Consider the following 109,066-nt stretch of genomic DNA (forward strand, 5'->3'; position numbering starts at 1 on the left):
TCTCCGGCAGTTGGCGGACCGACTTGGCGCGGAAGCCCGGCTCGTCGGTCGAGCTTGGCCCGGTCGTGGTGGCGCCGCCGTGCACCTTGGCCAGCAGGCCGCGCTCGTGCAGCGCGTCGAGGTCACGCCGGATGGTCATGTCGGAGACGCCGAACTCGCCTGCCAACTCGCTGACCCGGACGCCGCCGATCGTGCGGACCCGCTCCAGGATGGCCGCCTGCCGCTGCTGAGCGAGCATCAGCCGTGCCTCCCCGAGCGTCCACGTACCCTCACGCGGTCAAACGTGTTCCAACAAAGATGAACACTAGCGCGTGTCGCTCAGCGGTGAAAGAAACGGGTACGGCGACGCCTCAGGCGGTGGCGATCTTCAGCTCCACCCAGCCGGTCTCGGTCAGATGGTGCAGCACGGCCTGCACCGCGTCCGCCACGCTCAGGTCGGTGGTGTCGAGCACCAGATCGGCGTCGGACGGCTCCTCGTACGGGTCGTCGATGCCCGTCATCCCGGTGAGCAGGCCAGCTCGCGCCCGCGCGTACAGGCCCTTGCGGTCCCGCCGCTCACACACCTCCAGCGGAGTGGCCACGTGCACCAGCACGAAACCCGATCCGGCGGCGAGAGCCATCTCCCGGGCGGTGGCCCGGGCCGCCGCGTACGGGGCGATCGGACAGCAGATGCCCACCCCACGGTGCCGGGCGATCTCGGCGGCCACCCAGCCGATCCGCCGGACGTTGAGATCCCGGTCGGTCTTGCTGAAGCCCAGCCCGGCGGAGAGTTCCCGACGCACCACGTCCCCGTCGAGCAGGGTCACCGTGCGGTCGCCGCTCTCCCGTAACGCGTCCGCCAGCCCTCGGGCGATCGTCGACTTGCCGGAGCCGGAGAGACCGGTCAGGAAGACCACCAGCCCTCGCTGCCGACGCGGCGGCCGGGCCCGGGCCAACTCCCGTGCCACGGCGGGCGGCGTGTGCCACTCCGGTAGCGGGAAACCCCGGTCGAGCAGGTCGTCGATCTCCGGCTGGGTCAGCGCGAGCCGGCGGTTGCGCGGCGGGATGTCCTCCCGCCAACGCCACTGCCCGTCGCGGTTGTCGTAGGCGAGTTCGCGCGGCACCAGCACCCGCAGCCCGGCGCCGGAGAGCATCTCCCCGGTGGAGAGCAGATGGGTGACCCCGTACGCGGCCGAGACCCGGGCGCGCAGCAACGCGTCGCTGATCTCCTCGCGTCGGTGCGACAGCGGCACCGCGATCAGGGTGGCGGGCGGCATCCGGTCCCGCGCGGCGAAGATCGAACGGACCAGCGCCTCCGGTGGGAGCCCGTCTGCGCCGCCCTCGCCGACCGGGATCATCACGAGCAGATGAGCGGCCAGGGTGCGGGCGGCGTGAGCGATCTGGGCGAGCTGTGGACGATGCAGCGGCCGATCGGCGATCACACCGAGCACCCGGCCCGGGGGCAGCAGCGCACGGACCTCCTCGGGGTTGCGCCGCAGTCGCTGGAACGGGCCGTGCCCGCCGTCGCCCAGCCGCCGGACCTGGCCGCCCACTCCCGCCACGCCGTCGCGGACCGGCCAGACGTCGGCCACGTCCAGGGCGGCCGCCGGGGCGCCCTCCCCGTCGGTCAGCACGAGCGCCCGGCGGGCCGGGTCGCGCGGATCGAAGCTCTGCGCCAGGGCGGCCGGCACCTGGAGAACGACCGCGACCTGCCACGGTGTGCCGTCCGCCAGCCGGGAGCGTCGGCTGACCGAGACCAGGTCGGCGCGGGTCATGAAGCCGGTCAGCGGGGCGTACGCGCCGGTCAGCAGCAGCTCCAGATCCGCGAGCTCACCGGGACGTGGCGTGTACGCCGGTGCGTCACGCAGCACCTCGTCGGGCAGCACCCAGCCGTTGCTCATCCACACCCCCCACTCGCTGACCGGCACACAGTTTCGCAGCCGACCGCCCATCGGTCGAGGGCGCCACTCCAAGACCCACGCGGGCGGATCAGCGCTTGATCCGCCGGCCTACCGCCGACCGCAGCCGGTTCCACATCTTCCGCTGGTCGCGGATCCGGGGTCGCGAGCCGTCGGCCCGGCAGATGAACACCAGCGGCAGTCGTGCGTCCTCGGTCCAGCCCACGTTCGTGATCCGGGCCTTGAGCTGCCAGCTGCCTCTGGTCCGGCCCCCGTTGAGGGCGGCGAAGTCGATCGTGGCGGTGGCCCGGTGCACCAGGTGGACGGTGTCCGCTCCGGTCGTACCGGTGATCCGCTCGGTCTGGAAGGTGTTCGGAAGAAAGATCTCGGCGCCGGTCTCCCGGTGACGGGCCACCAGGTCCAGTCGGGCCTTGCGCACCTGCGCGGTGGCGTCGAGCACCTCGGGGGCGATCTCGTCCATCGGGAGCACCAGCACGTCGCGGCCATCGTCGGTGCGGAAGCCGACCGGCTGGTTCTCCGAGCGCAGCTCGGCGGCGAGGGTCACCGTGACGGCGTGGTCCGCGCGCTGGAGTTCGTCGATCGTGCCGTGCGCGGCGATGCCCGCCTCCCAGCGGGCCAGCTTGCGCAGGTCCGCGACGCGGCCCCGCTCCGCCAGGTATGCCACGGCCCGCAGCATGGGTGGCAACCCGGCGGCGACACCAGGGGCGAAGCGGTCCTGGATGATCTTCTGGGTCTCCAGCGCGACCTGCTCCAGCCACGCCTCGTCGGCCTCCAGCAGCCGCTTGCCGCGCAGTCGGCTGATCATCTCGTTGCGCAGCCAGCGCCGGTGCAACCGGTCCCGTAGCGGACCGGGCTCGGTGTGCGCGTCGACGATGTCCAGCGCCTCCCGCACGGCCCGGTAGTAGCTCGACGGCTCCAGCCGGCCCGCGGTGACGTTGCGCGCGTCGGTCCGGTGGACGTGGTGGTAGCAGACGTAGTCGGACAGCACCGAGGTGTGCCGGCTCAGGAAGTAGGCCCGCACGACCATCGCGTGGTCCTCCAGCCGACGCTTTCCGCCCTCCGGAAACCGCAGGTCGTGCTCGTTGAGGAAGGCGCGCCGGAACAGCTTGTGACAGGTCAGGCTGTCGATCAGGGGCGCGTTCGCCAGGGTGGCGTCGAAGCGGTTCTTGCGGAACAGCTCCCGCGGCACCGGGCGTCCGTACCCGGCCATCTTCCCCACCACGATGTCGGCGTCGTTGGCCTTCGCGCAGGCGTAGAGCCGCTCCAGTGCCTCGTCGGCGAACCAGTCGTCGTCGTCGGCGAAGAAGACGTACTCGCCGCGGGCGTGTTCGACCCCGAGGTTGCGCGGACGCGACGGCCAACCGGAGTTCTCGATGTGCAGCACCCTGATGTGTGGGTGCTCGGCGGCCAGCTGGTCCAGGCGCTCCGCGGTGTCGTCGGTCGAGCCGTCGTCGACGAAGACGGCTTCGAACTCGTCGGCGGGCAGTGACTGGCGCAGCAGCGAGGCAGCGAGCTTCTCGATGTGTCGGCCGCTGTTGTACGCCGGCACCACGACGCTCACCTTGGGGACGCCCACCTCGGCCATCAGGATTCCTCCCGCGTCGTCGGTCGATCACCGGGCGGGTCGATGCCTGGTGAACGGGAGGTGAATGGTGTCACCCGGGACGGGTCTTTCCCAAGGCGGGGTCGCGTCGAACGCGGGACCGGCGCAAACGTCGCGGGAGCCGCGGCGGGGGACCTTAGGGGTCCGGCGGGAAAAGGATCAGGGGAGTGCCGGGGGCGTGCCGGTGTCCCAGCTGGGCATCGACTCCCTACGCTGGGCCCGTGACACTGATCGCGACCCAGTCGCTCACCAAGACGTACGGAGGTCGGGTCACCGCGTTGGCCGACCTCACCGTCGCCGTCGAGCCCGGGATCATCGGCCTGGTGGGCGCGAACGGCGCCGGCAAATCCACGTTGATCAAGATTCTGCTCGGCCTGATCGCACCAACCAGCGGTCAGGTCTCGGTGCTCGGCATCGACCCGACCGCAGATCCGGCGGCTGTCCGCAGCCGCGTCGGCTACATGCCGGAACACGACTGCCTCCCACCGGACCTGTCCGCCGCCGAGCTGGTCACCCACCTCGGTCGGATGAGCGGCCTTCCCCGCACCGCGGCTCGCGAGCGGGCCTCGGAGGCGCTGCGGCACGTCGGGCTCTACGAGGAGCGCTACCGCCCGGTCGGTGGCTACTCGACCGGCATGAAGCAGCGCGTCAAGCTGGCCCAGGCGCTGGTTCACGACCCCGACCTGCTGTTGCTGGACGAACCGACCAACGGCCTGGACCCGGCCGGCCGCGACGCCATGCTGGCCCTGGTGCATCGGATCGGCACCGAGTTCGGCATCTCCGTGCTGGTCTGTTCGCACCTGCTCGGGGAGGTGGAGCGGATCTGCGACACGCTGATCGCCATCGACGGCGGCCGGCTGCTGCGCGCCGACAACATCTCCGCGATGACCACGGCCACCGACGTGCTCGCCGTGGAGGTCAGCGAGGGCACCGAGGAACTCGCCGCCCGACTCGCCGAGCTGAAACTGCCGGTCGCCCGGGACGGGCGACTGCTCCTCGTGCCGCTCGCCGATGACGGCACCTACGACCTGATCCTCGGTGCGGTCGCCGAACTGGACCTGCCACTGCACCGACTGGACCAACGCCGGCACCGGGTGGCCGAACTCTTCGCCACGAGGGAGCTCACACATGCCTGAGCCGTCCACCGCCGCCGTGCGCTCCACGCCGACTGGCGTCATCCACGACATCGGTTACCAACGCTACGAGGGCCCGAGGCTCGGCCGCCGGCAGGTCTTCGGCGCGCTCTACGGGCACGGTCTGCGCACCGCGTTCGGTCTCGGCCGCAGCGCCAAGGCCAAGATCTTCCCGTGGCTGGTGGTCGGCATCGTCTCCCTGGTGGCGGTGGCCCTGGCCGCAATACGCAGCCAGATCGGCGAGCCGGTGGCCACGTACGCCCAGTTCGCCGACGCGATGAGCTGGCTGGTCATCTTCTTCGTCGCTGTCGTCGCTCCGGAGCTGGTCTCCCGGGATCTGCGCAGCGGCGTGCTGCCGCTGTACTTCTCCCGGCCGCTGCCGCGCACCGACTACGCGTTGGCCAAGTTGCTGGCGCTGGTCACCGCCCTCTGGCTGCTGCTCGGCGGGCCGCAGCTGCTGATGTTCCTGGGTGCCGCGTTCACCACCAAGCAGGGCATGCGCGGGGTGTGGAACGAGCTGCTCGACCTGCTCCCCGGGCTGCTCTACGCCGGGCTGTGGGCGGTGGTCTTCGCCTCGGTCGGCCTGCTGGTCGCGTCGCTGACCGGCAAGCGCGCCTTCGCCGCCGGCGGTGTGGTCGCGGTCTTCCTGATGACCACCCCGATCGTGGGCGTGCTGAGCATTCTGCCGTCGCGTGCCGCCAACGAGCTGGCCGGGCTCGCCTCACCCTCGACCCTGGTCCAGGGGGTGGGCATCTGGTCCCTGGGTGACCTGCTGGTCGAGGGCGATCCGGGCGAGATGATGATCGGCGGGTTCGGCCCGGTCTACGCCCTGGCCGCGGTGCTGCTGGTCGCCGGCGCGACCGCCCTCCTGCTGGCCCGCTACCGGAAGGTCGCCTCCTGATGAGCACGCTGAGCCTGACCGGGGTGTCCCGGTGGTACGGCAACGTGGTCGCTGTCAACGACATCAGCATGGTCCTCGGCCCGGGCGTGACCGGGCTGCTCGGCCCGAACGGCGCCGGCAAGACCACGCTGCTGCACATGATGGCCGGGTTCCTCTCCCCGTCGCGCGGCACCGTCACCCTCGACGACGAGCCGACCTGGCGCAACCCCGACGTCTACCGGCGGCTGGGGTTGGTCAGCGAGCGGGAGGCGGTGCAGGGTTTTCTCACCGCCTACGAGTTCGTGCTGGCCAGCGCGAAGCTGCACCGGCTGCCCGATCCGGCGGCCGCGGCCCGACGGGCGATCGATCTGGTGGAGCTGGAGTCGGCGCAGGACCGCCGGATCGGCACGTACTCCAAGGGCATGCGCCAGCGCGCCCGGGTGGCCGCCGCGTTGGTGCACGACCCGCAGGTGCTGCTGCTCGACGAGCCGTTCAACGGCATGGACCCGCGCCAGCGGCTGCACATGATGCAGCTGCTGCACACCCTTGGTGACGCTGGCCGGACGATCCTGTTCAGCTCGCACATCCTGGAGGAGGTCGAACAGGTCTCCGGGACGGTGCAGGTGATGGTGGCCGGCCGGTTGGCCGCCTCCGGCGACTTCCGGACCATCCGCCGGTTGATGACCAACCGCCCGCACGTCTTCGCGGTGCGCTCCACCGACGACCGGGCGCTGGCCGTCGCGCTGATCGCCGAGGCGTCGGTGAGTGGGGTCGAGTTGGACCCGACCGGGTTGACCGTGCGGGCCGGTGACTACGGCGCGTTCACCCGGGCGCTGCCCCGGATCGCGCTGAACAAGGGCATCCGGGTACGTCAGCTGGTGCCGTCCGACGAGTCCCTGGAGAGCGTCTTCTCCTACCTGGTGGAGGCCTGACATGTCGACAGTTACCTGGATCACCGCGCGCGGGTTGTTCGGCCGACGGCGGTTCCTGCTGCTGCTGCCGCTGCCGTTGGTGCTGCTCGGGCTGGCCGTGCTCTGCCGGTCGCTGGGGGTGGACCCGGGCCAGTGGGGGCCGCCGGTGCTGGTCGGCCTCGGGCTGGCCGTGGTGCTGCCGGTGGTTGCGCTGATCATCGGCACGGGCGTGCTGGGCGCCGAGATCGACGACGGCACTGTGGTGCACATCCTGACCAAGCCGCTGCCGCGCTGGCAGATCGTGCTGCCGAAGCTCGCGGTGGCCGCCGGGGTCACCGCGGTCACCGTGGCGGTGCCGCTCTACGTCGCAGGCGTGCTCGCCGACTCGGTACGCCTCGGACTGGCGCTGGCGGTCTCGGCGGCGCTCGGCGCGCTGGCGTACTCGGCGTTGTTCCTCGCGCTCAGCCTGGTCACCAGGCGGCCGGTGCTGCTCGGGCTGGTCTACGTGCTGATCTGGGAGGGGCTGCTGGGCAACTTCGTCAGCGGCACCAAGGTGCTCTCCATCCAGCAGTACGTGATCGCCCTCGCTGATCGCATCGCTCCCACCGGGCTGCTGGAGACCAGCGTGTCGGTGCCGGTGGCGTCGGTGATGACCGCGCTGGTCAGCGTCGGCTTCACGGTGCTCGCCATCGACCGCCTGCGCTCGTTCAGCGTGGCCGGCGAGACGAGCTGACAACGGTGCGAGCCGCTGTTCCGGCCAGCCCCCGCGCGGCGGTAGGGCTGGCCGGATGGACCGGTCGGGCCACCTCGGGCCAGGCTGGTGGGCGTGAGCGTCGAAGCGGAGCGGACGTCGTTGGCTGAGCCGTACTCCCGGAGCAGCCGCCCGTGGCTGACCAGCCTGGCCGTCGCCGGGCTGGCCTGTGCCACAGTCGCCACGGCGGCTCAGGGCAGCGGCCAGTTCCACTGGTGGGCGGTCTTCATCCTGATCCCGGCCGCGTTGATCGCGGCCAGCGGTGGGCCGTTGCTGGTTCGCGGCGGCGGCCGGGCCTTCGCCGGGTACATGCTCGCCTGCGTCGGCACGATCGTCTTCGCGGTCGGCGCGCTGCTGATGTTCGGCGTGATGGGGCGAGGCTGGCCGCTCCTGGTGGTGCTGCCCTGCCTGGCGGTGGCCGGCACCTACTGGTGGCGGGCGGCCCACCCGCTCGCCCGCGGCCTGCACCGGGCGGTGGCCCTGCTCGCGCTGACCGGCGCGCTGCTCGGCCTGACCCTGCAACTGATCCGGGTGGATCTGATTCACCTGAAGACCGGTTGGTGGGGCGCTTTCCTGATGTTGGCCGGGGCCATCGTGCTGGGCAACGCGGGGGAGCTGACCCGGCACCGGATGCCGTACCGCCTCCAGGCGATCACCCTGCTGGTGGGGCCCGCCGTGATCGCGTTCCTGCTCGGGCTGCGCTTCCTGCGCGGCTGGTGACGCACCGGTCCGCCGCTGCCCGAGCGGGCGGCGGCGGACCGGCAGGTCAGAAGGCGCAGGCGATGACCAACTCCGGGGTACGGTCCGGGAGCAGGTCGAGTTTGCCGATCCGGCCCGCCGCCCGTAGGTCGTCGGCGACCAGCGTGAGCTGCTCCAGCAGCGCCGCCGGGCCGAGCGCCTCCGCCAACGGCACCTCCGCCTTCATCGACAGCTTCCGCTCGGATTTGGCCCGTCGCACCTGGCTCAACGCGTCACCGGCGAGCCGCAGCAGCGCCGGGTCACCCGAGCCCTCGATCGTCCGGGCCACCTCGTAGGTGGTGGGCCACGGCGCCTGGTGCACCGAGCCGTACCGCCACCACGACCAGACCTCCTCGGTCACGTACGGCAGCACCGGGGCGAACAACCGCAACTGCACCGACAGCGCCGAGGCCAGCGCCGCCCGTGCGGAGTCCGCCGCCGGGCCGGTGCCGTAGGCCCGCTCCTTGACCAGCTCGATGTAGTCGTCGCAGAACCGCCAGAAGAACGCCTCGGTGACCTGCAGGGCCGCCGTGTGGTCGTACGAGTCGAAGGCGGTGCCGGCAGCGGTGACCACGGTGGCCAGTTCGGCGAGCATGGCCCGGTCCAGTGGTGCGGTCGTCGGGGCGCGCAACGCGTCAGCGGCGCCCAGCCCGAGCGCGAACTTGGACGCGTTGAGCAGTTTGGTAGCCAGTCGCCGGCCGACCTTGATCTGCGCCGGGTCGAAGGCCAGGTCCATGCCGGGCTTGCCGCTGGCCGCCCAGTAACGCACCGCGTCGGAGCCGTGCTGCTCCAGCAGCGCCAGCGGGGTGACCACGTTGCCCTTGGACTTGGCCATCTTCTTGTGGTCCGGGTCGAGGATCCAGCCCGAGAGCACGGTGTCCCGCCAGGGCAGCACCCCGTGCTCGAAGTGCGAGCGGACCACCGTGTCGAAGAGCCAGGTCCGGATGATCTCCTGCCCCTGCGGGCGGAGGTCCATCGGGAAGACCCGGGCGAACAGGTCCGGGTCGGTCTCCCAGCCACCGATGATCTGTGGCGTCACCGAGGACGTGGCCCAGGTGTCCAGAACGTCCGGGTCGCCGATGAAGCCGCCCGGTCGGCCGCGTTGCGACTCGTCGTAACCGGGCGCCGGATCGCTCGACGGGTCGACTGGCAGCGCGGACTCGTCCGGCGTGAGAGGGTGGGTCCAGTCCGGCTCGCCAGTGTCGTCGAGCCGGTACCACACCGGCACCGGCACGCCGAAGAAGCGTTGACGGCTGACCAGCCAGTCCCCGTTGAGGCCGCCCACCCAGTTGTCGTAGCGGTGTTTCATGTGCGTCGGCACCCAGTGCAGCTGCTCGCCCCTGCCCAGCAGCGTGGCTCGCAGCGCCGCGTCCCGGCCGCCGTTGCGCAGATACCACTGTCGAGTCGACACGATCTCCAGTGGCCGGTCGCCGCGTTCGTAGAACTTGACCGGGTGGGTGATCGGACGCGGCTCGCCGATCAGGTCACCGGCGTCGGCAAGCATCCCGACGATCTCCCGACGGGCGGCGTTGACGGTCTGCCCGGCCAGCGCCGCGTACGGCTGGGCCGGCACCCCGTGCGGCGGCTCGGGGAGCAACCGACCGTCCCGGCCGATGACCACCCGGGTGTCCAGCCCCAGCTCACGCCACCAGGTCACGTCGGTCAGGTCACCGAACGTGCAGACCATCGCGACACCGGTGCCCTTGCCGGGTTCGGCGAGGGGATGGGCGTACACCGGCACGTCGACGTCGAACAGCGGACTGCGCACGGTGGTGCCCACCAGGTCGGCGTACCGCTCGTCGTCGGGGTGGCAGACCAGCGCCACGCAGGCCGGTAGCAGCTCCGGCCGGGTGGTGTCGATGAGCACCTCCCGCCCGTCGGCCGCGGTGAACCGCAGCCGGTGGTAGGCGCCGGGGCGCTCCCGGTCCTCCAACTCCGCCTGGGCGACAGCGGTGGCGAAGCCGACATCCCACAGGGTCGGCGCCTCCGACTGGTACGCCTCGCCGCGGCGCAGGTTGCGAACGAACGCCCGTTGGCTGGTGGTCCGGGCGATCCGGCCGATGGTCGTGTACGTCAGGGACCAGTCCACCGACAGCCCGAGCCGTCGCCACAGCGCCTCGAAGGCCTGCTCGTCGGTGACCGTCAACCGTTCGCACAGCTCGATGAAGTTGCGCCGGGAGATCGGGGTGGGGTCGCGGCGGGCCGCGTCGTCGACCGGAGCCGCCGGTGGCCGCCACACCGGGTCGTACGGCAGCGCCGGATCGCAGCGCACCCCGTAGACGTTCTGCGCCCGACGCTCGGTGGGCAGGCCGTTGTCGTCCCAGCCCATCGGGTAGAAGACGGCCTTGCCGCGCATCCGCTGGTACCGCGCCGTGGTGTCGGTGTGCGTGTACGAGAAGACGTGCCCCATGTGCAACTCGCCCGATACGGTCGGCGGTGGGGTGTCGATCGAGAACACGTCGCTCCGCTGCTTCGAGCGGTCGAACGCGTACGTGCCTTCCTCCTGCCAGCGGCGTGCCCAGCTCTCCTCGAGCCCGTCCAGGGTCGGACGCTCGGGAACGCCGGCGCGGGCCGTCCTCGCCGTATCGGTCATCCTGCGATCGTAGGCACCTACCGGCTGCGGAGCGACGGAGTTGCGACCGAACACACCGGCCGGCGGTCGTGGCCTCGCTGGGGCGGCCCGGTCAGATCAGCGAGTCACGCCACTGGCGGTGCAGGGCGGCGTACCGGCCGTCGGCCTCGGCGAGCACTGCCGGCGGGCCGTCCTCGACGACAGTTCCGCCGTCGAGGACGAGCACCCGGTCGGCGGTTTCCACAGTGGACAGACGATGTGCGATCACCAGCGCGGTGCGGTCGCGCAGGATGGTGCCGAGTGCCCGCTGCACCAGACGTTCCGTCGGCACGTCCAGCGACGACGTCGCCTCGTCCAGGATCAGCACTGTCGGGTCGGCCAGGAATGCGCGGGCGAACGCGACCAGCTGCCGCTGGCCGGCGGAGAGCCGGCCGCCGCGCCGGTGCACCTGAGTGGCGTACCCCTCGGGTAGTGCGGCGATGAAGTCGTGCGCGCCGATCGCCCGCGCGGCGGCCTGGACGGCGGCGTCGTCGGCCCCCGGGCGACCGAACCTGATGTTCTCCGCGACGGTCCCGCTGAACAGGTGGTTCTCCTGCGTCACCAGCACCACCGCGCGGCGCAGGTCGGCGTCGCGTACGTCACGCAGGTCGACCCCGTCCAGCCGGACCGTGCCGGTGTCGGGGTCGTGGAACCGGGCGACCAGCTTGGCGATCGTCGACTTGCCCGCCCCGGTGGGGCCGATCAGCGCCACGGTCTGCCCGGCCGGCACCGTCAGCTCCAGCCGGCAGAGAATCGGGGTGTCGGCCCGGTAGCCGAAGCCGACCGAGCAGAAGATCAACTCACCGCGGCCGGGGCCGGTCGGCAGCGGTGTGGGCCGGGCCGGTTCGGCGACGGCCGGTCGTTCGTCGAGCACCCCGGCCAGCTTCTCCAGTGCGGCGGTGGCCGACTGCAACGAGTTGTAGAACTGGCTCAGCTCCTGCATCGGCTCGAAGAAGCGGCGTAGGTAGAGCAGGAACGCGGCGAGCACACCGATCTCGGTCTGCCCGCCGAGCACCCGCCAACCGCCGTAGCAGAGCACCGCCGCCACTGTGACGTTGCCGATCAGCTTGATCGCTGGCGAGTATGTGGCGATCAGCCGGAACGCATGCAGGCTGCTCCGCCGGTAGTCGTCGCCGAGCGCCACGAAGATCCGTTGGTTGCGAGGCTCCCGGCGGAACGCCTGCACCGCCCGGATGCCCCGCATCGACTCGACGAAGTGCACGATGACCAGCGCGACCGCGTCCCGGGTCCGTCGGTACGCGCTGGCCGACGACCGGGCGAACCAGCGGGAGAGGCAGAACAGGAAAGGGAAGGCGAGCAGCGTCACGGCCGCCAGCGGCAGGTCCAGCCAGAGCAGGATGGCGGCCACCGACAGGATGGAGAGCCCGGCCAGCACCAGGCTGTCGATCCCACCGTCGACCAACTCGGCGATGGAGTCCAGGTCACTGGTGAGCCGGGAGACCATCCGGCCGGAGGTGTACCGCTCGTGGAAGCCCACCGACAGCCGCAGGAAGTGCCCGAACACCCGCTGCCGCAGGTCGAGCAGGACGGCCTGGCCGATCCGGGCGGAGAGGGTGAGGAAGCCGCGGCGGGCCGCGTACTCGGTCACCGCGGCCACCGCGAACGCCCCGGCGACGGTGACCAGCGGGCCGGCGTCGCCGGCGCGCAACGGCGGGATGGCCCGGTCGATGCCGATCATGACCAGGTACGGGCCGGCCATCGCGGCGGCGTTCTGGGCCAGCAGCAGGGTGACCGCCGCGGCGAGACGCCGCCGATGCGGGCGGAGCAGGTCGCCCAGCAGGGTTCGGCTGAGCCGGCGTAGCCGGGCCACCGCCTCGGGGCTGGTGTCCTCAGCTCGACTGCGGTCGGCCTCCGGGTCGGTGGCGGTTCCGCGCCAGCGGGCAAGCTCGGGCTCCTCCTCGGGAGGGGGGTCGGCCTGCTCCGGCACCCTCACGAGCGCACCAGCCCCCACCCGTCCGACGGCGACGAACTCGGGCCGCTGGCCCCGGCCGGGGGTGGATGCCCGCCGGGCGGCTCGGCGGCCAGCAGCGCCCGGTACGCCGGGACGGTGGCCAGCAGGTCGGAGTGCCGGCCGGTCGCCGTGATCCGTCCGTCCTCCAGCAGGGCGACCCGGTCGGCCAGCGCGATCGTCGACGGCCGGTGCACCACCAGCAGCGCGGTGCTGTCGCGCAGGACCCGCCGCAGCGCCGCTTCGACCAGGGCCTCGGTGTGCACGTCGAGAGCGGAGAGCGGATCGTCCAGCACCAGCACCGCCGGTCGTCCGAGCACGGCCCGTGCCAACGCGAGCCGTTGCCGTTGCCCGCCGGAGAGGGACAACCCCTGCTCGCCCACCCGGGTCGCCAATCCCCAGGGCAGGTCGTACGCGAAGTCGGCCTGGGCCAGCGCGAGGGCCGCACGGATCTCGTCGTCGCCGGCGTCCGGGCGACCCAGGGTGAGGTTCTCCCGCACCGACATGGAGAAGAGCGTCGGCTCCTCGAACGCCACCCCGACCAGCCGACGCAGCGAGGCCAGCCGCAGCTCGCGCAGGTCGTGCCCGTCCAGGGTGATCCGGCCGGTGGTCACGTCGTGCAGCCGGGGCACCAGGGAGAGCAGCGTGCTCTTGCCGGAGCCGGTGGCGCCGACCAGCGCCAGCGTCTCGCCCGGCTCGATGGTCAGGTCGATCTCGCGGAGCACCCCGGTGGTGGCACCCGGATAGCTGAACGCGACCCGCTCGAAGCGCAACCGACCGTGCACCGCGCTGCGCGGCAACGCGACAGCGCCGGCGGAATCCACTATCTCCGGTGGAGTGTCCAGCACCTCCTGGATGCGGTCGGCGGCGGTAGCCGCCTCCTGACCGTTGGCGATGATCCAGCCCAGTGACTGCACCGGCCAGATGAGCATCAGTTGGAGGCTGACGAACGCGACCAGCTCGCCGATGGTGAGCGCGCCGTGCGCGGCGGCGGCCGCCCCGGCCGCCAGCACCACCCCCAGGGTCACGTTGGGTACCAGGTCGAGCAGCGCCGAGGTGTTCGCCAGCAGCCGCCCCTTGCCGACGCCCGTGTCGTGCAGCCGCCGGGCCGCACCGGCGAAGCGAGCGGCCAGCTCGGGCCCCCGCCCGTACGCCTTCATGGTGCGCAGGCCCTGCGCGGTCTCCTCGACCAGCGTCGCCACGTCGCCCTGCTGATCCTGCATCCGGCGGGACGCGGCGTGGTAGTGCCGGCCGAACCGGCGGCTGATCAGCAGCAGCGGCACCGCGCTGGCCGCGACCAGCACCCCGAGCGCCGCGTGCAGGTTGATCAGCAGCACCACCACGACCACGTACGTGGTCAGGTTGAGCACCAGGAAGAAGACGCCGAAGGAGAGGAACCGGCGGATCACCGACAGGTCGCTGGTGATCCGGGAGAGCAACTGGCCGGACTGCCAGCGGTCGTGGAAGTTGGTCGGCAGCCGTTGCAGGTGGGCGTAGACGTCGGCGCGCAGCGCCGCCTCCATGCCAACCGCCGAGGACGACTGGACCCACCGGCGGATGAAGATGAGCACCGCCTCGACCACGCCGAGCAGCAGCGCCAGGCCCCCGAGCTGGAGCAGCCCGGCCGGTTCGTGTCGGGCCACCGGCCCGTCCACGACCCGCTGCACGACCAGCGGTACGGCGATCCCGGCCGCGGTGCCGGCGAGGCCCGCGACGAGCAGCCAGGCGAACTCGGCGGCGTACGGGCGCAGGTAGGGGCGAAGCCGCCAGAGGTTGTGCACGGGGTGGGTGCCCGCGGCGGCCCGGGCGGCCGGGTCGCCGTCGCTCTCCACAGGCACTACCAGACGGTAGCGTCAATGAGTGTCGGTGCTCCTGTCAGCTTGTTGTCAAGCGTCGCTCATGACCGAGAAGCCACTTCTTCACGTCCAGCCCCCAGCGGTAGCCGCCGAGCGTGCCGTCGGTGCGAAGAACCCGGTGGCAGGGCACGAAGAGGGCTGCCGCGTTCCGGGCGCAGGCAGCCGCAGCGGCTCGGACCGCCGGTGGTCGACCGGCCAGCGCGGCGTACCCGGTGTAGGTGACCGGGGTGCCCGGCGGGACCTCGCGCAGCACCTGCCAGGCGTGCGCCATGAACTCGCCACCGGTGCGTTGACGCACCGGCACCGTGTCGATGGCGGCGAGGTCACCGTCCAGGTAGGAGTGGACCGCCGCACTGACCGGGCCGAGGTCGGCCCGCTCCCGTAGCGGTGCCCGCAGGGCCGGATGGACCAGGGGCAGCAGCACCGCCGGATCCGGGGTGAAGCCGGCCGCACGTACGTCACCGTCGGGGCCGGCGAGGATGCTCAGTGGGCCGGCCGGTGTGCTCAGAACGGTGCTGTCGATGTTCATGCCGCTCTCCAGAGTCTGATCGTGGCGTAGGACCGCCAGGGACGCCAACGCTCGGCGTACCTGTCGAGGGTTTGTGGGGTGTCGGGCAGGCCGAGCGCCGCGGCGCCGCGCCGGACCGCGAGGTCGGAGCTGAGCAGGACGTCCGGGTCGCCGAAGGCGCGCATGGCCAGGTAGTTGGCGGTCCACGGGCCGATGCCGGGCAGCGCGAGCAGCCGCCGAACGGCCTCCTCCCGATCCACCCCCGCGGCGAGGTCGACGGATCCGTCCAGCACGGCCCGAGCCAACCCCCGCAGAGCCTCCCGCCGCCCGACCGGCATCCCGAACCCCGGGTCCGGCAGGGCCAACAGCTCCTCCGCGCCCAAGAACCCCCGCAGCTCACCTCGTTGATCATGAGGTTGACCTGGGGTTCGATCTTCTTCGACCTCGTCAACCTCATGATCAACGCGAGCGTGGGCGGCGAGGAGGCGGGTGAGGGTTGTTCTTGCCGACGTCACCGAGACCTGCTGGCCGATGATGGCGCGGACGGCCTGCTCGAAGCCGTCGACGGCACGGGGGACGCGGATGCCGGGTTCGGCGGTGATCGCCGGGGCCAGCGCCGGGTCGGCGGCCAGCGTGCCGTCGATGGCCGCCGGGTCCGCGTCCAGGTCGAGCAACCGGCGGCAGCGGGCCACCGCCGGCGCCAGGTCGCGCAGGTCGGCCAGCCGCAACGTCGCCGCCACGTGCCCGTCCGTCGGGGTCAGCGCCACCTGGCCGGTGCCGTGCGGCAACCGCAGACCCCGGTGGTACGTCCCGTCGCGGACCGCCTCCACGCCGGGCAACGCCCGCACCGCGAGGAAGTCCAGCAGCGCCCGGGCGTGCAGCGGCGGGCGGTACGCCAGCCGGAGCGAGATGGTCCCCGCCCCGGCCGGCGCCTGTTGGCGACCACGGGCAGTGCGCAGGTCCGACGGTGCGCTCGCGTACACCTCGCGAAGCGTGTCGTTGAACTGCCGCACGCTGCCGAAGCCGGCGGCGAACGCGATCTCGGCCATCGCCAGGTCGGTCGTCTCGATCAGGATCCGGGCGGTCTGGGCGCGTTGGGCCCGGGCCAGCGCGAGCGGCCCGGCACCCATCTCGGCGCGCAGCATCCGGTGCAGGTGCCGCTCGGTGTAGCCCAGCCGGGAGGCCAACCCCGGTACGCCGTCCCGGTCGACAACCCCGTCGGCGATCAGCCGCATCGCCCGACCGACCACGTCCGCGCGGACGTCCCAGAGCGGTGAGCCGGGCGCGGCGTCCGGCCGGCAGCGGCGGCAGGCGCGCAGCCCGGCGCCCTGCGCGGCGGCGGCGGACGGGAAGAACCGGACGTTCTGCCGCTTGGGCGTGATCGCCGGGCAGGACGGCCGGCAGTAGATCCCGGTGGACGTCACACCGGTGTAGAACCAGCCGTCGAACCGCTGGTCACGGCTGTCGACGGCCCGGTAACACCGCTCGAAGTCCATCTCCATGTCACCGATGATGCCCCGCTCGGCCGGTCATCGGCTGGCGGGAATCGGACCTGGGTGTGCCGGTGCGCGGAGAGCCGGTCAACGGGGGCGTCGACGCCGCCGGTGCGGCTGGCCCGATCGGCCCGCCTGGCCGGATGGGCTCGGCTGGCCAGATGGGCTCGGCTGGCCGGATCGGCTCGACTGGCTCGGCTGTGCGGCTCGGCTCGGCTGGGTGGCGCGGTGTGGCTGGCCGGTCAGCAGGGCCGATCGGAACACACCGTCCGGGTCGTACCGCTTCCACAGCCGCCGGACCCGGGCCCCGGTCTCGCCCGGGTAGATCCGGGCGAACGCGGCGGGGTCCGGCCGGCCCTCGAAGTTGACGTACGCGCCGTCGGCGCGGGCCCCGGCCGCCCGCCAGGCGGCGTTCAACGCGGCGTCGGCCTGCGGCGGAAACACCGAGGCCACGATCAGCGTGTCCTGGTGGCGATGCGGGTACGCGGTCGCGTCGGAGGCGACGTCGTTGACAGCGCCGCCCAACGAGCGGAGCTGGATCACCGCCCGTCCCGGCCCGGTCACCGCCCGAGTCACGGCCCGCGCCCCGGCGTCGTCCAGCGAGGTGAACAGACCGTTCGTGGTCGTGCCACGCTGCTGCCCGACGTTGGGGTTGAGGTGCGCGGTCGGCACCAGCGTCGGGTAGGGCAGCAGGTCGGTCCGGTGTTCGAGCACCTTGCCGATGGCGAGCAGCGGCTCCACCGCCGGTCGGGCCCGGCGCAGGCTCTCGGCGGCGACCACCGCGGTGATGGACATGAGGACCGATCGACCCTCGGCGAACACCACGGCGGCCGCCGACAGCTCCCGTGGCGCCTGGGCGAGGTAGCTCGTCCACTCCCGGACGGTGCGGCCGTCCGGATGCGCCTCGACGACCAGCTGCGCGACGCCGACGTTGCGCTGCTCGACCGCCTCGATCTCGAAGGCCACCACGATGCCCGCGCCGGCCCCGGCGCCGCGGACCAACCAGAACAGCTCCGGCTCGTGGTCGGCGTCCGCTCGTACCAGCGTCCCGTCCGCCAGCACCACCTCGACGGCGCGGACCCGGTCGATGGTGAGACCGTGGGCGCGGACCAGCCAGCCGACACCACCGCCGGTGGCCAGGCCACCGACGCCGACGCCGCCGTAGTCACCCGAGCTGATCACCAGGCCGTACGGGGCCAGCGCCTTCGCCACGTTCGCCCAGCGGGCACCGGCCTCGACCCGGACCAGCCCAGCCCGTTCGTCGATCACCTGAACCCGGTTGAGCATCGACAGGTCGATGACGACCCCACCGTTGTTGGACGAGGCTCCGGAGAGGCCGTGCCCCCCGCTGCGGACCGCGATGGGCAGCCGCTGCTCCCGCGCGTAGCGCAGCGCGTCGACGACCTGCTCTGGCGTCTTGGGCAGCAGGACCGCGGCCGGAGACGCCGACCTGGTGTACGTCGAGCGCAGTTGCGCGTACCGGCGGTCGCCGGGCGTGACGATCTGCCCCCGGAGGGAGTCGGGCACCCGGGCCATGGCGGTGCTCATCGTCGCCCCCGCAGCTCGCGCCTCGGGCGTCCGGGATCGGTCATGGCCCAAGGATGAGCGGGCCTGCCGGCCTCGACAAATTCGGTGGACCGGTGCCCGCTGGTCACCGCCGGGCGTGACGCTCGCCGGGGCCGGGGAGTGGCGCGAGAGGGTGACCGGAATCTCGGACCGGTTCCCCGCCCCCGGCTCGGGAGGCCAGTGGCGTGCCCGGCACCACCGTGACCGGCGATGACAGTGGGACGGCCGGTCCGGCCGGCGCGAGGAAACCACCGACCGGACCGGTCCTGGTCAGCGCAACGGGGTCGGCGACACCGTCGGTCGGCCCGGCACACCGGGCGGGCCCGGCGGATTCGACGGGCTTGGTGAGGCGGTCGGTCCGGCCGGCGCACCCGGTGCCCCCGGCTTGCCTGGCACGCCCGGCGGAGCCGACGGGGTCGGCGAGACCGTCGGCCGTTCCGGTACGCCGGGCGGGCCAGACGGATTCGCGACCGCGCCACCGGGGCTCGGCTCGACCGTCGGCACAGCGGTGGGTGCGGACGGGGTTGGCACGGGTGGGCTGGGCACGGCTGCCGGACCGGCCGGACTGGGCACGGCCGGGGGAGGCCCGTCCGAGCCGGTCGCGGCGAGGGCGAGCGGAGTCGCGATCAGGATCGCCGCCAGGGTGCTCACCGCCCCCACTGCCACAGTGGCGCGACGTCTGTTGCGCACCCGCCGTTCCGCTCGGCTCAACTGGTCATGCACGATCGGTGCCTCCTCGGCCAGGTCGGTGAGGGTGGAGCGGATGAGGTGCTCGAAGGGTTCGGTCATCGCCGTACCTCCAGCATGTCGACGTCCGGCAGCAGGTCGCGCAGTCGCTTCACCGCTCGATGGGTACGGCTGCGCACGGTGCCCACCGAGCAGCCCAGCAACTCGGCCACCCGGGCTTCGGGGAGGTCCTCGTAGTAGCGCAGGACCACCACCGCCCGCTGCGTCGGTGGCAGGTGGCGCAGCGCGGCCCGCATCGCCAACCGCACGTCGGAGCCGCCGCTCGGGTCGCCGCCGACCGGTTCGTCCGCCGGGTTGAGCGGTGTCTCCCGCCACCGGCGAAGTCGCCGCCACCAGCTGATCTGCTCGCGGTACATCACCACGCGCAGGTAGCCCTCGGGGTCGGCGTGGCGAATGGTTCCCCACTTCGGGATGGTCCGCGCCAACGCCGACTGGAACAGGTCCTCGGCGGCGTTGCGGTCCCCGGTCAGCAGGTACGCGACCCGCATCAGCGCCGGAGTCCGGCTGCCGACGAACTCGGCCAGCCGCGCGCGCTCGTCCTCGTCCACCCACCACCCCCGTTTCGTTGTCACAGATACAGACGTCCCAGGTCATCGTCGCTATCCACCATCGGTGGGGTTTTTCGGCCCGAAAGTGTCGGTCGTGCCGGGTAGCGTCCGGCCACCAACTGAAGAAGGGGTGCGGCGGATGACGAGCGTGGCGGGTTGGGCGGCGGCGTCGACACCGGGTGCGTTTCCGCCGCTGCCCCGCGCGGTGGCGCAGTCCTTCTACCGCCGGATGCGGGCCGTCGCGCCGGCCGCCGTGGGCGCCATCGAACGGGACCGGGCGGGCGACCGCGAGCAGAGCTTCCCCGACACGGCCTGCGGCCGGTTGGCCGGCTCACTCGACGACGCGGGCCTGCGGGCCCTCGGGATGTGGACGCACCACTGGTGCATGCGCTTCTACGACGACGACACGAGCGTTGGCCGGCGGTTGATCCGCGAGATCGCCGCGCGGCCTGGGCTGGGCTGGATGGCCGACGAGGTGCGTTGGATGTTGCGGGAGTCGGTCTCGGCCGGGCCGGCCGCCGCCGACCGGTTCACACTGCCCCGCGCCGCCGCCGGGCAACTGTCCCTGGCCGACCGTCGGGCCCTGGGTCACTGGCCCGAGGCCGAGGTGCCCCGCCAGCGGCGGCCCGACCAGCTTAGTTGATCATGGCGAGGTCCGACCGCCACCCGCGGCTGGCGGTCGGCCCCACACCCAGCGCGCCGGAGACCGGCTACGGCAGGATGGACGCCGCACCGCCCTCGACGGAAGGACGCTCCGATGCCCGCCAGCGAACCGACCATCATCGCCACCAGCATGGGCTTCTTCCGGGGCGACCGCGGGCCGTACGACCTGCGCCCCAGTCCGGTCTTCGAGCTGGCGGCCGAGTTGGCCGAAGCCGGTCCGCAACCGCGGGTCTGCTACCTCGGGCAGGCCGTCGGCGACCAGCCCACCTCGCTGACCGCCGTCTACGGCGCGTTCGCCGACACCCGGTTCCGGCTGTCACACCTCGCCCTGTTCCCGATGCCGAACGTCGAGGACATCCGCGCCCACCTGCTCGCCCAGGACGTGATCTGGGTCGGCGGAGGCAGCGTCGCCAACCTGGTCGCCGTGTGGCGGGTGCACGGGCTCGACGAGATCCTGCACGAGTGCTGGCAGGCCGGCGTGGTGCTGGCCGGCGTCTCCGCCGGCTCGATCTGCTGGCATGTCGGCGGTGCCACCGACAGCTTCGGCCTCAAGCTGCGCGGCTTCACCGAGGGCCTGGCCTGGCTGCCGTACGGCAACGGGGTGCACTACGACAGCGAGGGCCAGCGCCGCCCGCTGATGCACGAGCTGGTCGGTGACGGCACGCTTCCCACCAGCCACTGCACCGACGACGGCGTCGGCCTGGTCTACCGGGGCACCCGGCTGGTCGAGGCAATCGCGGACCGCGAGGGCGTTTCGGCGTACGAGGTCAGCCGCGGCGCGGACGGCAGCGTCCGGGAGGCGGTCATCGCCCCCCGCCGGCTCGGCTGAGCGTCACGCCTCCTCGGCCGGCTGTCGGCTGCGCAACACCGCGTCGAAGACCTGGGCCAGCTCGGCGGCGTCCTCCCCGGCGTGGTGCGTGTGCGGCATGTCGTGCAGGCCCAACTCTTGCTTGATCGTGTCCTGGTGGGTCTTGGCCCAGTCGCTGCCGGTCAGCCCCATCCAGTAGCTGCGGAGATCAACACCGGAGCCGGTCGCACCGAACGGGCTGTGCCCGACGAAGCGGACGAAGTACCAGTGCACGAACATGCCGTCCCAGACGGCCGGGGCGGCGAGGAAGACCGGACGGCCGACCCGGCGCAGCCCGTCGACCCAGGCCGCCGCGGCGGACATCGCCTCCTGCGCGGTGGGTGCCTCCCGCAGCAACCGGTCCCGGTCCAGGCCGGAGACGGCCAACGCCGCCGGGACGAACTCGTCGGAGATGGGACGCAGCTCGGTGTAGAAGGTGAGGTCCGGGCGGCCGGCCACGGCCATGCCCAGCGAGATCATGCTGTACGGCCCGGGGATCGGCCCGTCCGCCTCCACATCGACGGCGATGAAAAGCTCGGGCAACGTCGAGGTCATCCCACCTCCAGCAGCGGAACGTCGAACCGGGAGATTAGCAACGCCTGACGGGGCGCGGTGGGAGCGACGATCGACCAGCGGCGCGGCGACGAATCGGAGCCGCGTGGACCGGCCCGGCCGGGACCGGCGTAAGCTGGCCCGTCGTGAGTCTCACCATCGGCATCGTCGGCCTGCCCAACGTCGGCAAGAGCACGCTGTTCAACGCGTTGACCAAGAACGACGTGCTGGCGGCGAACTACCCGTTCGCCACCATCGAGCCCAACGTCGGCGTGGTCGGGCTTCCCGACGAGCGGCTGGGCAAGCTGGCCGAGATCTTCTCCTCGCAGAAGGTGCTGCCGGCGCCGGTGTCGTTCGTCGACATCGCCGGCCTGGTCCGCGGCGCGTCGAAGGGGCAGGGCCGGGGCAACGCCTTCCTGGCCAACATCCGGGACGCATCGGCGATCTGCCAGGTCGTCCGGGCCTTCTCCGACCCGAACGTGGTGCACGTCGACGGCAAGGTCTCCCCGGCCGACGACATCGAGACGATCAACACCGAGCTGATCCTCGCCGACCTGCAGACCCTGGACAAGGCGCTGCCCCGGTTGGAGAAGGAGGCCAAGCTCCGCAAGGACCGGGCCGCCGCTGTCGCCGCCGCGAAGGCCGCGATCGAGGTGCTCGACGGTGGCACCACGCTCTACTCCGGGGCCGCCGCCGCCAAGATCGAGCTGGAGCACCTGCGCGAGCTGCACCTGCTCACCACCAAGCCCTTCCTGTACGTCTTCAACGTCGACGAGGCCGAGCTGGCCAACGAGACGTTCCTCGACGAGCTGCGCGCCCTGGTCGCCCCCGCCGAGGCCATCTTCATGGACGCCAAGATCGAATCTGAGCTGGTGGACCTGCCCGAGGACGAGGCCCGCGAGCTGCTGGAGTCGATCGGGCAGAACGAGCCCGGCCTCAACCAGCTCGTCCGGGTCGGCTTCCGCACCCTCGGCCTCCAGACGTACCTCACGGCCGGCCCCAAGGAAGCGCGCGCCTGGACCGTCCCGGTCGGCGCCACCGCCCCGGAGGCCGCGGGTGTGATCCACAGCGACTTCCAGCGCGGCTTCATCAAGGCCGAGGTGGTCTCCTACCACGACCTGGTCGAGCACGGTTCGATGGCGTCGGCCAAGGCGGCGGGCAAGGTCCGCATCGAGGGCAAGGAGTACGTCATGCAGGACGGCGACGTGGTGGAGTTCCGCTTCAACGTCTGAATCCGACCCGTTACCGCAGGTCAGGCAGTTGAGTCGTCCCCCGGGGGCACATCGGGGGCACAACCCCACGCGTCATCGACGGCGCGACGGGTGCGTTCTTCCGAGTCCGGCATCAGGTGGCCGTAGGTCGACAGGACCAAGGTCGCGTTCTCGTGCCCCAGCCGTTCAGCGACCACGATGACCGACTCGCTCTGCATCAGCAGGACCGACGCATAGTGGTGCCGCAGGTCGTGACTCGTGGTGCCCTTGGGTAGCCCGGCACGCTCGACGGCCGCCGAGAAAATCAAGGAGCCGTAGTAGTCGTGCCGGTACGGGCCGGCGAAACGGGTGGTGAAGATGGTGCCGTCAGCAGCCGGCGGGAACTGCGCCGAGTGCTCGCGGATGGCAGTCGCCACCACCTGAGGGAGCGGGATGGTTCGGCGCGATCGGCGAGTCTTCGGCTCGGTGCGCACCTTGGATTGCGGAGCGAACTGCCATTCGATCCGAACGGTCCGGGCGACGTAGTCGACATCCTGGACGCGCAGTGCAAGCAGCTCACCGAGGCGAAGTCCGAGACCGGCTTGCACGATCACCATGGCCTGATTGCGAACGGGCATCGAGGCGGCGAGGTCGCGCACCTGGTCGACGGTGAGTGGCACGATGCGTTCTCGGTGGGCTGACGGCAGGCTAATTCTCACCACCGGAGAGCGGCCGACAAGCCTATCCAACACCGCAGCCGCGTAGACAGACCGCAGCAGCCCGACGAGGTTGCGAAGAGTCGACGGGGCGAGCACCTTGGATCGGTCGGCCGCCCACGCTTGCACCTCAGACGGCACCACAGCCGCCAGGCGGCGAGAGCCGAGCGGGGCGGCGGCGATGTGCGTTTCGATCAGCCCGGACACCCGGCGGGCGGTCGTCGGCCGGTGGGCGCGGCCAGCGGCCCAACGTCGGGCGTACTCGACGACGGTTGTCTTGTCGGATGGGTCGACGTACTGGCCACGGAGGATGTCGCCTTCGACCTGGGCAAGGAATCGGTCAGCGTCGACCTTTCGAGTGAAAGAACGCTTCCGCTGCCGGCGAGCATCGTCCCGCCAACGGGCAAGGTAGCTGACCTTGCCGTCGCGGTTACGTTTTTCGACGCTGCCCATGTCAGGCCGCCTGTCCGGCGAGCCAGGACCGGACGTCAACCGGGTCGTACCGCAGGTGCCGGCCAACCTTGAAGGCGCGTGGACCGGTCCGGCGGTAACGCCACTGGTAAAGCGTGCCCACCGGAACCCGGAGGAACGCAGACACGTCCTCGATCGACCACAGATCATCCATGCTCGTTGTTGCTCGGCTTGCCAATGTCAGTCCTCCTTGTCGGTGCTTTCTAGGCGGCCGGCGACAGACCGGCGGGGGTGGTGCCGAGTTCGTGGGCGAGTTCTTCGCGTCCGGTGGCGTGTTGGGCGCGGGCCATGGCGGCGGCGGTGTTGGCGAGGAGTGCGTCTCCGGTGGTGTGCCAGCCGACGCCGGCGAAGGTGAGGGTGCCGACGATGAGGGTGGTGGTGTCGTCGAGGTGGTCGACGGCGCGCAGCGCGGCGGGTTGCTCGTCGGCCTGGTCCTGGTGCTCGTGTCGGCGGAAGGCGACGCGGGTGTCGCGCAGGAGTTGGAAGGTGACGGAGTAGCGGCGAGATTTGGTGAGGAAGTGGCCGCCGTAGCCGAGCATGTGTGCCCATCGGCGCAGCCGGGCGTAGGGGTTGCCCGTGACTGGTTTCGTGGGTTCGGCGTCAAGGGCGGCTTGACGGTCGGCGACGCAGACGGGGCAGGCGGCGTAGCGGGTGTGGGTGCCGCAGTCGGGGCATTCCCAGCGCTTTACGAAGCCGGGTGTGGGCCGGTGGTCCCGGGGCCGCTGCGAGAGCGGGATGGGTGTGGTGGTGGGTCGGCCGAGTCGCCAGCAGGCGTCGATGAGGCGGGCGGTGTGGTCGCCGTCGGGGTCGGCGTAGTCGCCGATGCTGTCGGCGTCGAGCCTGACGGAGCGGTGCCCGGTTACCTCGGTGCTCTTGGTGGCGTACTTGGCAAGGTAGCCGGCGACGAGGCTGTCGGTGACCTCTCCCGTGCCGCTGGTGGTGATGGGTTCCAGGTCGAGTTGTGCGCCCCAGGTGATCGACCAGCCGTCGGCTCGGTCGGGGTGTGGTGGGGTGGTGTAGGTGATCTGTGTGGCGGCGTGGCGCAGCGCGTCGACCAGGTCGTCGACGGTGAAACCGGGCGGTGGGGGGACGATCGCGTCTGGGTCGGTGGGGTTGACGCCGTCGAGGCGGGCGATGGCATGGAAGTGGACCGCTGCCCGAGCTTGAAGTTCTGCGACCTTGCCGGGTGAGAGCCGGACCGGGGCGACCTTGCGGACCTTTCCGGAGGGGGTGACCAACTCTACGGAGGGGATGCCGCGTTGCCGGGCGAGGTGGGCGAGGTGGCGTTCCGCGGCTTGCTTGGTGCGGTGCCATAGCTTGCCGGAGAACAGGTTCCAGACGACCTGGTGGTCGTGGTCGTAGCAGTCCAGGCACAGCGGCCGTCCGATCACCGTGTCGCCGGTTTCGTGGCGTGCCCAGCAGACGGCGGGGCGGTTGTGGGCGCAGAGTCCGGCGCTGCGGTCGGTGCTGCGGCGGGCGTGGCACGGTTCGGCCCGGCAGTCGCAGCGTTTGCGGTTGGCGCAGGTGTGCCGCTTGACCGACCGGTTGTGCACGGTGCCGAAGGACGGTGCGGTGAACGTCGCGAACACCGCCGGGTGTGCGGCGACTGTTTCGGGGATGCCTTTACCGCCGAGGAGACCGGCGCGCAGCACCTGAAAGGCATCGCGTTGGTAGGTCTGCGCGCAGGCGGGACAGACCGTCGCACGGCGGTTGCCGCACGCCTTGTAGATCGCAGCGTCGGGCATGTGGTCGGTGTGCCGGGCGTCGAGGAGTCGGCCGGTGGCGGGTTCGACGGTGAGCAGCTGCCCGGCGAGGCGGATGGGGCGGGTGCAGGCGGCGGCGGCGCGGACGTGTTCGAGCCAGCCGAAGTAGTCGGGTTGCTGGGCGCGGGTGAACGCGGAGCCGGCGGCGGTGTAGCCGACGTAGGGGGTGGTGTCGGCGTTCGAGCCCACACCCCGGGCCGAAGCGCGGGGTGTGAGGTCCAGCGTCGAAACCATCAGGCAGCCTCGGTGAGGTGCCGGGTGGTGATGGTGTGTTGGGTGACGATGATGCGGCAGGCGCCGCACTGGCGGTCGCCCGGTTCGTGCCGGTGACACGCGATGATGGCGGTCGTGTCGCCGCAGCGGATCGTGACCGGGGTCCGGCAGGGACCGCCGGGGATGACGTCGATGACGGTGCGTCGGGTGTCGTAGACGTGTGGCTCGGCGAAGGCCGGGCAGGTGTGGGTGACCTGCTCGATGTCGACGACGTGGATGGTCATCGGGCACCACCGACGGGGGTGCCGTTCACGATGGCCGGGGTGTGGCCGGTGATGGTGTGCAGCAGTTCCCGGGCGATGTCCGGGGTGACAGAGAGCAGGTCGGCGAGTTCCTCGGTGGTGATGGGTCGGCCGGTGCTCTGTTCGTGGCGTCCGATGACGAACCGGGCGGTGGGCATCAGGTGCGCCGGGACCTCGGGCCGGGCGACCGGGATCGGGGTGAAGGTGGGTGCCGTGATGGCGGCCGGGACTGGTGCCGGCGGGGTGTCAACGGCCGGAGCGGGTGCCGCAGTGGTGTCGACGGTCGACGTGGTGGCCGGGGTGTCGGCCGGCTGGGTGGCCGGTGCCGTTTGGTTGAGGTCGTTGACGGCGGCGAGGAGTGCGGCGGCTTCGGCTTGGATGGCGGCGAAGTCGGGGCGGATGCGTCCGGCGACGAGTTCGACGCCGATGACGAGGACGACGACCAGGGCGAAGACCAGGCGTAGGCCGAGGCTGCCCGGGGAGGCGAAGTTGATGGTGGCCGACAGCAGTGCGGCGCAGGCGAAGACGATCAGGGCTCCGCGTTTGGCGTCCTTGGCGATGCCGCTCGTACGGACGACGGTTAGCATCGACACCATCGCGGCGTCGAAGATCAGCGGCACGAGGTAGGCGAAGTAGCCGGCGTTCTGGGTCCACAGGTAGTGGGCCTGGTGGAGGTAGCTGGTCAGCAGCGCAGCCAGCAGAACGAACCGGTTGTACCGCTTGATCGATGTGATTGCCTTGAGCATTGTGGGCACGGCTTCGCGGGCGTACTCGGCGGCGAACTGCTCGGTGACAGCGCTGGGATCAGTCATCGGGTGCCTCCGTGGCAGTCGAGACATTCGCCGAATCGGCGGGGAATGTAGTAGGGCTTGACCTGCTCGCAGACACGGCAGGTCCGGCGCGCACGAAGCGCCTTCGCGATGGCCTCGCGTTGGGCGGGCGTGGCAGTGCGCTTCGGTGCGGCCAAATCGAGGCGGTAGAGGTAGGCGACCCGCCGGTTGGTGCGGTGCCGCCAATAGATCTGCGCGACCGGGTCATGTCCTCCAGGACGAAGGCCAGCGGAGCGGAGTTGACGCACCGTGGCCAGGCCGTCAGGGGCGCAGTGGTAGGGGAAGGTGGGGAACCCGTAGCGGGTGCCGAGCGGGTCGTAGAACTCGACCCGGATACCGGTCCGGTCGGCCAGGTTGTCGAGGTCACTGCTGCGCAGGTCGGTCATGGCTTGTCACCGCCCCAGCGCTGTTGGGCGGCTTGGCGGGAGATGCCGAGGCGGGAGCCGATCTCGGCCCAGGAGTAGCCGAACGCCCGCAGGCCGATCACGGCTTCACCGATCGCGTCGTCAATGACGCTGGAGAGGGCGATCAGGTCGCGGAGTGCTTCCACATCGCCGGTGGCGACGCGGCGGCCGTGAGCGCGGATGATGCGCCGAGCGAAGCCGGCGAACTCGTCGTTCTCGACGACGTCCCGACGTCGTTGCCGGGGCAGGTTGGGCGTCAAGGACTTCTTGACGGTGTTCATCGGATCTCACCTCCGGTGGTGCGGAGGGAGTCCCACTCGGTGGCAGCCGCCGTGAGGGCGGTGATGACCTGCTCGGCGGTGCGGGCCGGGTCGTCGTTCCACGAGTAGGGCGAGGTGTGCTCGTCGAGCAGGTAGCCGTCCTCGTCGACGAAGAAGACCGGAGCGGTGGTGTCGAGGTAGTCGACGAACACGCCCAAGGCGCTCAGGTAGTCGGCGAGGGCGTCGGGGTCGAGCTGCGAGAAGTGCTCGACGGTGTGTCCGGCGCAGGCGATGCCGATGGCCCCGGCGGCGCAGGCCGGCGGGGTAAGGGTGTCGGTGGTGTGGGCGTAGTAGGTGCCCTGGTGCCAGCCGTGCCGGCGCAGGTAGAGGGCAGCCATCCGCAGCAGGTCAGCGGGTGTGACCAGCGCGGGGGTGGGTGGGTTTTGGGTAGCCTTCATGGCAACCACGTCCTTTCCGGGCTGTCGGTTGGAGGTCGGCAGGACCGGCGAGCTTGCGAGGCAGATCCGGTCCTGTCGGCCGATCAGTGAGTGCGCAGCCGCAGGTAGCGGCGGTGGCGGGTGTCATCGCCGCCCATGAGGCGCGGGGCGGAGACGTAGACGAGTCGCCCGGTCTGGGCGGCGGCGTGGAGCATCGCGGCCAGGTCTTCGGGTGAACCGACGATCCACATCTCGGTGAATTGCGCGGCGCGTTGGTTGTTGGCCTTGGCGTAGGTGCGCTCGCGGGTGGTCATGCCGCCATCTCCCACTCGGTCGAGTTGACCGCCGGGGTGCTGGCGCTGGTGCCGACGGGGCGGCGGGTCCAAGCGGCGTAGTCGGCGATGTTGTAGATGTCGGTGTCGGTGAGGTAGGCGGCCTTGATGCGGCGGGGAACGCCGCCTTCGGCCAGGAGGTAGGCCGCGCCTTGGTTGGTGGGCGAGATGTCGGAGGCGGTGTAGCCCTGCTCGGCCCAGCCCTGACCGAGGATGATGTTCGAGCTGTTCAGCGAGGTGCACCGGAACGCGGCCCGGTAGCCGAACAGGTCCCGCAGACTGGCGGGGATGATGTCCCAACTTGGGCGTTGGGTGGCGGCGACGACGGGCATACCGCAGGCCCGGCCGAGGGAGACGAGCCCTCGTAGGAGGGTGGAGAACTCTTCCTGCTGTGCCTTGGTGCCGAGGACGGTGGAGAACATGGCGAGTTCGTCGATGATGGTGACGATGACGGACATGCCGTCGCCGTCGGCGAGCTTGCGGCGCCGGTTGGCGAGGAGCCACGTGTAGCGGTTGGTGGCGACGACCAGGAGGCGACGTAGGACGTCGATGGCTTGGTCGATGTCGGGGCCGATGAAGGCGTCGGCGAGGTCGCGCCAGGGGCCGAGTTCGACGAGTTTGGCGTCGAAGAGCACGAGGCGGGTGTTGTCGCACAGGGCGGCGTGGCCGCAGATGTTGTTGATGAGGCCGGATTTGCCGCCGCCGGGTTCGCCTGCGGTGAGCAGGTTGCGGTAGATGACGTCGAGGTAGACGGGTTGGCCGAACTCGTCGATCCCGATGAAGATCGGGTCGAACATCGACAGGCCAGGACCCACCGGCACCACTGCTGCGGTGGTGGGAATCGTGGTGGTCATGAGGTGCCCTCCTGGGCGTTGGGGGCGCGAGGAACCACACGAACGAGCCGCCATGGCTCCTCGCGTCCCGGGTTGGGTTGGGGTTAGATCCAGTCGGAGGTGTCGTCGTCTTCCACGGACGACGCAGACGAAGCCGCGGGCTTGCTGCCGTTGGCCGTAGTAGCCGGGGCCGGCTTCTTGCCGGCGGGTTTGCCCTGGGCCGGGAGGGTGACCGTCGGCATGTGAACGTCCGGTAGGTCCAGGGCGGTGGGGACCGTCAGCGGCGACGCCGAGACGGGGGCGGTCGGGTCGATCACGTCGACCAGCGGGGAACCGACGTGCGCGGTCAGCACCTCACGCCGCTTGATGTCAAACCGCAGGTAGGCGGCGTTGTTCTCCGAAGCACGCTCGATGAGAACAGTGGAGGCGTGACAGGTCACCGCGATCTTGTCCAGGCGACCTTCCAAGTCCTTCTCGGACAGGCCGGGACGCAGGTAGACCCAGACCCGTTCGCCGACCGGGGTGGGACGTGCCCACAGGATCAGCGGCAGTGAACCGGACTGGTTGGCGATGATGAACTGCGAGAAGCACACCCGCAGCCGATGGCGCACCACGAGGCACCAGGTCCAGGCTTTGACCTGGCGGCGGACCGGGCGGATGGCGGCGGGGACGCCGACGACCAGGGCGACGACGATCAGGGTCACCAGGGTCGGGGTGTGGTTGGCCAGCTGCACCCATGCGGTGAGCAGCAAGACACCGAGGATGGTTTCCGGGGTCCACCACCACAGCAGCCGGATCACCGGCCAGATCCGGACGAGCACCCAGACGAGGCCGCCGGTCGGAACGCCGATCAGCGCGCCGACGAAGACGGCGAGGATCGGGTGAATGGAGGAAGCGACCACCACGGCCGCGAGAAGGCCGACGATGACCGCCGTGAGGATGAACGCCATCCGGGCGTTACGCGCGGAGGAACGGTGGACCTTGGCCTCGATGACCGTCACCGTTCCGGTTGACCTGCCGGAGAACCGGCGAGGGCTAGACTTGGACATGACACGTCCTCCCAAGGTGATTGGGGTGGATGGGTTGCAGGGCGTGGGGTCGGCAGGTGTAGGAGCCAGTACCGACCCCACGCTTTTTCGGCGAGTTGGTCAGCCGTTCTTGCCGCCCGTGGTGGCGGCGGTGTCGGCGAAGAGCGAGAAGCTGAGCACGACTGCCTCGATGTAGCCGTTGCTACGCAAGTCGTTCGTAATCTTGATGATGTCGGCCATGGAGCGGATGTGCCGCTTGCAGGGCCATTCGACGGACATGAAACCGATGCCCTGAGGGGCCGTGTAGGTGAACGAGATCATGTAGCGGAACATGGTGCTCCTCCTCGTGGAACCGGCCACCAGGCCGGAGGGATTGGGAAGAACCGGCAACGAGGCCGGCAGGCATGAGAGCCAGTACCGGCCCCGCGCCATTCATGGTTGGCAACCGGATGGGTTGCCGGGCCGGGAACGTAGGAGCCAGAAACACTCCCGGACCGCAGGGATTGAGCAGATCAGCGAAACTCAGTCGCTGGAGACACCAGGAGCACACACAGCACGCCGTGCGAGGGACCTACTTGGCCGGAGAACCAGTCTTCGGCTTCAGCGAGACCGCCCGGAACGCGACGCCGTTACGCCCGTTGGTCGCCCACGGAATGGCCTCCAACTGCTCGACAGCCAGGAAGTCGCCCACCTTCACGCCCGGCTTCTCTCCCGCCGTGGTGATGGTGATGACCTCCCCGCCGTTCTCGTCGAGCACGAAGACCTGGGTGGACCACATGAGCCGGCCCGTGTTCTTCTCGGACTTCTGATTGCCGTTCTGGTCGTTCTTCGGCTCCGGGTCCTTCGACGCCGTCACCTGCTTGCTCGTGGTGTCCACGTACAGCTTCACAACAAACCTCCTGTGTCTTGGGCCAGGTCTTGAGCTAGTCCCGGGTGGACTGTTGCTCGTGGCCTCTGCGGATAAGGCTCCCGCTTCCCGGAGGACGACCCATCCGATGAGCTAGACGACTAGGGGACGTCTGCGTTACCGTGAACACGTCCCTAGTCGTCCCTTGAGGAGTGTCGGATGCCAAATGAGCGGCTACGTGATGCGATCCTGCGTAACGGCCTGACCCCGGTCGTTGTGGCCGAGAAAATCGGGGTCGACGCGAAGACCGTGGAGCGGTGGATCACGCAGGATCGGACGCCCTACCCGCGTCACCGGCACGCGATCGCGGCGATAGTCCGGGAAGACGTGCCCTACCTGTGGCCCGACGCGGTGACGCCGGAGAAGGCATCGCAGATCGGGCAGAGCGAGATGATTCAGCTCTACTCGCGGCGATCGTCGGTGCCGTACGACCTGTGGCGTCGGCTGATCGAACGCGCCACGAAGCGCATCGACGTGCTTGCCTATGCCGGACTCTTCCTTCTAGAACAGGATCCAAGGCTTGTCGACGTCCTGCGTCAAAAGGGTATTGACGGTGTACCGGTCAATATCCTGCTCGGTGATCCGGCCAGCGCCGCGATCGAGCGGAGGAGTGTCGAGGAAAGTGCGCCCGGTGTCATGGCCGCGAAGATCCGGCAGGTTCAGCACTCCTACAACCGCCTTGATGGTGCGCCCGGAGTGAAGGTTCTCTACCACGACACGACGCTGTACAACTCGATCTACCGCTTCGATGACGAGATGTTGGTGAACATGCACGTCCTCGGCTTTCCGGCGCCGCATGCGCCCGTGATGCACCTACGCAAGCTCAACGGTGGTGACCTCTTCCGCACCTACTCCGACAGCTTTGACCGGGTCCTCGATGTCTCAAAGCCCCGGCAAGGCGACGAGGTGGCAGCCTAGAGACATGGCGAGAACCGAGCACTACCACGACCCGAACGCGCCGAAGGCCAACAGCCTCGTCGTCGCCGTCTCTGTCTTCGTTCGGGACGAGCACGGCAGGGTGCTGCTTATCCAGCGCACCGACAACGGTCTGTGGTCCTTGCCCGGCGGTGGCCAGGAGATCGGCGAATCAGTCGCAGAGACGGCAGCCCGAGAGACCCGCGAGGAGACCGGCATCAGTGTCGAGGTGATCGGGATGGTCGGCGTCTACTCCGACCCCGGTCATGTCATCGAGTACTCGGACGGCGAGGTGCGGCAACAGTTCTCGCTCTGCTTCCAGGCCAAACCCGTCAGCGGTACTCCGACCCCGAGCGACGAATCACATGACGTCCGGTGGGTAGCCCACGACGATCTGGAGTCGCTCGATATCCACCCGTCGACTCTGCTCCGCATCACCCACGGCTACGAGGAACGCCGCAAGCCCTACATCGGCTGACGGACGCCGGTGAGCCTGCGCTGCGTCCGCTGTACGGCAGCGACCATTTCCGGTTCTGCTCTGCCGATGAATCGGGTCACCAGGTGCTCCGGCCCATACCGGGACCGAATCTCCGCCAGCCGGTCCAGCACCTCGAAGTCTTGGCCATCTGGTCCGGTAGTCATGTCGGCGCAGCAGATGGCGTCGGTTACCGCCGTTTCCTCCCGAGGGAACTCGGCCGCCAGGGCCTCACCGAGGCCACGTTCGTCGGCTTCCAACCAGGCGCAGGAGTGATGAGCGACCAGGGCGGCAATCCGCTCGTTGAAGCGCTCACGACGCAGCCAGCGGCCACCATCGAGCGAGTGAAAGCCGGTGTCGATCAGGTCTGGGCTGTAACCCACGTCGTGTAGCCAGGCCGAGGCTACGAGCACGTCGCGATCCTCGATCGGGACTGCTCCGCTGATCCGGTCCGCCTTGGCAGCGACGGCCTGGACGTGACTCCATCGACGGGGTAGCGGTGTCTCCAGCAGTTGTCGCGCAACTTCCCGGGCGGTGTCGACGAGGGCGGCCATTACCCCAGGGTACGGAGCCAGCGGGTCCGCGCGCCATCCCGTGTTCAAGTGCCGGCCGGACTGCCGGCGATGTTGTGCAAAGTTTCTGTACGTCTTCAAGGCGGCCCTGAACGGGCCGCACGCGCCGCCGCCTGGGCGCGCGTCCGTCGCTCCGCTGGCGCTCCGACTCCGGCCACGCAGAACGCCCGGCGGCTGGCGCGGAGAGCGGGAAGCCCGGGGGCCGCCGCTGACGGTGGTGCCGAGGGTCGTTGATGTTTGGTGGGCCGGCAGCCGGCCGGGCCGCGCCCGATCGGCGCGGCGCAGGGAAGGGCACGCCGGGTCCGTGCGGCGGGTCGAGGCGGCGGGCTGGTCGCGGTAACCGCGCCTCCGGCGGGGGCGCAACGACTCCGAGATGGCCGGGGGTCCGTCGGCGCGTCGCGGTCGTGGGTGGTTGCGCAGGGCCACCCCGCCAGCCGACGACCCGGGCGAGCCGAGCAGACCGCCACCCGGCCCGCCAACGTCCGACCGTACGTCAAGGTCCGCTTGACGTGGCGGGCCGGGCGGCGGCCCGCTCCCCATAGGGCGGGTCGGCGGCAGACGGGATGGCAGGTTGAGTTGCCTCGATAGCCTCGGTTCCATGAGCTTGACCTCGCCGCTCCTGGTTCCTCTCGTCGGCTTGCTTGGTGTCTTCCTTGGAGGCGGATTCCAGATGATTGTGGCGCGGACGAACAGGCTCCACGAACGAAGAGTGGCTCTTGAAATGCGGCGGGCTGAGACGCGATTAGATGCCTACGTTCGACTGATTCAATTTGTTGCCGAACGTGAGCATCAGGACGGGCGTCGATTCGGCATGATACCGGCAGATGAGGTTCTGGGGCGCGAACAAACGCACTCCAAAGCTGGCGACGATCAGCCGCCCGACGGTCTTGCTACGCCAATAGACACTCTCGTTGAGGCTCAACTGCTGACATTCGGAGGGCCGATGCTGCCGCTGACAGTTACGTCTTGGAGTCATGCAAGGAGCCAGGCACATCTCGTGAAGATAACAATTCAGACGGTTGAACTCTTAACTGAAGACCGCAGTCCGTTCCCTGAAATTCGGTTTGACGACAGCGACTTAGACCGTCTCCATGCCGCAGAAGCGGCTGCCATTCGGAGTGCTACGCGGGCGGCAAGAATAGTTTTGCGTCAGGTGCAGGCTGAATTGGCAGGAGACATGTATTTCCGCCCATATTCGAGATTGCGGGGCCGGATTTATCGGAAGCGCGAGCATCAAAGGGCAGTAATAGACAACGAGTTTGTCGAAGAAGTCCTAGGCCAGTACAAAGAAATTCTGGATCCGATCTACCAGGCCCTCTCTACGCCCCAGGAGGAAGACGCCAGCGGCGGAGAGGATGCCCACCCCGAGCGGGCGACTAGCTGAGTGACGACCACGACGGACGCCAGCGGACGAGGAGGGATACTGACGGACGGTTCCAGCAGTTCAACGCCCGTGAAAGGCAGGCCAACCCTCCGTGTAGGTTGCCTGGGGGTCAAAGGGTCGTGGGTTGACATCCCATAGGAGCATCGGGATCGTAGCCACCCTCGTCAGGCTTCCTGAGCTGAGGCTAGGTGCCGTCTACCTCATCCTGATCCAAGACGCTTCTCAAATATCCAAGAACCTCTCGGCCAAACGGGGTGACGATGTGCACCTGACCTTCGTCGTACCCAATGCCGCGATTGACCAACGCGAGATCGTCGAACTTCTTCGCGATAGGCGATGACAGCACGGCAGAACCGAATTCCCTTTGAATGACAGCCAGTGGATCCTGTGTGTCGTGGATTGCCTCGCTCGGAAGTGGTCCCGTCGCCTCTAAAGCGTGCAACGCCCGAATGTCTAGGGGGGAGAGTCGTGCCAGCACGCGGACTACCTCGTGTAGATGGTCGACGAGAGCACCGTCCGTGCCTGCAACAGCGTTCGCCAAGACAAGAGCTAGTGCATGAAGGTGAGCGTCAGACCTAGCCGTTGACGCGGCCTGAAGCGTCTCAGTAAGGAGATCGCCAAAGAGGTCGTCTTCAGCCAGCAACAGGATATCTTCCTGAGATCGTCCGCTACGTTCCGAAGCCTCGGCAAGGACAAGGCCGGCGCGACGTGCGCGACGTTCGACAACTGCCTCGGCGTACCGCATGAATGGTGCGACAGGAATCCCTATCTTTTCCAGTAGTTCGCTGGCCAGCTCGCGTTCTGGCTTCCAATCGAAACGTCTCAGATCGCCCACGCCCGAGATCCTAGCCAGGGCGGGCAACCCGGCTTTCCCGATACCAGACACCAGTTGAAGATCATCGGGCACAGATTCGGCACAGTCGACAGTGAGAGCGCGTGTGAAACGTCGAGAGTTACCGAGGGATGCTGACCAGGCCAGCGCACCGGTACGTCCGTCTTAGCCAGCTTCTCCCTTACGTCTCGGGTTAGGGGTTCAAGTCCCAGCCTGGCTGGTCTCACCCAGCAGGCTCGGAACGCCCCAGATTCTGCCGAAGCTGAACTGTGACTTACGTCTCGCACACCCCCAATCGTTGTCAGTCAAGTTCAACTAGGCACACAACTGGTCCGATCTACCCGGAACTCGCGAACTTAAATCGTTCTAAATCCGGGCAAAAGTTTTGCTTTCTGCAACTTGCATTCCGCATTCAATCGCACAAGGTGTCCGTCACTAACGGACATTCCATTGCTTAGCGGACAGAATTCGACGCACAAATAGGGGCTTGCGTGGGAATTGCGAGAGGTGTCCTTGTGCGGCCTGAGTCGTTTGTGTCTGAGCGGGCAACCGCGCATGGGAAGGGGCGGCACCGATGGCTTCGCGGGCCCGGGGTGCCGCCCCCAACCTGCACTGGCCACTAGGTAGGAGCGCAGGTCTAATGACTGTAACGAGAGTGAGACGGAAGAGTCGTCGGCCGGACCGCCGCGAGGGCGAGCGGAAGAGATGGTCGCTTGCTCAATGGGTTGCCCTGCTGGGCGCTCTCACGGCGTGCTTGGCCGCAATGGCAGCCTTCGTGGCTGAGGTCTCGCGATTGATCAACCTTTAGCGGCAACGGCGGGGTCGGTGGAGGGCGAGCACTCGTCATCGCCCTCCACTCCAGCCTTGCGCTTGGGAGCGACGCAAGCTGCACTGAGATCGCCCCTGCCAGGACATCAAGCTAGATCCGGAACATGTGCGGAATGATCAAGCAGTCACCGCCGAGGTGTTCGGTGAACCCCCTGCTATGACACGGGACGCGCCGGTGGTCGCTAATCCCTTCCTAAGCCGTGTGCGTTGAACACCGAGCACGGCTGGCTGCGACGAACCGGCTCGGGGCACACAGGGGGCACAAGACGCCGTCAAACGTCGGCAACCAGCGAGCAGCGGCGGCAAGCCACGACGGGGCGCGACCAGCGTGCCGACCAGGTCGCCGCAGGTCGCGAACGAGCCCGTCTAAGTTCCCGCTTCAACGTCTGAGTCCGAAACGTTCCAGCGCTAGGTGCGGAGCGTGTCGACGAGCTTCTGAACCCGGGCGCGGATGTCGTCGCGTACCTGGCGGACGACGGCGAGAGGCCGGCCGGCCGGGTCGGTGAGCTTCCAGTCTTCGTAGCGTTTGCCGGGAAAGATGGGACAGGCGTCGCCGCAGCCCATGGTGATGATGACGTCGCTGGCTTCGGCCGTGTCCCAGGTGAGCTTGGCAGGGATCTGGCCGATGATGTCGATGCCGACCTCGCGCATGGCTTCGACTGCGACGGGGTTGATCTCGTTGGCGGGTTCACTGCCTGCGGAGCGGACCTCAACGGTGTCGCCGGCGAGGTGGCGCAGCCAGCCGGCGGCCATCTGGGAGCGGCCGGCGTTGTGGACGCAGACGAACAGGACGGTGGGCTTGCTGCTCATCGAGCTTCGGTCTCCCGGGTGAGGTGGGGCACGACGACGGCGTCGGCCGTGTCGGCGGCGTGGGGGTACCAGGCGGCGAGGGCTGCGACGGCGACCAGGCCGCCGACGAGCTGGGCGGCGATGAAACCGGGTAGCGAGGTTGGAGCGATACCGGCGAAGGTGTCGGTGAAGGCCCGGCCGATGGTGACGGCGGGATTCGCGAACGACGTCGACGAGGTGAACCAGTAGGCCGCGCCGATATAGGCGCCCACAGCCGCCGGAGCGGCTGTGGTGCGGCCGGAGCGGGCGAGGGCGAAGACCAGGACGACCAGTCCGGCGGTGGCGACCACCTCGGCCAGCCACAGGTTCCCCCCGGTCCGTTCGGTGCGGGACCAGGCCACCGCCGGCAGGCCGAACATCACGTCAGCCAGGACCGCGCCGGTGATCGCGCCGCCGGACTGGGCGGCGGCGTAGGCGGCGAGGTCCCGCCCGGTCAGGCCGGTGCCGGAGCGGCGGCCGAGCCACCAGTCGACGGCTGAGACGACCGGGTTGAAGTGTGCGCCGGACACCGGGCCGAAGGTCAGGATCAGCGCGCCCAGGGCCAGGGCGGTGGCGATCGCGTTTTCCAGGAGTTGGAGACCGACGTCGGTGGGGGAGAGCCGGGCGGCGGCGATCCCGGAGCCGACCACGGCGGCGACCAGCAGCGCGGTGCCGGCGAACTCCGCCGAGGCTCGCCGTGGCAGGGCAAGGCTCACGCGGTGCTGCTGGCGGCCGGGGCGGCGGAGATGTCCAGGAGCGCCTCAAGTTGCCGGAACGCTTCCGGTTTCACCCGGTACCAGACCCAGGTGCCGCGCCGCTCCGAGTCGACCAGGCCCGCCTCACGCAGCACCTTGAGGTGGTGAGAGATGGTCGGCCCGGACAGGTCGAACGCCGGGGTCAGGTCGCAGACGCACATCTCCGGCACCGAGGCGATCATCGACATCAGCCGCAGCCGGATCGGATCCCCCAGGGCCTTGAACAGCGGTGCGACCATCGCGGCCTGCTCGGCGTCCATGGGGCGGACCGCGAGCGGGGGGCAGCAGGCCACGGCGTTGAGGTCCACCACCGGCAGCTCTTGTTTCGACATGCTTCTACCTTGACAGATCTCGAAACAGGGTGCAACGTAGGTCTTGCTTCGATAAGCATCTAGACAAGGAGATGGCCGTGTCCCGTATCCAGCTCGCCCTGCGCGTGTCCGACCTCGAAGGCTCCGTGGCCTTCTACTCGAAACTGTTCGGCGTCGAGCCGGCCAAGCGCCGCCCCGGCTACGCGAACTTCGCCGTCGAGAACCCGCCGCTCAAGCTCGTCCTCCTGGAGGGCGAGGCCGACCAGCCCACCGTCATGGACCACCTCGGCGTTGAGGTCGCCAGCACCGACGATGTCAACGGCGCCACCAGGCGCCTCACCGACTCCGGCCTGATCACGCTGGAAGAGAACAACACCGAGTGCTGCTACGCCCTCCAGGACAAGGTGTGGGTGCACGGCCCCGGCAATGAGCCGTGGGAGGTCTACACAGTCAAGGCCGACTCCCCGCAGTTGGACAAGGCCACCGACAGCGCGTGCTGCACCCCAGCCGCCGGGACGGAGCCGGCCAGCAACGGGGCCGCTTCAAGCTGCTGCTGACCTTTGCGCCCTCGCGCGCCCGTCGTCGGTTTAGGAGGCGGGCGCGCAGTGCTGGGGCACAGGACAGCGTGGAACGTCGTCAACCAGCGCGCCACGACGAGGACCCGAACGATGCCCTCAGCAGCACCCGTTCAGCGTTCGGAGGTCTCGGAGATGCCCCTCCAAGTTGCGCGTCAACGTCTGAATCCGGCCTGTCAACGGCGGGGCGCGCTGTTACGGCTGCATCGAGGCTGGATACTCTCGGCATGAACCAGATCTGGCCGGTTCTTCTCGTCGCGGCGCTTGGTGTCACCGGTACCCTCGGGGCCGCTATTTCGACCCAGTTCCTTACCACTCGCCGCGAGGACCGCCGGTGGAACCTGGAGCGCGAACGAGAGCAGGAACGCTGGGAGCGGGAGCGCCAGGACCGAGCGGCGCAGTGGCAGCGAGAGGATGAGCTTCGGCATCGCGAGTCCCGCGAAGAGACCTACAAACAGTTCATGCAGACCATCTGGAACTGGGGTCGAAGGGCGGCCGACATCAGGCAGATGATCGAAGACCGCATGGGTCATCTGTTCATTATCGACACCCAGGAAATCTACGATGCCAGCGTCAAAGCCGTGGGCATCATGGCGGAACTGGAGCTTTCGGCCTCCGCGCCGGTCCGAGACTCTGCCCGTGAATGCTGCGACCTCATGTCGAGGTTCGTCTCCGAAGTGGACGCCGTACTTCCCATCTCGGAAGGAGCGGATGGACTCGACGTGCCTGTCAGGCTTCACGACAGCTACAAGGTTGTTGCCAGAAAGACCGTCGAGCTGATGCGCGCCGATCGTGGCCTCATGTCTCTGGACGCAACCAATCCGCACATGCTGCCCAATGTGAGCCAACGGCTGGTGCCCAGGACGATCAGCGACAGCTGCCGACCGGCGATGTCGATCACTTGAACGGCGTTCGTGGCCCACTCGGCTTGCGTTTTCTCCCGGCCCTGACGTTTGCGAACTGTCGTTGGCGCTGATCTCGTTGCTGCCGCTGCCAGTCCTGTCGCCGGTGGCCGCGTCGTTGCTGATAGAGGTGGGCGATCACGGCCAGCGCCATCCACCCGGACAGAACCAGGCCTGCCGCCCCGACCACCCCTTGCAGCCGGCCTCGATGCCCGCTGAGGATGCCGAAGTCGGTCACGAAGTCATCCGGGTCGTTGGGGTTGACCCAGATCCGCACCGCGCTGCCGGCCGCCAGGCAGACCTCCCAGCAGCCAACCTCGGCCTGACGCTGAGCACCGGCGAATTCGTAGCTCAGGTGCATCGTCTCTCGCCGCTTGTGCACTAGTTCATCGACGACTGCCTGGGCTGGCACACCATGGACCCGCAGTCGGCTCTCCCAGGCGTCGTTGTCCTGAAAGGTCTTGAAGGGCAGCCACATCATGACCATCCCGATCACGAGGCCGAGCGCGTAGAAGGGGTAGCGGACGCGCCACCAGCTTCGCAGGATCTGCACGGTGGCCATGGTGGCAGTCGATGTCGACGAGCGGCGGTATGTTGATCGGATGACGGAACAGATGCTCCGGTCGTCGTTCGGTGCGGCGGCGACCGCGTACGCGGAACACCGCCCGGATTACGCGCAGGCCGCGGTGCGGTGGGCGGTGGAGCCCGCCCCCGGCCTACGCGTGCTCGACCTGGGCGCTGGCACCGGCAAGCTGTCCGCGACGCTGGCGGCGGTGGGCGCGGACGTCGTGGCTGTCGAACCCGACCCGGCGATGCTCGCCGAGCTGCGCCGTGCGGTGCCGACCGTCCGTGCCCTGCCGGGCAGCGCCGAGGCCATCCCGTTGCCGGACGGGTCCGTCGATGCCGTGCTCGCCGGCAACGCCCTGCACTGGTTCGACATGACCGTCGCGGGGGCGGAGATTGCCCGGGTCCTCGCGCCCGGCGGTGTCCTGGCCGGTCTGTGGAACATCATGGACGACCGGGTCGACTGGGTTGCCGGGCTCGAACGGGTCAGCGGGAGTGCGGCGATCGGCCCGCGTGACACGTTGAGCAGTTGGCGCGCCGCGACGGCGGGCATGCTCGTTCCGAGTGCTGGCCTGGTCGCCCGGTTCGAATCGGCGGAGCAGGTCGAGTTCCCACACGGGCAGCGCCGCACGGCCGACTCGCTCGTCGCGACGCTGGCGACCCGGGCTGGGATGCTGGTCATGCCGGAAGACGAGCGAGAGGCCACCCTCGGCCGGATCCGTCGCTTCCTCGGGAGCCGACCCGAAACCGCCCACGGCGAGTTCACGCTGCCGATGCTGACCGGCGTGCTGCGCGCCCGCCGGAGCTGACGGCCGGGCGGGGCATTGGAAGCTGTGCTGGCAGGCGCCGAGGTGGCTCTGGTGGGTCTGTTATCGGCGAAGGACAAGGAGTTCGACAGCAAACTCGGTGGGCGCTCAGAGGGCGGCCGCGATCCAGGTGACGATCGCGCCGACGACGACCAGAACCAGGTTCAGCCAGACGTCCTTCCGTTCGCCTCGGAAGAGGTGGAACCCGGCCGCGAGGACCTGCAGGATCGTCAGCCCGGCGGCTGCCGCGACGGCGAGGACGGGTGCGATTCCCGTGAGCGGCGGCAGGATGAGGCCGACGCCTCCGAGCACCTCCAACAGGCCGATGGCGCGTACGCCGGCCATCGGGACCGCGGTGCCTGCCCACGCCATCATCGGTGCGAGCTGCGCCCGGCTCCGGACCACCTTCATACCGCCTGAGTACAGGTAGAACAGCGCGAGCAGCCCGCCGACGATCCAGTACGCGATCTCCATCAGTCCCCCGTGGTCGCGAGTAGTAAGTAACCAGATCCTGGGGCATGATCGAGGGCTCTACAAAAGGCACATCGCTGTGCCCTACCCACATCGAGGGGTCATGTCGAAGTACGGGAAGTCGTGTCTGATCCGTGGCGACGGCGGCCGTGCCATTCGCGGCATCCTCAACCGGATCGGCGACAAGTGGAGCCTGCTGGTCGTGGCTACCCTCGACGGCGAACGCATGCGCTTCAGCGAGCTGCAGCAGCGCATCCCGGAGGTTTCTCAGCGCATGCTGACCCGGACCCTTCGGCACCTGGAACGCGACGGCCTCGTCTCCCGGCACGTCTTCGCCGAGGTGCCTCCGCGCGTCGAGTACCAGCTCACCGACACCGGCCGCACGCTGATCGGGCCCGCAGTGACCCTCGCCGAGTGGGCTGTCGAACACAACCCGGACATCGAGCGCAATCAGCACACCTACGACCTGCGCGAGCGCTGACCTGCGGGTGGTTGCGGCGCTCCAAGGGCCGGGGCAAAAACCGCCCGTCACGGCGCGCCACGGGTCCGCGCGGATCTCCGGTGTCCCTCGGACGGACGGTGAGGTCGCTTGTCCAGAGTGGGCACATAAGCCGGGAGGTGATCGGCCAGGTCGTCGCCCTCGCCGGATCTCGCCCTACTGCTCGGCCCAGGCACCCAGTTCGTTGCCGCTGGGGTCGGTGAAGTGGAACCGCCGGCCACCGGGGAACTCGTACGGCCCGTTCACCACCTGGCCGCCGGCCTCCTTGACGGCCTGCACCGACCGGTCCAGGTCGGTGGAGTAGAGCAGCACGAGTGGGCCGCCCGCCCGAACCTCCGCGTCCAGACGGAGACCGCCGACCTCGGGCGCGGCGTCGCCGTGTGGGCTGCGGATGCCGGCGTACTCCGGCCCGTAGTCGTTGAACTGCCAACCGAACGCGTCGGCGTAGAAGCGCTTGGCCGCGGCGAGGTCGGTCACCGTGAGCTCGACGTAGTCGATGGCGTGGTGTCGGTGTGGCGATGGCTCAGACATGCGCCGATCGTGCACCCCGGGTACGACGAAACCCCGAAGCGCAACGAAAGGTTGCGTGATGGGTGCCGGCTGTCGTAGGTTAAGTGCAACCAAAGGTTGCGAAAGGTTGTGGGCATGGAACAGGGAACGATCGAACGCGACATCCACGTCGACGCGTCCCCCGAGGTCGTCTTCGAGGTGGTCAGCCAACCCCAGCACATGCGGGAGTGGTGGCCCGACGATGCGCGGTTCGAATCCGTCGCCGGTGCGCCCGGCGAGCTGATCTGGCGCGACGCCGACACCGGCGAGACGAAGACCGTCGCGCTCGCCGTCGTCGAGGTCGACCCGCCGAAGCGGTTCTCCTTCCGGTGGTGCTTCACCGAGCCGGACCGGAGCGGGCAGGCGCTGTTCGTCACCTTCGACCTGGTGCCCAGCGGCACCGGGACGCTGATCCGGATGACCGAGACCGGATTCCGCGAGCTGGGTTGGGAGATCGCTGTCCTGGAAGAGCAGTACCGCGACCACGAGAACGGATGGAATCACTACATGCCCCGGCTGGGGGAGTACGTCGCGCGGCTGGTCGCGACCCCATGAGCGCGGTGGTCGACGACGAGCTGTGGTCGGCGATCGGCGACCCGATCCGTCGTACGATGATCGATCTTCTTCTCGCCGACGGGCCCGGCACGGCCACCTCGTTGAGCAGGCGGCTACCCGTCACCCGTCAGGCCGTCTCGAAGCACCTTGCGGTCCTCGACCGGGTTGGGCTGATCCACGCCGAACCGGCCGGTCGCGAGCGCCATTACCAGGTGGACGAGGCGCAACTCTCCCGCGCGGTCGCCCAGCTGTCGGCGGTCGGCTCCACCTGGGACGCCCGACTCCGCCGGATCAAGCGGATCGCCGAGGCGATCGAACGCACCCGCACCAACGACGAAGGAGATTGAGAATGGTCGACATCCTGCACCGGGTCGGCGTCGTCGCTCCGCTCGACGACGTCTACCGAGCGGTGGCCACGCCGGAGGGCCTCGCAGCCTGGTGGACCACCGACACGGTGGGCAAGAGCGAGGTCGGTGGACAGTTGGCGTTCCGGTTCGGCGATGCCGGCGGCTTCGACATGGAGGTCCTGGAGTTGAACCCCGCAGGGCGGGTGCGGTGGCGCGTCGTCGACGGCCCAGAGGAGTGGGTCGGCACCGAGGTCGACTGGCGTCTCGACCAGCGCGGCGAGTACACGATCGTCCAGTTCGCACATCGGGGCTGGCGCGAGCCGGTCGAGTTCATGCACCACTGCAGCACCAAGTGGGCGCTGTTCCTGATCAGCCTCAAGGAGCAGGTGGAGACCGGCCACGGCCGACCGGCCCCGGACGACGTGCGGATCAGCGACTGGCACTGACCTCGGTGACGGCTGCATCGCCGGGCAATCGCGAACCCCGCCTGGAGATCGCGATTGCTCCGGCGACCAGGCCGAGGGCCACGATCGCCACTGCGCAGAGCAGCAGCGTCGGGCGGGGGCCGATGGCACCCACCAGCGGCCCGCCCAGCATGGTGCCCAGCGGCACCGCCAGCACGAGGATGGCACCGTTCGCGGCGAGCACCGCGGGCAGTCGGGCGGTCGACGTGCTGCGCTGGAACAGCGCCATCGACGTGGACATGTACGGCGCCCAGATGAAGCCCGCCAGGGCGAACGCCGGCAACGACACGCCGACCGGTACGCCCAGGCCGAGCGGCAGCATGGCAACGCCGAACGCGACGACGATGCCGATGGTGGTGGCTCGCAGTGGCCAGCGGCGGAGGTAACCGGCGACCAGACCCCCGGCGAGACCGCCGACGCCGAACGCGGTGTAGTAGGCGCCGAGCAGCGTCGCGGAGGCGTGCAGGTCGTCGGTGATGTGAATGGGCATCGCCACGTACACCGGTCCGAAGAGGAAGAAGAACCCGAGGCTCAGCACCAGCAGGCCCAGCAGGGCCGGGTTCTGGCGGATGACCGCGAAGCCGGCCGCTCGCGAAGCGCCGCTCTCGGACCGTGCGGGTCCGTCGTTGGTGGAAAGGGCGAGACGGTACGTGAGGGCCAGCGCGGCGAAGGTTGCGGCGTCGATGGCGATGACCCAGACCGGCCCCACCCAGCCGATCAGGATGCCCGCCAGTGGCGGGCCGACGATTATGGCGAACCCTCCGATGGTGCTGACCACGGCATTGGCCGGCAAATGGTGTCGCTGCGGCAGCAGTTCGGCGATCAGGGTGAATCGGCCAGCGGCACCCCACGAGTGCAGCAGCGCCGACGCGGCCAGCAGAACCACGTACAGCCCGATGGTGAGCACGCCGGCGAGGTGGGCGAGGGGGATCGCCGCGAGCGCGCTGGCCCGCAGGATGGCGTCCCACCCGGCGAGTTGCGCGCCGCTTCGCCCGCGCAGCAGCCGACCGAAGACGACGGTCCCGGCCGCGCTGGGCAGTGTGTACGCCGCCATGGCCAGCGCGATCCAGGTGCCCCGCTGACCGTGCGGGGCGAGTTGGATGGCGAGCCAGGTCACCGCGACCACCGCCAGGCCGTCGCCCAACGCGGAGACGGCCAGCCCGGGTAGAACGCGTCGGAGTTGAGGGTGACTGACCACCGGCCAGTACGGGGAGGAGCGCGGGAATCGGGAGGCGTCCGGCATGCAGTCAGCACACCCGGCGAACGACCTGCGGATCAATCCCTGGCTGCTGGCAGCAGAATCAGCCGAGGGTGAAAGGCCGGGTCACCGCTTCGGGCCGTCGTTTCGGCGGGCAGCGCGGAAGGACGAGCCGATGCTCGCCACGATCGAACCCACCGAGGCGAGCGACACCGCCACAGTGCCGGCCGTGTCGGCCGCGCCGTCCCCGGTCACCCTGAGGACGATGCCGGTGACCATGAGGACGACCGACAGGGCCAGGACCACCTGGATGGCTCGTCTGCTCATGACGGCATCTCACTCTCGGTCGGCGGGAGATCGGCTCGGGTTCCTTGACGTCGGGGCGATGACTGCTCGACTTTCCGGAACCCGAGCCGATCAAACCGCTACTGAGTGCGGTAGACCGAGATGTGCGACGGGCTGTCGGCCTGGAACGGTCGCCGGTGCCAGTCGGCGTACCGCTCGGTGAGCCGGAGCCCGGCCCGCTGCGCCATCTCGTCGATCTGGTGCGGCCACGCGTACCGCATGGCGAACGGCTTCAGATGCACACCGTCCGCGTCGAACGTGATCGTCTGCCGGATGAACCGCTGCGCCGGCCGGTCGTACTTGTGCAGTCGGATCGTCGCGGAGTCCTCGGTCACGGCACGTACCTGCACCTGCTCGTCCTGGTCGAAGTCGCGCGGGTCGGGCACGAACGTCTCGATGACGAACGCGCCGCCGGGCGACAGCACCCGGGCGACGTTGCGGAAGCAGTCCGCCTGCCGCTCGGCGTCCACCAGGTTGAACAGGGTGTTGAACACCAGGTACGCGAGCCGGAACTCACCGGCCACTGGCACGTCCGCCATGTCGGCGACGACCACCGGGATCTGGTCGCCCCCGGGTTTCGCCCGCAGCTGCGCGACCATCTCCTCGGACGCCTCGACGCCCTGCACGGCGAGGCCGCGTTCGGCCAGCGGCAGCGCGACCCGGCCGGTGCCGATCGCCAGTTCGAGAACCGGACCCCCGTCGGCCAGGTCGGCCAGGAAGTCCACCGCTGGCGCGGGGTCGGGGTTGCCCGGGCCGTCGTAGTCGGCGGCCCAGAGACGGCCGAAGAGGCCGGGATCGTCGAAGACCGACATCAGCGGCCTCCGGGGTTGAAGTCAGCGGCGCTCAGCAGCGCCGGGGAAACAGTCCTGCTCACGAAGTCTCGATTCGTCGGGTCGGATGACGGTTGGTTCGGGGGACTTCGTCGTGTTGGGCATGGTGGCTGCTCCCTTCGCGTGACTGTCGACCGAGGACACCAGACACGTCGTGGGCCCGGCAAGGCAATTACGCCAGCCGGGCCCACGACGGGACGTGCGGTCAGGAGATGTGGTGAAGGATCACGTTGTGCACGTGGTGGCTCTTCTGCGCGCCACGGAACTCCACCTCGTAGGTGTGCGTGCCGACGTGGATGGCGATGGCGCCGGTGGAGAAGAACGAACCACCCCACGACTTGTTGCTGACCACGCTCACGCTGGTGATCTTCGAGTACGGGATGCTCGTGATCGCGAACCGCTTGCCGACGAACGAGCGGTCCTGGATGATCACGCGCCGGTCGGTCAGCCCGATGAACCCGGTACCGGTGCCGACGGCGTCGTAGACGGCGATGATCTGCTCGCCTTCGAGGAGGCCACTCTCGATCTGCTGGACCTGCTCTTTGCGGTCGTACGCGATGTTCGCCATGTGCCCCAGGTTAGGAAACCGGCGCCAACGCGCCCACCCGGGCGACGACCACGAACTCGCCGTCACCGAGGCCGACGGGCTCGCCGTGCCAGCCCCCGTGAATACGGTCCACGACAAAGCCCGCCCTGGTCAGCGAGGTGCGCAGCTCGGCCTCGGTGCGGAAGCGCAGGCTCGCCGAGCTGAGCAGTTCTTCCCCGTCATCGAAGTGGTAGTGGTGCGTGAAGTCGACCACTCCGCCGCGTACCCCGGTGACAGTGGTCCACGCGCGGACCTCGCCGCCGTCGGGCAGCGTGACCACACGGTGCGAATCCACCGGGTTCCACCGCTCCCAGCGACGGTCCGCCGGGTCGCGGGCGTCGAACACCAGCCGGCCGCCGGGCACGAGCGCCCGGGCCAGGTCGGCGAGGGTACGCGCCCACTCCGCATCGTTCACGAAGAACTGCGCGACGTGGCTGGTCAGCACCGCCACGTCGAACGCCCGCTCCGGCAGTAGCGCCGAGGTGCCCTCGATCCAGGTCACCTGATCACCACCCGGTCTGGCGCGGGCGGCGGCCACTGACGCGCCGGCCGGGTCCACCCCGGTGACGGTGTGGCCGGCAATGGCGAGGGCAACGGTCAGCCGGCCGGTGCCGCAGCCGAGGTCGAGCACCCGGGCGGCCGGGGTCTCGTCGACCACCGCCTGGAAGAAGTCGTCGTCCGGCCCCCACCGGCACTCCGCGTCGTACACCGGGACCAGCCGGTGGTGGCGGAACTCGGCGTGCCTCACCGGGGGTTCGCGTCGGTCGCGGCGCGGACGAACTCGCGTACCCGGGTGGTGGTGTTGCTGGGCAGCCAGACCGGCCCTCGTTCGATCGGTGGCGCGTCGTGGATGGGCACGTACGCCACGTCGGGGCGCGGGTAGTAGCGCCGCGTGTGCTCGCCCACCGGCAGGACTCCCCGGCCCAGCGCGACCAGGGACAGCATCTCGGAGAAGGTGTTCCCGGCGGGCCCCCTCGGCACCGTCCGGCCGGACGGGGTGCGCTCCGGGGTGCGGTCCCGCTTGAACTCCACCGAGGTCACTGTCGGGTACTGCACCACGGGGTGGTCGGCGAGCACCTCCAACGACACCGACCGTTCCCGGGTGAGCGGGTGACCCGCCGCCACCGCCAGCACGCGGTCCTCGCAGAGCAGCGCCGGGCCGGTGGCCATGCCGTCGAACGGGTACGAGGCGATCAACACGTCGGTCGAGCCGTCGAGCAGCCCGGACCGGGTGGTGGACAACCGCGCCTCGTGCACCTCCACCCGACAGTCGGGGTGCCGTTCACCGAACAGGGCCACCGCCCGGAGCAGCACCGGCGCGGTCCACTCGCCGAGGAACGCCACCCGCAGCGTCCCGGTCACGCCCCGGGCGGCGTCGGTCGCGCGGCGGACGGCCTCGTCCATGCCTGCCACCAGCGGGGCCAACTCGTCGGCGAGCTGTCGGCCGATCGGGGTGAGCCGGACGACCCGACTGGTGCGGGCGAACAGCGGTGCGCCGATCTGGCGCTCCAGCTTCTTCACGATGCGGCTCACCCGGCCGGTGCTGAGGGTCAAACGCTCGGCGGTCCGGCCGAAGTGCAGTTCGTCCGCGAGGGTCAGGAACGTCTCGACCTCGTACCGCTCCAGCACACCAATCCCATCGTTGACCTGTGGGCAACGATCGTAGCGGCATCAGGTCTTGGTCGGCGCACCTCGTCCGGGGATCGTGAACGCGGCAGGGAAGACCGAGCGAAAGGCTCCGACATGAGCATTGACGACTACCTGGCCGGCGTGAGCGCGGTGCGGGTAACCGGTTTCGACCACCTGGTGCTGACCGTCGCCGACGTGGAACGCTCCCTGAGCTTCTACTGCGACCGGCTCGGGCTGGCACCGGTACGGGTCGACGAGTGGCGTGCGGGCACCGTCCCGTTCCCGTCGGTGCGGATCAGCCCCGACAGCATCATCGACCTCGTCCGCGGTGAGCCGCAGGGCGCGAACGTCGACCACTTCTGCCTCGTGGTGGCTCCACTGGAATGGGAGCAGGTGATCGAGTCGGGGGTCTTCGCGGTGCTGACCGGGCCGGTCAGCCGGTTCGGCGCCCGCGGTTCGGCGACCTCGATCTACGTACGGGACCCGGACGGCAACTCGGTGGAGCTGCGCTGGTACCCCCAGGACGCCGGGTCGGATGCGGAGACGGTCGTCAGGCCTCGGTGACCGCCCGGTAGGCGTCCTCGATGCGCGCGGCCAACAGCACCTCGCCCTCGGTCAGCGGCTCGCCGCTGCCGTGCCCGACCCGGATCTGGGTGCTGTCGGCCCGGCGGCTGATCTCGGGTCGCAGATGCAGCGCATCCGCGACGACCTTGACCCGTTCAGTTAGTGCGGCGTGTTGGGTATCGTCGATCACGAGCGTCCGTCGGATCTGCTCGCCCTCGCGCGTCCAACCAGATAGCAAGGTCAACGCGTCGGAAAGGTAGTCGTGCTTGGCCCTGCTGTTGAACAGCACGCGCATCACCGCACCCCCCAAGCGCCGTTGCCGGCTTGTGGCCAAATCGTCGCCATCCCGTGTCTTGTCGGTGCCCCCTAGTCTCCCGCTGCTCGGAGGGGGTGTCCACGCCCACACTTCCGTGTCTTGCTGGCCTAGCGGACGGCTACGGTACCCAAACCGCCGATTGATCTGGCACCCTGGACGCCCGTGCGGACCGAACGGGCGAATGATGGCGGGCAGGCCGAACGACGGGACCTGAAGGTGATCGTCGGTGCGGCGATCATCCGGGATGGGCGGGTGCTCGCCTGTGCGCGTTCCGCCCCACCCGAAGTAGCGGGCATGTGGGAGTTTCCGGGCGGAAAGGTCGAGCCGGGGGAGGCCGAGACCGACGCGTTGATCCGGGAGTGCGCCGAGGAGTTGGCCGTACGCGTCGAGATCGGCGCACGGGTCGGCCGCAACGTACGGATGGCGCACGGCCGCTCGGTGCTCAAGGTGTACGCGGCCCGCCTGCTCGGCGGCGACCAGCCACAGGCGCTGGAACACGAGGCGCTCCGCTGGCTCACGGCCGACGAACTGGACTCGGTCACCTGGCTCCCCGCCGACGCCCCCATCGTGGCCGCCCTCCGCCCCCTCCTCCTGCGCAACCCTCGTTGATCATGAAGTTATTGCCATGACACGCCGCGCAGGAGGGCAATAACTTCATGATCAACGGGGGCGGGGGCGGGGGCGGGGGCGGGGGCGGGGGCGGGGGCGGGGGCGGGGGGCCGGGGGCCGGGGGCGGGGGTTGGGAAGTGGGGCGGGGGGCGGGGGCCCCGGCCCCGCCCCCCGGGGTGTTGAGGGGGGGACTGGGTGTTTTGCAGGTCCCGGGGTGCGGAGTTGAGGGGGGCCCGCGGCAGCGGGAAGGTCACGTCGTCGCCGAAGGGCGACGGCGCGGCGGCCCGGTCGAAGGTGAGCTCGGTCAGCGGCAGCTTGCCCCGGTCGTCGACCGCCGGAGCGGTCGGGTGGGGCACCTCCCGGTGCCAGTTGACGCCGCTCTGTGCCTGCGCCTCAGCCCCCGAGTCGTGGGAGCCACCCGCGTGCGAGTGCACCCCACCCCGGGCGGAGCCCGGCGTCGCCGAGCCCTGACGGGCGGTGGTCACGCTGGTCTGGGGCGTCTCGCCCCGACGGAAGATCTTGCTACCAAGCCACACAAGGGGATCGTACCTGCGGTCGACGACCCGTTCCTTCATGGGGATGATCCCGTTGTCGGTGATCTTGATGTGCTCGGGGCAGACCTCGGTGCAGCACTTGGTGATGTTGCAGAAGCCGAGGCCCTGTTCGGCCTGCGCGTACTCCTTGCGGTCGGTCCGGGCGTCCAGCGGGTGCATGTCCAGCTCGGCCGCCCGGATGAAGTACCGCGGACCGGAGAACGCCTGCTTGTTCTCCTCGTGATCGCGGATCACGTGGCAGACCGTCTGGCACAGGAAGCACTCGATGCACTTGCGGAACTCCTGCGAGCGCTCCACGTCGACCTGCTGCATCCGGTAGTCGCCCGGAGCCACGTCCGTCGGAGGGGCGAACGCCGGGGTCTCCCGTGCCTTCTCGTAGTTGAACGAGACGTCGGTGACCAGGTCCCGGATGACCGGGAAGGTGCGCAGCGGGGTGACAGTGACGGTCTCGTCGTCGCCGAAGGTCGACATCCGCGTCATACAACCCAGCCGCGGCTTGCCGTTGATCTCCATCGAGCAGGAGCCGCACTTGCCGGCCTTGCAGTTCCACCGGCAGGCCAGGTCGGGCGCATCGGTGGCTTGCAGGCGGTGGATGACGTCGAGGACGACCTCGCCCTCGTTCACCTCCACCATGTAGTCCTGGAGGTCGCCGCCGCTCTCGTCGCCCCGCCAGATCCGGAACTGACGCTTGCCGCTCATCGGTTGTCCGCCTCTCCAGCGTCGTCAACGAGGGCGTCGAAGTCGGCGAGCTCCTCGTCGGTGAGGTACTTGGCCAGCTCGGCCCGGTCGAAGAGGCCGATCAGCTCCGACCGCATCTTCGGCAGCGGCTTGCGGGTCAGCTGCACGGTGTCGCCGTCCAGCGCGCAGACCAGGTTGACCTGCCGCCACTTCGGCTCCATCGTCGGGTAGTCCTCGCGGGTGTGCCCGCCGCGCGACTCCTGCCGCTCCAGCGCCGCCTTCGCGGTGCACTCCGAGACCACCAGCATGTTGCGCAGGTCCAGGGCCAGGTGCCAGCCCGGGTTGTAGCGTCGGCCGCCGGCCGCGCTCACCTTGGCCACCCGCTCACGCAGCTCGGCGAGCCGGACCAGCGCGTCGGCCAGCTCACCCTCCCGGCGGATGATGCCCACCAGATCCCCCATCACCGCCTGGAGGTCCTGCTGAAGGGTGTACGGGTTCTCGCCGGTGTCCCGTTGCAGCGGCGCGAGGGCGGTCTCCACGGCCGCCTCGACCTCGTTCACGGCCACCTTCGGTCGGGCGGTCAGCCCGTCGGCGTAGCTGGCCGCGTGCCCGCCCGCCCGCTTGCCGAAGACCAGCAGGTCGGACAGGGAGTTACCACCGAGGCGGTTGGAGCCGTGCATGCCACCGGAGACCTCACCGGCGGCGAACAGCCCGCGTACGTGGCCGAAGGCAGCACCCGAGTCCGGATCGACCTCGACGCCGCCCATCACGTAGTGGCAGGTCGGGCCGACCTCCATCGGCTCGGCCGTGATGTCGACGTCGGCCAGCTCCTTGAACTGGTGGTACATCGACGGCAGCCGGCGGCGGATCTCGTCGGCGGAACGTCGGCTCGCGATGTCCAGGAAGACGCCACCGGCGGGGGAGCCCCGGCCGGCCTTGACCTCGCTGTTGATGGCCCGGGCCACCTCGTCGCGGGGCAGCAGCTCCGGCGGGCGTCGGTTGTTGTCCGGGTCGGTGTACCAGCGGTCCGCCTCCTCCTCGGTCTCCGCGTACTGCTTGCGGAAGACGTCGGGGACGTAGTCGAACATGAACCGCTTGCCCTCGGAGTTCTTCAGGACGCCGCCGTCACCGCGCACCGACTCGGTGACCAGGATGCCCTTCACCGAGGGCGGCCAGACCATGCCGGTCGGGTGGAACTGGAGGAACTCCATGTTGATCAGCGTCGCCCCAGCGCGCAGCGCCAGCGCGTGCCCGTCCCCGGTGTACTCCCAGGAGTTCGAGGTGACCTTGTACGAGCGCCCGACGCCGCCGGTGGCAAGCACGACCGCCGGCGCCTCGAAGAGGATGAACTCGCCCGACTCGCGGTAGTAGCCGAACGCGCCGGCCACCCGGTCACCGTCGAGCAGCAGCTCGGTGATGGTCGTCTCGGAGAACACCCTGATCCGGGCGTCGTACGAGCCGAACTCCCGCTGGTCCTCCTGCTGAAGCGAGACGATCTTCTGCTGGAGGGTGCGGATCAGCTCCAGCCCGGTCCGGTCACCAACGTGCGCCAGGCGCGGGTACTCGTGGCCACCGAAGTTGCGCTGCGAGATCTTGCCGTCCTTGGTGCGGTCGAAGAGCGCACCGTACGTCTCCAGCTCCCAGATCCGCTGCGGCGACTCCTTCGCGTGCAGCTCGGCCATCCGGAAGTTGTTGAGGAACTTGCCACCGCGCATGGTGTCGCGGAAGTGCACCTGCCAGTTGTCCCGGCTGTTCACATTGCCCATCGCGGCGGCGGCGCCGCCCTCGGCCATCACCGTGTGCGCCTTGCCGAACAGCGACTTGGAGATGATCGCGGTCTTCTTGCCGGCCAGTCGGGCCTCGATCGCCGCGCGCAGACCGGCGCCGCCGGCCCCGATGACGACGACGTCGTAGTGGTGTCGTTCGATGCGAGTGGTTGTGGTCATGTCAGGGGCCCTTTAGTTGATGAACCGCAGGTCGGAGAACCAGCCGGCAGCGAGCGCCATGATGTAGAAGTCGGCCAGCGCCAGGGTGCCGAGGGTGATCCAGGCGAGCTGCATGTGCCGGACGTTCAACGCCGAGACGAAGGTCCAGGCCTTGTACCGCACCGGGTGCTTGGAGAAGTGCTTGAGCCGGCCGCCGATGATGTGCCGGCAGGAGTGGCAGGAGATCGTGTACGCCCAGAGCATCACCACGTTGAGCAGCAGGATGATGTTGCCCAGCCCGAAGCCGAAGCCCTTCGGCGAGTGGAAGGCGAGAATCGCGTCCCAGGTGTTGATCAGCGAGATGATCGCGGCGGCGTAGAAGAAGTAGCGGTGCAGGTTCTGCCCGAGCAGCGGGAAACGGGTCTCACCGCCGTACTCCTTGTGCCCGTCCGGGACCGCGCAGGCCGGCGGCGACAGCCAGAACGACCGGTAGTACGCCTTGCGGTAGTAGTAGCAGGTGAGCCGGAACAGCAGCAGGAACGGCAGGGTCAGCGCGGCGTCCGGGATGATCCACCAGCCGGGCAGGAACCGGCCGAAGTGCGAGGCTTCCTCGACACACCGGTCGGTCACGCACGGGGAGTAGAACGGGGTCAGGTAGTGGAACTGGTCCACCCAGTACCACTTGTGCATGAAGACCCGGACCGTCGCGTACGCGACCCAGGCGCTGAGCCCGATCACGGTGATCAGCGGGGCGAACCACCATCGGTCGGTACGCAACGTCTTCGCCGCGATGGCGGCGCGCGCCCGCGCCCCCTTCGGCCTCGTTGCCGTTGAAGTCATTCGAGTCGTCTCCTCGACGGGCCCGTACGGGCGGGCTGGTCTCTCTCCGGTCGGCACGCGGACCGGCGAACCCGCACCCGCTGCCACGTCATGCGCACACCAACGACCACGCCGGATCGACCGACGCAGCTAAGTGACACACGTTACGCCGATCTCCGCGAGCCGTCCGCGCAAGGGAGTGTCCCGTGTGTCTGGCCTGCGGAAAAGCCCTCGACGCGCCGGTTTGGCGCGCGTCGTCGACCATCAGCGAGCGTGGCCGACAACGTCAGCCGGATGCTCCTCCGGTGAAGTGCCACGACGCCAGCCGCAGCGACGGCGCCGCCCACCAGGCACCGTCCACCCGGTCCGGTTGGCGCACCGCCCGCGCGCCGAGCCCGAGCACCGCCCCAGGCCCGAGCGCCCGCGGGTACGACTCGGTGAACCGCAGGTCACGGACCGCCCGGACGACAGTGCCGTCCTCGATCAGCCAGACGCCGTTGCGGGTCAAGCCGGTGACGACGAGACTCTTCGGGTCGAGCACCCGGGTGTACCAGAGATCGGTGACCAGCAGCCCTCGGCGTACACCGGCCACCAACGCGGCGGTGTCCGCGTCGACGACCGCCCCGGCCGCCGCGCCGGTGGTGCTCCGGCCCACTGCACTGGCCGGACCCGCCACCGCGCCGGTCAGCCGCAGGTTGCGGGGCATCGGGCCCCAGGTGGCACCCCCCGCGACCGCGTGCCCGGTGGACTGCGCGCCCGCCTCGGCGGCGGTCCGGCGATCGTGCGCCACCGCCCGGGTGGTGCCCGCCTCGACGAGCGTCAGCGCCCGTCGGCCGGTGCCCTCCGCGTCGAACGGCAACCCGGACCCGCCCAGCGGGTCGTCCACCACTGTCACCGCCCTGTCGAACTGGGCCGCGCCCGGCTCGGCGAACGACTGCCGCTCGGCGTACCGCTTGCCGTTGAAGCCGAAGAAGGACAGGTTCTGCAGGAGGTCCGCCACCGCGGCCGGCTCGAACACCACCTCGTAGTGCCCCGGCGGCAGCTCGACCGGGTCGGCCGCCGCCCGCACCTTCGCGGCCGCCTGCGCGCCCAACTCGGCGCCGTCGAGGTCGGACAGCCGGTCGGCGCTGCGCCGGGCCACCCCGTCGGCGCCGTCGAGGCGGGCGATGCCGTCCATCGCCGCCTCCACCGAGCGGCCGTACGCCGAGTGCCCGGCCGAGTTGGCGAACGCCGACGAGCGGTGCGCGGTGCGGCAGTAACCGGCGGTGCTGAGGCCCCCGGCGGCGGCCACGAACGCCCCCACCCGATCGGCCCGTTGATCCGGCTCAGCGTGCGCGGTGGCCTCGTCGACGGGCGGGGCGTCCGGCGTGGGCGTGGGAGGGGTCAGCCCCGGCCAACCCGGGTCGGGCGGGCAGAGCCGCGCCGCGGCCAGGGTGCGCTCCACCAGATCGGACAACCCGTCGGCGGTGACCACGCTGCCGCCACCGGCAGCCGTCCGACCGTCGACGTGCACCCGCAGCCGGACCCCGACGGTGGACTCGGAGACGTTCTGGTGGATGCCCGAGTTGGCGAACCGGGTCAGCGCCAGGTCCGCCCGCGTCACCACCGCCTCGGCCTGCGCGGCCGGCCCGCCAAGACGCCGAACCAGCTCGACAACCTGCCCGGCCAGCTCCAACTCGGTCATGCTGAAACCCCCACCCGGACGTTGCGGAACCGGGCCGGCGCGGCCGGGTGGCCGGTGTGCCCGATCTGGCCGGGCTGGCCCTTACCGCAGTTGGGCGTGCCCCAGGAGACCGTCTCGCTGGAGAGCATGTCCATCGAGCGCCAGAAAAGCGGGCCGATCCCGGTGTACGTGGGGTTGCGCAGCATCCGCCCCCGCCGCCCCTTCTTGATCTCCCAGCCGACCTCGCAGCCGAACTGGAAGTTGAGCCGCTTGTCGTCGATCGACCAGGACCGGTTGAGGTCCATCAACACGCCGTCGTCGGTGGCCGCGATGATCTCCTCCAGCGTGTGCGGGCCGGGTTCCAGGCCGACGTTGGTCATCCGCACCATCGGCAGCCGGGCCCACCCGTCGGCCCGTACGCTGCCGCCGTAGTCGAGGCTCGCCATGGCTGCGGAGTCGCGGCCGGCGAGCACACCCACCCAACGGCCGTCCCGGACCGCGTCCCGCTTGACCGCCGGGGAGCCCTCGTCGTCGAAACCGAAGCTGCCCAGCGCACCCGGGATCGTCGGGTCGATGGTGATGTTCATCAGCTCCGAGCCGTAACGCAGCGAGCCGAGCTGCGCCAGGTCCAGCCAGGACGTGCCGGCGAAGGCCGCCTCCCAGCCGAGGATCCGGTCCAGTTCGATGGCGTGCCCGACCGACTCGTGGATCTGCAGGGCCAACTGCTCGCCGCCGAGGATCAGGTCTGTCTCGCCGGCCGGGCAGGCCGGCGCGGTGAGCAGCGCCCGGGACTCCTCGGCGATCTGCGCGGCGTGCGCGGCCAGATCCAGCGACTCGACCAGCTCCCACCCGGTGGTGCCGTACTGGCCGCGGTAGCTCGGCCAGGAGCGGCGCTGCGTCTCGCCGTCGCCGATCGAGGTGGCCGAGATGCCGCCGCCGCACTCGCGGATGCGCTGGTCGATCCGGTGGCCCTCGCTGGAGACGAACCACTTCGCGGTGTCCCAGATCTGGTACAGGCCCTCGGCCAGGTCCGCGCCGTGCTCGGCCATCGTGCGCGTGGCGTCGACGAGCAGATCGCCCTTGTCGGACAGCGGCACCCCGAGCGGGTCGATCTGGCAGCCGGAGGCCCAGCTCGCGGTCACAGCCTGGACCGGCACCAGGTCGACCGAAGGGCCTGGCACCCGCGCGCTCGCCATGGCGGTCCGCGTCGCGCGCCGGCCGGCGTCGCGGGCGGCGGCGTCCGACAGATCGGGTACGGCGTGGAAGCCCCAACTCGCCCCGACCAGCGCTCTGACCCCGAGCCCGATGCTCTCGTCCTGGGTCAGTTCCTCCACGTCACCGTTGCGCGCGGTCATCGACTCGTAGCGGCGGTGCATCACCCGGGCGTCGGCGTACCGGGCGCCCGCGTCGAGGGCGGCCTGGACGGCGGCGGCGGCCGCGTCGAACTCGGTCATGGACCGACCCTAGGCCAGCGGACCGACACCCGTCAGGGGAGCAGTTCCTCCGGCCGGATGGTGGCCTTCACCGGCTCAGTCAGCTCCAACACCTCGCCGATCCTGGTGGTCGACCGCTCTACGTAGTGGGCCCCCTGTAGCTGGTAGAGGTTCACGCTCAGGCTTTCTTGCTCAACGAGGAGATACCACTCGATCCCGGCTGTGGCGTACAGGTGCGGCTTCAGCACCCGGTCGATGGTGGCGGTGTGTGGTGCGGTGACCTCCCCGACCAGCAGGACCGGGTCCGCCGGCACGCAGTCGGCCGTGAGATCCAGCTCCGCCGTCACCACAAGGTCGGGGTTGAGGATCCGCGTGCCGCTCAGTCGTAGGTTGATCACCGGAAGCAGAGTGCGATCCGCCGCCACGCAGCCGGGTTCCAACGCGGCCGTCAGACCACGGACGAACACCTGGTGTCGGACGGACGGCGGTGGTCCGATGAGCAGGCTGCCGTCGAGGAGTTCGATCCGCTGGGCTGTCTCACCGAGGGCGAGGTAGTCCGACTCGGTCCATGGCAGCGCGTGGCCAAAGATGCTGGCGGGAATCATCTGTTCAGTGCAGTTCATTCCGGATCGCCCAGGTCGCACCTGACGTGCGAGCACAGGATGAATTGCCCGGTCAGAAAGGGGTTACCGTCAAGGCTGAGTCGCCAAAGATCGAGCTCTACGCAGATGTAGGCGTTCCCGGCGCTCCGCGGAGGGCAAGATCGCGCAACATCCTGGTTGTAGTGGTGTCGGCGCGTCGGCGATGCCACTGGATCCTGGTTCGAGCGTGACCTTGGCGGCGGTGGGCGTACCAAACCCCGCTCCTGCTCTCAGGGGCGGTGGTTCGTTGTCGAGATCCGCGCAGTATCGGAGATGTTGCTGCCTCCTCGCGTGTCGGAGGCAGCAACATCGGGGAAGTTGCGCAGATCTTGGCGCGGGGCGCGGGATGAACGGGTGTGGATGGCGAGGTGACGGGGGTGCGGGGCCGATGCCGACTCGTTACGCTCGGGCCCGCTGACACGTGCCGGCTTTGTAGCTTATTTTCACCCTCGGGACTTTGCTGTAAGTTCTCTTCGTCACTGAGGGAGGTGGCCGTGGACAGCTCGGAACCCTCGCCGTCCGGGAACCCGGACGACCGTCCCGCCGTGCCGGCACAGCGCTCCGACCAGGACGCCTACCTGCGGGTGCGTGATCTTCGGGTCCGGTTCGACACCGAGGACGGCGTGGTGCGCGCGGTCGACGGGCTGTCGTTCGCCGTCGAGCGGGGCCGCACCCTCGGCATCGTGGGTGAGTCCGGCTCCGGCAAGAGCGTCACCTCGCTGGCGATCCTCGGCCTGCACGACCCGAAACGGACCACCATCACGGGGGAGATCTCCGTGGGTGGCCGGCAGGTGGTCGGCCTCGCCGACGAGGAGGTACGCCGGCTGCGCGGCCGGGACATGGCGATGATCTTCCAGGATCCACTGTCGGCTCTGCACCCGTACTACACGGTGGGCCGGCAGATCGCCGAGGCGTACCGGGTGCACCACCCGAAGGCCAACCGGCGCGAGGCCCGCCAGCGTGCTGTCGACATGCTGGACCGGGTCGGCATCCCGCAGCCGGCGCGTCGCTTCGACCAGTACGCGCACGAGTTCTCCGGCGGCATGCGCCAGCGGGCGATGATCGCGATGTCCCTGGTCAACGACCCGGCGCTGCTGATCGCCGACGAGCCGACCACCGCGTTGGACGTCACAGTGCAGGCGCAGATCCTGGACCTGCTCGCCGACCTCCAGGCCGAGTTCCACTCCGCGATCATCCTGATCACCCACGACCTCGGCGTGGTCGGCCAGGTCGCCGACGACGTGCTGGTCATGTACGGCGGGCGGGCCGTCGAGCGGGGCAGCGTCGAGCAGGTGCTCCGTGCGCCGCAGCATCCGTACACCTGGGGGTTGCTCTCCAGCGTGCCGTCGCTGCACGGCGACGCGGACGCGGACCTGGTGCCCATCCCCGGCAACCCGCCCAGCCTGATCAACCTGCCGTCGGGCTGCGCGTTCCACCCACGCTGCCGGTACGCGGACCGCGCCGGCAGCCGCTCCCGCACCGAGGTGCCCGAGCTGCGCCCAGCCGGGGCCGATGGCCACCTGGTCGCCTGCCACCTGAGCGCCGAGGAGCGCGCCGCGTTCTACGCCGAGGACGTCGCATCCGTGGGGGTGGCCCGATGACCGACGAACCACTGCTGCGGGTACGCGGTCTGAGCAAGCACTTCCCGGTACGCCAGGGGCTGCGCGCCACCGGTCTGGTGCGGGCGGTCGACGGGCTCGACTTCGACGTGCGCCCGGGCGGGACGCTCGGCCTGGTGGGGGAGTCGGGCTGCGGCAAGACCACCACCGGTCGGATGCTGGTGCGGTTGCTGGAACCGACGAGCGGCAGCATCGAGTTCGACGGGCGGGACATCACGCACGCCGGCCGCCGGGAGTTGCGCCCACTGCGCCAGGAACTCCAGATCATCTTCCAGGACCCGTACGCCTCGCTGAACCCTCGACACACGGTGGGCCGGATCGTGGCGATGCCGCTACAGGTCAACGGAATCAAGCCGCCGGGTGGCATCAAGGCCCGTGTGCAGGAGTTGCTGGAGCTGGTCGGGCTGAACCCGGAGCACTACAACCGGTATCCGCACGAGTTCTCCGGTGGTCAACGCCAGCGCATCGGCATCGCCCGCGCGCTGGCCCTGCGGCCGAAGCTGATCGTCGCGGACGAGCCGGTGAGCGCGCTGGACGTCTCGATCCAGGCGCAGGTCGTCAATCTGCTGCGCGACCTGCAACGCGAGCTTGGCCTGGCCTTCGTGTTCATCGCACACGACCTGGCCGTGGTCCGGCACTTCTGCCAGCGGGTCGCGGTCATGTACCTGGGGCGGATCGTGGAGATCGGCGACCGGGCGGACATCTACGAGCGCCCACAGCACCCGTACACCCGGGCCTTGCTCTCGGCGATCCCGGACGTCACCCAGCTCGGCCCGGCGGGGCGGATCCGGCTGACCGGTGACGTACCCACCCCGCTGGACCCGCCGTCGGGCTGTCGGTTCCGCACCCGGTGCTGGAAGGCGCAGGACATCTGCGCCACCGAGGAGCCCGCGCTGATCCCGCGTGACGGCGGCAACCAGGCCACCGCGTGTCACTTCCCAGAAGGGGAAGCGGCCAGCACGGGCCCGGAAGGGGAAGCGGCCAGCACGGGCCCCGAAGGGGAAGCGGGCCCCGCACGGGCAGACGCTAACGTCGAGGAGGTGTCGTCGTGAGCCTGTCCCCGGTGGAGGGTGTGGCGCTGGCCGAGATCGAGTCCGGTGGCGACGAGGGCGGAGCCGCGACCAAGGGCGTCGTGGGCCGTTCGCCCGGTCAGCTCGCCTGGCTGCGGCTGCGCCGCGACCGGACGGCGGTGATCAGCGGCGTACTCCTGGTCTTCTTCCTGTTGTTGGGGTTGGCCGCTCCGCTGATCGAGATGGTCTACGGGGTCGGCCCGCGGGAGCAGTTCCAGAACATGCTGGACGGCTTCGGCATGCCGCTGGGGTACGCCGGCGGGGTCAGTGGCGAGCACTGGTTCGGTCTGGAGCCGGGGCTGGGCCGGGACATCTTCATCCGGCTGATCTACGGGCTGCGGACCTCGCTGTTCATCGCGTTCGCGGCGGCCCTGATCACCGCGACGATCGGGATCGTGCTGGGGGCGCTCGCCGGCTACCTCGGCGGCTGGCTCGACGCGGTGATCAACTGGATCACCGACCTGACCCTGGCCATGCCCTTCCTGATCATCGCGCTGGCACTCACGCCCACCATCACGCTGCGCTTCTACGGTGAGCGTGGGCAGGTGTCGTCCGCCTTCGGGGTGGGCGTGCTGATCGCCGTCTTCGCCATCTTCGGCTGGACCAGCACGGCCCGGCTGGTTCGCGGGCAGGTGATCGCGCTGCGCGAGCGGGAGTTCGTGGAGGCGGCCCGGGCCAGCGGGGCCGGGTTGGGGCACATGCTCTTCCGGCAGTTGCTGCCGAACATCTGGGCGCCGATCCTGGTGTCCTTCTCCCTGGCGGTGCCGCAGTTCATCACCAGCGAGGCGGCGCTGTCGTTCATCGGCGTCGGCCTTAGCGACGAGACGCCGAGCTTCGGCCGAATGATCTACCGCAGTCTGGACTTCCTTCAGACCGACCCGGCGTACGTGTTCTTTCCGGGCATCACGATCTTCGCGCTGGTGTTCGCCTTCAACCTCTTCGGCGACGCGTTGCGGGACGCGCTCGACCCGAAGTCGTCCCGGTAGGGGTCAAAATCATGGCGCGATTTCTGCTCAAGCGACTCTTCTCCGCCACGCTGACCCTCTTCGCGGTGAGCGTGTTGACCTTCCTGATGTTCTTCGCCCTGCCGCGCGACCCGGTCAGCAGCATCTGCTCGAAGAACTGCAACCCGGAGCGGCTGGAGCGGGTCCGCGACGACCTGGGCCTGAACGATCCGCTGATCAGCCAGTACGCCGGTTACATGAAGGGCATCGTGACCGGTCGGGACCTGGGCAGCGCCCAGGGCGGCCGGTGCGACGCACCCTGCCTGGGCTGGTCGTACGTCACCAACGAGGCCGTCTCGGACACCATCGCCCGGGTGCTGCCGGTGACGCTGAGCATCGTGATCCCGGCGGCCATCCTCTGGTTGCTGCTCGGCGTGGGGCTCGGCATGGTGTCCGCGCTGCGTCGGGGCACCTGGCTGGACCGGCTGGCCATCGGCTTCTCGCTGACCGGCGCCTCGTTGCAGCTGTACTTCGTGGGCGCGGTGCTGCTGCTGGTGTTCGTCTACAACCTGCGGCTGTTGCCGGTGCCCAGCTACACCTCGATATTCGACAACCCGGCGAAGTGGGCCAGCGGGCTGGTGCTGGCCTGGGTGGCGCTGGCCTTCCTCTTCTCGGCCATCTATGCCCGGTTGTCGCGGGCGCAGATGTTGGAGACGCTGTCCGAGGACTTCGTCCGGACCGCGCGGGCCAAGGGCCTGGCCAAACCCACTGTGTACGGGCGACACGCGCTGCGCGCGGCGATCACTCCGGTGGTGACCATCGCCGGGCTGGACGTGGGCGGGGCGCTGGGCGGGACGGTGATCACCGAGACGACGTTCGGCATCCAGGGGTTGGGGCGTACGGCGGTGGACGCGGTGCGCTCGGGTGATCTGCCCACCATCATGGCCACCGTGCTGATCGCCGCGGTCTTCGTGGTGTTGGCGAACGTACTGGTGGACCTGCTCTACGCGGCCATCGACCCACGGGTGCGGTTGCGCTGAGCCATCGGTGACCAGCGCGCGGCCGGTGGCGAAAGTTATCGACAACTGTTACACAACTCGTAGGTTTTCTTCCTTACGATCCTCGGGACGTCGGCGGTTCTCGCCCCGACGAAACCGCACGGCACATGGGTGAAGGGGGTACTTCATGAGACCACGCGTGGTGGCTGCCGCAGGCGGCGCGATCGCTCTGGTTGTGGCATTGGGTGCGTGCTCGAAGAACACGGGCGAGGGCACCACTGTGGACAGCGAGCGGAAGCAGACCGGGGTCATCGCGACCGACCCCAAGGACTCGCAGGGGCCGGCGGCCGAGGTGAGTGGCGCCCAGAAGGGTGGCACGTTCAGCGTCATCCGGGAGTCCCCGATCTCCCACCTGGACCCGCAGCGGACGTATTCATTCGCCGGTCTGATGGCCAACCCCCTCTGGTCGCGCTACCTGACCACCTGGAAGGACGACGGCAAGGGCGGCCTGGTCCTGGTGGGCGACCTGGCCGAGACGCCGGGCAAGAACGTCAACAACGACTGCAAGGTCTGGGAATTCACGATCAAGGACGGGGTGAAGTTCGAGGACGGCCGGCCGATCACCTCCAAGGAGATCGCGTACGGCATTGCTCGCTCCTTCGACCCGGACCTGTCCGGCGGCCCGACCTACATCCAGGAGTGGCTGGCCGACACCGCGCAGTTCGACACCAAGTGGGACTTCAAGAAGAACAAGACGTCGCTGCCCCCCGGCCTGAGCACGCCGGATGCCAGGACGCTGCGCTTCGAGTTCGCCAAGCCCCGCTGTGACCTGCCGTTCGCTGTCTCGCTGCCGACCACCGCGCCGCTGCCCGCCGACAAGGACACCGGCGTCGACCTGGACAAGCAGCCGTTCTCGTCCGGCCCGTACAAGGTCGCCAAGAACCAGGTCGGCGTGCAGATCACCCTGGACCGCAACCCCAACTGGGACCCGAAGACCGATCCGGTCCGGCACCAGTATCCGGACCAGTTCGTCTGGACCTTCGGCCCCACGGCGGACGCCGCCAACAACCGGGTGATCGCCGACAACGGCGCCGACCAGAGCGCGCTCGCCTTCAACACCGTGCCCGCCTCGCTGGTCGCCAAGGTGGCCGGGGACGCGTCGCTGAAGTCCCGGACGCTCCTCTCGCCGACTCCGAGCGCAAACCAGCTCGTCATCAACAACCAGCGGGTCACCGACCTGAAGGTGCGTCAGGCGCTGAACTACGCCATCGATCGCGAAGGCATGATCAAGGCGCTCGGCGGTCAGACCGTCGCCGCGCCGCTGACCACGCTGATGCCGCCGGCCACCATCGGCTACAAGGCATACGACGCGTACCCGGCGGGCGCCAACGGCAACGTCGACAAGGTCAAGGAGCTGCTCGGCGGCAAGACGCCGGAGCTGGTTCTCGGTGTGGCCGACAACTCGACCGAGCAGCAGCAGGGTGCCCAGCTCAAGGCGAACCTGGAGCGGGCCGGCTTCAAGATCACCGTCCGGAACATCTCGGACGACGCGAAGCTCGACGAGATCAAGAAGAAGAACAACCCCTGGGACCTGTACATCGGTAACTGGGCGGCGGACTGGCCCAGCGGGGCCTCGATCCTGCCGGTGCTCTACGACGGCCGGACCATCAAGGCCGAGGGCAACAGCAACCAGTCCTACTTCAACGACCCGACGATCAACGCAGAGATGGACCGCATCCTGGCCATGCCCCCGGCCGACCAGGGACCGGAGTGGGCCAAGCTCGACGAGCGGATCATGAAGGAGCACGCACCGGTGGTGCCGTTCTACGTCGACGTGGCCTACAACGTGCACGGATCCAAGGCCGGCGGGATCTTCATCTCCAGCGTCTTCGGCTACCCGTCGTTCGTGAACGCGCACGTCAAGCCGTAAGTCACACCGCAGACCAGCAGGGTCCCCTTCCGACAACGTCGTCGGAAGGGGACCCTGCTGTCATGGACTGGTACCCGCCCATCGAGCCGTACGACTCCGGGATGCTCAGCGTCGGGCACGGTAACGAGCTGTACTGGGAACTGTGTGGAAACCCCGGCGGCAAACCCGCGGTGTTCCTGCACGGCGGCCCCGGCGGTGGCCTGCTCCCGGACAATCGGCGGTACTTCGACCCGTCCGGCTACCGGGTCGTGCTGTTCGACCAGCGAAACTGCGGTCGCAGCCGGCCCTTCGCGGGCGACCCGAAGACGTCACTGGAACACAACACCACCCCGCACCTGGTGGCGGACATCGAGCGGCTACGCGAGCACTTGGGGATCGAGCGGTGGCTCGTCTTCGGCGGCAGTTGGGGCAGCACCCTCGGCCTGGCCTACGCGCAGGCCCATCCCGAGCGGGTCACCGAGCTCGTGCTCCGTGGCGTGTGGTTGGTTCGCAGGTCAGACGAGGCATGGGGGTTCACCCCGGCGGGCGCGGCGCACCTGTTTCCCGCCGAGTGGGCCGCGTTCCGTGCTGCGATCCCCGTCTCCGAACAGGACGACCTTGTCGGCGCCTATGGCCGCCGCATTTCCGACCCCGACCCCGCTGTCCACAACCCGGCGGCCCGCGCCTGGATGAGCTGGGAGCTCTCGGCCAACACCCTGCTGCCGATGGCGCCGCCCGGCATCGACGACACCAGCCTGCTGGCGTTCGCCCGCATCACACATCACTACATCAGCAATGGCGGCTTCCTCCCGCCGGAAGGTCTCCTGGCGGGCGTCGACCGCATTCGACACATCCCGACGGTGATCGTGAACGGCCGGTACGACATCAAGACGCCACCGAACCAAGCCTGGGACCTGCATCGGGTCTGGCCTGAGGCGACGTTCCACATCGTGGAGGATGCGGGCCACAGCGGCTCCGAACCTGGCACCCGCAGCCTGCTCATCGAAGCCACCAACCATTTCCTCGCGTAAAGGTGGTCGATGGGGCTCGGCGTCGGCAGCTTGTCGGCGGTGAGCGCCGAGTCAGAGTTGGGTCGGGGCCGGTACGGCTGGGATGATCGGGGCCATGCGGTTGGAGTCGCGGTGACGGCTGTGCCGGTGCTGCCGGTGCGCGGTTCGCTGGCGGTCTATCCCGGCACATTCGATCCGTTCACCCCCGGCCACGGCGACCTGGTGGCGCGTGCCCGGATGATGTTCGACCTGGTCATCGTGTTGCTGGCGGTGAACGCCGACAAGCAGCCAACCGCCGAGGCCACGGCCAGGGCGGCCCGCGTACGTGACGCCATGCCGGCGGCCTGGGGCAATGTCGAGGTGGACACCTCGACCGGGCTGACCGCTGCCTACTGCGCGCGTCGAGGTGCCACGGTCATCGTTCGCGGCGTGCGCACCGCCGCGGACCTCCGCTACGAGTACCAGCTCGCCGCGATGAACGAGCAACTCGGCATCCAGACCGTCTGGCTGCCGCCCCGTCCGCACCTGGCCGCCGTCTCGTCCACCGCCGTACGGGCGTATGACGCGGCGCGGCCGGCACCGCCGATCCCATAGCGTCCCGGAGAGCCGGAGCGGGTGGCCGAGTCGCGCGAAGGCCAGCGATGGGTGTTCGAACGGAAGGGGCGTCGATGACGCGACCAACACTGTTCCTGACGGTAGGGCTGCCGTGCACCGGGAAGACCACCGCCGCTCGGCGCATCGAGATCGAGTCAGCGGCACTTCGTCTCACGAAGGACGAATGGGTGAAGGCTCTCTACGGGCCTGAAAATCCCTCGTCGGCTCAGGACGTGATCGAGGGACGACTCATCGAAATCGGGCTGCGGGCGCTCGAGCTCGGCAACAACGTGGTGATCGACTTTGGCCTCTGGAGTCGGGACGAGCGCTCCGCCCTGCGCCAGGCGGCAGCAGACCTGGGCGCGCTCGTGGAGCTGCGCTACTTCGAGGTCAGTCCAGCCGAGCAGCGCCGGCGACTGGATCGGCGGCAGGCCGAAGCGCCGCACACCACGTGGCCGATGTCCGACGCGGAACTCGCCGAATGGGCTGCCGGCATCGACATCCCGACGCCCGGCGAGCTGGACGGCAGCGAGCCTGTCGATGACCCACCTGCTGGTTTCGCGACATGGCACGAGTGGCGCCGACACCGCTGGCCGCCCTCGGTCTCCTGACCCCGTACATCCTCGACGGGAGCGGACGCGGCTGGCCTGCCAGCCAGAGGAGCACCCAACCGGCCACTCCGCCCGACTCGCCCGCACCGCCAGGTAGGCCAACCGGGGCGTAACAGCCGCGCTTTCGCCCCGGATCAGGGGACGATCACCACGCCGCCGCGCACCCCGCCCTGGGCCAGCCGCTCGTGGGCGCTCGCCGCGTCGGCGAAGGGGTACACGTCAGCGACCCGGAGCGGGATGTCGCCGCTGGTGACGAGTTTGACCAGTTCGCCGAGCCGGGTTCCGTCCGGTAGCACCTCCAGCGCGAAGGTCCGGATTCCGCGTACCGGCTCCGGGCGGAGCGGGGGTGACGCGGCCACGTAGCCGCCGCCGTCCCGAACGAGGTCCAGCAGCGAGGAGCCGATCACCGCCAGGTCGATGACCGCGTCGAACGTGCCCGTCGGGTCGTCGGTGCGGGACAGGAACGCCGCACCCAGCGACTCGACGAACTCGCGGTCGTTGGCCCCGGCGAGTCCTGTGGCGTGCAGACCGGTCGACCGGGCGAGCGCCAGAACGAACCCACCGACCTGCCCGGCGGCGCCGGTGACGAGCACTTTCGAACCCGCGGGGAGCGCGAGCAGGTCGAGTGCCTGGGCGGCGGCGAGGCCGTTGGTAGGCAGGGTCGCCGCCTCGGTGGCCGGGACACCGGCGGGCGCGGAGGTCAGCCAGGCGGCGTCGAGCACCACGTATTCGGCGTGGGCGCCGGCCGTGGTCTGCAGCCATGGCGAGAAGCCGATGACCTCGTCGCCGATCGCGTACTCGTCGACCGATGGGCCGACCGCGTCGATGCTGCCGGCAACGTCCCAACCGGGCGTGTACGGCAGGCTGGTCGGCAACGGGGCCGGGAACCGACCGGAGCGGACCATCAGATCGACCGGATGGACGACCGACGCCGCGACCCGCACCCGTACCTGCCCCGGCCCGGGCTCGGGCACCGGCATCTCGGCCACGTGCAGGACCTCCGGTCCTCCGAACTGTGCATAGCTGACTGCGCGCATCGCCGGCTCCTTCGTGGATTTCGTTCTCACCACGACCGTACGAATCATCAGCACTGTGAGAAAGTAGGTACCTTAAAGTGCCTAGGGCACCAAAGGGGGAAAGATGGCGACGTCGACCGCGGCGCAACGCCGTGACCAGGCGAAACGTGACTACGACGCGTTCCTTGACCAGTGCCCGACCCGTGAGCTGCTGAGCAGACTCACCGACAAGTGGGTCGCCCTGGTGATCCCAGCGCTCGTCCACGGCCCGCAGCGGCACGGCGAGCTCGCCCAGCGCATCGCCGGCGTCAGCCAGAAGATGCTCACCCAGACCCTGCGCACTTTGGAGCGTGACGGACTGGTCACCCGCACCGTCACCGCTTCGGTGCCGGTCCGTGTCGACTACGAGCTCACCCCGCTCGGCCATGAACTGTTCCCGGTCATGATCGCGATCAAGGACTGGGCCGAGTCGCACATGGACCGCGTCTTCGAAGCCCGGACCCGATACGACGCACGCGCCTGAGATCCCGCGACGCCGATTGCGTCAGAAACCGCCGCAACCCGTCCGCCTGGAGCTGCCTGGTGCGGGCCGCCACGGCCACGGCCACGGCCTCACCGGACATCGGTCTGGTGGGGCCGTTGATGCACCGACGGCTCGCCAGATTTGTCGCTGGCGGCGGCTAGGGTTCGCGCCGTGGACGACACCTCGACGGCCCGGCAGACCGCCCACGCCTACGTTGATCTCGTGGAGCGCCGCGACTGGTCCGGGTTGGCCGCCCTGCTCACCGATGACGTGGTCTACGAGATGCCGCAGACTCGGGAGCGCGTTCGCGGCAAGGACGCGTACCTGCGGTTCAACAGCGAGTATCCCGGTGACTGGCACCTGCGGCCGCGACGGGTGATCGCCGATGGTCGTCTCGCTGCCCTGCTGCTCGACGTTCGCGTCGGCGGCGAGCAGCAGGACGCGTGCGTCTGGCTTGAGATGTCCGAGCAGGGGCTGATCAGCAAGATCATCGACTACTGGCCGGAACCGTACGATCCGCCACCGGGCCGGGAACACCTCGTGGAGCGTTGGTGATCGTGGCAGTTACAGCAGGTGGGTGCGGAGGAACTCCAGCTCCAGGGGGAGTAGCCGCTCGGCGGTGCCGTTCGCGGCCATGTGCGTAGCCCCGGTCAGCGGCAGCACGGCGTGCGGTCGGCCGGTGCTCAACAGGGCAGCCGAGAGCCGGAGGGTGTGCGCGGCCACCACGTTGTCGTCCGCCATGCCGTGCACCAGCAGCAACGGGCGGGCGTGGTCCGGGCTGGTGACCGGCTCGGCGGCCAACTCGACCAGCGAATGGTGCGCGTAGATGTCCTGGCCGTCTTCCGGCAACCCCAGATAACGCTCGGTGTACGCGGTGTCGTACAGCGCCCAGTCGGTCACCGGGGCACCCGCGATCCCGCAGCGGAACAGCTCCGGGTGACGCAGCACCGCCAAGCCGGCCAGCCACCCGCCGAACGACCAACCGCGCACGCCCACCCGTCCCAGGTCCAGGTCCGGGTGCTTGCCGGCGAGCGCGGTGAGCGCGTCGATCTGGTCGGTCAGGATCACGTCGGCGACCCGCCGGTGGATCGCCTTCTCGAACGACGGCGCGACGCCCGGCGTACCCCGGTTGTCGATGGTGACCACCGCGAACCCGGCGTCGGCCCACCACTGCCGCTCCAACCACGCGGCCCGAGCCGCCACGACCTCCTGGTGCCCCGGCCCGCCGTAGATGTCCAACAGCACCGGCAGCCGCCGGCCCGTCACGTGGTTGTCCGGGTAGAGCACCGCCGCCGGCAGCCGCCGGTCGGTCACCCGTTCGAGCAGCGGCAGCGGAGAATACGGCGGGGCGGCGGCGAACGAGCGCAACTCCGCGATCTCCTGATCGCCGCGACGCACCGTCCAGCGCACCCCGGCGTGATCAAGCGACGCGACCCCGACGGCCAGCACGTCCCCGCCGACGGCGGCGGTGTACCAGCCGGAGTCGGTGGTGATTCGACGCGCGTCCACCCCACCGCCGATGGTGGTGCGGACCCGGAACAGGTGCCGCTCGCTCGGCTCGCCGTCGCTCGCCTCCACCAGCAGGTCGGCCGGGCCGGTGGCGGCCGGCAGCCGACCCACCACCCGTCGTACGTACAGCGACGGCGGGGTGAGCAGGGTGCCGTCCGCGAACAGGCACCGGGCGTCGTACCCGTCGTGGGCCAGTTCCCCACCGACCAGTACGCGGCCGTCCGGCAGGTGCGCGGGGGTGCCGGCGATCGGTTCGACCCAGCGCGGATCGGCCAGCTCGGCGTGCACCTGCGTCTCACCTGTGCGCGGGTCGACCGCCAGCACCAGGCCGTGCTGCTGCGAACGGCGCAGCACGGTGATCAACGGAGTGCCCTCACCCCAGCTCACCCCGGTCAGGTACGGGTAGGTCTCCCGGTCCCAGTGCACGTCGACCCAGCCGTCGTCCAGGTCCAGCAGGTGCAGGCTGACCTCCGCGTTCGGCCCACCGGCCCGGGGGTACGCGACGGCTGTCGGCGGGCTCGCCGGCTCGGCCGGGTCGTGCAGGTGCCACCGCTCCAGGCGCGACTCGTCGACCCGGGCGGCGAGCACCGAACGGCTGTCCGGCGACCACCAGTACCCCCGGAACCGGCCGAACTCCTCCGCCGCGATGTGCTCGGCCAGCCCCCAGCTCACCCCGGCGTCCTCGCCGGCCAGCAGGGTGTCGGTGCCGTCGGGGTCGATCACCCGCAGTTCGCCCCGACGCACCCCTTCGGCGGCGTCCGTCACGTACGCCAGCCGCTGCCCGCTCGGGTCCGGACGTGGGTCCAGCACCGGACCGACGGTCGCCACCTCCACCACGTCGCCGTGCACCAGATCGGCCCGGAACAACCGCCCGGCCAGCGCGAACACCGCAACCCGGCCGGCCGCGTCCAACGCGTACGAGCCGATGCCGGCGGCGCTGAGCCGCAGCCGTTCGCGGAGCGCGCGTTCGCCGGGGGAGAGGGAGCGGACGTCCCCGCCCTCGCCCAGCAGGGTCGCCGGATCGGCGACCAGCCGCTCCTCGCCGGTGCCCACGTCCAACAGCCAGAGCGCGTCCGCCGGATCCTCGGGGCCGGCGGAGCGCAGGAAGATCACCCGGGAGCCGTCCTCAGCCACCGAGACAGCGCGTGGCGCGCCGTGGCTGAACCGGCGGGTGCGGGCGGCCAGCTCCGGAAAGTCCACACGCCAAATCGTAGAGCGGGAGCGGGGGTGATGTGGCCGACCTGGGCGGACGCGTCAGCGTTGGCTGGGCCGAACCGCCAGTTAGAGTGACCGTCGTGACGATGCTGCCCGACCGCCGCCTGCTGCTGGTCCACGCGCACCCCGACGACGAGTCGATCGGCACCGGCTCGACGATGGCCCACTACGCCGCCGACGGCGCGCACGTCACGCTGGTGACCTGCACGCTCGGCGAGGAGGGCGAGATCCACGTGCCAGCGCTGGCGCAGCTCGCCGCCGCCGAGGCCGACCAGCTCGGCGGGTACCGGTTGGCCGAGCTGGCCGCCGCGTGCGCCGCGCTCGGCGTCAGCGACCACCGTTTCCTCGGCGGCGCCGGCCGCTACCGTGACTCCGGGATGATGGGGCTCGCGACGAACGAGCACCCCCGGGCGTTCTGGCAGGCCGACCTCGACGAGGCCGCCGGGCACCTCGTGGAGATCCTGCGAGAGGTACGCCCGCAGGTGCTCGTCACGTACGACCCGAACGGCTTCTACGGCCACCCCGACCACATCCAGGCGCACCGGGTGGCCATGCGCGCCGTCGAGCTGGCCGCCGCGGAGGGCTGCGCCCCGCTCAAGGTCTACTGGACGGCCCTGCCGCTCAGCGTCCTGGAGGCCGGCATGACGCATTTCGCCGAGTCGTCCGACAATCCGTTCGGCGGCATCGAGGACATCGCCGATCTGCCCTTCGGCACCCCGGACGCCCAGATCGCCGCCCGGATCGACGGCACCGACCAGCACACGGCCAAGGAGGCCGCGATGCGGGCGCACGCCACCCAGATCCCGGCCAACTCGTGGCTCTACTCGATCGCCGGCAACTTCGGTGGCGAGTTCATGGGCGTGGAGTTCTTCACCCTCGCGCTGGGTGAGAAGGGCCCCGGCGCCGGGCCGTACGGCTGGGAGGACGACCTCTTCGCCGGCCTGCCCGCGGAGACCGCCCCGGACCGGTCCCCGGTCGCGGCGGCGGGTTCCCGGTGACCCTGCCGGCCGCACCGATGACGGTCGTGGAGGACCAGGAAGCCCCGCCCCCGGCGGGGCCACCGCCGCGCCTGCTGGACCTGGGCGTCCGGCTGGTCGGTGGGATCGTCGTGGTCCTCGCTGGTGTGCTGACCGGCGTACTGGAGCTGCTGCTCGCCACGCTCCGCGTCGGCGGGCAACTGGTCGGCGTGTCGGTGCTCCTCGCCATCGGCGCCAACATCCTGCTGAGCTGGTTCGCGTACGAGGCGGTCGGCCGTCGCTGGGCGGTGGCGCTGCCGGCGGTGCCGTGGTTCGCGCTGATGGCGGTCGCCGCCATCCGAACCAACGAGGGCGACCTGTTGCTGGCCGGCGACAACTGGGTCGGGCTGGCCATGATCGTGGCCGGCGCGATGACCTTCGCGGTGATGGGCTTCCGGCAGATCCTCGCCCCACAGCCGACCATGCTCGGCGGCTGACGCCGGGTTGGTTCCGGCCGCTGCGGGGTGATGACGGCTCCCAGGTAAGAGTGGTAGATATTCCTGCCAGGGATGCGAACCCCGCGACGGGGCGTACGGCAGGAGGGTCCGACGATGGACAAGCGGTGGCGTGACCTCGGGGTGCTCGTTGCAGCGCTGTTCGCGGTCAACGTGGTCGCCCGACTGATCATCCGGCTCGGCTTCGACGGTGACGACACCGCCGCCGACCGGGTGTCGCTGGCGATGTTCACGGTGATCGGCCTGATCCTGGCCGTGGTCGCCTTCCGTTGGGGTCGTCGCCGACCGCTGGCGGGCTGGGCCGCCGACATGGCCCTCGTGGTGCCGGTGGCGTTGCTGCTGACAGTGCTGGTCGGGCCCCTGCTGGTCGGTCACGACCCGTTCGCCGGCGGCGCGGGGACGTTCTTCGCCCAGATCTGGCTCTACCTGCTCGCCAGCGGCGCCGGCTTGCTGATCGGCTATCTGGTGCTCACCGCGCTCGGCCGTGACTACCGCTCTCAGCAGCTCAAGCGGTACGCCGAGGTCAAGGCCGCGAAGCCCCGCCGGGTCGTCCGCCGCTGACACCGCCGGCTCGACGCGCCTCGCGAGTCAGTTCGGGGCGACCCGGGTCAGGTAGGTGTGGTGGGTGACGAAGCCGAGCCGCTGGTAGAGCGCGACCGCCGCCGCGTTGCGCTGCTCGACCTGGAGGAACGTGTGCGTCGCGCCACCTGACACGCCCCAGCTGGCCAGCTCGTGGACCACGCGGTGGGCCAACCCCTGACGGCGGGCCGCCGGTACCACCTCGATCAGGCTGAGGCCCAACCAGCGCCCCTGGCCGGTCACGGTGCCGCGGCCGACGGCCACCAGGGCGTTGTCGGCGTACACGTGGGCGAAGCGGACCTGGCCCACGGCGGTGAGGACGTGTCGGGCGGCGTCCGGCAGGCCGCCCTTGCGGCCGGCGGCGATGGCCAGCCACTCGTCGCTGGGCGCGGTGGCCAGCTCGACGACCGCACTGCCCCACCCGTCGGCCTGGCCGCTGGCGGGCGTCGACGCCGGCATTGGCAGCGGCGCGGTCTGCACCAGCGTCGGCGGGCGGGTGCCCCAGCCGCGGTCGTCCAGTTCGGCGCCGACCGGAGCGGCGAGGGGCAGCGGCGTGTTGATCAAGGCGGGTTGCCCTCGCTCGGCGTACCAGCGCTCCACCGCGTCGACCGCGGCGGCCAGTGGTCGGTCCGGGTCGCCGATCGGCAGCGCCGAGTTGGCGCGCCCGGTCCAGCCCTCGGCCGACCGGAGCAGCCAGTCGCCCAGTCGGCCCCGGATCGGTGCGGGCCAGGCCTCGTCGGCGGCCCGTTCCAGCGCCACGACCGCCGCGGCGGTCGGCCGACGGGTCGGCGGGACGCGTTTGGCGCGGTGGACCTGCGCCACCGGGACCCGAAGCGGCCCCTGCGCGGTGGCCAGCGTGAGATGAGTCTCGCTCAGCTCGACCAGCTCGCCGAGGGCATCGGAAAATTGCGGGCGGCCCTCGCGAATCCCCACAATCCGGCGGACCACGATTCGGTGTCCCACATCCTGCTGTCGGAGCACGATCGACCCCCTCCCCGGCGAGATACTAGGCTCTTACCGTCGCGGGAGATCGCGGCGAGTCTTGCGGAGGAGAAGACCGGTGACCTACATCATCGCCGAGCCGTGCGTAGATGTGCTCGACAAGGCATGCATCGAGGAGTGCCCGGTCGACTGCATTTACGAGGGCAATCGGATGCTCTACATCCACCCCGACGAGTGCGTCGACTGTGGTGCCTGTGAGCCCGTCTGCCCTGTAGAGGCGATCTTCTACGAGGACGACGTCCCGGAGCAGTGGAAGGACTACACCGGCGCGAACTACGAGTTCTTCGAGGACCTGGGCTCGCCCGGTGGCGCCTCGAAGGTCGGCAAGGTGGAGAAGGACGCCACCTTCGTCGCCGCGCAGCCGCCGCGCGGCGAGGGCCACTGAACCGGCCCGCGCCGGTCTCGTCGCGGCTGCCCGAGTTCACCTGGGACACCCTGGACGCCGCGGCCACGTTGGCCGCGGCGCATCCGGAGGGCCTGATCAACCTCTCCATGGGTACGCCGGTCGACCCGGTGCCCGAGGTGATCCGGCGGGCGTTGGCTGACGCGTCCGACGCTCCCGGTTACCCGCTGACCGCCGGCACCCCGGCGTTGCGGGCCGCCATCGCGGCGTGGGTGTCCCGGGCCTGTGGCGCCGGCGTCGACGGTCTCGGTGTGCTGCCGACCATCGGCTCGAAGGAGCTGGTGGCCTGGCTGCCCACGCTGCTCGGCATCGGCCCGGGTGACGTGGTGGTGGTGCCGTCGGTCGCGTACCCCACCTACGAGGATGGCGCCCGGCTGGCCGGTGCCACAGTCGTTCGTGCCGACTCGCTCACGGCGGTCGGGCCGACCTCGCGGGTTCGCCTGGTCTGGGTCAACTCGCCCGGCAACCCGACCGGCCGGGTGCTGCCCGCGGCGCACCTCAAGAAGGTGGTCGACTGGGCGCGGGAACGCGGCGCGGTGGTCGCCAGCGACGAGTGCTACCTGCCGCTGGGCTGGTCGGCCGAGCCGGTCTCGGTGTTGTCTCCGCAGGTCAGCGGCGGCAGTTACGCCGGTGTGCTCGCTGTGCACTCGCTATCCAAGCGTTCCAACCTGGCCGGCTACCGGGCCGGTTTCGTCGCCGGTGACCAGGCGCTCGTCGCCGAGCTGCTGAAGGTCCGCAAGCACGCCGGCATGATCGTGCCCGCGCCGGTGCAGGCGGCCATGGTCGCCGCGCTGGGGGACGAGCGACACGCCGAGGAGCAGCGGGAGCGTTACCGCGCCCGGCGGGAGGTGCTCGCGGCGGCGTTCACCGGTGCCGGGTTCACCGTCGAACACTCCGAGGCGGGCCTCTACCTCTGGCTCACCCGAGGTGAGGACTGCTGGGACACGGTCGACTGGCTGGCTCGGCGGGGCATCCTGGTCGCCGCCGGCATCTTCTACGGCCCCACCGCCGGGCAGCACGTCCGCGTTGCGCTGACCGAGTCCGACGAGCATGTCGCGGCGGTCGCCGGCCGGCTGCGGGCCTGACCCCGGGCGGCCGGCGATGACCGACGGCACGACCGGGCGGTACGCCGGGGTGCGAGCAGCGGTGATCGGTACTGGCCTGATCGGCGGTTCGGCGCTGTTACGCCTGGCCGAGGCCGGCCTGGACGTCGTCGGATGGGATCCCGACCCGTCGACCCGGGAGCGGGCCCAGGACCGGGGAGTGGTCGCCCCGGCCACGATCGAGCAGGCCGTGGCCGGGCGGGACGTGGTGTTCCTCTGCGGCCCGCTGCCCACTCTTGCGGGCACCCTGGCCCTGGTGGCCGAGCTGACCGCGCCCGGCTGCGTGCTCACCGACGTCGGTAGCACCAAGGTCGAGGTGGCCGAGGCGGCCGACCGACTCGGGCTCACCGACCGGTTCGTCCCCGGGCACCCCATGGCCGGTGCGGAGTCCGCCGGTCTGACCGCCGCCTCGCCGACCCTGCTGGCGGGTGCCGCCTGGGTGCTCTGCCCGGCGCCGGGCACCGCGACCGACGCCTTCCGCTGGCTGACCGGGCTGCTGGTGGAGCTGTTCGGAGCCCGGGTCGTGCCGATGTCCGCGTCGGCGCACGACTCGGCGGCCGCGCTCGCCTCGCACGTGCCGCACCTGCTGGCCGGCGCGCTGGCCGGGGCGACGCAGCGGGCGCCGCTGCGCGACGCGGTGCTGACGCTGGCGGCTGGCAGTTTCTCCGACGGCACGCGGGTCGCCGGCACACCGGCGGAGCGGACCGCGAACATGCTGCTCGGCAACCGCGACCGGGTCCTGCACGAGTTGGACGAGGTCCGCGCCTTCCTGGACGGGCTGGCCGCCGCCCTGCGGGCCGACGACGCGCCCGCGCTCATCGCCCGGTACGCCGAGGCGAGAGCGGCCCGGTCGGCGCTGTCGGGTCGGCGGTTGGCCGGTCAGACCCGGGAGTTCGCTGTCGACGGCGACCACGACGTCGAGGTGACCTGGCTGCGCGGGTTGGGCGAGGTCGGCGGGCACCTGACCGGGTGTCAGGTCGACTCCGGGACGGTTTCCTACACCGCGTGGCTCCCCGTGGCTGACTAGGCTGACAGGCATGGCGATGGACGGCCCGGTGGTGCAGGTGCGCGGCGAGGTGACCCGGGAGGTGCCACCCGAGCTGGCCCGGTTCGCGGTCACGGTGACGGCCCGTGATCGGGATCGGGAGGCGACGTTGACTCAGCTCGCCGAGCGGGCCGCTGCCGTCCGGGTGCTGTTGGACGGTTCCGAGCCGGCGGTGGCCCGGCGGGAGACCGGCGATCTGTGGGTCCGGCCGCAGACCAAGCGCTCGGGCGAGCGTGTGGTGGGATGGCTCGGCAGCGTCACCACGACGGTCACGGTCACCGACTTCACCGCCCTCGGTGAGCTGATGCTCCGGCTGGCCGACCAGGACCAGGTCTCGGTGAGCGGTCCGTGGTGGGAGCTTCGTCCGGACAGCCCCGCGCACCGCGAGGCGCGACACGCCGCGATCCGCGACGCACTGCTGCGGGCCCGGGAGTACGCGGAGGCGCTCGGCGCCCGGGTCACCGCTCTGATCGAGCTGGCCGACACCGGCCCGGCGGACCGGCCGATGTTCGCCCGTGCGGCGTTCGCCGGGGGTGGCGGCGCGGGTGGCGGCCCGCCGGAGCTCGAGCTGGACCCGCAGCCGCAGACAGTGCAGGCGGCGGTGCAGGCGCGGTTCACCATCAGCGATCCGGTCCTCGACTGATGCCACCGGCCGAGGTGCTGTCCGTCGACGAGCTGGTGGGACGGGCGTTGTTGCTGGCTGAGGCCGGCCCACGGCAACTGCTCGGCATCGCCGGGGCGCCCGGCGCGGGGAAGTCCACGCTGGCCGAGTTGATCGTGCGCGAGGTCGGGCCGACCGCCCGCCTGGTGCCGATGGACGGCTTCCACCTGGCCCAGTCGCAGCTGGACCGGCTGGGCCGCGCCGACCGTAAGGGCGCGGTGGACACCTTCGACGCCAATGGCTACGTCTCGATGCTGCGCCGGTTACGCCGCCTGGAGCCGACCTCGGTCCATGCGCCGGAGTTCCGGCGTGAGCTGGAGGAACCGGTGGCCGGGGCGATCGAGGTGCCGCCGTCGGTGCGGCTGGTGGTGACCGAGGGCAACTACCTGCTGCTGCCGGACGACCCGTGGCAGGAGATCCGGCCGCTGCTGCACGAGGCGTGGTTCCTGGACCTGGACGCCGAGCTGCGCCAGCGCCGGTTGACGGCCCGGCACGAGGCGTACGGTCGATCACCGGAGCAGGCGCGGGCCTGGGCGTTGGGCAGCGACGAGTCGAACGCGGCCCTCATCACCCCCACCGCCGACCGGGCCGATCTGGTGGTCCGCCTGTCGGAGCCCCCGGCGGCCTGACCCGTCGGCGCGGCCTGAGCGTCCGGGCCGGACTCGGCTTGACCGGCCGTCGAGGGCCGCCGCAGTCAGTCCAGTTCGCGGACCGGCCGGGCCGGGTTGCCGACCGCGACCACGTTGGCCGGTAGGTCCCGGGTGACCACCGCGCCCGCGCCGACGACGGTGTTCGCGCCGATCGTCACGCCGGCCAGCACGATCGCGCCACCGCCGAGCCACACGTTGTCGCCGATGGTGATCGGCTTGGCCGCCTCCCACTTGTCCCGTCGCGGACCGGGCTCGACCGGATGCGTCGGGGTGAGCAGTTGGACGTTCGGTCCGATCTGGACGTCGGCGCCGATGGTGATCGGTGCGACGTCGAGGAAGACGCACTGGTAGTTGACGAAGCTGCGGGGGCCGATCCGGATCTGCCAGCCGTAGTCGCAGTAGAACGGTGGGCGGATCCAGGTGTCCTCGCCGAGTTCGCCGAGGAGTTCACGCAGAGCCGCGATCCGGGCCTGCGGATCGGCCGCGGGAGTGGTGTTGAAGCGCTCCATCAGCCGGGCGGCCCGGTCCAGATCCGCGATGATTTCGGGATCGTCGGCGATGTATGGCTCGCCGACGAGCATCCTGTCCTTCATGGAGGTCACCGCCCGATCATGCCGGCCGGTTCGTCGGCTCGTGGCGGGTCCGTCACTTTCTGGCCTTCTTTTTACATACTCGGTATGCAATTCTGGGTTGTCAATGTGACTCCATCCATCAAGACGCTTGACCAGGAGGATCCGTTGCACCAGGGAAGAAGATTGGCCGCTCTCGGCCTCGTGTTCGCGCTGGCGCTCTCCGCGCCGGCTCCCGCCTCAGCCACTGCCGCCGCGCCCGCCCCACCGGGCGGCACCGACAAACAGTCCACTCCGGGTGGACCCATCGCCAACCGCTCGACCACCGTCACGCTGATCACCGGTGACCGGGTCACAGTCACCGCGTCCGGTGCCTCGGTCCGGCGCGGCGCCGGCCGCGAGGACGTGCAGTTCCTGGTCCAGCGCGAGCGCGGACGCCTCACCGTGACGCCGACGGACGCGCTGCCGTTGCTGCGCTCCGGCCGGGTGGACCGGCGACTCTTCGACATCACCGGGCTGGTCGAGGCGGGTTACGACGACACCAGGCGCAGCACCCTGCCGCTGCTGGTGTCGTACGGCTCGACGGGGACCGCCCGGCGTGCCCCGGCCGCCCTGCCCGGCACGCGGCTGACCCGCGACCTGCCGGTGATCCGCGGTGCCGCCCTGAACAGCGACAAGTCGTCCCTCGGCGCGGTGTGGGCGACTCTCGCCACCGGTCCCGCTGGGGCCCGGCTCGACGCGGCGGGGGGCGTCGAGCGGATCTGGCTGGACGGGCGTCGACAGGTAAGCCTCGACCACAGCGTGCCGCAGATCGGCGCGCCCGCCGCCTGGGCGGCCGGGTTCACCGGCGCCGGAGTGTCAGTCGCGGTGCTGGACACCGGCGTCGACGCGACCCACCCGGACCTGGCCGGCAAGGTGGCCGAGGCGCGCAACTTCACGGAGGCCACCGACGCTCGCGACACTGTCGGCCACGGCACCCACGTGGCCTCGACGATCGCGGGCTCCGGCGCGGCCTCCGACGGCAAGTACCGGGGCGTGGCACCGGACGCGACGCTGTTGGACGGCAAGGTCTGCGAGGACAACGGCTGCCCCGACTCGGCGATCCTCGCCGGCATGCAGTGGGCCGCTGTCGAGAAGAAGGCCGCAGTGATCAACATGAGCCTCGGCGGCTGGGACACCCCGGAGGTCGACCCGCTGGAGGAGGCGGTGCAGACCCTGACCGCGCAGACCGGCACGCTCTTCGTTCTCGCCGCGGGCAACGACGGCTCGGACGGCTCGGTCGGCTCCCCGGCCAGCGCCGACGCCGGGCTCGCAGTGGGCGCGGTGGACCGCGACGACGAACTGGCCGACTTTTCCAGCCGGGGTCCGCGAGTCGGCGACGACGCGCTGAAGCCGGACATCACCGCGCCCGGCGTCGACATCGTCGCCGCCCGGTCCGCCAACGGCGTCATCGGTGATCCGGTGGGGGACCGCTACGTCACGCTCTCCGGCACCTCGATGGCCACCCCGCACGTGGCCGGGTCGGCCGCGCTGCTGGCCCAGCAGCACCCCGGATGGCGCGCTGACCGGCTCAAGGCCACCCTGATGGCAGCCGCCAAGCCGCACCCGGACCAGACCGCCTACCAGCAGGGTGCCGGGCGGGTCGATGTCGCACACGCCATCACCCAGCAGCTCACCACCGACCCGGTGAGCGTCTCGTTCGGGCGCACGCTCTGGCCGCACACTGACGACGTTCCGATCACCCGCACGGTGACCTGGCGCAACGACGGTCCGGCCCCGGTCACCGTGGACCTGAGCATCGAGGGCGCCGGCCCCGGCGGTCGGGCGCTGCCGGTCGGCCTCTTCCAGTTGGGCGCCGACCAACTCACAGTGCCGGCAGGTGGCACGGCCGCCACGACCGTCACCACTGACACCCGGGTCGGCGACGCCGACGGTTACTGGACCGGGCGGATCGTGGCCCGTTCCGGTGCTGCGGTAGCTGTCACTCCGCTGGCCGTGAACCGGGAGGTGGAGAGCTACACGCTCACAGTGGAGCACCTGAACCGTGCCGGCGCGCGTACCGCGGACCACTGGACGTCACTGGTGGGATTGGACACCTTCGGCTTCTGGGACGTCGTCAGTTCCGACGGGGTGGCCACCGTGCGGGTGCCCAAGGGCCACTACGGCCTGACCGGCCTCGTCTTCGAGCCTGGGCCGGAAGATGAGCAGCGCGGGATGTCCCTGTTGGCGCAGCCCGAACTGACTGTCGATCAGGACACTCGGATCGTCGTGGACGCTCGCCGGGCCAGGCCGGTGCGGACGACCGTTCCGGACCGGACCGCCGTCCCGCAACTGATCGACCTCAGCGGCAACTTCACCGCCGACGACGGCAGTGGGTACGGGGTCGGGCTCTGGGCGGAGACGTTCACCGGCCTGACCAGCGGTCAGATCGGCAAGCCGGTCAGCGCCGACAAGTTCGTCGCAACCGTCAGCAGCAACTGGACCACGCCGGAGGCGGACAAGAGCCCGTACCTGTACGCGTTGGCCGAGGCGATCCCTGGCCGGATGCCCACCGGGTTCGTCCGCGACTACACCCGGCGGGACCTGGCCACCGTCGTGCACAAGTTCCGCGGTGGCCACCCGGGCACGGTGGCCGAGCGGCTCGTGTTCCCCGAGCTGGAGTACAACGTCGGCTATTCCGCTGTGGTCCTGCCCACCGTCGTGCCCGGCCAGCGGGTCGAGTACTACAACACCAGGAACGTGAAGTGGGAATCCGAAATCTACATCGGAACGGTGGACGAGGAAGGCTGGTTGAACCCGAACGCGGCGCTCTTCTCCGTCCCCACCGCCTACCGGGCCGGCCGGACGGTCCAGGAGATCTGGAACCAGGCGCCGTACTCACCGTCCTTCCCGAAACCGCGCTGGCCGCACCAGAGCGTCTCCCGGGTCGGCGACACCATCCTGGCCGACGTGCCGATGTACAGCGACGCGGCCGGGCACCCCGGCGCCTCGCTGACCGACAGCGAGCACACCAAGCTCTGGCGCAACGGCAAGCTGGTCGGGGAGAGCGAGTACGCCGGCTACGGGGAGTTCACAGTGCCACCGGGTGCTGCGGACTACCGGCTCGTCACGTCGGCGAAGCGGAGCTTCACCGACCTGAGCACCGATGTGGAATCCAGCTGGACCTTCCGGTCGAGGCACGTCGCCGGTGAGACGCCGGCCCGGCTGCCCCTGTCGGCGGTGCGCTTCGCGCCGCCGTTGCGGGTCGACAACAGTGCTCCGGCCGGTCAGGGCTTCGTCGTACCGGTACGGGTGCAGCGGCAGCCTGGCGCAGCGGCCAGCCGGGTGGAGAAGCTCACCGTCGACGTCTCCTACGACGGCGGGAAGACCTGGAGCAGGGCGAAGCTGGTCCGCACCTCGACCGACGGCTGGTCGGCCCTGTTGCGGCATCCGGCCGGCGCCGGCCACGTGTCGCTGCGGGCCACCGCCCGGGACACCGCCGGCAACACGGTGACCCAACGGATCATCCAGGCGTACCGGTTGCGCTGAGGCGTACCCCGTCCGGGTCCGCGGCCGAGCGCCGCGGACCCGGCGGGGCCGTCAGTCGTTGGCGTGCAGGGCCGCGTTCAGCTCGATGCCCCGCCCGGTGCGCGGCCGGGCCTCCAGCCCACCGGTGACCGAGTTGCGCCAGAACAGCAGGCCGTCGACGCCGGACAGCTCCCGAGCCTTGACCAACCGGCCGTCAGGGAGCGTGATCTTCGACGCGGCGGTGATGTAGCAGCCGGCCTCGACCACGCAGTCGTCGCCGAGCGAGATCCCGACGCCGGCGTTCGCACCGACCAGGCTGCGCTCACCGATGCTGATCTTGTCGGTGCCGCCGCCGGAGAGGGTGCCCATGATGGAGGCCCCGCCACCGATGTCGGAACCGTCGCCGACCAGCACGCCCTGCACGATCCGCCCCTCGACCATCGAGGTGCCGACGGTGCCGGCGTTGAAGTTCACGAAGCCCTCGTGCATCACCGTGGTGCCGGCGGCCAGGTGCGCGCCGAGACGGACCCGGTCGGCGTCGGCGATCCGCACACCGGAGGGCACCACGTAATCGGTCATCCGCGGGAACTTGTCGACCCCGTACACCGCCAGGTGCCGGCCGGCAGCCCGCTCGATCACCCGCAGCTCGTCCACCCGCTCCGGGGGGCACGGCCCGGCGGACGTCCAGGCCACGTTGGCCAGCTTGCCGAAGATGCCGTCCAGGTTGAGCTGGTTGGGTCGCACCAGGCGGTGCGAGAGCAGGTGCAACCGGAGGTACGCGTCGGAGGCGTCCTTGATCGGGTCGTCCAACGAGCCGATCAAGGTCACGACCTGCACGGTACGCAGGCCAGGCAGGGGCCGGTCACCGAGCGCGGCCGGCGGCAGGTCGAGCACGTCCGCCTTGTCCTCGCCGGCGACCAGCGGCAGCTCGCCCAGGCCCAGCTTGCCGGTCGGGTACCAGGTGTCGAGCACCTGCTCGTCTGCGGTGACCGTAGCCAGGCCGATGCCCCAGGCGGAATCTGCGGACGTCACTGTTACACCTCTCGGTCACGGCCGGGCTGACCTCGGCTCGCTCCTCGCGCTGACAGACCTGAAGGTACCGTGCGAACCATGGAGAACCCGCTGACCCCCGAGGTCCTCGCCGATCCGGTGCAGCTGACCCGCGCTCTGGTCGACATAGAGTCCGTGTCCCTCAACGAGAAGGCCATCGCCGACTGTGTCGAAGAGGTGCTGCGGGCCGTACCGCACCTGACCACCCACCGGCACGGCAACACGGTGATGGCCCGTACCGACCTCGGTCGGTCGCAGCGTGTCGTGCTGGCCGGGCACCTCGACACGGTGCCGTTGAACAACAACTTCCCGTCGACGATGCGCGGCGACCTGATGTACGGCTGCGGCACCTCCGACATGAAGTCCGGCACCGCGTACGCGCTGCACCTGGCGGTGACGCTGCCCGAGCCGCGCTACGACGTGACGTACTTCTTCTACGAGGCCGAGGAGATCGAGTCCAAGTACAACGGGCTCAACCTCGTCGCCCAGGCATTCCCGGAGTGGTTGCAGGCGGACTTCGCCGTGCTGCTGGAGCCGACGTACGGCATCGTCGAGGCGGGCTGCCAGGGCACCATGCGCTCGGTGGTCACCACGACCGGCGTACGCGCCCACTCGGCGCGCTCCTGGCACGGGGTCAACGCCATCCACGCCGCCGGCGAGGTGCTGCGACGCCTCCAGACGTACGAGGCGCGCCGGGTCACCATCGACGGCTGCGACTACCGCGAGGGCATGAACGCGGTGCGGATCAACGGTGGGGTGGCCGGCAACGTGGTCCCCGACCTGTGTGAGGTCGAGGTCAACTACCGGTTCGCCCCGGACCGCACCCCGGCCGAGGCGGAGGCGCACCTGCGTGAGGTGTTCGCCGGCTTCGAGCTGAAAGTCACCGACACTGCTGCCGGTGCCGCGCCCGGGCTCGACGCGGCCCCCGCGAAGGAGTTCCTGGCGGCGGTCGGCGCCGCGCCGATCGGCAAGCTGGGCTGGACCGACGTGGCCCGGTTCGCGGCGATGGGCATTCCCGCGCTGAACTTCGGCCCGGGCGACCCGAACCTCGCCCACCACCCCGACGAGCACGTCGAGATCAGCAAGATCCGCGATGGCGCGGCAACCCTGCACCGCTGGCTAGCCCCAGCCTGACCCGCCCTGCCCCTGCCCCGATCCTGCCCCGGTCCCGCCGGAGCGCCCGGTGATCAAGAGGTTTGCGTCAGCCTGGCCCGTTGTCGGCGACGCAAACCTCTTGATCGGCTCCGGACGGGGTGGGGGAGATGGGGATCGGGTTCTGCTGGCGGGTGCGGCGGCGTTCGGCCACCACGTCTCGGATCCGTCGCTGCATCTGGCGACGAATCCGGATCATCTCGCTGTTACTGATCACGCTGTCTCCTCCCCCGAAGGCGCGCGCCGGGGCATACCCGGTATGTGAATAGTAAGACGTACGGGAGCGCCGAATAGTTGCCCATGATCCCGAACAATTTCTCGGCGTCCCCGCCCCGCGCACCCGGGCGGTGCTGCTCCACTACGGTTGCCCCATGAGCCAGAGCAACGGGCGGGAGGCCGGTCGCGGTCCCGGACAGGAGCGGCATCGCGGTGCGGTCACCCTGCGTAGAGGGGCGATCCCGAGCAGCACCGCCGACCAGCGACTGCTTGATTCACGGGGGCGCGGCGACTGGAAGACCAAGGACGCCTGGCGCGCGCTGCGCATCCTCGCCGAGTTCGTCGAGGGTTTCGACACCCTCGCCGACGTGCCGTCAGCGGTCAGCGTCTTCGGCTCGGCGCGCAGCGCGCCGGACAGCGCCGAGTGCCAGTTGGCCGAGCAGTTGGGCGGTGCGCTGGCCCGAGCCGGCTACGCGGTGATCACCGGAGGTGGGCCCGGCGTGATGGAGGCCGCCAACCGGGGCGCCAGCGAGGCCAATGGGCTCTCCGTGGGGCTCGGCATCGAGCTTCCGTTCGAGCAGGGCATCAACGACTGGGTCGACCTGGCCATCGACTTCCGCTACTTCTTCGCCCGCAAGACGATGTTCGTCAAGTACGCCCAGGCGTTCGTCGTACTGCCCGGCGGGTTCGGCACGATGGACGAGTTGTTCGAGGCGCTCACCCTGGTGCAGACCGGCAAGGTCACCCGGTTCCCGGTGGTGCTCATGGGCGTCGCCTACTGGCAGGGCCTGCTGGACTGGCTGCGCGACACGATGGCCGCCACCGGCAAGATCGGGCCGGTGGACCTGGACCTGATCTGCCTCACCGACGACGTCAACGAGGCGGTCCGGTACATCGTCGCGTCGGAGGCCGCTCTCTCCGCCGAGCAGGAGGCGGTCCGCGAGGAGGCCGTCGCCCGCGCCGGCGCAGACCAGCAGGCGGCAGCCGAACAGGCTCGGGACCACGACTGATGGCGGCGATCTGCGTCTTCTGCGCCTCCTCTCGTACCCTCGATCAGCGCTGGTTGGACCTGGCCGCCGAGACCGGCGCGGAGCTGGCCCGGCGCGGGCACACGCTGGTCAGCGGTGGTGGCTGCGTCGGCATGATGGGCGCGCTGGCGGACGGCGCCCGATCGGCCGGCGGGCGCACCGTCGGCGTGATCCCGCAGTCGCTGGTCGACCTGGAGGTCGCCGACCTGGCCTCGGACGAGCTGCTGGTGACCGACTCGATGGCCAGCCGCAAGACCCTGATGATCGACAAGTCGGACGCCTTCCTCACCCTGCCCGGCGGGCTGGGCACCCTGGACGAGTTGTTCGAGGTCTGGACCACCGCCACCCTCGCCCAGCACACCAAGCCGATGGTGCTGATCGACACCGACGGGTTCTACCGCCCCCTGCTGGACTGGCTCGACGCGCTGGCCGACCAGACCTTCCTCAAGCCCGCCGGTCGCGACCTCCTGACGGTCACCACCACCGTCACCGAGGCCCTCGACGTCCTGGAATCCCACCTGACCTGACCACCCCACCCCCCACCCCCCACCCCCCACCCCCGCCCGCCCTCGGCCCGCCCGGCCCTCGGCCCACCCCCGGTGATCATGAAGTTAGCGGCGTGTCCGTCGGCGTGTCGCGCCGCTAACTTCATGATCGACAGGGGTAGATGGGGGTGGGGTGGGGTGTGGGGGTAGGGGTCGGGTTGGTTGTCGTATGGGTCTGATGGGATGAGCTGATGCAGGCGTACCGGTTGGTGCGGCGGCCCGGAGGGCCGGCGCGGGGGGACGGGGCGACGCCTGACAGCGCTTCCGTGCTCGCCAGCGACGGCACGTCAGTGGGCGGTGTCGGCACGTCGGGTGGGCCCGATCGCGTGGCCGGGGCCGAGCTGGCCGTCGGCGGCGGCTGGCGGGCCGATCCGGTGCAGGCCGAGGTGGTCGGGCACACCGACGGGCCGATGCTCGTGCTCGGCGGCCCGGGCACCGGCAAGACCAGCACGCTGGTCGAGGCGGTCGCCGCCCGGGTGGCCGAGGGGGCCGACCCCGAACGGATCCTGGTGCTGACCTTCGGCCGCCGAGGCGCCACCGCACTGCGACAACGCATCGAGGCTCGGATCGCCCAGGACGGCCACCGGGTGCTGCGCGAGCCGTTGGTGCGCACCTTCCCGGCGTACGCCTTCGGGTTGCTCCGCCGCGCCGCCGCCGAGCGGGGCGAACCGTTGCCCCGGCTGCTCACCGGCCCCGAACAGGATCTGATCATCCGTGAGCTGCTGGACGTGGTGGGCGAGGAGCCCGAGGACGACCCGGTCGGCTGGCCCACCGACCTGCGCCCCGCCCTGCGCACCCGGGCGTTCGCCGGCCAACTGCGCGACCTGCTCATGCGCGCCGCCGAACGCGGTGTGGGCCCGATCCACCTGGCCCGGCTGGGTGAGAAGCTCGGCCGCGCCGACTGGCCGGCCGCCGCCCGCTTCCTGCGGGAGTACGTCGCCGTGCTCGCGTTGCGCGACGTCAGCAACCGGGGCTCCATCGCGTACGACCCAGCGGAGCTGGTCCGGGCGGCCACCGGGCTACTGCGCGACGACGAGGAGTTGCTGGCCGCCGAGCGTCGTCGGCTCGCGTACGTCTACCTCGACGAGCTGGCCGACACCGACCCCGCCCAACTGGAGCTGCTCTCGGTCATCGCCGGCGGTGGCAAGTCGCTCGTCGCGTTCGCCGACCCGGATTCCTCCACGTACGCGTTCCGGGGCGCCGACCCGGCCGGGGTGGCGACGTTCCCGCACCGGTTCCGGACGGCATCCGGTGCGCCGGCCGCGCAGGTGCTGCTGACCACGTCGTACCGGGCCGGGCCGGGTCTGCTCACGGCGATCGCCCGGCTGGGTCGCCGGCTGCGGGGCCCGGCCGCGCACCGCCGGCTGCACCCCCTGCCGGACGCGCCGCCCGGCGTGGTCGAGGTGCACACCTTCCGCTCGGCGACCAGCGAGGCCGCCTGGCTGGCCCACGCGCTGCGCTCGGCACACCTGCTCGACGGCGTGCCGTGGTCACGGATGGCGGTGCTGGTGCGGTCCACCGCGTTGCAGCTGCCCACCCTGCGACGGGCGCTGCACGCTGCCGGCGTACCCACAGTGGTGCACGGTGAGGATCTGCCCCTGCACCTGCAACCGGCGGTCGCACCGCTGCTGCTCCTGCTGCGCTGCGCGCTGGAGCCGGAAAGACTCGACGAGGAGGCGGCGGTCGCGCTGCTGCACTCGTCGCTCGGCGGGGCCGACCCGCTGGCCGAACGGCGGCTGCGGCAGGGCCTTCGCGCGCTCGCGTTGGCCGGCGGTGACCGCCGTCCCTCCGGGGAGCTGATCGTCGAGGCACTGCAGGATCCGGAGGAGTTGGCCGGCATCGAGCGACACTGGGCGGAGCCGGCGCAGGCGGTGGCCGGGCTGCTGGCCATCGCGCGCGAGGTCGCTGCCCGGCCGGGCGCGACCGCCGAGGAGGTGCTCTGGGCCGTCTGGCACGCCAGTGGCCTCGCCGAGCGGTGGGCCGGCGCGATCAACCAGGGGCGTCCGGAGGCCGGTGAGGGCGACCTGGCCCGGCGTCGGCGGGCCGAGGCTGCCGACCGCGACCTGGACGCCGTGCTGGTCCTCTTCGACGCGGCGGCCCGGTTCACCGACCGGCTGCCCGGTGCCCGCACCGAGGTCTTCCTCGACCACGTGCTCGCCCAGGACCTGCCGGCCGACACCATCGCCCCGACCGCCGACCGGGGAGCGGCGGTACGCCTGCTGACGGCGCACGCCGCGAAGGGCCTGGAATGGGACCTGGTCGCGGTGGCCGGTGTGCAGGAGGGCATCTGGCCGGACCTGCGGTTGCGCGGCAGCCTGCTCGGCTCCGAGCGACTGGTCGACGTGCTGGCCGGCCGGTCGGTCGACGGGGCGACCGCGGCGAACGTGGTGGGTCAGACCTCGGCTCTGCTGGACGAGGAGCGTCGGCTCTTCCACGTCGCCATCAGTCGGGCCCGCCACCGGCTGCTGGTCAGCGCCGTGGCGTCGGCCGCCGTCGGCGGGGACGACCACGAGGAGCAACCCAGCCGGTTCCTGCACGAGCTGGGCCCGAGCATCCCGCCACCGACCCCGCCGACCACGCCACCGACCCCGCCCACCCCGCCGAGCGCGCCGCCTCCGGCCCCACCGACCCCGCCCGGTCCCCGCACCGAGCCGTCGTCCGGCGGCAATGGGGGCGCTGCGGCGGGCGAGACCGGCGACGAGGAGCCGGACCGCCCCGGGGCGCTGCCGGTGACCCGTCCACCCCGGGCGCTCACCCTGCCGGCGTTGGTCGCGGAACTCCGTACCGCCATCACCGACCCGGCCGCCCCGGCGGCCCGGCGGCGCGCCGCGGCGGCCGAGCTGGCCCGTCTCGCCGCCGCCGGGGTGCCCGGCGCGCACCCCGACGACTGGTGGGGGTTGCGGGTTCTCTCCGACGACCGGCCGCTCGTCGACGACGGCGACCCGGTGCGGGTCACCCCGTCGGCCATGGAGAGTGCGCTGCGGTGCAGCCTGCGCTGGCTGCTGGAACGGCACGGCGGTAGCGGCCCGACCAGCACCGCGCAGGGGGTGGGCAACCTGGTGCACGCCGCCGCGATGCTCGCCGAGGACGCCAGCGCCGACCGTGGCGCGCTGCTCGACTACGTGGCCGCCCGGTTCGACGCGATCGAGCTGGCGGCCCGGTGGATGGCCGGGCCGGAGCGGGAACGCGCCGAGGCGATGGTCGACAAGCTGCTGCGCTGGCTGGCCACCAATCCGCGCCGGTTGCTCGCCATCGAGCACGAGTTCGCCGTCCGCCTGGACGACCCGAACCGGCCGGTCGACCTGACCGGTCGGGTCGACCGGCTGGAGGTCGACGAGGCCGGGCGGCTCGTGGTGATCGACCTGAAGACCGGTAAGTCCACAGCTGTCACCGGCACCGACCTTGCCGAGCACCCGCAGCTCGGCGCCTACCAGGCGGCGGTGGAGGCAGGGGCGTTCGCCGAGTTCGGTGACGAGTCCGGGGGCGCCGCGCTGGTGCAGCTCGGGACCTCCGCCAAGGACGCCAGGGAGCAGAATCAGCCGGCCGCCAGCGAGGGGCCGGCTGCCGGTTGGGCGACAGCGCTGGTGCGACGGACCGCCGATACGATGGCAGCCGCCACGTTCGCCGCGGTGGCCAACTCGAAGTGCCGGGTCTGCCCAGTGCGCACCAGCTGCCCGGTCTCCGGGCAGGGCCGCCAGGTCGTCGAGCCGCCCACCGTCCGACGCGCAGGCGAGGGCGAGGAGTGAGCGTGCGAACCCAGTCGCGACCTGGGACGGCACCCGTGAGGGCGAGGAGTGCGCCGGTGTTGGGAACTGAGACGGCACGGTGAGTCAGCCCACCCTGTTCGGCGCGGGTCCCGCGCCGACGCCCCGACTCGCGGACTCCGGCCCCCGGTACACACCGGTGGAGCTGGCCAAGCTGCTGCGGTTGCCGGCGCCCACCCGGGAGCAGGCCGCGATCATCGCCGCCCCGGTGGAACCGCTGCTGGTGGTCGCGGGCGCCGGGTCGGGCAAGACCGAGACGATGGCCGCCCGGGTGGTCTGGCTGGTGGCCAACTCGTACGTGCGGCCGGAGCAGATCCTCGGGCTGACCTTCACCCGCAAGGCGGCCGGCGAGCTGGCCCATCGGGTACGAACCCGGCTCGACCAGCTGATCCGCCGACTCGGCAGGCAGGGGCGGGACCCGCTGGACGACCCGCTCGCGGGTGAACCCACCGTCTCCACCTACCACTCGTACGCGGGGCGGATCGTCACCGAGCACGGGCTGCGGGCCGGCTACGAGCCGTCCACCCGGCTGCTCACCGAGGCGTCCCGCTGGCAGTTGGTCGACCTGCTGGTGCGCAACTACGACGGCGACATGTCCGCTGTGGACCGGATGCCGAGCACCATCACCGACGCGGTGCTGGCGCTGGCCGGGGAGTTGGACGAGCATCTGGTCGCGCCGGACGACCTGGCGGCCTGGACCGGTCGGTTCTTCGCCGAGGTGCAGTCCCGGCCGGGTCGGGTGTACGCCGACGTGCGTAAGGCGCTCACCCTCCAGCAGACCCGGTTGCGCCTGTTGCCGCTGGTGCGGGCGTACGCCCGGCGCAAGGAGGACTTCGAGGCGATGGACTTCGCCGACCAGCTCGCCCGGGCGGCCCGGGTGGCCCGGGACCACCCGGGGGTCGGCGTGATCGAGCGGGACCGCTTCCGGGTGGTGCTGCTCGACGAGTACCAGGACACCAGCCACGCACAGGTGGTGTTGCTCAACGCGCTGTTCGGTGGCGGGCACCCGGTGACCGCGGTGGGCGACCCGTGCCAGTCGATCTACGGCTGGCGGGGGGCCAGCGCGGGCACCCTGGACCGGTTCCCCACCGAGTTCGCCCGCGCCAACGGTGAGCCGGCCCCGGCGCTGGGCCTCACCACGAGTTGGCGCAACCGCCCGGAGATCCTCCGAGTGGCGAACGCGCTCTCCACCCCGCTGCGGGCGGCGGGTGCCCGGGTGCCGGAGCTGCGTTCCGCGTTGACCGTCCGGGACCCGATCCCGCACCGCAGCCCGGGCGGCGCAGCCGGCGGCACCGTGCACTGCGCGATGCTGCCCACGTACGCCGACGAGGCCGCCTGGATCGCCGACAGCGTGCTCGCCGCCTGGCGTGGCGCGGCCGGGATGCCGGGCGCCGCCCCTGAACACATCCCGGTGGAGCGCCGTCCGACGACGGCCGTGCTGGTCCGGGTGCGCAGCCAGATTCCGGCGATCGAATCGGCGCTGCGTGAGCGGGGCCTACCTGTCGAGGTGGTGGGGCTGGGTGGCCTGCTGGACACCCCCGAGGTACGTGACGTGGTCTGCACGCTGCGGGTCCTGGCCGACCCGACCGATGGCGCCGCGCTGCTGCGGTTGCTCACCGGCGCCCGTTGGCGGATCGGGCCACGTGACCTGGTGGCGTTGCACCGGCGAGCCCGGGCCATCGCGAACGCCCGGCGACAGGTGGCCGCCGACGAGGCCTCGGAGATCAGCCCCGACCTGTTGGACGAGGCGACCCTGGTGGAGGCGTTGGCCGACCTCGGGCCGGCGCAGGCGTACTCGGCCGAGGGTTTCGCGCGGCTGCGCGCGTACGGCCGGGAGTTGGCGCTGCTGCGCTACCGGCTGGACCAGGCGCTGCCGGACCTCATCGCGGACATCGAGCGGACCATCGGCCTGGACGTGGAGGTCGCGGTGCGGGCCGGCCGGGACGGCGCCGGCGACGCGGGCCTGGCCCGGGGGCATCTGGACGCGCTCGGCGACGTGGCGGCCCGGTTCAGCGGGGAGACGCCCGGCGCGACCCTGTCCGGGTTCCTGTCCTACCTGGCCGCCGCCGAGGACGAGGAGCGCGGTCTGGCGCCGGGCGAGGTCGAGGTGGTGGAGGGCGCGGTGCAGGTGGTCACCGCGCACGCCGCCAAGGGCCTGGAGTGGGACGTCGTGGCGGTGGCCGGGCTCAGTCGTGGGCTGTGGCCGGGGCCGGTCCGCAACTCCGACCACTGGTTGGGTGGGCTGGGCGTGCTGCCGTTCCCGCTGCGCGGCGACGCCGACGGGTTGCCCGAGTTGGCGCTCGACGAGGCGGGCGACCAGCGGGCCGTGGCGCGGGCGGTGACCGACTTCACCGACGCGTGGCGTGCCCACGACGAGCGGGAGGAACGCCGGCTGACGTACGTGGCGGTCACCCGGCCGCGCCGGCTGCTGCTCTGCTCCGGTTACTGGTGGGGAGAGGGCACGAAGCGACCGCGAGGTCCGTCGGTCTTCCTTCGTGAGGTGTACGACGCCTGCCTCGACGGCGGGCCGGGGCACCTGATCGACGCGTGGGCGCCCGAGCCGACCCCGGACGCGACGAACCCCACGGCCGAGGTCGTGCTCCGCGCGGAGTGGCCGGCCGACCCGCTGGGCGGTCGCCGGCCGGCGTTGGCCGAGGCGGCCGGGCTGGTGCGTCGCCTGATGGCCGACGGCCCGGCGGCGGCGCTCCCCGGGCCGGTCGGGCCGGTGCTCCCTGTGCCGGTCGGGCCGGTGCTTCCTGTGCCGGCCGGGCCGGTGCTCGCCGGGCCGGTCACGCCGATCGGCTCGACGGTCGAGTCAGGCGAGCAGGTCGAGCAGGTCGAGCAGGTCGAGCCGGAGGTGGATCCGGAGGTGGCGCGCTGGCAGCGCGAGGCGGACCTGCTGTTGGCGGAGCGCGCCGAGCTGACGCGGCTCTCCGGTGCGGTCGAGGTGGCGCTGCCCGGGGCGCTGAGCGTCACCCAGCTGGTAGCGCTGCGGCGTGATCCGGCGGCGCTGGCGCGTACGCTGCGTCGCCCGGTGCCGTCCGAACCCAACCCGTACGCCCGTCGAGGCACCGCCTTCCACGCCTGGTTGGAGCAGCGCTTCGGCGCCGACCGCCTGTTGGACCTGGACGAGCTGCCCGGCGCGGCCGACGCCGATGCCGCACCCGACGAGGCGCTGGTCGAGCTTCAGGAGCGGTTCCTGGCCAGCGAGTGGGCCGACCGGTCACCGGTGGAGGTCGAGGTGCCCTTCGCCACGGTGATCGCTTCAGTGGTGGTGCGGGGCCGGATGGACGCGGTCTTCGCCCGGCCGGGTGGCCGGTTCGACGTGGTCGACTGGAAGACCGGTGCGCAGCCCACCGGGCCGGCAGCCGACGTGGCCGCCGTGCAGCTGGCGGTGTACCGGCTGGCCTGGGCGGAGTTGGCCGGCGTGCCGGTCGAGCGGGTGGGCGCGGCGTTCCACTACGTCCGCCACGGGGTCACCGTCCGGCCCGCCGACCTGCTGGATGTGACGGGCCTCACGGCTTTGATCGCCCAGTTGCCCGAAGATTCTGGCCAACATTGACCACTGCGGGGAAAACCGTGGTAGCTTATCCGGGTTGCAGTTTTGGTTACCAGAGACTCTGTGTGCGCCTGGCGGGATTGTGGCCCCAGGCGCTCTTTGTTGTGTCCGGAGTTCTCCGGGCGGGGCGACCAGAAGCGACAGGCGATTCGCGCATCCCCGCGCGGAGCGCTCCTCTTCGGGCACGCAACAAGTGCGTGTCCGACGTTCCGTCAAGGAGACGAAACACATGGCTATTGGCACCGTGAAGTGGTTCAACGCTGACAAGGGCTTCGGCTTCATCACCCCCGACGGCGGCGGCGCTGACGTCTTCGCCCACTTCTCGGCGATCCAGTCCTCCGGCTACCGGAGCCTGGACGAGAACCAGCGGGTCGAGTTCGAGGTGACCCAGGGCCAGAAGGGCCCGCAGGCGGAGAACATCCGCCCGCTCTGATCTTCGGATCGGTCAGCATTACCTGTCCCGCCCTCCGGGTGTGACGGTGACGGGACCGGCCCGCCCCGCTGTCGCCTGCGCAAGCAGGCGGCGGCCCGGCGGCGGGCCGGCCCGTACTCCAATCGGTTCGTGCTTGTGAGTCCTGGCTGCCTTGCGCCGCCGGTTGACAGCGCCGACTTCGGCGCCCTCCCTCGACACGTTCCGCGTCGAGGAAGGCTTTCGCATGACCACAGTTATTCCTTCGTTCGCTCTTACCGGGCTGGCACCGGCGCTGCTCACCGCGTTGACCGCGCAGGGCATCAACGAGCCGTTCCCGATCCAGACGGCGACGCTGCCCGACTCGCTCGCCGGCCGGGACGTGCTGGGCCGGGGTCGTACCGGCTCCGGCAAGACCCTCGCCTTCGGGCTTCCGCTGCTGTCCCGCACCGCCGGCCGTAAGGCCCGGCCCGGTCGCCCGCTCGCCCTGGTGCTGGTGCCGACCCGCGAACTGGCCCAGCAGGTCACCACCGCGCTGGCCCCGTACGCCCGCGCCGTCGGGCTGCGCTGCACCACCGTCGTCGGCGGGCTGTCGTTGCAGCGGCAGGCCGACGCTCTGCGCGCCGGCGCCGAGGTGGTCGTCGCCACCCCCGGCCGGCTGCACGACCTGATCAACCGCGGCGACGCCCGGCTCGACCAGGTCGAGATCACCGTGCTGGACGAGGCCGACCAGATGGCCGACATGGGCTTCCTCCCGCAGGTCACCAAGCTGCTGGAGCAGGTCGCGCCGCAGGGGCAGCGGATGCTCTTCTCCGCCACCCTGGACGGTGGCGTGGACCGGCTGGTCCGCCGCTTCCTGAGCAACCCGGTCACCCACTCGGTCGACCCGGGCACCGCCACCGTCACCGCGATGACCCACCATGTGCTGCACGTCGACGCGCTGGACAAGCCCGACGCGCTGACCCGGATCGCCGCCCGTGAGGGCCGCACCATCCTGTTCATGGGCACCAAGCACCGCGCCGACCGGCTGGCCCGCCAGCTGCTCTCCAAGGGCGTACGCGCGGCGGCGCTGCACGGCGGCAAGTCCCAGCCGCAGCGCACCCGGATCCTGGAGCAGTTCCGCAACGGTCAGGTGACCGCCCTGGTCGCCACCGACGTGGCAGCCCGGGGCATCCACGTGGACGGCCTGGACATGGTGGTCAACGTGGACCCGCCGACCGAGGCGAAGGACTACCTGCACCGCGGCGGCCGTACCGCCCGGGCCGGCGAGTCGGGTTCCGTGGTCACCCTGGTCCTGCCGGAGCAGCGCCGGGACGTGTCCCGCCTGATGGCCACCGCCGGTATCCGGCCCGAGTCGGTCCAGGTGCGCGCGGGTGACGGATCGCTGGCCCGGGTGACCGGTGCCCGCGAGCCGTCCGGTGTGCCGGTGACCATCGTCGCTCCGCCGGCACCCGCCTCTCGGCCCCGTACCTCCGGCGGCTCGGCCACCGACGGTGGCGCCCGTCCGGCGCACCGCGCGTCGGGCCGGTCCCGTCGGCCGCGTCGCCCCCGTACCGTCTGATCCTCTGCGCGTCGACCGACCCGTCCCGCTTCGGCGGGGTGGGTCGGTTTTTTCTGTGCGGTGACCCCGGCCGGTTGGCTGTCGGCGCGGCCCGACCGGTCAGCCGGCCGCGCCGGGTGGCCCCTCGGCTGAGTCGGTAATCAGCCTTTCCCGGGTCGGCTGGCCGACTGCGCCCCGGTCGGTCGTGGTCAAGGCTGACCGACGGGGGGAAGTCGGGCGGGGGGCCCGGCTCGGGAGGGGTGACCATGGCGGGCGAAGCCGGCTCGGGTGCGCTGCGTGAACTGATCCTGGTGGTCGCCGTCGCGCTCGCCGGATTGTTGCTCGCCATGGTTGCGGCCTTCGCGCCCTGGCATGCCACCCCGGCGGGTAACGCTCCCGCCGTTCTGGTGGAGCTGCGCAGTCCTGGCGACCCGGGCCTCGGCCCGTCGACCGCACACGTGGGCTGAGCAGCAACCGGCCTACCGGTGCCGGCGGAGGGGCAGGCCCGGTGAGGATCGGTATCGAGATGTGGTCGGGTCGGCGGGGCACCGACCCGACCACATCGCCCCACACCCCACACCCCACACCCCACACCCACCGCGCCGATCTTGCAGTTTCTGTTGCCGGTATGGGCCGTTACGCCCCCTACGTCACGACAGAAAGTGCAAGATCGCGAGGCGAGGCGAGGCGAGGCGAGGCGAGGCGAGGCGAGGCCGGGCGAGGCCGGGTGGGGTGGGGTCAGGCGGGGGGTGTGGGGATGGGGCTGACGGGGGCGTGGGTGAGCAGGTCGGCCAGGGTGGTGCTGTCGACCACAGTGGCGATCGCCCCGTGCACCGCCAGCCAGACGTCGGTGAGCCCGGCGGCCACTCCGTGATAGCCGGCCCGCTCGGCCGGCAGACCGCGCACCGTGGTGAGCGACCCGCCGACCGCACGCAGCACGTCTCCGACGGTGATCTCGTCGGGCGGGCGGGTCAGCGCGTACCCGCCGTCGGCACCGCGATGGCTGTGCAGCAGACCGGCCCGGCGCAGATCGAGCAGGATGCCCTGCAGGAAGCTGAGCGGGATGTCCTGCACCTCGGCCAGGCTGGCCGCCTTCGCCAACTCGCCGACCCGGTCGCCGTCGCCGCCACCACCGGCGGCGGCGACGGCGAGCATCGCCCGGAGCGCGTAGTCGCTGCGCGCGGAGACGAACACGTCACTGACCAGCCTGGTCCAGTACGCCCCAGCGGCGCCGGATCGCCTTGTCCGCAGCACCGAACGCGGCGTCCACGACGAGGCCGACGACCAGGATGACGATCATCGTGGAGAGCAGCCAGGGTGAGTCGGACAACTCGCGGGAGTAGGTGAGCTGGGCGCCGAGCGAGGTCTGCGAGATGCCGACCACGAGCAGCTCACCTGCCATCAGGCTGCGCCAGGAGAACGCCCAGCCCTGCTTGAGCCCGGCGATGATCGCCGGGAGGGCGGCCGGTGCGATGACGTACCGGTAGAGGTTGAGCCCTCGGGCGCCCAGGTTGCGGCCGGCGCGCTTCAGCAGTGGCGGCACATAGTCCACCCCGGAGATCACCCCGTTGGCGATGGACGGCGCCGCACCGAGCACCACCACGAAGAAGATCGCCTTCTCGCTCAGCTCGAAGAGCAGGATGGCCAGTGGGAACCACGCGATCGACGGCATCGTCTGCAATGCTGTGATCATCGAGCCGATGGCGGCGCGCAGCACCGTGGACCGCGCCACCGCGAGGCCCAGCAGCAGGCCGACGGCGACCGAGAAGACGTACCCGAGGGCGGCTCGGCGCAACGTGGTGAGCAGGCCGTCCCACAACTGCGGACCCTGGGCCTGGGTGATCAGCTCACGGCCGACCTCCATTGGACCCGGCAGCGAGTACGGGGGCTTCCAACCCGAAAGGACCACTAGTTGCCAGGCGGCGATGGCGATGGCCAGTGCGGCGAGCTTGGGCCAGGTGGCCGCCCAGATCCGGGTGCCCCGGGAGACCTCCTTGTCCCGACCGGCGATCTCCAGCGCGTCGAGGCCGGTGATCTCCGCGTCGGTACGCGCCGAGCTGGTGAGGGTGTCACTGGCCATGGCGGCCCACCTCCGTACGGAGCCGCTCGGTGACCTCGGCGGCGATGGCGGCGACCTCGGGGGAGTCGATCCGGCGAGGGCGCGGGATGTTCACCTCGGTGGAGTAGATGATCCGGCCGGGTCGGCTGGAGAGCAGGATGATCCGGTCGGCCAGCCGGGCCGCCTCGCGGACGTTGTGCGTCACGAAGAGCACCGAGAGCTTGCGCTCGGACCAGATCCGTTCCAGCTCGTCGTGCAGGATGTCGCGGGTCATCGCGTCCAGCGCGCCGAACGGCTCGTCCATCAGCAGCACCGGAGTGTCCAGGGCCAGCGTGCGGGCGAGCGCGACACGCTGCCGCATCCCGCCGGAGAGCTCGTGCGGGCGCTTACGGCCGAAGTCGGCCAGGTGGACGGTGCGCAGCAGCTCGGCCACCCGCTCGCGACGCTGGGCCCGGGGCAGTCGACGAAGCTTGAGGGGCACCTCCACATTGGCGTCGACGGTCAGCCACGGGAAGAGCGCCGGCTCCTGGAACATCAGGCCCGGATTGACGTCGCCGCCCAGGGTGATCTGCCCGCCGCTGACCCGGTCCAGCCCGGCCACCAGGTTGAGCAGGGTGCTCTTGCCGCAGCCGGACGCGCCGACCAGACAGACGAACTCGCCGGGTGCGACGTCCAGCGACACTCCGTCCAGGGCCAGGACGGCGTTCGCCCCGCGCCCGTACACCTTTGTCACGCCGGAGAGCGCGACCGCTGTGGTCGCGCTCTGCGGCGTCGTCGTGGTCGACGTCATGGCTGGACGACCTCGGGCTTGCCCTGCGCCTTGAGCGCGTTGTTGAGGTACTTCAGGTCGTACAGGCCCTTGAGGTCGACCGGTTCGGTCAGGCCGACATCGACGGCGTGGTCGAGCCCGGCCTTCAGGGAGGACGAGATCGGGTCGTTGGTGAACTCCAACGTCGGCCACGCCTGCTTGATGAGCTTCAAGTCGAGCGGCTTTCCGGTGATCTTGCCGATCGCGTCGGAGATGGCCTGCTGCGCCTCGTCCGGCTTGGTGTTGACGAACTCGTTGGCGGCCACCTGACCGTCGACCAGCCTCTGCACCACGTCCGGGTGCGCCTTGAGGAACTTGGTGCTCACCAGCAGGTTGGTGATGACGAACTTCTTGTCCGGCCACAGGTCGCGCTCGTCGACGAGCACCTTGCCGCCGGCGTTGACCAGGCGGGAGACGAACGGCTCGGGCACCCAGGCGCCGTCGATCGCGCCGCTGTTGAACGTCTCGATGGTCTGGGCGTTCTCCTGCGGCACGATCTTGACGTCGCCGCCGCCCTCCTTGGTGGTGGTGAGGCCCTGCTGCTTGAGCCAGTACCGGATCGCCACGTCCTGGGTGTTGCCCAGCTGCGGAGTGGCGATCTTCTTGCCCTTGAGGTCCTGCGCGCCGGTGATGGTGGGCTTGACCACCAGCGCCACGCCGCCGGAGGCCGCGCCGGAGATGACCCGGACGGCCTCGCCCTTGGACTTGGAGAAGGCGTTCACCGTCGGGTTCGGACCGATGTAGGTGGCGTCCAGCGCACCGGAGAAGACCGCCTCGATGGCGGCCGGGCCGGCGTTGAAGGTCTTCGGGTCCAGCTTGACGTTGGTGCCGAGCTTCTCCGTGAAGATGCCCTTCTCCACGCCGACGACGGCCGGCGCGTGGGTGATGTTGGGGAAGTAGCCGAGGCGCAGCGTCACCGGGCCGGAGCTGCCGCCCGCGCCCTCGCTGTCGTCGCCGCACGCGGCGGTGCTGCCCAGGGTCGCCGCGCCGACCACGGCGAGGGTGGCCAGGGTGACCAACCGGCGCAGGGGGAGCCGTCTCATCGTCCATCCAATCCGCAGTATTCCTACTTAGTTGGTAGGAAGAGTGGGCCAGGCTGCGGTCAGCGTCAAGGCCCATCCACATGGCGGGATGGCGCATCTCAATTATGTCGGTATTTCCTACCAGCTTGCTAGGGTAATCGGCGTTCGGTCACCGGCAGAGAGACGACTTCGCGATGACCTTCCACTGGTTCCTGCCCACCTCCGGCGACGGCGACCAGGTCGGTGCCGCCACCGTCACCGCGGGTGCCGCCAGGCACGACCGGGCCGCGACGGTGGCCTACCTGGCCGCGGTTGGCCGGGCGGCCGAGACGAACGGGTTCACCGCCGTCCTCACCCCGGTGGGCGCCGGCTGCCCCGACCCGTGGATCGTCTGCGCGGCGGTCGCCCAGCACACCGAACGGCTCGGCATGCTGGTCGCGGTCCGGGCCGGTTTCGCGCTGCCCACCCTGATCGCGCAGCAGGCCGAGGCGTTCCAGGCCGTCTCGGGCGGCCGGCTCTCGCTCAACATCGTGACCGGGGGCGACCCGGCCGAGCAGCGGGCGTACGGCGACTTCCTCGGGCACGACGACCGCTACGCGCGCACCGGCGAGTTCGTCGAGGTGCTTCGCCGTGCCTGGGCCGGCCGGCCGTTCGACTACGCCGGACAGCACTACCGGGTCGACGGCGGCGGCCTGGCCACCCCACTCGCCGCGCCGCCGCCGGTCTACTTCGGCGGCGCGTCCCCGGCTGCCGAGACGGTGGCCGCCCGGCAGGCCGACGTGTACCTGATGTGGGGTGAACCACCAACGTCGATCGCGGCTCGGGTCGCCCGGGTCCGGGCGCTCGCCGCCGAGCACTGCCGCACCCTGCGCACGGGCCTCCGGCTGCACGTCATCGCCCGTCCGACCAGCGCCGAGGCGTGGGCCGAGGCCGACCGGCTGCTGGCCGGGATGAGCCCGGAGCGGATCGCCGCCGCCCAGGCCCGGTTCCGTCGGATGGACTCGGTCGGTCAGACCCGGATGGCCGCGCTGAACGCCGGCCGCACCGACGGGCTCACCGTCGCACCGAACCTCTGGGCCGGCGTCGGCCTGGTCCGCGAGGGCGCCGGCACCGCGCTGGTCGGCAGCTACGCCGAGGTCGCGGCCCGAATCGACGAGTACGCCGCGCTCGGCGTCGACGAGTTCATCCTCTCCGGCTGGCCGCACCGCGAGGAGGCCGAGCGGGTCGGCGGCGAGGTGCTGCCCCTGGTGACAGCCCCGGTCGCGGCGGCTCCGGGAAGGTCGCGGGTGGCGGAGGTGTCGACGCGCTAGGGTCGACTCCGTGGCGGCGCGGAGATCCAGAATTCCAGCGACGAAGTATCCGGTCGAGCGGTTCACCCTCGACAACGGCCTGCGGGTGGTGCTCACCCCCGATCGCAGTGCCCCGGTTATCGGGGTGGCGGTGGTCTACGACGTGGGCATCCGCTCGGAGCCGGAGGGGCGTACCGGCTTCGCCCACCTCTTCGAGCACCTGATGTTCCAGGGCTCGGAGAACCTGGAGAAGCTGGCCCACTTCCGGCACGTGCAGGGGGCGGGCGGCACCTTCAACGGCTCCACCCACCTGGACTACACCGACTACTTCGAGACGCTGCCGAGCAACGCGCTGGAACGCGCGCTGTTCCTGGAGGCGGACCGGATGCGGGGCCCCCGGCTGACCGAGGAGAACCTGCGTAACCAGGTCGACGTGGTCAAGGAGGAGATCCGGGTCAACGTGCTCAACCGGCCGTACGGCGGCTTCCCCTGGCTGACCCTGCCTCCGGTCATGTTCGACACCTTCCCCAACGCCCACGACGGCTACGGCTCCTTTGACGACCTGGAGTCGGCGACCGTCGCCGACGCCGCGGACTTCTTCCGCCGCTACTACGCCAGCGGCAACGCCGTGCTGGCCGTCAGCGGGGACATCGACGTGGCCGAGGCGACCGAACTGGTCACCCGGCACTTCGGCGACGTGCCGGCCCGGCCGGCACCGCAACGGCCCGACTTCACCGAGCCCGACCTGACCGCCGAGCGGCGCACCTCGTACACCGACGCCCTGGCGCCGCTGCCGGCGGTGGCCGGCGCCTGGCGCGTGCCCGACCCGGTCACCGACTTCGACGGCTACCTGCCGTACGTGGTGCTGGCCGAGGTGCTCACCGACGGCGACGCGTCGCGGCTGGTCGAACGACTGGTGCAGCGGGACCGCACGGTGACCAGCCTCGGCGGATACCTCGGTTTCATGGGCGACCCGTTCGACGTCCGCGACCCCACCGCGCTGCTGTTGCAGGCGCACCTGCCGCCCGGTGGCGACGTGGACAAGGTGCTGCGCACCATCGACGAGGAACTGGACCGGCTGGCCACCGACGGGCTGACCGACGGCGAGCTGGCCCGCACCCAGGCGCGGATGGCGACCCACCTGCTGCGGGACACCGACGCGGTGCTCGGTCGGGCGCTACGCATGGCAGTGCTGGAGCAGCAACGCGGCGAACCGGGTCTGCTCAACGAACTGCCCCGGCTGGTCGGCGAGGTCACCGAGGAGCAGGTCCGGGCCGCCGCGGCCACCCTGCGCCCGGAGCGCCGGGCCGCCATCGAGGTCATCGCCGGAGGCGTTCGGTGAGCGCGAGGAGTGAGCCGGTTCTGCGAGCCCCACAGTCGCGAACGAAGGTGACACAGTGAGTATCGCTACTTCTCCTGCCGGCCCGCGTACGCTGCCGCCGCTCGGGCCGAACCGCAAGCTCAAGGTGCCCAAGCAGGCCGAGCGCACACTGCGCAACGGGCTCACCGTGATCGCCGTACGCCGGCCCGCCGTACCCCTTGTCGAACTGCGGCTCTGGGTGCCGTTCGGCCGGGTCCACCTGGCCCGCGGCGCGATGCTCTCGCAGACCATGCTCTCCGGCACCGAGTCGATGTCCAGCGTGCAGATCGCCGCCGAGTTGCAGAAGGTGGGCGGCGGGCTCTCCGCGGGCGTCGACCCGGACCGGCTGATGCTCTCCGGCGCCGGCCTGGTCACCGGTCTGGACCGGATGCTGGAGCTGCTGGCCGAGGTGCTGACCGGTGCCAGCTACCCCGGTGACGAGGTGGCCACCGAACGGGACCGACTCGTCGACCGGATCCAGGTGGCACAGAGTCAGCCTTCGCACCTGGCCCGGGAGGCGCTGCTCAAGCGGATCTACGGCCGGCACCCGTACGCGACGCAGACGCCGGAGCCCGGCCAGATCCGTGCCGTCCGACCGGCGGCGCTGCGCACCCTGCACTCGGAGCGGGTCCACCCGACCGGCGCGCAGTTGGTGCTGGTCGGTGACGTCCAGCCGGAGAAGGCACTGGACGCGGCCGAGCGGGCGCTCGGTGGCTGGTCGGGTGCCGGGCGGGTGGCCGAACTGCCGGCGACCCCGCCACTGGAGCCGGGGCCGCTGCTGCTGGTCGACCGGCCGGGCTCGGTGCAGTCCTCGCTGCGGATCGCGCTGCCGGCTGTGTCGCGCACCGACCCGGACCACGCCCCGCTGCAACTGGCCAACCTGATCTTCGGCGGCTACTTCTCCTCCCGGTGGGTGGAGAACATCCGCGAGGACAAGGGCTACACGTACGGCCCGCACTCGGGGATCGAGCACTCCGTCGCCGGGTCGGTGCTGGTCGCCGCGGCCGACGTGGCCACCGAGGTCACCGGCCCGGCGTTGCTGGAGACGACGTACGAGCTGGGTCGGTTGGCGTCGCTGCCGCCGAAGCCCGAGGAGTTGGAGCAGGCCCGGCAGTACGCCCTGGGCACCCTCCAGCTCGGCATGTCCACCCAGGCCGGGTTGGCGGCGTTGACCAGCGCGTACGCCGGCAACGGCCTGCGCCTGGACTTCCTCGCCGAGTACGCGGCGAGGTTGGCGAAGGCGAGCATCGACGACGTCGCGCAGGCGGCGGCCCGCTACCTGGCCCCGGCCCGGGCGGCGATCGTGGTGCTCGGCGACGCGGAGCGGGTCACCCCGGGGCTGGCCGCGCTGACCACGGTGCAGACCGAGCAGCAGGCGTGAGCGAGCAGGCAATGGGGCTCAGCAGCGGGGCGCTGGCGTGAGCGGGGAAGCGGCGCCGCCGTTGGCGCGGTCCACGCTGGATCGGGCCGCGCACCGGCGCGGTGACCAGCAGTGGTTGACCGAGGCGTGGTTGCGCGCCCGGGTGCTGCTGCTCGACTCGACCGACGAGGGTCGGACCCTGGCCCGCACCGAGACGTCGCCTCCGACGTTGGTGCTGTTCGGGGCGGCCGACGTGCCCGCCGGGTCGGAGTCGGTGGCGATGTTCCTGGGTGTCGAGCCGGACGGGGTGCCGGTCTTCGCTGTCGACGCGCCTCTTCCGGCGATCCCGGGAACCCGGGCGGTCCACCTCCGGGAGGTGGGTCACCTGCTCGCCGACCGGGAGGCCGGCATCTTCACCACCGCGTTGGCGCTGGTCAACTGGCACACTCGACACGGTTACTCGACGAGTACCGGCGCGCCGACCGCGATGGACGAGGCGGGTTGGTCCCGGGTGGACCGCAACGGTGGGCGGATCTGGCCGCGTACCGACCCGGCGATGATCGTGCTCGTTCACGACGGCGTGGACGGCCCGGACGGCCACTGCCTACTCGGCAACAACGCCGGCTGGCAGGGCACCCCGGGTGGTCGCCGCTACTCCTGCCTGGCCGGCTACGTCGAGCCAGGGGAGTCGGCGGAGGCGGCTGTGCTGCGCGAGGTCCGCGAGGAGGTGGGCATCGGCGTCGAGCGCATCGGGTACGTGGGCAGCCAGGCCTGGCCGTTCCCCGGTTCGCTGATGCTGGGCTTCCTGGCCACCGCCGACCCGGCCGAGCCGGTGCGGGTCGACCCGTCCGAGATCGCGTACGCCCGGTGGTTCTCCCGCCGGGAGATCGGGGCGGCGTTGGCCGGGCAGACGGTGGACGTGGGCGACGGTGCCCGGCTGATCCTGCCGCCTCCGTCGTCGATAGCGCTGTTTCTCATCCACCGCTGGCTGGACGGCTGGACGGACGCCGACAGCTGAGCACGGTCCCGACCCGTGGCCGCCGTTGCCGCGGCGGTCACGGGCCGGGAACACGGGCCGTCGTGGTCAGCGGGTGCGATCAAACGCGGCGGGGGAGCCGGTCCGACCACGACGGACGACCTGTGGAATCAGGTGCCGGTACGGCCCGGTCTGTGTCGGAAGGCTGGCCGCGACTCGATCAGCGGAAGGACCTTGACCCGTTGCTTGCCGGCGCGGACCGCGCCGACGGTGGCCAGGGCGCGGGCCAGTTGCAGCGCGGCGTCCCGGTTCTCGGCGTGCACGGTCTGCCGGCGCGGCTCGGGCGTGGTCGTCTCGTCGCGAAGTCGGTGGCCGTCCGCCCAGGCGGCGGCGATGTCCCCGTCAGCGACGGCGCGGATGTCGGTGCGAACGATCAGGAACCGCATGAGGGTCTCCGGATGAACCGCGACGGATGAGCCAGTGTGGAAGTTCCACGTACTCGAGGCCATGTTACGCCCCGTGTTCGTCGCAGCAACTGAAACGCGCCTATCGGTTTCGAGCCTCGTCCGATCGGCGGATGCCTGCTCAGCAGGGTCGCGGGTCGCGGAGCGACCGAGCCTGCGGGTACGACGCGACGGGGCCGCCGGCAGTGCGCCGACGGCCCCGTACCAGTCACCGGATCAGTTCAGATCGAACTGGCCCTTCTTCGCCCCGGTGATGAAGCCGAGCCATCCCGCGCGGTTGAACAGCAGCACCGGGCCGCCCCGGTCCTTGCTGTCGCGCAGGGCGACCGCCGACGGGCCGGCGGCCAGCGGGGCGACCTCCACGCAGTTGGAGGTCTGACTGCGTGTGCTGGTACGCCACGGGGCGTCCGCCAACGAGTGGGCGGAGACGGACGGCGTGTTGCGGATTTCGTTCATGGTTCTGCTCCTGGTGTGCAGCGATCCGATGGGACGAGTGGTGCCGCACGTCCCGACGGCAGGTCCCCCGTGGATCACCGGTCCGTCAGTCGCCCCGATTCCCGGCGGCGTTGGGTCGGCGCCGTTGCCGGACCGAACGCCACTGTGGATGGGGGCGCCGCCTCGGTCAGCCGTCCCGTCGCCTCGATCAGCCAGGAGAGGGTGTCCGAGGCGTCAAGTGCCGCCTTGCATAGCCACTCGAACACCACTTTATAGCGATTTAGCGTGATTGCCTCGGTCGACATGACGTCGGTGAAGCCACCTTCGATGGCCAATGTCTCCGGATCGAGGGGATCGGCGAACCGATAGACCGAGAAGGCGGTCGGCGGGAGGTACCAATCGCCGATCTGGGTGTCCCGGGGTAGCACGTGCAGGGCCACGTTCGGCAGCAGCGCCAACTCGCAGAGCTGGAGCAGCTGTTCGTGCAGCACCTCCGGCGGTCCGGCCCGGCGGCCGAGGGCCGCCTCCTCCAACACGGCCGTGTAGCGGGGAGCGTGCGGCTCGCGGGTCAGCAGCGACTGGCGGGCCAGCCGCGCCTGCACCTCGGTCTCCGGCTCGTCGCCGGGCTCCGGCTCGCCCGCGCCCGCGTTCACCTGCCGGGCCGACACGATCCGGAGCTGGGCGTAACCGGGGGTCTGCAACAGGCCCGGCACCAGCACCGGGTTGTACTCGGAGATCTCCGCGCAGCCCGCCTCCAACTCGGCCCAACCGCGCTGTTGCTGCGTCATCACCGGGAAGTTCTTCAACCAGCCGCGCATGTCGCCGGCCTCGTTGGTGATGCCCAGCAACTCGTCGTGCAGTGCCTGGTCGGCGCCGTAGAGGTCGAGCAGGTCGCCGACGTCCTGCGGGTCCGGTCGGCTGCGGCCGTTCTCAAGGCGGGACAGTTTGGACGCGGAGGCCCAACCGATACGCTCGATGACCTGATCGCCGGTGAGGCCCGCGGCCTCACGTAGGCGGCGCAGTTCGATGCCCAACCGGCGACGACGCAGGATCGGGCTGGGTGCGGCAGGAGGCACAGTGTCCTCTTTCCCGTCGACCGACGCAGACGCGACGGTAACTGTATGAAATTCGCCCCCCACGGTCAGTATGGACGGCGCGACCGGTGTCGGAGGTTCCGGCGAGGGCGTGTCTTGCGAAAATCGCACCACGGGAATGCCGGATGACGACGGACCCGCGGTCGCGCCCGTCGACCTCGCCCACCCGGGCACGCCATTCCGCCGGAGGGACCCATGCGCACGATCCTGCGCCGACCCGACTTCCGCCTGCTCTTCGGCGGTCTGCTGGCCAGCATGACCGCCGAGTCGATCCTGCTGCTCGCACTCGCCATCTGGGTCAAGGATCTGACTGGCTCGAACGGGTTGGCCGGTGCCACGATCTTCGCGGTCATCGCTCCGATGACGATGGCGCCGCTGGTCGGCTGGGTTGTCGACCGTTACCCGCGCCGACCGTTCTTCGTGGCCGCGAACGTGTTCACCGCAGCCCTGCTCGCCCCGTTGTTCACCGTCCGCGACGCGGGCGACGTCTGGATCGTCTATCTGGTGGCGGCCCTGTACGGACTCTCGTCCATCACGCTCGGCGCGGCGCTCAGTGGGCTCATCCGCGAGATGGTGCCGATCGAGCTGCTGGCGGAGGCGAACGGCGTCCTGCAGACCGTACGTCAGGGAATTCGACTTGTCGGCCCGCTGGTGGGCGCGGCGCTCTACGCGGCGCTCGGCGGATGGGCGCTGGCCGGGATCGGCATGGTCGGATTTCTGATCGCGGCGGCGGTGGTCACCGCGCTGCCCACTCCGCAACAGCGACCACCGGCAGTCCGGCTGCGGTGGCCGGCCGAACTGGGTGCCGGTCTGCGGCACCTGGCCGACGAGCCGGCCCTGCGGCGGGCCCTGCTCGGCTACGGGCTCGGGTCACTGGTGATGGGCTTCAGCGAGTCGCTCATCTTCGCCTACGTCGACCAGGGGCTGAACCGGGATGCCGCGTTCGTGGGGGTGCTGTTCACAGTGCAGGGCATCGGTGGGTTGCTCGGTGGACTCTGCTCACCGACGCTGGTCCGCCGGCTCGGAGAGGTCGGCACGCTGGCCGCCGGGGTCGCCTTCTTCTCTCCGGCCGCGCTCGCGCTCGCGTTCCCCAATCTGTGGCTCGGGTTCGCGGCGGTGCTGCTGGCCGGGGTCTCGCTTCCGCTGACGATGGTGGGTCTGCACACGCTGATCCAGCGCCGCACGCCGCCTTCGCTTGTCGGCCGGGTCGCCGCCGCCACCCAGGCGGTGGTCCGCGGGCCGCAGGCGGTCTCCATCGGGGCGGGGGCCCTGCTGGTCGGGTTCCTTGACTACCGGCTGCTGTTCGCGCTGGTCGGGGTGGCCACCCTGGCCGCCGGCAGCTACCTGTGGCGGGGCCGGCACCTGAGCGCCCCGGCCGGGGCCAGCCCGCCGACGCCGCCCACCCGCCCGACGCTCCCGGCACCCCGCCGTCCGGCCGAGGACACCGACCGACCAGGGCTCCCGGCACCCCGTCGTCCCGCCGAGGACGCCGACCGGCCCGGGCTTGCGGCACCCACCGACAGTGGTCACCGTGACCCGTTCCCGAACACGACGAGCGGCCGCCCCGGGTGGGGCGGCCGCGCACCGAGAATGAACCGGCGGATCAGGCGTTGAGCGTCTCCAGGTGCTGCTTCACCTGGGTGATCGAGGGATTCGTCAGGGCGCTGCCGTCGGCGAAACGCAGCGTCGGCACCGTCTGGTTGCCGCCGTTGACGCTCATCACGAAGTCCGCGGCCTTCGGGTCCTGCTCGATGTCGACCACCTCGTACCCGATGCCCTCCCGGTCGAGCTGCGACTTCAGCCGGTGGCAATAGCCGCACCAGGGGGTGGAATACATCGTCAGCATGGTCGGATCCTCCAACTCCTCCGGCCGCGACTTGGGGATCAAGCCGAGGCTGTTCGCTGCAACGCTGGGAGGAGCTGAGATGATTCCTGGTTGTGGTGGTTCACTCAGCGTCGGAACAGGTGCTCGCCGGGCTGGACCCGGAGCAACGCGCCGCCGTGACCGCACCTGCGGGTCCGGTCTGCATCCTGGCCGGCGCCGGCACCGGCAAGACCCGGGCGGTCACCTCCCGAATCGCCCACCGGGCTCTCTCGGGGGAGATCTCCCCCCGCCACGTGCTCGCTGTCACCTTCACCGCCCGGGCCGCCGCCGAGATGCGACACCGTCTCACTCTGCTCGGGGCGCAGGGTGTCCAGGCGCGGACGTTCCACGCGGCCGCGCTGCGCCAGGTGCGGTACTTCGCCCCCCGGCTGCTGGCCGGCCGCGCCATGCCCGAACTGCTGGACAGCAAGGTGCGACTGGTCACCCTCGCCGCCGCGCGGGTGGGCCTGCGTACCGACCGGGCCGCCGCCCGCGACCTGGCCGGCGAGATCGAGTGGGCGAAGTCGTCGCTGGTCGAGCCGACCGAGTACGTGGTGGCCGCGGCCCGGGCCCTGCGCGACACACCGCACGAGCCGACGAAGGTCGCCGACGTGTTCACCGCGTACGAGCAGCTCAAACGGTCGAACGGCGTGATCGACTTCGAGGACATGCTGCGGGCCGCGGTGTGGGGCATCGAGGAGCACCCGGACGTCGGCGAGCAGATCCGCAGCCAGTACCGGCACTTCGTGGTCGACGAGTACCAGGACGTCAACCCACTCCAGCAGCGGCTGCTGGACGCCTGGTTGGCCGGCCGCAACGACCTGACCGTGGTCGGCGACGCCAGCCAGACGATCTACTCGTTCACCGGGGCGACCTCGGCGTACCTGGTCGACTTTCCCCGCCGGCACCGCAACGCCACAGTGGTCCGGCTGGTCCGTGACTACCGCTCCACCCCGCAGGTGGTCGGGCTGGCCAACGCGGTGATCTCCCAGGCCCGGGGCACCGAGGCGCGCCTGCGGCTGGAGTTGATCGGGCAACGCCCACCCGGCCCCGAGCCGGACCTGCGGATCTTCACCGACGAGCCGGCCGAGGCGAACGCGGTGGCCGCGCGCTGCCGGTCGCTGATCGACGCGGGCACACCGGCGAAGGAGATCGCCGTGCTGTTCCGCGTCAACGCGCAGTCCGAGGCGTACGAGAAGGCGCTGACCGAGGCCGAGGTGCCGTACGTCGTGCAGGGCGCCGAGCGGTTCTTCGAACGGACCGAGGTGCGCCAGGCGATGGTGGCGCTGCGGGCGTCCACCCGCTCGATCCCGGGGGAGACACCGCTGCCGGCCGCCGTCGTCGAGGCGCTCACCGCCGTCGGCTGGGCCCCGGACGCGCCCCCGGCCGGCGGCGCCGCCCGCGAGCGATGGGAGGCGCTGTCCGCGCTGGTCCAGCTCGCCGAGGAGTACGCGGCCACCCCCGAGGTCGTGCCGATCGGCGAGGCCGCCTCGGTGGAGCGCCCGGTCACCCTCACCGACTTCACCGAGGAGTTGGCGCGCCGGGCCGCCCAGCAGCACGTGCCGACTGTGGACGGCGTGACGCTGGCGTCCCTGCACTCGGCCAAGGGGCTGGAGTGGGACGCCGTCTTCCTGGTCGGGCTCGCCGAGGGCACCCTGCCCACCACCTACGCCAAGACCGTC

General features: G+C 70.7%; 111 protein-coding genes and 2 pseudogenes (2 of these 113 running past the window's edge). 53 read left to right on the plus strand and 60 right to left on the minus strand.

Going from position 1 to position 109,066, the window contains the following annotated elements:
* From ACFYPG_RS15675 to ACFYPG_RS15685, 3 genes are all read right to left on the minus strand, one after another.
* Positions 1–238: the start of a DeoR/GlpR family DNA-binding transcription regulator gene (locus ACFYPG_RS15675; protein ID WP_355010182.1), read on the minus strand. The gene continues 587 nt to the left of window position 1, outside the view; 238 of the gene's 825 nt are visible here — the first part of the coding sequence; its start codon is at positions 236–238; its stop codon lies beyond the left edge, outside the window.
* Positions 239–350: 112 nt separating this feature from the next.
* Complete coding sequence (cysC, locus tag ACFYPG_RS15680) at positions 351–1,880, minus strand: adenylyl-sulfate kinase (RefSeq protein WP_387352419.1); 1,530 nt, start codon at positions 1,878–1,880, stop codon at positions 351–353.
* A gap of 88 nt (positions 1,881–1,968) precedes the next feature.
* Complete coding sequence (locus ACFYPG_RS15685; RefSeq protein ID WP_387352421.1) at positions 1,969–3,483, minus strand: glycosyltransferase family 2 protein; 1,515 nt, start codon at positions 3,481–3,483, stop codon at positions 1,969–1,971.
* 239 nt (positions 3,484–3,722) lie between these two features.
* Between ACFYPG_RS15685 and ACFYPG_RS15690 the strand changes: the two genes are divergently transcribed.
* From ACFYPG_RS15690 to ACFYPG_RS15710, 5 genes are all read left to right on the plus strand, one after another.
* On the plus strand, positions 3,723–4,637 hold the full coding sequence (locus tag ACFYPG_RS15690; RefSeq protein ID WP_238681676.1) for an ABC transporter ATP-binding protein: 915 nt from the start codon (positions 3,723–3,725) through the stop codon (positions 4,635–4,637).
* Complete coding sequence (locus ACFYPG_RS15695; protein WP_355010179.1) at positions 4,630–5,535, plus strand: ABC transporter permease; 906 nt, start codon at positions 4,630–4,632, stop codon at positions 5,533–5,535. Before ACFYPG_RS15690 ends, ACFYPG_RS15695 begins: the two co-directional genes overlap by 8 nt.
* Entirely contained in the window at positions 5,535–6,446 is a 912-nt protein-coding gene (locus ACFYPG_RS15700; RefSeq protein WP_387352423.1) for an ABC transporter ATP-binding protein, read from the plus strand. The genes ACFYPG_RS15695 and ACFYPG_RS15700 overlap by 1 nt, the downstream gene beginning before the upstream one ends.
* 1 nt (position 6,447) lies before the next feature.
* The gene (locus ACFYPG_RS15705) at positions 6,448–7,158 is read left to right on the plus strand and encodes an ABC transporter permease (RefSeq protein ID WP_355010177.1); all 711 of its coding nucleotides are present in this window, start codon (positions 6,448–6,450) and stop codon (positions 7,156–7,158) included.
* Between the two features lie 93 nt (positions 7,159–7,251).
* Positions 7,252–7,896, plus strand: a complete 645-nt coding sequence (locus ACFYPG_RS15710; protein WP_355010176.1) for a hypothetical protein — start codon at positions 7,252–7,254, stop codon at positions 7,894–7,896.
* A gap of 46 nt (positions 7,897–7,942) precedes the next feature.
* Here the strand turns inward: ACFYPG_RS15710 and valS are convergent, their stop codons facing one another.
* From valS to ACFYPG_RS15750, 8 genes are all read right to left on the minus strand, one after another.
* Positions 7,943–10,507, minus strand: coding sequence for a valine--tRNA ligase (valS, locus tag ACFYPG_RS15715; protein ID WP_355010175.1), 2,565 nt, complete (start codon positions 10,505–10,507; stop codon positions 7,943–7,945).
* Positions 10,508–10,598: 91 nt separating this feature from the next.
* Positions 10,599–12,479 carry an ABC transporter ATP-binding protein gene (locus ACFYPG_RS15720; protein ID WP_387352425.1) on the minus strand — a complete coding sequence of 627 codons (1,881 nt, stop codon included), beginning with the start codon at positions 12,477–12,479 and terminating at the stop codon, positions 10,599–10,601.
* Positions 12,476–14,332: an ABC transporter ATP-binding protein gene (locus ACFYPG_RS15725; protein ID WP_387352427.1), complete on the minus strand. Its 1,857-nt coding sequence runs from the start codon at positions 14,330–14,332 to the stop codon at positions 12,476–12,478. Before ACFYPG_RS15725 ends, ACFYPG_RS15720 begins: the two co-directional genes overlap by 4 nt.
* A 37-nt stretch (positions 14,333–14,369) precedes the next feature.
* The gene (locus tag ACFYPG_RS15730; protein ID WP_355010172.1) at positions 14,370–14,879 is read right to left on the minus strand and encodes a methylated-DNA--[protein]-cysteine S-methyltransferase; all 510 of its coding nucleotides are present in this window, start codon (positions 14,877–14,879) and stop codon (positions 14,370–14,372) included.
* Entirely contained in the window at positions 14,876–16,360 is a 1,485-nt protein-coding gene (locus ACFYPG_RS15735) for an AlkA N-terminal domain-containing protein (protein ID WP_355010171.1), read from the minus strand. Before ACFYPG_RS15735 ends, ACFYPG_RS15730 begins: the two co-directional genes overlap by 4 nt.
* Positions 16,361–16,438: 78 nt before the next feature.
* On the minus strand, positions 16,439–17,899 hold the full coding sequence (locus ACFYPG_RS15740; protein WP_387352429.1) for an FAD-binding protein: 1,461 nt from the start codon (positions 17,897–17,899) through the stop codon (positions 16,439–16,441).
* 288 nt (positions 17,900–18,187) lie between these two features.
* Complete coding sequence (locus tag ACFYPG_RS15745; RefSeq protein WP_387352431.1) at positions 18,188–18,706, minus strand: hypothetical protein; 519 nt, start codon at positions 18,704–18,706, stop codon at positions 18,188–18,190.
* Positions 18,703–19,212, minus strand: a complete 510-nt coding sequence (locus ACFYPG_RS15750) for a SigE family RNA polymerase sigma factor (protein ID WP_112583752.1) — start codon at positions 19,210–19,212, stop codon at positions 18,703–18,705. Before ACFYPG_RS15750 ends, ACFYPG_RS15745 begins: the two co-directional genes overlap by 4 nt.
* Before the next feature lie 139 nt (positions 19,213–19,351).
* On the opposite strand from ACFYPG_RS15750, the gene ACFYPG_RS15755 reads away from it, so the two are divergent.
* Both ACFYPG_RS15755 and ACFYPG_RS15760 read left to right on the plus strand, forming a co-directional pair.
* Positions 19,352–19,855 (plus strand): hypothetical protein, encoded by a 504-nt coding sequence (locus tag ACFYPG_RS15755; protein ID WP_387352433.1) that lies wholly within the window; start codon positions 19,352–19,354, stop codon positions 19,853–19,855.
* 114 nt (positions 19,856–19,969) lie between these two features.
* Positions 19,970–20,704, plus strand: a complete 735-nt coding sequence (locus tag ACFYPG_RS15760; RefSeq protein ID WP_387352435.1) for a Type 1 glutamine amidotransferase-like domain-containing protein — start codon at positions 19,970–19,972, stop codon at positions 20,702–20,704.
* A 3-nt stretch (positions 20,705–20,707) separates the two neighbouring features.
* Here ACFYPG_RS15760 and ACFYPG_RS15765 read toward each other — a convergent pair whose 3' ends face one another.
* On the minus strand, positions 20,708–21,277 hold the full coding sequence (locus ACFYPG_RS15765; protein ID WP_387352437.1) for an exonuclease: 570 nt from the start codon (positions 21,275–21,277) through the stop codon (positions 20,708–20,710).
* A gap of 143 nt (positions 21,278–21,420) precedes the next feature.
* Here ACFYPG_RS15765 and ychF point away from each other — a divergent pair, with 143 nt between their 5' ends.
* Positions 21,421–22,506: a redox-regulated ATPase YchF gene (ychF, locus tag ACFYPG_RS15770; protein ID WP_355010165.1), complete on the plus strand. Its 1,086-nt coding sequence runs from the start codon at positions 21,421–21,423 to the stop codon at positions 22,504–22,506.
* Between the two features lie 20 nt (positions 22,507–22,526).
* Here ychF and ACFYPG_RS15775 read toward each other — a convergent pair whose 3' ends face one another.
* The 13 genes from ACFYPG_RS15775 to ACFYPG_RS15835 all read right to left on the minus strand — a co-directional run bounded on the left by ACFYPG_RS15775 (position 22,527) and on the right by ACFYPG_RS15835 (position 30,942).
* Positions 22,527–23,633 carry a tyrosine-type recombinase/integrase gene (locus ACFYPG_RS15775; RefSeq protein ID WP_387352438.1) on the minus strand — a complete coding sequence of 369 codons (1,107 nt, stop codon included), beginning with the start codon at positions 23,631–23,633 and terminating at the stop codon, positions 22,527–22,529.
* Position 23,634: 1 nt separating this feature from the next.
* The gene (locus tag ACFYPG_RS15780; RefSeq protein ID WP_387352440.1) at positions 23,635–23,805 is read right to left on the minus strand and encodes a helix-turn-helix transcriptional regulator; all 171 of its coding nucleotides are present in this window, start codon (positions 23,803–23,805) and stop codon (positions 23,635–23,637) included.
* 49 nt (positions 23,806–23,854) lie between these two features.
* Positions 23,855–25,648 (minus strand): replication initiator, encoded by a 1,794-nt coding sequence (locus ACFYPG_RS15785; protein ID WP_387352441.1) that lies wholly within the window; start codon positions 25,646–25,648, stop codon positions 23,855–23,857.
* Positions 25,648–25,911 (minus strand): hypothetical protein, encoded by a 264-nt coding sequence (locus ACFYPG_RS15790; protein ID WP_387352443.1) that lies wholly within the window; start codon positions 25,909–25,911, stop codon positions 25,648–25,650. The genes ACFYPG_RS15785 and ACFYPG_RS15790 overlap by 1 nt, the downstream gene beginning before the upstream one ends.
* Positions 25,908–26,741, minus strand: a complete 834-nt coding sequence (locus tag ACFYPG_RS15795; RefSeq protein WP_387352445.1) for a DUF2637 domain-containing protein — start codon at positions 26,739–26,741, stop codon at positions 25,908–25,910. The genes ACFYPG_RS15790 and ACFYPG_RS15795 overlap by 4 nt, the downstream gene beginning before the upstream one ends.
* Positions 26,738–27,145, minus strand: a complete 408-nt coding sequence (locus tag ACFYPG_RS15800; protein WP_387352447.1) for an RRQRL motif-containing zinc-binding protein — start codon at positions 27,143–27,145, stop codon at positions 26,738–26,740. The genes ACFYPG_RS15795 and ACFYPG_RS15800 overlap by 4 nt, the downstream gene beginning before the upstream one ends.
* Positions 27,142–27,444 (minus strand): hypothetical protein, encoded by a 303-nt coding sequence (locus ACFYPG_RS15805; RefSeq protein WP_387352448.1) that lies wholly within the window; start codon positions 27,442–27,444, stop codon positions 27,142–27,144. The genes ACFYPG_RS15800 and ACFYPG_RS15805 overlap by 4 nt, the downstream gene beginning before the upstream one ends.
* Positions 27,441–27,881, minus strand: a complete 441-nt coding sequence (locus tag ACFYPG_RS15810) for a hypothetical protein (protein WP_387352450.1) — start codon at positions 27,879–27,881, stop codon at positions 27,441–27,443. The genes ACFYPG_RS15805 and ACFYPG_RS15810 overlap by 4 nt, the downstream gene beginning before the upstream one ends.
* Before the next feature lie 83 nt (positions 27,882–27,964).
* Entirely contained in the window at positions 27,965–28,174 is a 210-nt protein-coding gene (locus ACFYPG_RS15815; protein WP_112735095.1) for a hypothetical protein, read from the minus strand.
* Positions 28,171–29,046, minus strand: a complete 876-nt coding sequence (locus ACFYPG_RS15820) for an FtsK/SpoIIIE domain-containing protein (protein ID WP_387352452.1) — start codon at positions 29,044–29,046, stop codon at positions 28,171–28,173. Before ACFYPG_RS15820 ends, ACFYPG_RS15815 begins: the two co-directional genes overlap by 4 nt.
* 83 nt (positions 29,047–29,129) lie before the next feature.
* Positions 29,130–30,074 (minus strand): hypothetical protein, encoded by a 945-nt coding sequence (locus ACFYPG_RS15825; protein ID WP_387352454.1) that lies wholly within the window; start codon positions 30,072–30,074, stop codon positions 29,130–29,132.
* 99 nt (positions 30,075–30,173) lie between these two features.
* Positions 30,174–30,386 (minus strand): hypothetical protein, encoded by a 213-nt coding sequence (locus tag ACFYPG_RS15830; protein ID WP_387352456.1) that lies wholly within the window; start codon positions 30,384–30,386, stop codon positions 30,174–30,176.
* A gap of 238 nt (positions 30,387–30,624) precedes the next feature.
* The gene (locus ACFYPG_RS15835) at positions 30,625–30,942 is read right to left on the minus strand and encodes a hypothetical protein (protein ID WP_088986522.1); all 318 of its coding nucleotides are present in this window, start codon (positions 30,940–30,942) and stop codon (positions 30,625–30,627) included.
* Positions 30,943–31,119: 177 nt separating this feature from the next.
* Between ACFYPG_RS15835 and ACFYPG_RS15840 the strand changes: the two genes are divergently transcribed.
* Positions 31,120–31,878 (plus strand): XRE family transcriptional regulator, encoded by a 759-nt coding sequence (locus ACFYPG_RS15840; protein ID WP_387352458.1) that lies wholly within the window; start codon positions 31,120–31,122, stop codon positions 31,876–31,878.
* Between the two features lie 4 nt (positions 31,879–31,882).
* Complete coding sequence (locus ACFYPG_RS15845) at positions 31,883–32,353, plus strand: NUDIX domain-containing protein (RefSeq protein WP_387352460.1); 471 nt, start codon at positions 31,883–31,885, stop codon at positions 32,351–32,353.
* Here ACFYPG_RS15845 and ACFYPG_RS15850 read toward each other — a convergent pair.
* Positions 32,341–32,904: an HD domain-containing protein gene (locus tag ACFYPG_RS15850; RefSeq protein WP_387352461.1), complete on the minus strand. Its 564-nt coding sequence runs from the start codon at positions 32,902–32,904 to the stop codon at positions 32,341–32,343. The two genes, ACFYPG_RS15845 and ACFYPG_RS15850, sit on opposite strands and share 13 nt — an antisense overlap.
* A 616-nt stretch (positions 32,905–33,520) precedes the next feature.
* Between ACFYPG_RS15850 and ACFYPG_RS15855 the strand changes: the two genes are divergently transcribed.
* Positions 33,521–34,306, plus strand: coding sequence for a hypothetical protein (locus tag ACFYPG_RS15855; protein ID WP_387352462.1), 786 nt, complete (start codon positions 33,521–33,523; stop codon positions 34,304–34,306).
* A 184-nt stretch (positions 34,307–34,490) separates the two neighbouring features.
* On the opposite strand, the gene ACFYPG_RS15860 is transcribed toward ACFYPG_RS15855, so the two are convergent.
* The 4 genes from ACFYPG_RS15860 to ACFYPG_RS15875 form a co-directional block, all read right to left on the minus strand.
* A complete protein-coding gene (locus ACFYPG_RS15860; protein WP_387352463.1) occupies positions 34,491–35,141 on the minus strand; it encodes a hypothetical protein in 651 nt (216 codons plus the stop codon).
* A gap of 1,233 nt (positions 35,142–36,374) precedes the next feature.
* Positions 36,375–36,776, minus strand: a complete 402-nt coding sequence (locus tag ACFYPG_RS15865) for an arsenate reductase ArsC (RefSeq protein WP_387352465.1) — start codon at positions 36,774–36,776, stop codon at positions 36,375–36,377.
* Positions 36,773–37,510, minus strand: a complete 738-nt coding sequence (locus tag ACFYPG_RS15870; RefSeq protein WP_355010163.1) for an MIP/aquaporin family protein — start codon at positions 37,508–37,510, stop codon at positions 36,773–36,775. The genes ACFYPG_RS15865 and ACFYPG_RS15870 overlap by 4 nt, the downstream gene beginning before the upstream one ends.
* On the minus strand, positions 37,507–37,881 hold the full coding sequence (locus ACFYPG_RS15875) for a metalloregulator ArsR/SmtB family transcription factor (protein ID WP_355010162.1): 375 nt from the start codon (positions 37,879–37,881) through the stop codon (positions 37,507–37,509). The genes ACFYPG_RS15870 and ACFYPG_RS15875 overlap by 4 nt, the downstream gene beginning before the upstream one ends.
* Positions 37,882–37,958: 77 nt before the next feature.
* Between ACFYPG_RS15875 and ACFYPG_RS15880 the strand changes: the two genes are divergently transcribed.
* Together ACFYPG_RS15880 and ACFYPG_RS15885 are read left to right on the plus strand one after the other, a co-directional pair.
* The gene (locus ACFYPG_RS15880; protein ID WP_387352467.1) at positions 37,959–38,417 is read left to right on the plus strand and encodes an ArsI/CadI family heavy metal resistance metalloenzyme; all 459 of its coding nucleotides are present in this window, start codon (positions 37,959–37,961) and stop codon (positions 38,415–38,417) included.
* Positions 38,418–38,662: 245 nt separating this feature from the next.
* A complete protein-coding gene (locus ACFYPG_RS15885; protein ID WP_387352469.1) occupies positions 38,663–39,340 on the plus strand; it encodes a hypothetical protein in 678 nt (225 codons plus the stop codon).
* On the opposite strand, the gene ACFYPG_RS15890 is transcribed toward ACFYPG_RS15885, so the two are convergent.
* Positions 39,333–39,899, minus strand: a complete 567-nt coding sequence (locus ACFYPG_RS15890) for a DUF3592 domain-containing protein (RefSeq protein ID WP_355010159.1) — start codon at positions 39,897–39,899, stop codon at positions 39,333–39,335. The genes ACFYPG_RS15885 and ACFYPG_RS15890 overlap by 8 nt on opposite strands.
* Before the next feature lie 40 nt (positions 39,900–39,939).
* On the opposite strand from ACFYPG_RS15890, the gene ACFYPG_RS15895 reads away from it, so the two are divergent.
* The gene (locus ACFYPG_RS15895; RefSeq protein WP_387352471.1) at positions 39,940–40,710 is read left to right on the plus strand and encodes a class I SAM-dependent methyltransferase; all 771 of its coding nucleotides are present in this window, start codon (positions 39,940–39,942) and stop codon (positions 40,708–40,710) included.
* Positions 40,711–40,815: 105 nt separating this feature from the next.
* Here the strand turns inward: ACFYPG_RS15895 and ACFYPG_RS15900 are convergent, their stop codons facing one another.
* Positions 40,816–41,181, minus strand: coding sequence for a DoxX family protein (locus ACFYPG_RS15900; protein WP_355010157.1), 366 nt, complete (start codon positions 41,179–41,181; stop codon positions 40,816–40,818).
* 100 nt (positions 41,182–41,281) lie between these two features.
* On the opposite strand from ACFYPG_RS15900, the gene ACFYPG_RS15905 reads away from it, so the two are divergent.
* Positions 41,282–41,659 carry a helix-turn-helix domain-containing protein gene (locus ACFYPG_RS15905; RefSeq protein WP_355010156.1) on the plus strand — a complete coding sequence of 126 codons (378 nt, stop codon included), beginning with the start codon at positions 41,282–41,284 and terminating at the stop codon, positions 41,657–41,659.
* Between the two features lie 174 nt (positions 41,660–41,833).
* On the opposite strand, the gene ACFYPG_RS15910 is transcribed toward ACFYPG_RS15905, so the two are convergent.
* The gene (locus ACFYPG_RS15910) at positions 41,834–42,208 is read right to left on the minus strand and encodes a VOC family protein (RefSeq protein ID WP_387352473.1); all 375 of its coding nucleotides are present in this window, start codon (positions 42,206–42,208) and stop codon (positions 41,834–41,836) included.
* A 114-nt stretch (positions 42,209–42,322) separates the two neighbouring features.
* Here ACFYPG_RS15910 and ACFYPG_RS15915 point away from each other — a divergent pair, with 114 nt between their 5' ends.
* The 3 genes from ACFYPG_RS15915 to ACFYPG_RS15925 are packed head-to-tail and all read left to right on the plus strand — an operon-like array spanning position 42,323 to position 43,574.
* Complete coding sequence (locus ACFYPG_RS15915; RefSeq protein ID WP_355010154.1) at positions 42,323–42,781, plus strand: SRPBCC domain-containing protein; 459 nt, start codon at positions 42,323–42,325, stop codon at positions 42,779–42,781.
* On the plus strand, positions 42,778–43,128 hold the full coding sequence (locus tag ACFYPG_RS15920; RefSeq protein WP_387352475.1) for an ArsR/SmtB family transcription factor: 351 nt from the start codon (positions 42,778–42,780) through the stop codon (positions 43,126–43,128). The genes ACFYPG_RS15915 and ACFYPG_RS15920 overlap by 4 nt, the downstream gene beginning before the upstream one ends.
* 2 nt (positions 43,129–43,130) lie before the next feature.
* Positions 43,131–43,574: an SRPBCC domain-containing protein gene (locus ACFYPG_RS15925; protein ID WP_355010152.1), complete on the plus strand. Its 444-nt coding sequence runs from the start codon at positions 43,131–43,133 to the stop codon at positions 43,572–43,574.
* Here ACFYPG_RS15925 and ACFYPG_RS15930 read toward each other — a convergent pair.
* The 6 genes from ACFYPG_RS15930 to ACFYPG_RS15955 all read right to left on the minus strand — a co-directional run bounded on the left by ACFYPG_RS15930 (position 43,558) and on the right by ACFYPG_RS15955 (position 48,180).
* Positions 43,558–44,835: an MFS transporter gene (locus tag ACFYPG_RS15930; RefSeq protein WP_387352477.1), complete on the minus strand. Its 1,278-nt coding sequence runs from the start codon at positions 44,833–44,835 to the stop codon at positions 43,558–43,560. The genes ACFYPG_RS15925 and ACFYPG_RS15930 overlap by 17 nt on opposite strands.
* 81 nt (positions 44,836–44,916) lie before the next feature.
* Positions 44,917–45,117: a hypothetical protein gene (locus ACFYPG_RS15935; protein ID WP_387352479.1), complete on the minus strand. Its 201-nt coding sequence runs from the start codon at positions 45,115–45,117 to the stop codon at positions 44,917–44,919.
* 98 nt (positions 45,118–45,215) lie between these two features.
* Positions 45,216–45,947 carry a class I SAM-dependent methyltransferase gene (locus ACFYPG_RS15940; RefSeq protein ID WP_387352481.1) on the minus strand — a complete coding sequence of 244 codons (732 nt, stop codon included), beginning with the start codon at positions 45,945–45,947 and terminating at the stop codon, positions 45,216–45,218.
* 223 nt (positions 45,948–46,170) lie between these two features.
* Positions 46,171–46,533, minus strand: a complete 363-nt coding sequence (locus ACFYPG_RS15945; RefSeq protein WP_030337500.1) for a PH domain-containing protein — start codon at positions 46,531–46,533, stop codon at positions 46,171–46,173.
* Positions 46,534–46,543: 10 nt separating this feature from the next.
* Positions 46,544–47,299, minus strand: a complete 756-nt coding sequence (locus tag ACFYPG_RS15950; protein ID WP_355010148.1) for a methyltransferase domain-containing protein — start codon at positions 47,297–47,299, stop codon at positions 46,544–46,546.
* On the minus strand, positions 47,296–48,180 hold the full coding sequence (locus ACFYPG_RS15955; RefSeq protein ID WP_387352483.1) for a LysR family transcriptional regulator: 885 nt from the start codon (positions 48,178–48,180) through the stop codon (positions 47,296–47,298). Before ACFYPG_RS15955 ends, ACFYPG_RS15950 begins: the two co-directional genes overlap by 4 nt.
* Before the next feature lie 114 nt (positions 48,181–48,294).
* On the opposite strand from ACFYPG_RS15955, the gene ACFYPG_RS15960 reads away from it, so the two are divergent.
* Positions 48,295–48,744 (plus strand): VOC family protein, encoded by a 450-nt coding sequence (locus ACFYPG_RS15960; RefSeq protein ID WP_387352484.1) that lies wholly within the window; start codon positions 48,295–48,297, stop codon positions 48,742–48,744.
* Here ACFYPG_RS15960 and ACFYPG_RS15965 read toward each other — a convergent pair.
* On the minus strand, positions 48,731–49,039 hold the full coding sequence (locus tag ACFYPG_RS15965; RefSeq protein ID WP_112604995.1) for a 4a-hydroxytetrahydrobiopterin dehydratase: 309 nt from the start codon (positions 49,037–49,039) through the stop codon (positions 48,731–48,733). The genes ACFYPG_RS15960 and ACFYPG_RS15965 overlap by 14 nt on opposite strands.
* Positions 49,040–49,222: 183 nt before the next feature.
* Between ACFYPG_RS15965 and ACFYPG_RS15970 the strand changes: the two genes are divergently transcribed.
* Complete coding sequence (locus tag ACFYPG_RS15970) at positions 49,223–49,669, plus strand: (deoxy)nucleoside triphosphate pyrophosphohydrolase (RefSeq protein ID WP_355010145.1); 447 nt, start codon at positions 49,223–49,225, stop codon at positions 49,667–49,669.
* 215 nt (positions 49,670–49,884) lie between these two features.
* On the opposite strand, the pseudogene ACFYPG_RS15975 reads toward ACFYPG_RS15970, so the two are convergent.
* The 6 genes and pseudogenes from ACFYPG_RS15975 to ACFYPG_RS16000 form a co-directional block, all read right to left on the minus strand.
* Positions 49,885–50,922, minus strand: a pseudogene (locus ACFYPG_RS15975) (succinate dehydrogenase/fumarate reductase iron-sulfur subunit); the annotation flags it as partial.
* A complete protein-coding gene (locus ACFYPG_RS15980; RefSeq protein WP_355008231.1) occupies positions 50,919–52,847 on the minus strand; it encodes a fumarate reductase/succinate dehydrogenase flavoprotein subunit in 1,929 nt (642 codons plus the stop codon). The pseudogene ACFYPG_RS15975 and the gene ACFYPG_RS15980, both read right to left, overlap by 4 nt.
* 12 nt (positions 52,848–52,859) lie before the next feature.
* A complete protein-coding gene (locus tag ACFYPG_RS15985) occupies positions 52,860–53,666 on the minus strand; it encodes a hypothetical protein (protein ID WP_124859396.1) in 807 nt (268 codons plus the stop codon).
* 265 nt (positions 53,667–53,931) lie between these two features.
* Positions 53,932–55,329: a TldD/PmbA family protein gene (locus ACFYPG_RS15990; RefSeq protein ID WP_387352486.1), complete on the minus strand. Its 1,398-nt coding sequence runs from the start codon at positions 55,327–55,329 to the stop codon at positions 53,932–53,934.
* The gene (locus ACFYPG_RS15995) at positions 55,326–56,762 is read right to left on the minus strand and encodes a TldD/PmbA family protein (protein WP_357199827.1); all 1,437 of its coding nucleotides are present in this window, start codon (positions 56,760–56,762) and stop codon (positions 55,326–55,328) included. Before ACFYPG_RS15995 ends, ACFYPG_RS15990 begins: the two co-directional genes overlap by 4 nt.
* A gap of 32 nt (positions 56,763–56,794) precedes the next feature.
* The gene (locus ACFYPG_RS16000) at positions 56,795–57,346 is read right to left on the minus strand and encodes a Uma2 family endonuclease (RefSeq protein ID WP_387352489.1); all 552 of its coding nucleotides are present in this window, start codon (positions 57,344–57,346) and stop codon (positions 56,795–56,797) included.
* Between the two features lie 581 nt (positions 57,347–57,927).
* Between ACFYPG_RS16000 and ACFYPG_RS16005 the strand changes: the two genes are divergently transcribed.
* The 8 genes from ACFYPG_RS16005 (at position 57,928) to ACFYPG_RS16040 (ending at position 66,137) form a co-directional block, all read left to right on the plus strand.
* Positions 57,928–58,983 (plus strand): ABC transporter ATP-binding protein, encoded by a 1,056-nt coding sequence (locus ACFYPG_RS16005; RefSeq protein ID WP_355008247.1) that lies wholly within the window; start codon positions 57,928–57,930, stop codon positions 58,981–58,983.
* Positions 58,980–60,053 carry an ABC transporter ATP-binding protein gene (locus tag ACFYPG_RS16010; RefSeq protein ID WP_387352491.1) on the plus strand — a complete coding sequence of 358 codons (1,074 nt, stop codon included), beginning with the start codon at positions 58,980–58,982 and terminating at the stop codon, positions 60,051–60,053. Before ACFYPG_RS16005 ends, ACFYPG_RS16010 begins: the two co-directional genes overlap by 4 nt.
* Positions 60,050–61,057: an ABC transporter permease gene (locus tag ACFYPG_RS16015; RefSeq protein WP_355008226.1), complete on the plus strand. Its 1,008-nt coding sequence runs from the start codon at positions 60,050–60,052 to the stop codon at positions 61,055–61,057. Before ACFYPG_RS16010 ends, ACFYPG_RS16015 begins: the two co-directional genes overlap by 4 nt.
* Before the next feature lie 11 nt (positions 61,058–61,068).
* Positions 61,069–62,055: an ABC transporter permease gene (locus ACFYPG_RS16020; protein WP_112604983.1), complete on the plus strand. Its 987-nt coding sequence runs from the start codon at positions 61,069–61,071 to the stop codon at positions 62,053–62,055.
* 145 nt (positions 62,056–62,200) lie between these two features.
* Positions 62,201–63,943: an ABC transporter substrate-binding protein gene (locus tag ACFYPG_RS16025; protein ID WP_387352493.1), complete on the plus strand. Its 1,743-nt coding sequence runs from the start codon at positions 62,201–62,203 to the stop codon at positions 63,941–63,943.
* Positions 63,944–64,005: 62 nt separating this feature from the next.
* Positions 64,006–64,953: a prolyl aminopeptidase gene (gene pip, locus ACFYPG_RS16030; RefSeq protein WP_387352495.1), complete on the plus strand. Its 948-nt coding sequence runs from the start codon at positions 64,006–64,008 to the stop codon at positions 64,951–64,953.
* Positions 64,954–65,064: 111 nt separating this feature from the next.
* Positions 65,065–65,526: a pantetheine-phosphate adenylyltransferase gene (gene coaD / locus ACFYPG_RS16035; RefSeq protein WP_387352497.1), complete on the plus strand. Its 462-nt coding sequence runs from the start codon at positions 65,065–65,067 to the stop codon at positions 65,524–65,526.
* Between the two features lie 74 nt (positions 65,527–65,600).
* Positions 65,601–66,137: an ATP-binding protein gene (locus ACFYPG_RS16040; RefSeq protein WP_387352499.1), complete on the plus strand. Its 537-nt coding sequence runs from the start codon at positions 65,601–65,603 to the stop codon at positions 66,135–66,137.
* Between the two features lie 134 nt (positions 66,138–66,271).
* Here ACFYPG_RS16040 and ACFYPG_RS16045 read toward each other — a convergent pair whose 3' ends face one another.
* Positions 66,272–67,174 (minus strand): NADP-dependent oxidoreductase, encoded by a 903-nt coding sequence (locus tag ACFYPG_RS16045; protein ID WP_387352501.1) that lies wholly within the window; start codon positions 67,172–67,174, stop codon positions 66,272–66,274.
* A gap of 103 nt (positions 67,175–67,277) precedes the next feature.
* On the opposite strand from ACFYPG_RS16045, the gene ACFYPG_RS16050 reads away from it, so the two are divergent.
* Positions 67,278–67,676 carry a helix-turn-helix domain-containing protein gene (locus ACFYPG_RS16050; protein ID WP_355008217.1) on the plus strand — a complete coding sequence of 133 codons (399 nt, stop codon included), beginning with the start codon at positions 67,278–67,280 and terminating at the stop codon, positions 67,674–67,676.
* Between the two features lie 141 nt (positions 67,677–67,817).
* Positions 67,818–68,231, plus strand: a complete 414-nt coding sequence (locus ACFYPG_RS16055; protein ID WP_387352503.1) for a nuclear transport factor 2 family protein — start codon at positions 67,818–67,820, stop codon at positions 68,229–68,231.
* A 9-nt stretch (positions 68,232–68,240) separates the two neighbouring features.
* Here ACFYPG_RS16055 and ACFYPG_RS16060 read toward each other — a convergent pair whose 3' ends face one another.
* Positions 68,241–70,385, minus strand: a complete 2,145-nt coding sequence (locus ACFYPG_RS16060) for a prolyl oligopeptidase family serine peptidase (protein ID WP_387352505.1) — start codon at positions 70,383–70,385, stop codon at positions 68,241–68,243.
* 86 nt (positions 70,386–70,471) lie between these two features.
* On the opposite strand from ACFYPG_RS16060, the gene mshB reads away from it, so the two are divergent.
* The 3 genes from mshB to ACFYPG_RS16075 all read left to right on the plus strand — a co-directional run bounded on the left by mshB (position 70,472) and on the right by ACFYPG_RS16075 (position 72,432).
* Positions 70,472–71,398, plus strand: a complete 927-nt coding sequence (gene mshB / locus ACFYPG_RS16065; protein ID WP_387352507.1) for an N-acetyl-1-D-myo-inositol-2-amino-2-deoxy-alpha-D-glucopyranoside deacetylase — start codon at positions 70,472–70,474, stop codon at positions 71,396–71,398.
* 17 nt (positions 71,399–71,415) lie between these two features.
* A complete protein-coding gene (locus ACFYPG_RS16070) occupies positions 71,416–71,853 on the plus strand; it encodes a hypothetical protein (protein WP_387352509.1) in 438 nt (145 codons plus the stop codon).
* A 114-nt stretch (positions 71,854–71,967) separates the two neighbouring features.
* Positions 71,968–72,432 carry a hypothetical protein gene (locus ACFYPG_RS16075; RefSeq protein ID WP_355008212.1) on the plus strand — a complete coding sequence of 155 codons (465 nt, stop codon included), beginning with the start codon at positions 71,968–71,970 and terminating at the stop codon, positions 72,430–72,432.
* Positions 72,433–72,459: 27 nt separating this feature from the next.
* Here the strand turns inward: ACFYPG_RS16075 and ACFYPG_RS16080 are convergent, their stop codons facing one another.
* On the minus strand, positions 72,460–73,431 hold the full coding sequence (locus tag ACFYPG_RS16080; RefSeq protein WP_387352511.1) for a GNAT family N-acetyltransferase: 972 nt from the start codon (positions 73,429–73,431) through the stop codon (positions 72,460–72,462).
* A gap of 79 nt (positions 73,432–73,510) precedes the next feature.
* Here ACFYPG_RS16080 and fdxA point away from each other — a divergent pair, with 79 nt between their 5' ends.
* From fdxA to ACFYPG_RS16105, 5 genes are read left to right on the plus strand one after another with little or no spacing between them, the layout of a single operon-like run.
* Positions 73,511–73,837, plus strand: coding sequence for a ferredoxin (gene fdxA / locus ACFYPG_RS16085; protein WP_030490464.1), 327 nt, complete (start codon positions 73,511–73,513; stop codon positions 73,835–73,837).
* Positions 73,834–74,940, plus strand: coding sequence for a succinyldiaminopimelate transaminase (gene dapC, locus ACFYPG_RS16090; protein ID WP_387352724.1), 1,107 nt, complete (start codon positions 73,834–73,836; stop codon positions 74,938–74,940). The genes fdxA and dapC overlap by 4 nt, the downstream gene beginning before the upstream one ends.
* Before the next feature lie 16 nt (positions 74,941–74,956).
* Positions 74,957–75,985: a prephenate dehydrogenase gene (locus tag ACFYPG_RS16095; RefSeq protein ID WP_387352513.1), complete on the plus strand. Its 1,029-nt coding sequence runs from the start codon at positions 74,957–74,959 to the stop codon at positions 75,983–75,985.
* 10 nt (positions 75,986–75,995) lie between these two features.
* The gene (locus tag ACFYPG_RS16100; protein WP_355008209.1) at positions 75,996–76,646 is read left to right on the plus strand and encodes an SIMPL domain-containing protein; all 651 of its coding nucleotides are present in this window, start codon (positions 75,996–75,998) and stop codon (positions 76,644–76,646) included.
* Complete coding sequence (locus ACFYPG_RS16105; protein ID WP_387352515.1) at positions 76,646–77,293, plus strand: nucleoside/nucleotide kinase family protein; 648 nt, start codon at positions 76,646–76,648, stop codon at positions 77,291–77,293. Before ACFYPG_RS16100 ends, ACFYPG_RS16105 begins: the two co-directional genes overlap by 1 nt.
* A gap of 65 nt (positions 77,294–77,358) precedes the next feature.
* Here the strand turns inward: ACFYPG_RS16105 and ACFYPG_RS16110 are convergent, their stop codons facing one another.
* Positions 77,359–77,916, minus strand: coding sequence for a sugar O-acetyltransferase (locus ACFYPG_RS16110; RefSeq protein ID WP_387352517.1), 558 nt, complete (start codon positions 77,914–77,916; stop codon positions 77,359–77,361).
* Between the two features lie 75 nt (positions 77,917–77,991).
* Here ACFYPG_RS16110 and ACFYPG_RS16115 point away from each other — a divergent pair, with 75 nt between their 5' ends.
* Positions 77,992–81,411 carry a S8 family serine peptidase gene (locus tag ACFYPG_RS16115; RefSeq protein ID WP_387352519.1) on the plus strand — a complete coding sequence of 1,140 codons (3,420 nt, stop codon included), beginning with the start codon at positions 77,992–77,994 and terminating at the stop codon, positions 81,409–81,411.
* Positions 81,412–81,462: 51 nt separating this feature from the next.
* Here the strand turns inward: ACFYPG_RS16115 and dapD are convergent, their stop codons facing one another.
* Positions 81,463–82,422 carry a 2,3,4,5-tetrahydropyridine-2,6-dicarboxylate N-succinyltransferase gene (gene dapD / locus ACFYPG_RS16120; protein ID WP_387352521.1) on the minus strand — a complete coding sequence of 320 codons (960 nt, stop codon included), beginning with the start codon at positions 82,420–82,422 and terminating at the stop codon, positions 81,463–81,465.
* Positions 82,423–82,500: 78 nt separating this feature from the next.
* Between dapD and dapE the strand changes: the two genes are divergently transcribed.
* Positions 82,501–83,574 (plus strand): succinyl-diaminopimelate desuccinylase, encoded by a 1,074-nt coding sequence (gene dapE / locus ACFYPG_RS16125; RefSeq protein ID WP_355008204.1) that lies wholly within the window; start codon positions 82,501–82,503, stop codon positions 83,572–83,574.
* Positions 83,575–83,641: 67 nt separating this feature from the next.
* Here the strand turns inward: dapE and ACFYPG_RS16130 are convergent, their stop codons facing one another.
* A complete protein-coding gene (locus ACFYPG_RS16130; RefSeq protein ID WP_355008203.1) occupies positions 83,642–83,809 on the minus strand; it encodes a hypothetical protein in 168 nt (55 codons plus the stop codon).
* A 154-nt stretch (positions 83,810–83,963) separates the two neighbouring features.
* Here ACFYPG_RS16130 and ACFYPG_RS16135 point away from each other — a divergent pair, with 154 nt between their 5' ends.
* The 7 genes from ACFYPG_RS16135 (at position 83,964) to ACFYPG_RS16165 (ending at position 95,120) form a co-directional block, all read left to right on the plus strand.
* Positions 83,964–84,818: a TIGR00730 family Rossman fold protein gene (locus tag ACFYPG_RS16135; protein ID WP_355008202.1), complete on the plus strand. Its 855-nt coding sequence runs from the start codon at positions 83,964–83,966 to the stop codon at positions 84,816–84,818.
* Positions 84,818–85,363, plus strand: coding sequence for a TIGR00730 family Rossman fold protein (locus tag ACFYPG_RS16140; RefSeq protein ID WP_355008201.1), 546 nt, complete (start codon positions 84,818–84,820; stop codon positions 85,361–85,363). The genes ACFYPG_RS16135 and ACFYPG_RS16140 overlap by 1 nt, the downstream gene beginning before the upstream one ends.
* Positions 85,364–85,572: 209 nt before the next feature.
* A complete protein-coding gene (locus tag ACFYPG_RS16145) occupies positions 85,573–89,127 on the plus strand; it encodes an ATP-dependent helicase (protein ID WP_387352524.1) in 3,555 nt (1,184 codons plus the stop codon).
* Positions 89,128–89,206: 79 nt separating this feature from the next.
* On the plus strand, positions 89,207–92,707 hold the full coding sequence (locus ACFYPG_RS16150) for an ATP-dependent helicase (protein WP_387352526.1): 3,501 nt from the start codon (positions 89,207–89,209) through the stop codon (positions 92,705–92,707).
* A gap of 226 nt (positions 92,708–92,933) precedes the next feature.
* Complete coding sequence (locus tag ACFYPG_RS16155; protein WP_007464836.1) at positions 92,934–93,137, plus strand: cold-shock protein; 204 nt, start codon at positions 92,934–92,936, stop codon at positions 93,135–93,137.
* Between the two features lie 223 nt (positions 93,138–93,360).
* Positions 93,361–94,674, plus strand: coding sequence for a DEAD/DEAH box helicase (locus tag ACFYPG_RS16160; protein WP_387352528.1), 1,314 nt, complete (start codon positions 93,361–93,363; stop codon positions 94,672–94,674).
* A gap of 245 nt (positions 94,675–94,919) precedes the next feature.
* Complete coding sequence (locus ACFYPG_RS16165; protein ID WP_387352530.1) at positions 94,920–95,120, plus strand: hypothetical protein; 201 nt, start codon at positions 94,920–94,922, stop codon at positions 95,118–95,120.
* A 271-nt stretch (positions 95,121–95,391) separates the two neighbouring features.
* Here the strand turns inward: ACFYPG_RS16165 and ACFYPG_RS16170 are convergent, their stop codons facing one another.
* The 4 genes from ACFYPG_RS16170 to ACFYPG_RS16185 are packed head-to-tail and all read right to left on the minus strand — an operon-like array spanning position 95,392 to position 98,563.
* A complete protein-coding gene (locus ACFYPG_RS16170) occupies positions 95,392–95,847 on the minus strand; it encodes an RrF2 family transcriptional regulator (RefSeq protein ID WP_387352531.1) in 456 nt (151 codons plus the stop codon).
* Between the two features lies 1 nt (position 95,848).
* Positions 95,849–96,733: an ABC transporter permease gene (locus ACFYPG_RS16175; protein WP_387352533.1), complete on the minus strand. Its 885-nt coding sequence runs from the start codon at positions 96,731–96,733 to the stop codon at positions 95,849–95,851.
* Positions 96,723–97,502, minus strand: a complete 780-nt coding sequence (locus ACFYPG_RS16180; RefSeq protein ID WP_355008194.1) for an ABC transporter ATP-binding protein — start codon at positions 97,500–97,502, stop codon at positions 96,723–96,725. The genes ACFYPG_RS16175 and ACFYPG_RS16180 overlap by 11 nt, the downstream gene beginning before the upstream one ends.
* A complete protein-coding gene (locus ACFYPG_RS16185; RefSeq protein ID WP_387352535.1) occupies positions 97,499–98,563 on the minus strand; it encodes an ABC transporter substrate-binding protein in 1,065 nt (354 codons plus the stop codon). The genes ACFYPG_RS16180 and ACFYPG_RS16185 overlap by 4 nt, the downstream gene beginning before the upstream one ends.
* A 173-nt stretch (positions 98,564–98,736) precedes the next feature.
* Here ACFYPG_RS16185 and ACFYPG_RS16190 point away from each other — a divergent pair, with 173 nt between their 5' ends.
* Genes ACFYPG_RS16190 through nudC form a run of 4 tightly spaced genes read left to right on the plus strand, consistent with a single transcriptional unit; the run spans position 98,737 to position 103,569 of the window.
* A complete protein-coding gene (locus ACFYPG_RS16190; RefSeq protein WP_387352536.1) occupies positions 98,737–99,852 on the plus strand; it encodes an LLM class flavin-dependent oxidoreductase in 1,116 nt (371 codons plus the stop codon).
* Between the two features lie 10 nt (positions 99,853–99,862).
* Positions 99,863–101,173 (plus strand): pitrilysin family protein, encoded by a 1,311-nt coding sequence (locus tag ACFYPG_RS16195; RefSeq protein WP_355008191.1) that lies wholly within the window; start codon positions 99,863–99,865, stop codon positions 101,171–101,173.
* Between the two features lie 55 nt (positions 101,174–101,228).
* A complete protein-coding gene (locus tag ACFYPG_RS16200) occupies positions 101,229–102,572 on the plus strand; it encodes a M16 family metallopeptidase (protein WP_387352537.1) in 1,344 nt (447 codons plus the stop codon).
* Between the two features lie 37 nt (positions 102,573–102,609).
* Positions 102,610–103,569, plus strand: a complete 960-nt coding sequence (gene nudC, locus ACFYPG_RS16205) for an NAD(+) diphosphatase (RefSeq protein WP_387352538.1) — start codon at positions 102,610–102,612, stop codon at positions 103,567–103,569.
* Between the two features lie 128 nt (positions 103,570–103,697).
* On the opposite strand, the gene ACFYPG_RS16210 is transcribed toward nudC, so the two are convergent.
* The 3 genes from ACFYPG_RS16210 to ACFYPG_RS16220 all read right to left on the minus strand — a co-directional run bounded on the left by ACFYPG_RS16210 (position 103,698) and on the right by ACFYPG_RS16220 (position 105,502).
* A complete protein-coding gene (locus ACFYPG_RS16210) occupies positions 103,698–103,973 on the minus strand; it encodes a hypothetical protein (protein ID WP_355008188.1) in 276 nt (91 codons plus the stop codon).
* A 234-nt stretch (positions 103,974–104,207) separates the two neighbouring features.
* The gene (locus tag ACFYPG_RS16215; RefSeq protein ID WP_357204785.1) at positions 104,208–104,447 is read right to left on the minus strand and encodes a DUF397 domain-containing protein; all 240 of its coding nucleotides are present in this window, start codon (positions 104,445–104,447) and stop codon (positions 104,208–104,210) included.
* Positions 104,448–104,521: 74 nt separating this feature from the next.
* A complete protein-coding gene (locus ACFYPG_RS16220; RefSeq protein ID WP_355008186.1) occupies positions 104,522–105,502 on the minus strand; it encodes a helix-turn-helix transcriptional regulator in 981 nt (326 codons plus the stop codon).
* Positions 105,503–105,715: 213 nt separating this feature from the next.
* Between ACFYPG_RS16220 and ACFYPG_RS16225 the strand changes: the two are divergent.
* A pseudogene (locus ACFYPG_RS16225) lies at positions 105,716–106,933 on the plus strand (MFS transporter); the annotation flags it as partial.
* A 190-nt stretch (positions 106,934–107,123) separates the two neighbouring features.
* Here ACFYPG_RS16225 and ACFYPG_RS16230 read toward each other — a convergent pair.
* Positions 107,124–107,366, minus strand: coding sequence for a mycoredoxin (locus tag ACFYPG_RS16230; RefSeq protein ID WP_112681335.1), 243 nt, complete (start codon positions 107,364–107,366; stop codon positions 107,124–107,126).
* Positions 107,367–107,458: 92 nt separating this feature from the next.
* On the opposite strand from ACFYPG_RS16230, the gene ACFYPG_RS16235 reads away from it, so the two are divergent.
* On the plus strand, positions 107,459–109,066 hold the 5' portion of the coding sequence (locus tag ACFYPG_RS16235; protein ID WP_387352541.1) for an ATP-dependent DNA helicase UvrD2. 558 nt of this gene lie beyond the right edge of the window; the window shows 1,608 of its 2,166 coding nt (coding positions 1–1,608); it begins with the start codon at positions 107,459–107,461; its stop codon lies off the right edge, out of view.

The organism is Micromonospora sp. NPDC005553 (assembly GCF_042871765.1).
Classification (GTDB): Bacteria; Actinomycetota; Actinomycetes; order Mycobacteriales; family Micromonosporaceae; genus Micromonospora.

Excerpts from the sequence above, each read along its gene's own strand:
- ACFYPG_RS16140 (WP_355008201.1), top strand. The coding sequence starts at position 84,818 with ATGGCGGCGATCTGCGTCTTCTGCGCCTCCTCTCGTACCCTCGATCAG.
- ACFYPG_RS16020 (WP_112604983.1), top strand. The coding sequence starts at position 61,069 with ATGGCGCGATTTCTGCTCAAGCGACTCTTCTCCGCCACGCTGACCCTC.
- ACFYPG_RS15935 (WP_387352479.1), bottom strand. The coding sequence starts at position 45,117 with ATGAGCAGACGAGCCATCCAGGTGGTCCTGGCCCTGTCGGTCGTCCTC.
- ACFYPG_RS16100 (WP_355008209.1), top strand. The coding sequence starts at position 75,996 with ATGGCGATGGACGGCCCGGTGGTGCAGGTGCGCGGCGAGGTGACCCGG.
- ACFYPG_RS15805 (WP_387352448.1), bottom strand. The coding sequence starts at position 27,444 with ATGAACACCGTCAAGAAGTCCTTGACGCCCAACCTGCCCCGGCAACGA.
- ACFYPG_RS15705 (WP_355010177.1), top strand. The coding sequence starts at position 6,448 with ATGTCGACAGTTACCTGGATCACCGCGCGCGGGTTGTTCGGCCGACGG.
- ACFYPG_RS15685 (WP_387352421.1), bottom strand. The coding sequence starts at position 3,483 with ATGGCCGAGGTGGGCGTCCCCAAGGTGAGCGTCGTGGTGCCGGCGTAC.
- ACFYPG_RS15865 (WP_387352465.1), bottom strand. The coding sequence starts at position 36,776 with ATGAGCAGCAAGCCCACCGTCCTGTTCGTCTGCGTCCACAACGCCGGC.
- ACFYPG_RS15700 (WP_387352423.1), top strand. The coding sequence starts at position 5,535 with ATGAGCACGCTGAGCCTGACCGGGGTGTCCCGGTGGTACGGCAACGTG.
- ACFYPG_RS15885 (WP_387352469.1), top strand. The coding sequence starts at position 38,663 with ATGAACCAGATCTGGCCGGTTCTTCTCGTCGCGGCGCTTGGTGTCACC.
- ACFYPG_RS15815 (WP_112735095.1), bottom strand. The coding sequence starts at position 28,174 with ATGACCACCCGCGAGCGCACCTACGCCAAGGCCAACAACCAACGCGCC.
- ACFYPG_RS15940 (WP_387352481.1), bottom strand. The coding sequence starts at position 45,947 with ATGTCGGTCTTCGACGATCCCGGCCTCTTCGGCCGTCTCTGGGCCGCC.
- ACFYPG_RS15785 (WP_387352441.1), bottom strand. The coding sequence starts at position 25,648 with ATGGTTTCGACGCTGGACCTCACACCCCGCGCTTCGGCCCGGGGTGTG.
- ACFYPG_RS15995 (WP_357199827.1), bottom strand. The coding sequence starts at position 56,762 with ATGACCGAGTTCGACGCGGCCGCCGCCGCCGTCCAGGCCGCCCTCGAC.
- ACFYPG_RS15990 (WP_387352486.1), bottom strand. The coding sequence starts at position 55,329 with ATGACCGAGTTGGAGCTGGCCGGGCAGGTTGTCGAGCTGGTTCGGCGT.
- ACFYPG_RS16180 (WP_355008194.1), bottom strand. The coding sequence starts at position 97,502 with ATGACGTCGACCACGACGACGCCGCAGAGCGCGACCACAGCGGTCGCG.
- ACFYPG_RS15810 (WP_387352450.1), bottom strand. The coding sequence starts at position 27,881 with ATGAAGGCTACCCAAAACCCACCCACCCCCGCGCTGGTCACACCCGCT.
- ACFYPG_RS16040 (WP_387352499.1), top strand. The coding sequence starts at position 65,601 with ATGACGCGACCAACACTGTTCCTGACGGTAGGGCTGCCGTGCACCGGG.
- ACFYPG_RS15925 (WP_355010152.1), top strand. The coding sequence starts at position 43,131 with ATGGTCGACATCCTGCACCGGGTCGGCGTCGTCGCTCCGCTCGACGAC.
- ACFYPG_RS15830 (WP_387352456.1), bottom strand. The coding sequence starts at position 30,386 with ATGTTCCGCTACATGATCTCGTTCACCTACACGGCCCCTCAGGGCATC.
- ACFYPG_RS16155 (WP_007464836.1), top strand. The coding sequence starts at position 92,934 with ATGGCTATTGGCACCGTGAAGTGGTTCAACGCTGACAAGGGCTTCGGC.
- ACFYPG_RS16145 (WP_387352524.1), top strand. The coding sequence starts at position 85,573 with ATGCAGGCGTACCGGTTGGTGCGGCGGCCCGGAGGGCCGGCGCGGGGG.
- ACFYPG_RS15800 (WP_387352447.1), bottom strand. The coding sequence starts at position 27,145 with ATGACCGACCTGCGCAGCAGTGACCTCGACAACCTGGCCGACCGGACC.
- ACFYPG_RS15900 (WP_355010157.1), bottom strand. The coding sequence starts at position 41,181 with ATGGAGATCGCGTACTGGATCGTCGGCGGGCTGCTCGCGCTGTTCTAC.
- ACFYPG_RS16050 (WP_355008217.1), top strand. The coding sequence starts at position 67,278 with ATGGCGACGTCGACCGCGGCGCAACGCCGTGACCAGGCGAAACGTGAC.
- ACFYPG_RS15985 (WP_124859396.1), bottom strand. The coding sequence starts at position 53,666 with ATGACTTCAACGGCAACGAGGCCGAAGGGGGCGCGGGCGCGCGCCGCC.
- ACFYPG_RS15845 (WP_387352460.1), top strand. The coding sequence starts at position 31,883 with ATGGCGAGAACCGAGCACTACCACGACCCGAACGCGCCGAAGGCCAAC.
- valS (WP_355010175.1), bottom strand. The coding sequence starts at position 10,507 with ATGACCGATACGGCGAGGACGGCCCGCGCCGGCGTTCCCGAGCGTCCG.
- ACFYPG_RS15745 (WP_387352431.1), bottom strand. The coding sequence starts at position 18,706 with ATGACCGAACCCTTCGAGCACCTCATCCGCTCCACCCTCACCGACCTG.
- ACFYPG_RS15915 (WP_355010154.1), top strand. The coding sequence starts at position 42,323 with ATGGAACAGGGAACGATCGAACGCGACATCCACGTCGACGCGTCCCCC.
- ACFYPG_RS15920 (WP_387352475.1), top strand. The coding sequence starts at position 42,778 with ATGAGCGCGGTGGTCGACGACGAGCTGTGGTCGGCGATCGGCGACCCG.
- ACFYPG_RS15980 (WP_355008231.1), bottom strand. The coding sequence starts at position 52,847 with ATGACCACAACCACTCGCATCGAACGACACCACTACGACGTCGTCGTC.
- ACFYPG_RS15795 (WP_387352445.1), bottom strand. The coding sequence starts at position 26,741 with ATGACTGATCCCAGCGCTGTCACCGAGCAGTTCGCCGCCGAGTACGCC.
- ACFYPG_RS15730 (WP_355010172.1), bottom strand. The coding sequence starts at position 14,879 with ATGAACATCGACAGCACCGTTCTGAGCACACCGGCCGGCCCACTGAGC.
- ACFYPG_RS15895 (WP_387352471.1), top strand. The coding sequence starts at position 39,940 with ATGACGGAACAGATGCTCCGGTCGTCGTTCGGTGCGGCGGCGACCGCG.
- ACFYPG_RS16010 (WP_387352491.1), top strand. The coding sequence starts at position 58,980 with ATGACCGACGAACCACTGCTGCGGGTACGCGGTCTGAGCAAGCACTTC.
- ACFYPG_RS15930 (WP_387352477.1), bottom strand. The coding sequence starts at position 44,835 with ATGCCGGACGCCTCCCGATTCCCGCGCTCCTCCCCGTACTGGCCGGTG.
- ACFYPG_RS15945 (WP_030337500.1), bottom strand. The coding sequence starts at position 46,533 with ATGGCGAACATCGCGTACGACCGCAAAGAGCAGGTCCAGCAGATCGAG.
- ACFYPG_RS15760 (WP_387352435.1), top strand. The coding sequence starts at position 19,970 with ATGCCCGCCAGCGAACCGACCATCATCGCCACCAGCATGGGCTTCTTC.
- pip (WP_387352495.1), top strand. The coding sequence starts at position 64,006 with ATGGACTGGTACCCGCCCATCGAGCCGTACGACTCCGGGATGCTCAGC.
- ACFYPG_RS15735 (WP_355010171.1), bottom strand. The coding sequence starts at position 16,360 with ATGGAGATGGACTTCGAGCGGTGTTACCGGGCCGTCGACAGCCGTGAC.
- ACFYPG_RS15960 (WP_387352484.1), top strand. The coding sequence starts at position 48,295 with ATGAGCATTGACGACTACCTGGCCGGCGTGAGCGCGGTGCGGGTAACC.
- ACFYPG_RS15820 (WP_387352452.1), bottom strand. The coding sequence starts at position 29,046 with ATGACCACCACGATTCCCACCACCGCAGCAGTGGTGCCGGTGGGTCCT.
- ACFYPG_RS16045 (WP_387352501.1), bottom strand. The coding sequence starts at position 67,174 with ATGCGCGCAGTCAGCTATGCACAGTTCGGAGGACCGGAGGTCCTGCAC.
- ACFYPG_RS15965 (WP_112604995.1), bottom strand. The coding sequence starts at position 49,039 with ATGCGCGTGCTGTTCAACAGCAGGGCCAAGCACGACTACCTTTCCGAC.
- ACFYPG_RS16210 (WP_355008188.1), bottom strand. The coding sequence starts at position 103,973 with ATGCGGTTCCTGATCGTTCGCACCGACATCCGCGCCGTCGCTGACGGG.
- ACFYPG_RS15910 (WP_387352473.1), bottom strand. The coding sequence starts at position 42,208 with ATGTCTGAGCCATCGCCACACCGACACCACGCCATCGACTACGTCGAG.
- cysC (WP_387352419.1), bottom strand. The coding sequence starts at position 1,880 with ATGAGCAACGGCTGGGTGCTGCCCGACGAGGTGCTGCGTGACGCACCG.
- ACFYPG_RS15790 (WP_387352443.1), bottom strand. The coding sequence starts at position 25,911 with ATGACCATCCACGTCGTCGACATCGAGCAGGTCACCCACACCTGCCCG.
- ACFYPG_RS15695 (WP_355010179.1), top strand. The coding sequence starts at position 4,630 with ATGCCTGAGCCGTCCACCGCCGCCGTGCGCTCCACGCCGACTGGCGTC.
- ACFYPG_RS15765 (WP_387352437.1), bottom strand. The coding sequence starts at position 21,277 with ATGACCTCGACGTTGCCCGAGCTTTTCATCGCCGTCGATGTGGAGGCG.
- ACFYPG_RS15850 (WP_387352461.1), bottom strand. The coding sequence starts at position 32,904 with ATGGCCGCCCTCGTCGACACCGCCCGGGAAGTTGCGCGACAACTGCTG.
- ACFYPG_RS16190 (WP_387352536.1), top strand. The coding sequence starts at position 98,737 with ATGACCTTCCACTGGTTCCTGCCCACCTCCGGCGACGGCGACCAGGTC.
- ACFYPG_RS16115 (WP_387352519.1), top strand. The coding sequence starts at position 77,992 with ATGCAATTCTGGGTTGTCAATGTGACTCCATCCATCAAGACGCTTGAC.
- ACFYPG_RS16185 (WP_387352535.1), bottom strand. The coding sequence starts at position 98,563 with ATGAGACGGCTCCCCCTGCGCCGGTTGGTCACCCTGGCCACCCTCGCC.
- ACFYPG_RS16000 (WP_387352489.1), bottom strand. The coding sequence starts at position 57,346 with ATGATTCCCGCCAGCATCTTTGGCCACGCGCTGCCATGGACCGAGTCG.
- ACFYPG_RS16165 (WP_387352530.1), top strand. The coding sequence starts at position 94,920 with ATGGCGGGCGAAGCCGGCTCGGGTGCGCTGCGTGAACTGATCCTGGTG.
- dapE (WP_355008204.1), top strand. The coding sequence starts at position 82,501 with ATGGAGAACCCGCTGACCCCCGAGGTCCTCGCCGATCCGGTGCAGCTG.
- ACFYPG_RS16135 (WP_355008202.1), top strand. The coding sequence starts at position 83,964 with ATGAGCCAGAGCAACGGGCGGGAGGCCGGTCGCGGTCCCGGACAGGAG.
- ACFYPG_RS15740 (WP_387352429.1), bottom strand. The coding sequence starts at position 17,899 with ATGAGCACCGCCATGGCCCGGGTGCCCGACTCCCTCCGGGGGCAGATC.
- ACFYPG_RS15890 (WP_355010159.1), bottom strand. The coding sequence starts at position 39,899 with ATGGCCACCGTGCAGATCCTGCGAAGCTGGTGGCGCGTCCGCTACCCC.
- ACFYPG_RS15755 (WP_387352433.1), top strand. The coding sequence starts at position 19,352 with ATGACGAGCGTGGCGGGTTGGGCGGCGGCGTCGACACCGGGTGCGTTT.
- ACFYPG_RS16070 (WP_387352509.1), top strand. The coding sequence starts at position 71,416 with ATGACGGTCGTGGAGGACCAGGAAGCCCCGCCCCCGGCGGGGCCACCG.
- ACFYPG_RS15875 (WP_355010162.1), bottom strand. The coding sequence starts at position 37,881 with ATGTCGAAACAAGAGCTGCCGGTGGTGGACCTCAACGCCGTGGCCTGC.
- ACFYPG_RS16160 (WP_387352528.1), top strand. The coding sequence starts at position 93,361 with ATGACCACAGTTATTCCTTCGTTCGCTCTTACCGGGCTGGCACCGGCG.
- ACFYPG_RS15780 (WP_387352440.1), bottom strand. The coding sequence starts at position 23,805 with ATGGATGATCTGTGGTCGATCGAGGACGTGTCTGCGTTCCTCCGGGTT.
- ACFYPG_RS15905 (WP_355010156.1), top strand. The coding sequence starts at position 41,282 with ATGTCGAAGTACGGGAAGTCGTGTCTGATCCGTGGCGACGGCGGCCGT.
- ACFYPG_RS16025 (WP_387352493.1), top strand. The coding sequence starts at position 62,201 with ATGAGACCACGCGTGGTGGCTGCCGCAGGCGGCGCGATCGCTCTGGTT.
- ACFYPG_RS15775 (WP_387352438.1), bottom strand. The coding sequence starts at position 23,633 with ATGGGCAGCGTCGAAAAACGTAACCGCGACGGCAAGGTCAGCTACCTT.
- ACFYPG_RS15825 (WP_387352454.1), bottom strand. The coding sequence starts at position 30,074 with ATGTCCAAGTCTAGCCCTCGCCGGTTCTCCGGCAGGTCAACCGGAACG.
- ACFYPG_RS16105 (WP_387352515.1), top strand. The coding sequence starts at position 76,646 with ATGCCACCGGCCGAGGTGCTGTCCGTCGACGAGCTGGTGGGACGGGCG.
- ACFYPG_RS16075 (WP_355008212.1), top strand. The coding sequence starts at position 71,968 with ATGGACAAGCGGTGGCGTGACCTCGGGGTGCTCGTTGCAGCGCTGTTC.
- ACFYPG_RS16095 (WP_387352513.1), top strand. The coding sequence starts at position 74,957 with ATGACCGACGGCACGACCGGGCGGTACGCCGGGGTGCGAGCAGCGGTG.
- ACFYPG_RS16230 (WP_112681335.1), bottom strand. The coding sequence starts at position 107,366 with ATGCTGACGATGTATTCCACCCCCTGGTGCGGCTATTGCCACCGGCTG.
- ACFYPG_RS16215 (WP_357204785.1), bottom strand. The coding sequence starts at position 104,447 with ATGAACGAAATCCGCAACACGCCGTCCGTCTCCGCCCACTCGTTGGCG.
- ACFYPG_RS16175 (WP_387352533.1), bottom strand. The coding sequence starts at position 96,733 with ATGGCCAGTGACACCCTCACCAGCTCGGCGCGTACCGACGCGGAGATC.
- ACFYPG_RS15840 (WP_387352458.1), top strand. The coding sequence starts at position 31,120 with ATGCCAAATGAGCGGCTACGTGATGCGATCCTGCGTAACGGCCTGACC.
- ACFYPG_RS15855 (WP_387352462.1), top strand. The coding sequence starts at position 33,521 with ATGAGCTTGACCTCGCCGCTCCTGGTTCCTCTCGTCGGCTTGCTTGGT.